The sequence below is a fragment of the Brevundimonas sp. GW821-FHT12E07 genome (assembly GCF_058807035.1).
Genome location: NZ_JBXAQH010000005.1, coordinates 105,840 through 218,381 on the forward strand (window position 1 = coordinate 105,840; position 112,542 = coordinate 218,381).

109 protein-coding genes (2 of these 109 running past the window's edge) are annotated in these 112,542 nt (G+C 68.2%); 72 read left to right on the forward strand and 37 right to left on the reverse strand.

The features are described 5' to 3' along the window. The 14 genes from AC1ROD_RS17700 to AC1ROD_RS17765 form a co-directional block, all read left to right on the forward strand. Positions 1–692, forward strand: partial view of a cytochrome b gene (locus AC1ROD_RS17700; protein WP_492949567.1) — the 3' portion only. Its footprint begins 637 nt before the window's first position; the window shows 692 of its 1,329 coding nt (coding positions 638–1,329); the start codon falls outside the window, past its left edge; it ends in the stop codon at positions 690–692. Between the two features lie 5 nt (positions 693–697). Continuing rightward, positions 698–1,558: a cytochrome c1 gene (locus AC1ROD_RS17705; RefSeq protein WP_492949568.1), complete on the forward strand. Its 861-nt coding sequence runs from the start codon at positions 698–700 to the stop codon at positions 1,556–1,558. 225 nt (positions 1,559–1,783) lie between these two features. After that, positions 1,784–2,359: a DUF1579 domain-containing protein gene (locus AC1ROD_RS17710; protein WP_492949569.1), complete on the forward strand. Its 576-nt coding sequence runs from the start codon at positions 1,784–1,786 to the stop codon at positions 2,357–2,359. A gap of 52 nt (positions 2,360–2,411) precedes the next feature. Then, positions 2,412–3,836: a UDP-N-acetylmuramate--L-alanine ligase gene (murC, locus tag AC1ROD_RS17715; RefSeq protein ID WP_492949570.1), complete on the forward strand. Its 1,425-nt coding sequence runs from the start codon at positions 2,412–2,414 to the stop codon at positions 3,834–3,836. Between the two features lies 1 nt (position 3,837). Next, positions 3,838–4,206 (forward strand): VOC family protein, encoded by a 369-nt coding sequence (locus tag AC1ROD_RS17720; RefSeq protein ID WP_492949571.1) that lies wholly within the window; start codon positions 3,838–3,840, stop codon positions 4,204–4,206. A 52-nt stretch (positions 4,207–4,258) separates the two neighbouring features. Continuing rightward, positions 4,259–5,173 (forward strand): UDP-N-acetylmuramate dehydrogenase, encoded by a 915-nt coding sequence (gene murB, locus AC1ROD_RS17725; RefSeq protein ID WP_492949572.1) that lies wholly within the window; start codon positions 4,259–4,261, stop codon positions 5,171–5,173. Between the two features lie 733 nt (positions 5,174–5,906). Continuing rightward, the gene (locus AC1ROD_RS17730) at positions 5,907–6,851 is read left to right on the forward strand and encodes a D-alanine--D-alanine ligase (RefSeq protein ID WP_492949573.1); all 945 of its coding nucleotides are present in this window, start codon (positions 5,907–5,909) and stop codon (positions 6,849–6,851) included. Continuing rightward, complete coding sequence (locus AC1ROD_RS17735; RefSeq protein WP_492949574.1) at positions 6,839–7,765, forward strand: cell division protein FtsQ/DivIB; 927 nt, start codon at positions 6,839–6,841, stop codon at positions 7,763–7,765. The genes AC1ROD_RS17730 and AC1ROD_RS17735 overlap by 13 nt, the downstream gene beginning before the upstream one ends. Before the next feature lie 21 nt (positions 7,766–7,786). Beyond that, positions 7,787–9,109: a cell division protein FtsA gene (gene ftsA / locus AC1ROD_RS17740; protein WP_492949575.1), complete on the forward strand. Its 1,323-nt coding sequence runs from the start codon at positions 7,787–7,789 to the stop codon at positions 9,107–9,109. Between the two features lie 338 nt (positions 9,110–9,447). Then, on the forward strand, positions 9,448–12,795 hold the full coding sequence (locus AC1ROD_RS17745; RefSeq protein WP_492949576.1) for a TonB-dependent receptor domain-containing protein: 3,348 nt from the start codon (positions 9,448–9,450) through the stop codon (positions 12,793–12,795). A 310-nt stretch (positions 12,796–13,105) separates the two neighbouring features. After that, positions 13,106–14,710 carry a cell division protein FtsZ gene (gene ftsZ, locus AC1ROD_RS17750; protein WP_492949577.1) on the forward strand — a complete coding sequence of 535 codons (1,605 nt, stop codon included), beginning with the start codon at positions 13,106–13,108 and terminating at the stop codon, positions 14,708–14,710. 198 nt (positions 14,711–14,908) lie between these two features. Continuing rightward, positions 14,909–15,808 carry a UDP-3-O-acyl-N-acetylglucosamine deacetylase gene (gene lpxC / locus AC1ROD_RS17755; RefSeq protein ID WP_492949578.1) on the forward strand — a complete coding sequence of 300 codons (900 nt, stop codon included), beginning with the start codon at positions 14,909–14,911 and terminating at the stop codon, positions 15,806–15,808. 133 nt (positions 15,809–15,941) lie between these two features. Continuing rightward, positions 15,942–16,784 carry an FkbM family methyltransferase gene (locus tag AC1ROD_RS17760; RefSeq protein ID WP_492949579.1) on the forward strand — a complete coding sequence of 281 codons (843 nt, stop codon included), beginning with the start codon at positions 15,942–15,944 and terminating at the stop codon, positions 16,782–16,784. Next, entirely contained in the window at positions 16,781–17,656 is an 876-nt protein-coding gene (locus AC1ROD_RS17765; protein ID WP_492949580.1) for an FkbM family methyltransferase, read from the forward strand. The genes AC1ROD_RS17760 and AC1ROD_RS17765 overlap by 4 nt, the downstream gene beginning before the upstream one ends. 1 nt (position 17,657) lies before the next feature. Here the strand turns inward: AC1ROD_RS17765 and AC1ROD_RS17770 are convergent, their stop codons facing one another. The 3 genes from AC1ROD_RS17770 to AC1ROD_RS17780 are packed head-to-tail and all read right to left on the reverse strand — an operon-like array spanning position 17,658 to position 19,352. Next, positions 17,658–18,059, reverse strand: coding sequence for a DUF1801 domain-containing protein (locus tag AC1ROD_RS17770; RefSeq protein WP_492949581.1), 402 nt, complete (start codon positions 18,057–18,059; stop codon positions 17,658–17,660). A 10-nt stretch (positions 18,060–18,069) separates the two neighbouring features. Next, positions 18,070–18,969, reverse strand: coding sequence for a lipopolysaccharide biosynthesis protein (locus AC1ROD_RS17775; protein WP_492949582.1), 900 nt, complete (start codon positions 18,967–18,969; stop codon positions 18,070–18,072). After that, positions 18,963–19,352 (reverse strand): hypothetical protein, encoded by a 390-nt coding sequence (locus AC1ROD_RS17780; protein ID WP_492949583.1) that lies wholly within the window; start codon positions 19,350–19,352, stop codon positions 18,963–18,965. The genes AC1ROD_RS17775 and AC1ROD_RS17780 overlap by 7 nt, the downstream gene beginning before the upstream one ends. 177 nt (positions 19,353–19,529) lie before the next feature. Between AC1ROD_RS17780 and AC1ROD_RS17785 the strand changes: the two genes are divergently transcribed. The 4 genes from AC1ROD_RS17785 to AC1ROD_RS17800 are packed head-to-tail and all read left to right on the forward strand — an operon-like array spanning position 19,530 to position 24,332. Beyond that, positions 19,530–21,563 (forward strand): GumC family protein, encoded by a 2,034-nt coding sequence (locus AC1ROD_RS17785; RefSeq protein WP_492949584.1) that lies wholly within the window; start codon positions 19,530–19,532, stop codon positions 21,561–21,563. Next, a complete protein-coding gene (locus tag AC1ROD_RS17790; RefSeq protein ID WP_492949585.1) occupies positions 21,554–22,258 on the forward strand; it encodes a polysaccharide biosynthesis/export family protein in 705 nt (234 codons plus the stop codon). Before AC1ROD_RS17785 ends, AC1ROD_RS17790 begins: the two co-directional genes overlap by 10 nt. Further along, a complete protein-coding gene (locus AC1ROD_RS17795) occupies positions 22,255–23,049 on the forward strand; it encodes a WecB/TagA/CpsF family glycosyltransferase (RefSeq protein WP_492949586.1) in 795 nt (264 codons plus the stop codon). Before AC1ROD_RS17790 ends, AC1ROD_RS17795 begins: the two co-directional genes overlap by 4 nt. Next, a complete protein-coding gene (locus AC1ROD_RS17800; RefSeq protein ID WP_492949587.1) occupies positions 23,046–24,332 on the forward strand; it encodes a hypothetical protein in 1,287 nt (428 codons plus the stop codon). Before AC1ROD_RS17795 ends, AC1ROD_RS17800 begins: the two co-directional genes overlap by 4 nt. Here AC1ROD_RS17800 and AC1ROD_RS17805 read toward each other — a convergent pair. From AC1ROD_RS17805 to AC1ROD_RS17815, 3 genes are all read right to left on the reverse strand, one after another. Then, entirely contained in the window at positions 24,289–25,770 is a 1,482-nt protein-coding gene (locus tag AC1ROD_RS17805) for an exopolysaccharide biosynthesis polyprenyl glycosylphosphotransferase (RefSeq protein WP_492949588.1), read from the reverse strand. The two genes, AC1ROD_RS17800 and AC1ROD_RS17805, sit on opposite strands and share 44 nt — an antisense overlap. Beyond that, entirely contained in the window at positions 25,767–26,882 is a 1,116-nt protein-coding gene (locus AC1ROD_RS17810; RefSeq protein ID WP_492949589.1) for an acyltransferase family protein, read from the reverse strand. The genes AC1ROD_RS17805 and AC1ROD_RS17810 overlap by 4 nt, the downstream gene beginning before the upstream one ends. An 89-nt stretch (positions 26,883–26,971) precedes the next feature. Beyond that, positions 26,972–28,189, reverse strand: a complete 1,218-nt coding sequence (locus AC1ROD_RS17815; protein ID WP_492949590.1) for a class I SAM-dependent methyltransferase — start codon at positions 28,187–28,189, stop codon at positions 26,972–26,974. Positions 28,190–28,338: 149 nt separating this feature from the next. Between AC1ROD_RS17815 and AC1ROD_RS17820 the strand changes: the two genes are divergently transcribed. The 13 genes from AC1ROD_RS17820 (at position 28,339) to AC1ROD_RS17880 (ending at position 40,588) form a co-directional block, all read left to right on the forward strand. Further along, complete coding sequence (locus tag AC1ROD_RS17820) at positions 28,339–29,721, forward strand: NAD(P)/FAD-dependent oxidoreductase (protein WP_492949591.1); 1,383 nt, start codon at positions 28,339–28,341, stop codon at positions 29,719–29,721. After that, positions 29,718–30,521: a DUF1365 domain-containing protein gene (locus AC1ROD_RS17825; RefSeq protein WP_492949592.1), complete on the forward strand. Its 804-nt coding sequence runs from the start codon at positions 29,718–29,720 to the stop codon at positions 30,519–30,521. The genes AC1ROD_RS17820 and AC1ROD_RS17825 overlap by 4 nt, the downstream gene beginning before the upstream one ends. Before the next feature lie 5 nt (positions 30,522–30,526). Beyond that, positions 30,527–31,066 carry a lipocalin family protein gene (locus tag AC1ROD_RS17830; RefSeq protein WP_492949593.1) on the forward strand — a complete coding sequence of 180 codons (540 nt, stop codon included), beginning with the start codon at positions 30,527–30,529 and terminating at the stop codon, positions 31,064–31,066. Position 31,067: 1 nt separating this feature from the next. Further along, a complete protein-coding gene (locus tag AC1ROD_RS17835; RefSeq protein ID WP_492949594.1) occupies positions 31,068–31,886 on the forward strand; it encodes a DUF1295 domain-containing protein in 819 nt (272 codons plus the stop codon). Next, the gene (locus AC1ROD_RS17840; RefSeq protein ID WP_492949595.1) at positions 31,883–32,911 is read left to right on the forward strand and encodes an SAM-dependent methyltransferase; all 1,029 of its coding nucleotides are present in this window, start codon (positions 31,883–31,885) and stop codon (positions 32,909–32,911) included. Before AC1ROD_RS17835 ends, AC1ROD_RS17840 begins: the two co-directional genes overlap by 4 nt. A gap of 2 nt (positions 32,912–32,913) precedes the next feature. After that, on the forward strand, positions 32,914–33,318 hold the full coding sequence (locus tag AC1ROD_RS17845; RefSeq protein WP_492949596.1) for a DUF2177 family protein: 405 nt from the start codon (positions 32,914–32,916) through the stop codon (positions 33,316–33,318). Positions 33,319–33,406: 88 nt separating this feature from the next. After that, positions 33,407–33,961, forward strand: a complete 555-nt coding sequence (locus AC1ROD_RS17850) for a sigma-70 family RNA polymerase sigma factor (RefSeq protein ID WP_492949597.1) — start codon at positions 33,407–33,409, stop codon at positions 33,959–33,961. Continuing rightward, the gene (locus tag AC1ROD_RS17855; protein ID WP_492949598.1) at positions 33,958–34,695 is read left to right on the forward strand and encodes an anti-sigma factor; all 738 of its coding nucleotides are present in this window, start codon (positions 33,958–33,960) and stop codon (positions 34,693–34,695) included. The genes AC1ROD_RS17850 and AC1ROD_RS17855 overlap by 4 nt, the downstream gene beginning before the upstream one ends. 198 nt (positions 34,696–34,893) lie before the next feature. Further along, complete coding sequence (uxaC, locus tag AC1ROD_RS17860; RefSeq protein ID WP_492949599.1) at positions 34,894–36,309, forward strand: glucuronate isomerase; 1,416 nt, start codon at positions 34,894–34,896, stop codon at positions 36,307–36,309. Further along, on the forward strand, positions 36,306–37,769 hold the full coding sequence (locus AC1ROD_RS17865; protein ID WP_492949600.1) for a mannitol dehydrogenase family protein: 1,464 nt from the start codon (positions 36,306–36,308) through the stop codon (positions 37,767–37,769). Before uxaC ends, AC1ROD_RS17865 begins: the two co-directional genes overlap by 4 nt. 3 nt (positions 37,770–37,772) lie before the next feature. Continuing rightward, a complete protein-coding gene (locus AC1ROD_RS17870) occupies positions 37,773–39,272 on the forward strand; it encodes a UxaA family hydrolase (RefSeq protein ID WP_492949601.1) in 1,500 nt (499 codons plus the stop codon). 59 nt (positions 39,273–39,331) lie between these two features. Continuing rightward, a complete protein-coding gene (locus AC1ROD_RS17875; protein ID WP_492949602.1) occupies positions 39,332–39,526 on the forward strand; it encodes a hypothetical protein in 195 nt (64 codons plus the stop codon). A gap of 105 nt (positions 39,527–39,631) precedes the next feature. After that, entirely contained in the window at positions 39,632–40,588 is a 957-nt protein-coding gene (locus AC1ROD_RS17880) for a hypothetical protein (protein WP_492949603.1), read from the forward strand. A 2-nt stretch (positions 40,589–40,590) separates the two neighbouring features. On the opposite strand, the gene AC1ROD_RS17885 is transcribed toward AC1ROD_RS17880, so the two are convergent. From AC1ROD_RS17885 to AC1ROD_RS17910, 6 genes are all read right to left on the reverse strand, one after another. After that, on the reverse strand, positions 40,591–42,288 hold the full coding sequence (locus AC1ROD_RS17885; RefSeq protein WP_492949604.1) for a bifunctional protein-serine/threonine kinase/phosphatase: 1,698 nt from the start codon (positions 42,286–42,288) through the stop codon (positions 40,591–40,593). A 56-nt stretch (positions 42,289–42,344) separates the two neighbouring features. After that, on the reverse strand, positions 42,345–43,985 hold the full coding sequence (locus tag AC1ROD_RS17890) for a pectate lyase (protein ID WP_492949605.1): 1,641 nt from the start codon (positions 43,983–43,985) through the stop codon (positions 42,345–42,347). Positions 43,986–44,159: 174 nt separating this feature from the next. Further along, positions 44,160–44,654, reverse strand: coding sequence for a hypothetical protein (locus tag AC1ROD_RS17895; RefSeq protein WP_492949606.1), 495 nt, complete (start codon positions 44,652–44,654; stop codon positions 44,160–44,162). Positions 44,655–44,658: 4 nt separating this feature from the next. Continuing rightward, positions 44,659–45,663, reverse strand: a complete 1,005-nt coding sequence (gene cobS / locus AC1ROD_RS17900) for a cobaltochelatase subunit CobS (RefSeq protein WP_492949607.1) — start codon at positions 45,661–45,663, stop codon at positions 44,659–44,661. Positions 45,664–45,673: 10 nt separating this feature from the next. Continuing rightward, positions 45,674–46,786, reverse strand: a complete 1,113-nt coding sequence (locus AC1ROD_RS17905) for an FAD-dependent oxidoreductase (protein ID WP_492949608.1) — start codon at positions 46,784–46,786, stop codon at positions 45,674–45,676. Positions 46,787–46,796: 10 nt separating this feature from the next. Then, entirely contained in the window at positions 46,797–47,225 is a 429-nt protein-coding gene (locus tag AC1ROD_RS17910; RefSeq protein ID WP_492949609.1) for an organic hydroperoxide resistance protein, read from the reverse strand. Positions 47,226–47,373: 148 nt separating this feature from the next. Here AC1ROD_RS17910 and AC1ROD_RS17915 point away from each other — a divergent pair, with 148 nt between their 5' ends. Next, positions 47,374–47,820: a MarR family winged helix-turn-helix transcriptional regulator gene (locus AC1ROD_RS17915; RefSeq protein WP_492949610.1), complete on the forward strand. Its 447-nt coding sequence runs from the start codon at positions 47,374–47,376 to the stop codon at positions 47,818–47,820. Here AC1ROD_RS17915 and AC1ROD_RS17920 read toward each other — a convergent pair. Continuing rightward, the gene (locus AC1ROD_RS17920) at positions 47,817–48,488 is read right to left on the reverse strand and encodes a J domain-containing protein (protein WP_492949611.1); all 672 of its coding nucleotides are present in this window, start codon (positions 48,486–48,488) and stop codon (positions 47,817–47,819) included. The two genes, AC1ROD_RS17915 and AC1ROD_RS17920, sit on opposite strands and share 4 nt — an antisense overlap. A gap of 45 nt (positions 48,489–48,533) precedes the next feature. On the opposite strand from AC1ROD_RS17920, the gene AC1ROD_RS17925 reads away from it, so the two are divergent. The 4 genes from AC1ROD_RS17925 to AC1ROD_RS17940 all read left to right on the forward strand — a co-directional run bounded on the left by AC1ROD_RS17925 (position 48,534) and on the right by AC1ROD_RS17940 (position 51,991). After that, positions 48,534–48,851, forward strand: a complete 318-nt coding sequence (locus AC1ROD_RS17925) for a BolA family protein (protein WP_492949680.1) — start codon at positions 48,534–48,536, stop codon at positions 48,849–48,851. 51 nt (positions 48,852–48,902) lie between these two features. Then, positions 48,903–50,711, forward strand: a complete 1,809-nt coding sequence (locus AC1ROD_RS17930; protein WP_492949612.1) for an ATP-binding protein — start codon at positions 48,903–48,905, stop codon at positions 50,709–50,711. A 95-nt stretch (positions 50,712–50,806) separates the two neighbouring features. Then, a complete protein-coding gene (locus AC1ROD_RS17935; protein ID WP_492949613.1) occupies positions 50,807–51,295 on the forward strand; it encodes an RcnB family protein in 489 nt (162 codons plus the stop codon). 267 nt (positions 51,296–51,562) lie between these two features. Then, positions 51,563–51,991, forward strand: a complete 429-nt coding sequence (locus AC1ROD_RS17940) for an RcnB family protein (RefSeq protein ID WP_492949614.1) — start codon at positions 51,563–51,565, stop codon at positions 51,989–51,991. Positions 51,992–52,069: 78 nt separating this feature from the next. Here AC1ROD_RS17940 and AC1ROD_RS17945 read toward each other — a convergent pair whose 3' ends face one another. Together AC1ROD_RS17945 and AC1ROD_RS17950 are read right to left on the reverse strand one after the other, a co-directional pair. Next, entirely contained in the window at positions 52,070–52,339 is a 270-nt protein-coding gene (locus tag AC1ROD_RS17945; RefSeq protein WP_492949615.1) for a hypothetical protein, read from the reverse strand. Between the two features lie 26 nt (positions 52,340–52,365). After that, positions 52,366–52,887, reverse strand: a complete 522-nt coding sequence (locus tag AC1ROD_RS17950; RefSeq protein ID WP_492949616.1) for a hypothetical protein — start codon at positions 52,885–52,887, stop codon at positions 52,366–52,368. Between the two features lie 461 nt (positions 52,888–53,348). Here AC1ROD_RS17950 and AC1ROD_RS17955 point away from each other — a divergent pair, with 461 nt between their 5' ends. Beyond that, positions 53,349–55,040 carry a cisplatin damage response ATP-dependent DNA ligase gene (locus AC1ROD_RS17955; protein ID WP_492949617.1) on the forward strand — a complete coding sequence of 564 codons (1,692 nt, stop codon included), beginning with the start codon at positions 53,349–53,351 and terminating at the stop codon, positions 55,038–55,040. Here AC1ROD_RS17955 and AC1ROD_RS17960 read toward each other — a convergent pair. The 3 genes from AC1ROD_RS17960 to AC1ROD_RS17970 form a co-directional block, all read right to left on the reverse strand. Continuing rightward, on the reverse strand, positions 55,037–55,552 hold the full coding sequence (locus AC1ROD_RS17960; RefSeq protein WP_492949618.1) for a hypothetical protein: 516 nt from the start codon (positions 55,550–55,552) through the stop codon (positions 55,037–55,039). The genes AC1ROD_RS17955 and AC1ROD_RS17960 overlap by 4 nt on opposite strands. Positions 55,553–55,655: 103 nt before the next feature. Beyond that, positions 55,656–56,999, reverse strand: coding sequence for an ATP-binding protein (locus AC1ROD_RS17965; RefSeq protein ID WP_492949619.1), 1,344 nt, complete (start codon positions 56,997–56,999; stop codon positions 55,656–55,658). Beyond that, positions 56,999–57,730 (reverse strand): response regulator, encoded by a 732-nt coding sequence (locus AC1ROD_RS17970; protein WP_492949620.1) that lies wholly within the window; start codon positions 57,728–57,730, stop codon positions 56,999–57,001. Before AC1ROD_RS17970 ends, AC1ROD_RS17965 begins: the two co-directional genes overlap by 1 nt. 232 nt (positions 57,731–57,962) lie before the next feature. Here AC1ROD_RS17970 and AC1ROD_RS17975 point away from each other — a divergent pair, with 232 nt between their 5' ends. From AC1ROD_RS17975 to AC1ROD_RS17995, 5 genes are all read left to right on the forward strand, one after another. Next, entirely contained in the window at positions 57,963–58,160 is a 198-nt protein-coding gene (locus tag AC1ROD_RS17975) for a hypothetical protein (RefSeq protein ID WP_492949621.1), read from the forward strand. 116 nt (positions 58,161–58,276) lie between these two features. Further along, positions 58,277–59,566, forward strand: a complete 1,290-nt coding sequence (locus tag AC1ROD_RS17980; protein WP_492949622.1) for a NupC/NupG family nucleoside CNT transporter — start codon at positions 58,277–58,279, stop codon at positions 59,564–59,566. Positions 59,567–59,600: 34 nt separating this feature from the next. Continuing rightward, positions 59,601–60,221, forward strand: a complete 621-nt coding sequence (locus AC1ROD_RS17985) for a glutathione S-transferase family protein (RefSeq protein WP_492949623.1) — start codon at positions 59,601–59,603, stop codon at positions 60,219–60,221. Positions 60,222–60,272: 51 nt separating this feature from the next. Further along, positions 60,273–60,575: a type II toxin-antitoxin system Phd/YefM family antitoxin gene (locus AC1ROD_RS17990; RefSeq protein ID WP_492949624.1), complete on the forward strand. Its 303-nt coding sequence runs from the start codon at positions 60,273–60,275 to the stop codon at positions 60,573–60,575. After that, positions 60,575–60,949, forward strand: a complete 375-nt coding sequence (locus AC1ROD_RS17995) for a type II toxin-antitoxin system VapC family toxin (protein WP_492949625.1) — start codon at positions 60,575–60,577, stop codon at positions 60,947–60,949. The genes AC1ROD_RS17990 and AC1ROD_RS17995 overlap by 1 nt, the downstream gene beginning before the upstream one ends. 12 nt (positions 60,950–60,961) lie before the next feature. Here the strand turns inward: AC1ROD_RS17995 and AC1ROD_RS18000 are convergent, their stop codons facing one another. Further along, entirely contained in the window at positions 60,962–61,396 is a 435-nt protein-coding gene (locus AC1ROD_RS18000) for a PaaI family thioesterase (RefSeq protein WP_492949626.1), read from the reverse strand. 48 nt (positions 61,397–61,444) lie between these two features. Between AC1ROD_RS18000 and AC1ROD_RS18005 the strand changes: the two genes are divergently transcribed. The 11 genes from AC1ROD_RS18005 (at position 61,445) to AC1ROD_RS18055 (ending at position 72,300) form a co-directional block, all read left to right on the forward strand. Next, complete coding sequence (locus AC1ROD_RS18005) at positions 61,445–61,768, forward strand: DUF3253 domain-containing protein (protein WP_492949627.1); 324 nt, start codon at positions 61,445–61,447, stop codon at positions 61,766–61,768. Then, on the forward strand, positions 61,752–62,366 hold the full coding sequence (locus tag AC1ROD_RS18010) for a uracil-DNA glycosylase family protein (protein WP_492949628.1): 615 nt from the start codon (positions 61,752–61,754) through the stop codon (positions 62,364–62,366). Before AC1ROD_RS18005 ends, AC1ROD_RS18010 begins: the two co-directional genes overlap by 17 nt. Then, entirely contained in the window at positions 62,363–63,400 is a 1,038-nt protein-coding gene (locus AC1ROD_RS18015; RefSeq protein ID WP_492949629.1) for an alpha/beta fold hydrolase, read from the forward strand. Before AC1ROD_RS18010 ends, AC1ROD_RS18015 begins: the two co-directional genes overlap by 4 nt. Before the next feature lie 106 nt (positions 63,401–63,506). Beyond that, on the forward strand, positions 63,507–65,135 hold the full coding sequence (fliF, locus tag AC1ROD_RS18020; protein WP_492949630.1) for a flagellar basal-body MS-ring/collar protein FliF: 1,629 nt from the start codon (positions 63,507–63,509) through the stop codon (positions 65,133–65,135). An 11-nt stretch (positions 65,136–65,146) separates the two neighbouring features. Next, positions 65,147–66,178 carry a flagellar motor switch protein FliG gene (gene fliG / locus AC1ROD_RS18025; RefSeq protein ID WP_492949631.1) on the forward strand — a complete coding sequence of 344 codons (1,032 nt, stop codon included), beginning with the start codon at positions 65,147–65,149 and terminating at the stop codon, positions 66,176–66,178. 1 nt (position 66,179) lies between these two features. Next, positions 66,180–66,839, forward strand: a complete 660-nt coding sequence (locus AC1ROD_RS18030) for a FliH/SctL family protein (RefSeq protein WP_492949632.1) — start codon at positions 66,180–66,182, stop codon at positions 66,837–66,839. Further along, complete coding sequence (gene fliN / locus AC1ROD_RS18035; RefSeq protein WP_492949633.1) at positions 66,839–67,168, forward strand: flagellar motor switch protein FliN; 330 nt, start codon at positions 66,839–66,841, stop codon at positions 67,166–67,168. The genes AC1ROD_RS18030 and fliN overlap by 1 nt, the downstream gene beginning before the upstream one ends. A gap of 37 nt (positions 67,169–67,205) precedes the next feature. Further along, positions 67,206–68,597 carry a sigma-54-dependent transcriptional regulator FlbD gene (gene flbD / locus AC1ROD_RS18040; RefSeq protein ID WP_492949634.1) on the forward strand — a complete coding sequence of 464 codons (1,392 nt, stop codon included), beginning with the start codon at positions 67,206–67,208 and terminating at the stop codon, positions 68,595–68,597. Between the two features lie 3 nt (positions 68,598–68,600). Beyond that, positions 68,601–69,524 carry a class A beta-lactamase gene (gene bla / locus AC1ROD_RS18045; RefSeq protein WP_492949635.1) on the forward strand — a complete coding sequence of 308 codons (924 nt, stop codon included), beginning with the start codon at positions 68,601–68,603 and terminating at the stop codon, positions 69,522–69,524. A 14-nt stretch (positions 69,525–69,538) separates the two neighbouring features. After that, entirely contained in the window at positions 69,539–71,641 is a 2,103-nt protein-coding gene (gene flhA, locus AC1ROD_RS18050; RefSeq protein WP_492949681.1) for a flagellar biosynthesis protein FlhA, read from the forward strand. A gap of 92 nt (positions 71,642–71,733) precedes the next feature. Further along, positions 71,734–72,300: an SRPBCC family protein gene (locus tag AC1ROD_RS18055; RefSeq protein WP_492949636.1), complete on the forward strand. Its 567-nt coding sequence runs from the start codon at positions 71,734–71,736 to the stop codon at positions 72,298–72,300. 9 nt (positions 72,301–72,309) lie between these two features. On the opposite strand, the gene AC1ROD_RS18060 is transcribed toward AC1ROD_RS18055, so the two are convergent. Next, on the reverse strand, positions 72,310–73,032 hold the full coding sequence (locus tag AC1ROD_RS18060; protein ID WP_492949637.1) for a hypothetical protein: 723 nt from the start codon (positions 73,030–73,032) through the stop codon (positions 72,310–72,312). A 131-nt stretch (positions 73,033–73,163) separates the two neighbouring features. Between AC1ROD_RS18060 and AC1ROD_RS18065 the strand changes: the two genes are divergently transcribed. The 6 genes from AC1ROD_RS18065 (at position 73,164) to AC1ROD_RS18090 (ending at position 77,031) form a co-directional block, all read left to right on the forward strand. Further along, complete coding sequence (locus AC1ROD_RS18065; protein ID WP_492949638.1) at positions 73,164–74,708, forward strand: sensor histidine kinase; 1,545 nt, start codon at positions 73,164–73,166, stop codon at positions 74,706–74,708. Further along, positions 74,705–75,130, forward strand: coding sequence for a response regulator (locus tag AC1ROD_RS18070; RefSeq protein ID WP_492949639.1), 426 nt, complete (start codon positions 74,705–74,707; stop codon positions 75,128–75,130). Before AC1ROD_RS18065 ends, AC1ROD_RS18070 begins: the two co-directional genes overlap by 4 nt. Beyond that, entirely contained in the window at positions 75,127–76,167 is a 1,041-nt protein-coding gene (locus AC1ROD_RS18075; protein ID WP_492949640.1) for a sensor histidine kinase, read from the forward strand. Before AC1ROD_RS18070 ends, AC1ROD_RS18075 begins: the two co-directional genes overlap by 4 nt. Before the next feature lie 2 nt (positions 76,168–76,169). After that, the gene (locus AC1ROD_RS18080) at positions 76,170–76,613 is read left to right on the forward strand and encodes an NUDIX domain-containing protein (RefSeq protein ID WP_492949641.1); all 444 of its coding nucleotides are present in this window, start codon (positions 76,170–76,172) and stop codon (positions 76,611–76,613) included. Further along, positions 76,598–76,750, forward strand: a complete 153-nt coding sequence (locus AC1ROD_RS18085; protein ID WP_492949642.1) for a hypothetical protein — start codon at positions 76,598–76,600, stop codon at positions 76,748–76,750. Before AC1ROD_RS18080 ends, AC1ROD_RS18085 begins: the two co-directional genes overlap by 16 nt. A 92-nt stretch (positions 76,751–76,842) precedes the next feature. Further along, positions 76,843–77,031, forward strand: coding sequence for a CsbD family protein (locus tag AC1ROD_RS18090; RefSeq protein ID WP_492949643.1), 189 nt, complete (start codon positions 76,843–76,845; stop codon positions 77,029–77,031). A gap of 54 nt (positions 77,032–77,085) precedes the next feature. On the opposite strand, the gene AC1ROD_RS18095 is transcribed toward AC1ROD_RS18090, so the two are convergent. From AC1ROD_RS18095 to AC1ROD_RS18105, 3 genes are all read right to left on the reverse strand, one after another. Next, complete coding sequence (locus AC1ROD_RS18095) at positions 77,086–77,619, reverse strand: hypothetical protein (protein ID WP_492949644.1); 534 nt, start codon at positions 77,617–77,619, stop codon at positions 77,086–77,088. Between the two features lie 102 nt (positions 77,620–77,721). Next, entirely contained in the window at positions 77,722–78,900 is a 1,179-nt protein-coding gene (locus AC1ROD_RS18100; RefSeq protein ID WP_492949645.1) for a vWA domain-containing protein, read from the reverse strand. 20 nt (positions 78,901–78,920) lie between these two features. After that, positions 78,921–79,457 (reverse strand): GNAT family N-acetyltransferase, encoded by a 537-nt coding sequence (locus AC1ROD_RS18105; RefSeq protein WP_492949646.1) that lies wholly within the window; start codon positions 79,455–79,457, stop codon positions 78,921–78,923. 75 nt (positions 79,458–79,532) lie between these two features. On the opposite strand from AC1ROD_RS18105, the gene AC1ROD_RS18110 reads away from it, so the two are divergent. The 9 genes from AC1ROD_RS18110 (at position 79,533) to AC1ROD_RS18150 (ending at position 87,780) form a co-directional block, all read left to right on the forward strand. Further along, positions 79,533–80,450, forward strand: coding sequence for a histone deacetylase family protein (locus AC1ROD_RS18110; RefSeq protein ID WP_492949647.1), 918 nt, complete (start codon positions 79,533–79,535; stop codon positions 80,448–80,450). Between the two features lie 42 nt (positions 80,451–80,492). Continuing rightward, positions 80,493–81,128, forward strand: coding sequence for a histidine phosphatase family protein (locus AC1ROD_RS18115; protein ID WP_492949648.1), 636 nt, complete (start codon positions 80,493–80,495; stop codon positions 81,126–81,128). Between the two features lie 40 nt (positions 81,129–81,168). Further along, positions 81,169–81,417 (forward strand): exodeoxyribonuclease VII small subunit, encoded by a 249-nt coding sequence (locus AC1ROD_RS18120; RefSeq protein ID WP_492949649.1) that lies wholly within the window; start codon positions 81,169–81,171, stop codon positions 81,415–81,417. Then, positions 81,417–81,779, forward strand: coding sequence for a tRNA-binding protein (locus tag AC1ROD_RS18125; protein WP_492949650.1), 363 nt, complete (start codon positions 81,417–81,419; stop codon positions 81,777–81,779). The genes AC1ROD_RS18120 and AC1ROD_RS18125 overlap by 1 nt, the downstream gene beginning before the upstream one ends. 50 nt (positions 81,780–81,829) lie before the next feature. Further along, positions 81,830–82,705 (forward strand): polyprenyl synthetase family protein, encoded by an 876-nt coding sequence (locus AC1ROD_RS18130; RefSeq protein ID WP_492949682.1) that lies wholly within the window; start codon positions 81,830–81,832, stop codon positions 82,703–82,705. 3 nt (positions 82,706–82,708) lie between these two features. Continuing rightward, a complete protein-coding gene (locus AC1ROD_RS18135) occupies positions 82,709–83,260 on the forward strand; it encodes a demethoxyubiquinone hydroxylase family protein (RefSeq protein WP_492949651.1) in 552 nt (183 codons plus the stop codon). 171 nt (positions 83,261–83,431) lie between these two features. Next, positions 83,432–85,342, forward strand: a complete 1,911-nt coding sequence (dxs, locus tag AC1ROD_RS18140) for a 1-deoxy-D-xylulose-5-phosphate synthase (protein ID WP_492949652.1) — start codon at positions 83,432–83,434, stop codon at positions 85,340–85,342. A 192-nt stretch (positions 85,343–85,534) separates the two neighbouring features. Then, positions 85,535–86,080, forward strand: a complete 546-nt coding sequence (locus tag AC1ROD_RS18145) for a DUF2239 family protein (RefSeq protein ID WP_492949653.1) — start codon at positions 85,535–85,537, stop codon at positions 86,078–86,080. Beyond that, entirely contained in the window at positions 86,077–87,780 is a 1,704-nt protein-coding gene (locus AC1ROD_RS18150) for a class I SAM-dependent methyltransferase (RefSeq protein WP_492949654.1), read from the forward strand. The genes AC1ROD_RS18145 and AC1ROD_RS18150 overlap by 4 nt, the downstream gene beginning before the upstream one ends. A 181-nt stretch (positions 87,781–87,961) precedes the next feature. Here the strand turns inward: AC1ROD_RS18150 and AC1ROD_RS18155 are convergent, their stop codons facing one another. From AC1ROD_RS18155 to kduI, 3 genes are read right to left on the reverse strand one after another with little or no spacing between them, the layout of a single operon-like run. Further along, complete coding sequence (locus AC1ROD_RS18155) at positions 87,962–88,981, reverse strand: PfkB family carbohydrate kinase (protein WP_492949655.1); 1,020 nt, start codon at positions 88,979–88,981, stop codon at positions 87,962–87,964. Between the two features lie 21 nt (positions 88,982–89,002). Further along, positions 89,003–89,761 (reverse strand): 2-dehydro-3-deoxy-D-gluconate 5-dehydrogenase KduD, encoded by a 759-nt coding sequence (gene kduD, locus AC1ROD_RS18160; protein ID WP_492949656.1) that lies wholly within the window; start codon positions 89,759–89,761, stop codon positions 89,003–89,005. Positions 89,762–89,768: 7 nt separating this feature from the next. After that, complete coding sequence (gene kduI / locus AC1ROD_RS18165; protein WP_492949657.1) at positions 89,769–90,602, reverse strand: 5-dehydro-4-deoxy-D-glucuronate isomerase; 834 nt, start codon at positions 90,600–90,602, stop codon at positions 89,769–89,771. 168 nt (positions 90,603–90,770) lie between these two features. Here kduI and AC1ROD_RS18170 point away from each other — a divergent pair, with 168 nt between their 5' ends. Continuing rightward, on the forward strand, positions 90,771–91,433 hold the full coding sequence (locus AC1ROD_RS18170) for an RpiB/LacA/LacB family sugar-phosphate isomerase (protein WP_492949658.1): 663 nt from the start codon (positions 90,771–90,773) through the stop codon (positions 91,431–91,433). A gap of 76 nt (positions 91,434–91,509) precedes the next feature. Here the strand turns inward: AC1ROD_RS18170 and AC1ROD_RS18175 are convergent, their stop codons facing one another. Continuing rightward, the gene (locus AC1ROD_RS18175; RefSeq protein WP_492949659.1) at positions 91,510–92,562 is read right to left on the reverse strand and encodes a LacI family DNA-binding transcriptional regulator; all 1,053 of its coding nucleotides are present in this window, start codon (positions 92,560–92,562) and stop codon (positions 91,510–91,512) included. Between the two features lie 167 nt (positions 92,563–92,729). Between AC1ROD_RS18175 and AC1ROD_RS18180 the strand changes: the two genes are divergently transcribed. Together AC1ROD_RS18180 and AC1ROD_RS18185 are read left to right on the forward strand one after the other, a co-directional pair. After that, entirely contained in the window at positions 92,730–93,548 is an 819-nt protein-coding gene (locus tag AC1ROD_RS18180; protein ID WP_492949660.1) for a 2-keto-4-pentenoate hydratase, read from the forward strand. Between the two features lie 92 nt (positions 93,549–93,640). Beyond that, a complete protein-coding gene (locus tag AC1ROD_RS18185; RefSeq protein ID WP_492949661.1) occupies positions 93,641–94,930 on the forward strand; it encodes an MFS transporter in 1,290 nt (429 codons plus the stop codon). Between the two features lie 59 nt (positions 94,931–94,989). On the opposite strand, the gene AC1ROD_RS18190 is transcribed toward AC1ROD_RS18185, so the two are convergent. The 8 genes from AC1ROD_RS18190 to AC1ROD_RS18225 form a co-directional block, all read right to left on the reverse strand. Then, positions 94,990–96,252, reverse strand: a complete 1,263-nt coding sequence (locus AC1ROD_RS18190; protein ID WP_492949662.1) for an MFS transporter — start codon at positions 96,250–96,252, stop codon at positions 94,990–94,992. A gap of 103 nt (positions 96,253–96,355) precedes the next feature. Continuing rightward, the gene (locus tag AC1ROD_RS18195) at positions 96,356–97,552 is read right to left on the reverse strand and encodes a carboxynorspermidine decarboxylase (protein WP_492949663.1); all 1,197 of its coding nucleotides are present in this window, start codon (positions 97,550–97,552) and stop codon (positions 96,356–96,358) included. 10 nt (positions 97,553–97,562) lie between these two features. Continuing rightward, positions 97,563–98,768, reverse strand: coding sequence for a saccharopine dehydrogenase family protein (locus AC1ROD_RS18200; RefSeq protein ID WP_492949664.1), 1,206 nt, complete (start codon positions 98,766–98,768; stop codon positions 97,563–97,565). Positions 98,769–99,208: 440 nt separating this feature from the next. Next, positions 99,209–100,252: an alpha/beta hydrolase gene (locus AC1ROD_RS18205; RefSeq protein ID WP_492949665.1), complete on the reverse strand. Its 1,044-nt coding sequence runs from the start codon at positions 100,250–100,252 to the stop codon at positions 99,209–99,211. 17 nt (positions 100,253–100,269) lie between these two features. After that, positions 100,270–102,381 (reverse strand): alpha/beta hydrolase family protein, encoded by a 2,112-nt coding sequence (locus AC1ROD_RS18210; protein ID WP_492949666.1) that lies wholly within the window; start codon positions 102,379–102,381, stop codon positions 100,270–100,272. 11 nt (positions 102,382–102,392) lie between these two features. Further along, positions 102,393–103,859, reverse strand: a complete 1,467-nt coding sequence (locus tag AC1ROD_RS18215) for a glycoside hydrolase family 28 protein (RefSeq protein WP_492949667.1) — start codon at positions 103,857–103,859, stop codon at positions 102,393–102,395. An 88-nt stretch (positions 103,860–103,947) separates the two neighbouring features. Beyond that, positions 103,948–106,815, reverse strand: a complete 2,868-nt coding sequence (locus AC1ROD_RS18220; RefSeq protein ID WP_492949668.1) for a TonB-dependent receptor — start codon at positions 106,813–106,815, stop codon at positions 103,948–103,950. Positions 106,816–107,221: 406 nt separating this feature from the next. After that, complete coding sequence (locus AC1ROD_RS18225) at positions 107,222–107,743, reverse strand: PAS domain-containing protein (protein ID WP_492949669.1); 522 nt, start codon at positions 107,741–107,743, stop codon at positions 107,222–107,224. A gap of 155 nt (positions 107,744–107,898) precedes the next feature. Here AC1ROD_RS18225 and AC1ROD_RS18230 point away from each other — a divergent pair, with 155 nt between their 5' ends. Then, positions 107,899–108,849 (forward strand): hypothetical protein, encoded by a 951-nt coding sequence (locus AC1ROD_RS18230; RefSeq protein WP_492949670.1) that lies wholly within the window; start codon positions 107,899–107,901, stop codon positions 108,847–108,849. Positions 108,850–108,985: 136 nt separating this feature from the next. Here AC1ROD_RS18230 and AC1ROD_RS18235 read toward each other — a convergent pair whose 3' ends face one another. Then, positions 108,986–111,886 carry a M16 family metallopeptidase gene (locus AC1ROD_RS18235; protein ID WP_492949671.1) on the reverse strand — a complete coding sequence of 967 codons (2,901 nt, stop codon included), beginning with the start codon at positions 111,884–111,886 and terminating at the stop codon, positions 108,986–108,988. Positions 111,887–112,017: 131 nt separating this feature from the next. Next, on the reverse strand, positions 112,018–112,542 hold the 3' end of the coding sequence (gene hfaD, locus AC1ROD_RS18240) for a holdfast anchor protein HfaD (RefSeq protein WP_492949672.1). It continues 726 nt past the right edge of the window; only the last 525 of its 1,251 coding nucleotides appear in the window; the start codon falls outside the window, past its right edge; its stop codon occupies positions 112,018–112,020.

A 112,542-nucleotide genomic window follows, 5' to 3' on the forward strand; every position in this document is an offset into this window, starting at 1 on the left:
GGGCGCTGCACACCTCGGGCCAGAACAACCCGGTCGGCATTCTGATCCCCAAGGATCGGGAGAAGAAGGACATGGTGCCCTTCCACCCCTACTACACGGTCAAGGACGGCTTCGCCCTGATCCTGTTCCTGATGCTGTTCTCGCTGTTCGTCTTCTTCATGCCGGACGCCCTGGGTCACGCCGACAACTACATCCCGGCCAACCCGCTGCAGACCCCGGCGCACATCGTGCCCGAGTGGTACATGCTGCCCTTCTACGCGATCCTGCGCGCCATCCCGGACAAGTTCGGCGGCGTGGTGGCGATGTTCGGCGCCATCGGCGTGCTGTTCATCCTGCCCTGGCTGGATACGTCCAAGGTGCGCTCGATGCGCTATCGCCCGACGATGAAGGTCTTCTTCGTGGTCTTCTGCCTGGTCGGCCTGGGTCTGGGCTGGTGCGGCGGTCAGCTGCCGGACAGCCACGTCATCCCGAACATGACGACCTTCAACCTGATCGACGGCGACCTGAACTCCTACCTGTGGCTGACGCGCCTGCTGACGGCCTATTACTTCGCCTTCTTCTTCATCATCCTGCCGCTGGTGGGACTGAAGGAGACGCCGCTGCCGATCCCGGCCTCCATCTCCGAGCCCGTGCTGGGCGGTTCGGACGCCATGACCCCTGCGGCTCCGGCCCAGGCCGAGAAGAAGGGCTGATCGCGATGACGATTTCCATCCGTAACACCCTGATCGCGGTCGCGGCCTTCGCCGGCCTGAGCGTCGCTGCGGCCCCGGCCCTGGCCGAGGGCGGCGCCCACCACCTGCGCGACGGCGGCTTCACCTTCGAGGGTCCCTTCGGCACTTTCGACCAGGGCCAGCTGCAGCGCGGCTACAAGGTCTATCGGGAGGTCTGCTCGGCCTGCCACTCGATGAGCCTGATGCATTTCCGGACCCTGGGCGAGAAGGGCGGGCCCTTCTACGACCCGCACGCCGCCAACCCGGCCGAGAACCGCTACGTCAAGGCGCTGGCGGCCGAGGTCCAGGTCGCGGACATCGACAATGAGACGGGCGAACCGATCCAGCGTCCCGGCATCGCCGCCGACGCCTTCCCGTCGCCCTATCCGAACCACACGGCGGCTGCGGCGGCCAACGGCGGGGCGGCTCCGCCCGACCTGTCGGTGATGGCCAAGGCCCGTCACGGCGGCGCCGACTACATCTATTCGATCCTGACCGGCTATCACACGCCGCCGGCGGGTTTGAAGATGACCTCGACCCAGCACTACAACGCCTATATGGCCGGCGACCTGAAGCCCTTCATGCCGGAAGGGGCTCCGACCCCTCCGGGAGGCTTCATCGCCATGCCGCCGCCGCTGGCCCAGGACGGTCTGGTGACCTACGACGACGGCACCCTGGCCACCAAGGACCAGATGGCCAAGGACGTCGCCGCCTATATCGCCTGGGCCTCGGAGCCGCATGCGGTCGATCGCAAGCAGGCGGGTCTGGGCGTGCTGGCCTTCCTCGCCCTGTTCGCCGGCGTGACCTATATGAGCTACCGCCGCATCTGGAAGAACGTGGCCCACTAGGGTCGGGTTTTCAGAGCCAAAGATAAGCCCGCCGCAGCCTCGCTGCGGCGGGTTTTTTGTTGCGCTATCGCTCGCCGCGCGGCGGCTCGCTGCTTGAGCGCGATCCGCGCCCAAACTGCGCTCAAGCAGCCGGCGACCGCGTCGGCGGCAGTAGCGCACTAAATGCCGCATGGACGAACAGTGTTTTCACTTTATGATGCAAAGTGAATCTTGAGGGGAAGCGCCATGAAAGTCGTCGCCAGTCTGATCTTCGCCGTGGGCCTCGTCGCAACGGCGCCCTCCGTCGCCAGCGCGCAGCAGAACCTGCCCGCGGGCACGCCCGAGCAGCGCGAGGCCATGCAGAAGGTGGCCTGGCTGGACGGAGAGTGGCGCGGCACGGCCGTGATGACCACGCGGGCGGGGACCCAGACCCTGAGACATACCGAACGCATCGGGACGCTGCTGGGCGGATCGGTGCGGGTGATCGAGGGGCGGTCCTGGAATCCCGACGGCACGACCGCCTTCAACGCCTTCGCCATCCTGAGCTGGGACAATGAGAAGAAGGCCTATGCCATGCGCTCCTACGCCCAGGGCGGGGTGGTCGATGTGCCGTTCGAGGGCGACGCGAACGGCTTTCGCTGGACCATGACCGTGCCGGGCGGGGAGATCCGCTATGTCACCACCTTCGCGAACGGGACCTGGCACGAGGTCGGGGAGTTCGTCATGGAGGGCCGTCCGCCGTTCAAGGTGATCGAGATGCATCTGACCCGGACCGGCGACAGCGCCTGGCCGGCGGGCGGAGCCGTTTCGCCCGCAGAATGACGGTCTGAACAGCCGTCTCGCATTCTGTTTCGACCCTTGCTAATCCGCTGGGATGATCGCTCGCCTTCGCCCCGTCCCGTTCGACCTCGGTCCCGTCCACTTCGTCGGCATCGGCGGCATCGGCATGAGCGGCATCGCCGAGATCATGCTCAAGATCGGCTATTCGGTTCAGGGTTCCGACGCCAAGGCCAGCGCCAATACCGAACGGCTGGAGAAGCTGGGCGCGAAGATCTTCATCGGACATGACGCCGCCCATGTGGGCGAGGGCGTTTCGGCCGTGGTCTATTCGACGGCGGTCAAGGCGACCAATCCCGAGATGATGACGGCCCGCGAACGCCGCATCCCGCTGGTGCGCCGGGCCGAGATGCTGGCCGAGCTGATGCGGCTGCAGTTCTCGATTGCGGTCGGCGGCACCCACGGCAAGACGACCACGACCTCGATGGTCGCGGCCCTGCTGGACGCGGCGGGCTTCGATCCGACGGTGGTCAACGGCGGGATCATCAACGCCTATGGCACCAACGCCAAGGTCGGCGACGGCGACTGGATCGTGGTCGAGGCGGACGAGTCGGACGGCAGCTTCCTGCGCCTGAAGTCGACCGTGGCCATCGTCACCAACATCGACCCCGAACACCTCGATCACTACGGCGACTTCGACAAGGTGCGGGCCGCCTTCGTGGACTTCGTCGAGAACATCCCCTTCTACGGCTTTGCCGCCGTCTGCCTCGACCACCCCGAGGTTCAGAGGCTGGTGGCCTCGATCGATAACCGGCGTCTGGTCACCTACGGGCTGAACCCCCAGGCGATGGTGCGGGCCGAAGGCTGCGAGATGGGGCCGGACGGCTGCCGCTTCGACGTGGTCTTCCAGTCGCGTGATCCGTCGGTCGAGCCGACCCGGATCGAGGGGCTGCACCTGCCGATGGCCGGCTGGCACAATGTCTCCAACGCCTTGGCGGCCATCGCCGTGGCGCGCGAGCTGGACGTCTCGGACGAGGCGATCAAGGCGGGCCTGGCCGGCTTCGGCGGGGTCAAGCGGCGCTTCACCACCACGGGCGTGGTCGGGGGCGTGCGCATCGTCGACGACTATGGCCACCACCCGGTCGAGATCGCCGCCGTCCTGAAGGCCGCGCGTCAGGTCACCGAGGGCAAGGTGGTCGCGGTCATGCAGCCGCACCGCTACACCCGGCTGCGCGACCTGATGGAAGAGTTCTCGACCAGCTTCTCGGACGCCGACGTGGTCCTGATCGCCGACGTCTATCCGGCGGGCGAGGCTCCGATCGAGGGGGTCGACAAGAATGCGCTGGTCGACGGGGTGCGCCGCTACGGCCACCGCCAGGTTTCGGCTCTGGACAGCGTCACCGCACTGCCGCGCATCGTCGCCGAGGCGACCTCCTCCGGGGACGTCGTCGTCCTGCTGGGCGCCGGCGACATCACCAGCTGGGCCTACGCCCTGCCGGCGCAGCTGGAAGCGCTGGGATAGGGTGACCGACTGGTATTCCCGTCCGGTCCTGTTCGTTGCGGACATCGAACGGTCGGTGGCCTTCTATCGCGGCCAGCTCGGGTTTCGCGAGGATTGGCGCTACGACGAGGCCGGCGAGCGGATGATCGTTCAGGTCAGCCGTCAGGAGTGCGAGCTGATCCTGTCGTCGCAATGGCCCGACAAGGTGGGCGGCGGGCTGATCTTCATCTCTCTGGATCTCGACCTGCTGTCGGCGACGCGGGCCGAGTTCGAGCGGCGCGGGGTCGAGGTCAAGGACGGTCGCTGGGGCTATCCGCTGATGATCGTCACCGATCCGGACGGCAACCAGCTCTACTTCCCCTATCCGGCGGATGACACGCCGAGCACCTGATCTCGGGGCTGACCCTCTTGCCTTGCCGCCCTCGAGCGGGCATCGCAGGCCCATGAGCGACTGGCGAGACACCCTTCCTTCCGTGCGCGGCAAGCTGCTGCGCGACGAACCGCTGGGGCCCTTCACCTGGTTCCGGGTGGGCGGGGCGGCGGAGGTCCTGTTCATCCCGGCGGACGCCGACGATCTGGCCGACTTCCTGAAGGGTCTGGACGCCGCCGTGCCGGTGATGGTGCTGGGCGTGGGCTCCAACGTCATCGTGCGCGACGGCGGGGTCGAGGGGGTGGTCATCCGTCTGGCGGGCCGTCCGTTCGCGGGCGTCACGACCGAGGGCGAGACCATCACTGCCGGGGCCGGAGCGCTGGACGCCATGGTCGCCAAGGCTTCGGCGAAAGCCGGGCTGGCCGGGCTGGAGTTCTATGCGGGCATTCCGGGGACCATCGGCGGCGCCCTGACCATGAACGCCGGCTGCTATGGCTCGGAGACCAAGGACATCCTCGTCTCCGCCTGGGGCCTGACGCGGGCGGGTGAGCGGGTCGATTATTCGCTCGCCGACTTCGGCTATACCTACCGTCACTCCGAGGCGTCGGCCGAGATCATCTGGATCGAGGCCGTCTATCGCGGGACGCCCGACGCGCCCGAGGCCGTCACGGCCCGCATCGCCGAGATCACCTCGCGCCGCGAGACCACCCAGCCGATCCGCGAGAAGACCGGCGGCTCCACCTTCAAGAACCCGCCCGGCCATTCGTCGTGGAAGCTGGTCGACGAGGCGGGCTGGCGCGGCAGGCTGCATGCGGTGACCGGGGGCGGGGCCATGTTCTCGGACCTCCACTCCAACTTCATGATCAACCCCGGCGAGGCGACCGCCGCCGACATCGAGGGTCTGGGCGAGGCCGTGCGCGCCGACGTCCTGGCCAAGACCGGCGTCCAGCTGGACTGGGAGATCAAGCGGATCGGGCGGCCGGGCTGAAGTCGGCGAGACTGCAACGTCGGCTTACGATCCGTTGCGGACCTTTCTCCAGATCGAGTTCGCATTATGCTGGAGCGGCATCACGACCCCGCCCACCGAATGGCAAGTCTCGAACATGCTCAGCGTCCCGACTTTCCCGAAATGGGTGCGCCAATTTAGGCTGGCCCTCGCGCCGACCGTAGCCGCTTTGGTTGTCGCCGGTTGCTCGACATCGCCGCATGAATACCGGTTGGAAGCAGAGATCGGAGATTTGCTGGGAGCTCCGGAGAGCGCGACGGCTACGAGAGGGGCGTCGCACTGGACGGTTGAGCGCCGTGCATACGGCCGGACCCGACGCATCCGGCTATCGCGGGAAGGCTCCCTCGCCCTGGATGCCGCGCTTTTGGACCCCGCTCTCTTTATGAGGCCGGAGCCTCGGAGCGGCGAGGAGTGTCTGGACGCGGCCCCGATCGTGCTTGATGTCATTATCGATGGTCAGTCGCGACGACTGACCCTCAATTGTGAAACATCTCCCGGACTTGAGGCGGTTCTACGCATCTTGTTCAGCTGATCCGACGCCCAGGGCGGGCAGTAGAGAGGATCAGGATCAGGCGTCCGTTTCCTCCCGAGGACGACGGAGGCAGGTTACGGCGCCGGCGCCTAACTTTTGGCCTTTGGCCCCCTTCGCGTCGTCTTCATTGACGAGGTGTTAAGGACGTTTCGGTCATTGAGGTCAGACCTCCCGGAGCGCTCCATGTCGTCGTCCAAACCCTTTTCCGAATTGCACGTCGCCGTCCTTCTGGGCGGGCTGTCGGCCGAGCGCGAGGTGTCGCTGGTCTCGGGCAAGGGTTGCGCCGACGCCCTGGAGGGGCAGGTCGCCAGGGTCAGCCGCGTCGACGCGGGCCGCGATCTGGCCGCCGTCCTGACCGCGCTCAAGCCCGACGTCGTCTTCAACGCCCTGCACGGCGCCTGGGGCGAGGACGGCTGCGTCCAGGGCGTGCTGGAAACCCTGGGCATTCCCTATACCCACTCCGGCGTCCTGGCCTCGGCCCTGGCGATGGACAAGAACAAGTCCAAGGCCGTGCTGAGGGCCGCGGGCGTCGCCGTGCCCGGCGGCGGCCTCTATGACCGGCATCAGGTGGCGCGCGAGCACGTCATCCCGCCGCCCTATGTGATCAAGCCGAATGCCGAGGGTTCCTCGGTCGGGGTCTTCCTGGTGCGCGAAGGCGCCAACCGTCCGGTCGCCGAGGTCGGCGAGGACAGCTGGACCTATGGCGAGACGGTGATGGTCGAGCCCTATATCCCGGGCAAGGAACTCTGCGTCGCGGTTGTTGGGGAAAAGTCGGGCCCGCGCGCCCTGACCGTGACCGACATCACGCCCACCAAGGGCTTCTACGACTACGAAGCCAAATACGCCCCGGGCGGCTCCACCCATGAATTGCCTGCGGTTTTGCCGCCGCACGTGTTCGAGAAGGCCCTGCGTCAGGCCGAGCTGGCCCACGCCGCCATGGGTTGCCAGGGGGTTTCGCGATCTGACTTCCGTTATGACGATGTTAAGGACGAATTGGTCTTTCTGGAGGTCAATACGCAGCCCGGCATGACGCCGACCTCTCTGGTTCCGGAGCAGGCCGCCTACGTCGGGATGTCCTATCAAGACCTTGTCCGGTGGATCGTGGAGGACGCCTCATGCCCGCGGTAGTACGCGGCGGCCGGCGACAGATTTCGAATTCGGCTCCGAAGCGCGGCGCATCCCCTTCTGCGAAGAAGGGCGGTCAGCGCGGGGCCCGTAACGCTCCCGTCGTCGCCGGCAAATTCGCCGCCGTCGGCAAGCTGGATCTGTCGCCCCGCGCAGTCGTCATCTCCATCGTCGCCGGGGTCTGCGTCCTGGGCGCGGTCCTGGCCACGGGCGCGCGCGCCGAGCGCATCGGCGCCTCCATGGGCCGGGGTATGGACAGCCTGACGACCGGCATGGGTCTGTCGCTGCGCCGCGTCCACATCACCGGCGCCTCGGCCGAGGCCACGCCCGCCATCCGCGCGGCGCTGGACGTCCACGCCGGCCAGCCGATCACCAGCCTGGATCTGGCCGCCATGCGCGACCGGGTGCAGGGCGTGGGCTGGGTGGAAGAGGCGCGCGTCGTGCGCCTGCTGCCCGACACCCTGATCATCGAGGTCAAGGAACACGACCGTCTGGCCGTCTGGCAGACCGGCGGCCAGAACTACGTCATCGACAGCCACGGCAAGACCATCCCGGGCGCCGACGCCGGCCGCTATCCCCAGCTGCCGCTGGTGGTGGGCAAGGGGGCCGATGTCGCCGCCGCCGAACTGCTGCCGCTGCTGGCCCAGCGTCCGCGCCTGATGGGCCGTATCGACGCCCTGGTCCGCGTCGACGAGCGCCGCTGGGACCTGAGGCTCAAGGACGGCAGCATCATCATGCTTCCGGCCATGGGGCTGGATTCGGCCCTGATCCGTCTGGACGCGCTGGATCAGCGCGAGCGGCTGCTGGACCTCGGCTTCTCGCGCGTGGACCTGCGCGCCGACGATTCCGTCGCTGTGCGCCCCGGTCGCACTGTCGCGGCTGTGCAGAATGCGGCTCCGGCCGAAGACGACGTCTGAGTACAGGGTAGGGCAGGGACAATGACCGGACGCAAGAACGACGCTGTGGCCGAGGCCGCCAAGGCCAACCGCGCGCCGGTCGTGGCCGCCCTGGACCTGGGCCAGTCCAAGGTCGCCTGCTTCATCATGAAGCCCGACGGCGTGCGCCATGCCGACCGCACCATTCGCGTCGCGGGCGCCAGCCATGTCCAGTCGCGTGGCGTGAAGGGCGGCTCGATCGTCAATATGGACGAGGCGGCCCAGGCCATCGGCCATGCGGTCGAACGCGCCGAGCGCGCCTCGGGCGCTCCCGTGTCCGGCGTCATCGTCTCCACCGCCATCGGTCAGATGGCCAGCCACCGCGTTCAGGCCCGGGTGTCCGTCGGGGCCCATCCGATCGGCGACGCCGACCTGGCCCGCGCCATCGGTATGGCTCTGGCCCAGATCCGTCTTCCCAACCGGCGCCCGATTCACGTCCTGCCCATCGCCTGGTCGGTGGACGGCGCGCGCGGCGTCCATGATCCGCGCTCGATGCGCGGCGGTTCGCTGGGCCTCGACCTGCTGGTCGTGTCCATGGCCGAGAGCGCCTTCGCCTCGCTGAGCCACTGCCTGGAGCTGGCCCACCTCGACCTGCAGGGCGTCGCCGCCGCGCCGGTCGTGTCCTCCCTCGCCGCCCTCGAGGAGGACGAGATGGACCTCGGCTGCGTCTGCATCGACATGGGCGGCGGCTCGACCAGCGCCGCGGTGTGGAGCGGCCGGTCCCTGCTGCACATCGAATCCGTCAACGTCGGCGGCGATCATGTCACCGCCGACATCGCGCGCGGACTGTCGACGTCCAAGGCGGGCGCCGAGCGGCTCAAGACCCTGCACGGCTCGGCCATGGCCTCGGCCAATGAGGACCGGGAGATGCTGGAGGCCCCGCCGCGCGGCGAGGATCCGGCCGCCGGCCCCGTGATCGTGCCCCGCGCCATGCTCAAGACCGTCATCGCCCCGCGCGTCGAAGAGACGCTGGAGCTGCTGCGCGATCGCCTGCGCAACGCCGGCGTGGCGCTGGATCCCGGCGCGAGCATCGTCCTCACCGGCGGCGCCAGCCAGCTGAACGGCGTGCGCGAGCTGGCGATTCGCGTGTTCGACCGTCCGGTGCGTCTGGGCCGGCCCCAGCGCGCCCCCCACCTGGCCGACGCCGCCTCGGGCCCGGCCTTCTGCTCCTCGGCGGGCGTCCTGCTGCGCGCCGCCTATGGTCCGCGCGAGGCGGTCTCGGCCCGCAAGCTGATGTCGCGCCAGATCACTGCCGCCGACGCGCCCAAGGTCCACCGCGGCAATATCGTCGCCCGGGCCGCCGGCTGGCTGCGCGAAAACCTCTAGGCTGTATTTCTGCCGGTCTCAGACCCGCCACTCACGCGGCGGGATTGTGACCAGTTCGCCGTTCGCCTAACGAGAACATGTCGCCGTTAAGGCCCCCGCGTCTCCGAAGTGTGACAGCGACAGGCCGCACCTCCCAAAAAGACTATATAATTCAACGCACCGGGCATGCAGGTTGCGTAGCAAGACTGTGTCTGGATTGTTACAGAAGTTAAGCGCAGTGGCCGTATTGCGGTCGCAATGCTTGCGAGAGCGACGTTTTCCTCTAAGCCAAACCATAGCGCGCCATCCGACTCTCCTCGGGTGGCGACCTCTGTTTCAAATTGGTTGGGGCCTAAATAATGCTTCTCAAGCACAAGTATCTCGGGACTACGATCCTGGCGGGCGTGATCGCCGCCACCGCGGCTCCGGCCTTCGCTCAAACGGCTCCGGCCCAGACCAGCGACACGACCCAGGTCGAAGAAGTCATCGTCACCGGTTCGCGCATCCGCCGCGACCCGACCACGGCTCCGACCCCGCTGATCCAGGTCAAGCGCGAAGACCTGCTGGCCACCGGCCAGACCAGCGTCATCGACTATCTGGCCACCATCCCCGCCCTGTCGAACTCGCAGGTTCCGTCGGACACCACCGGTAACGCCCTGGGCGCCCTGGGTCTGTCGCTGCCGAACCTGCGCTCGCTGGGCGCCGGCCGCACCCTGACGCTGGTCGACGGTCGTCGCCACGTCGGTTCGTCCATCGGCTCGCTGGCCGTCGACGTCGACACCATCCCGCGTCTGCTGATCGAGAACATCGAAATCGTCACCGGCGGCGCCTCGTCGGTCTACGGCGCCGACGCCGTGTCGGGCGTGCTGAACTTCGTCCTGCGCAAGGACTTCGAAGGTCTGGAAATCGACGGCAACTACGGCATCATCAACAAGGGCGGCAACGAAACCACGGGCCGTATCTCGGTCCTGGGCGGCGTCAACCTGCTGGATGATCGTCTGAACCTGTACGCCTTCGGCGAATACGAGAAGATCGACGACGTCAACGCCGAGTCGATCGAGTTCCTGGGCAAGGCCTGGGGCCTGGTCGGCAACGACTCCGACCCGACCGCCAACCCGGTCGACGACACCATCGACAACGTTCTGTACCGCAACCTGCGCCAGCTGCAGATCCTGCGCGGTGGCCAGCTGACCATCGCCAACGGCGTTCAGGCCAGCGCCACCAACGACCCCGACGTCCCGGCGATCGCCCTGGCCTCGTCCTGCCGCACCTACATCCCGGCCACGGGCGCCGGCGGCGGTCTGGTCGCGGACTGCTTCAACCCGCGCCCCGGCTTCACCTATGTGTTCAACTCGGACGGTTCGGCCCGTCTGGCTGACTTCGGCGGCCGCGTCGCCAACACGGGTCGCTTCCAGAGCACCCACATCGGCGGCGACGGTGAAAACCCCGCCCTGTTCAACCGTGAATCCTCGTACCCGTCGTCGGAATCGCAGCGTTACCAGGTGGGCGCCAACTTCGCCCTGACGGACTCGATCAACCTGCACGCCGAGTACAAGTACGTCACCGAGGACAGCTACCAGAACGGCGGTCCGGCCTTCGCCGACGTCTACTTCACCAACCAGTACACCGTCGCCGACCAGATGCAGCCCGTGCTCAACGCCCGGACCAGCAGCCCGTCGTCCTTCCTGTCGCGTCTCGACAACGCCTTCCTGCCCGCCAACGTCCTGGCCCAGATCCAGACCAACATGGTCACGATCTACGGCCAGCCGACGGCGAACAGCCCGGCCCAGGCCACGGGCACGGCCGCTGCTCCCTACGCCCGCTTCTCGGCGTGGACGGCTGACCGCATCCAGAACAACAGCCGCGAGCTGAACCGTTTCGTCGTGAGCGCCGATGGCACCCATGACGGCTTCGGCTTCCTGAAGGACATCAGCTGGGATCTGGGCTACACCCACGGTGAAGTCGACAACCAGAACGACGAATATCCGGTTGACGGCCTGCGCTTCGCCTTCGCCCTGGACTCGGTTCGCGACACCGCCGGCGTCCTCGGCACCCCCGGCGCCATCGTCTGCCGCGTCAAGCTGCTGACCGCCAACGGCGCGACCATCGACAACCAGAACACCGGCGCCCTCGCCGGCACGCCTGGCGCCCTGACCGCCAACAGCCCGGAAGTCCGCGACTGTATCCCGTACAACATCTTCGGCGACGGCACGCCGCAGCTGGCGGGCGCCCAGGCCTACTGGACCGCCCACACCGGCGTTAACGAGACCAACAAGCAAGACGACGCCGTCTTCTCGGTCTCGGCGACTGTCGGCGACTACTGGGGCGCCGGCCCGATCGGTATCGCCCTGGGCGGTGAATACCGCCGCCAGGAAACCACCGGCACCGGCCGTACCCGTACGGCTGACGGCCGCTGGCTGCTGAGCAACATCGGCGACGACTGGAGCGACCAGGCCAAGTACGACACCAAGGAAGCCTTCGCCGAAATCGCGATCCCGCTGTTCCGCGACAGCTGGCTGGGCACCTACGCCGAACTGAGCGGTTCGTACCGTTACTCGGACTTCTCGACCACGGGCACCGACGACGTCTACGGCGTCAACCTGGTCTACCGTCCGATCCCGGAACTGGCCTTCAAGACCAGCTTCAACACCTCGACCCGTTCGCCTGACCTGAACGAGCGCTTTGGTCCCCGCGTCCAGACGTTCGCCACGATCACCGACCCCTGCGACGCGCAGCAGATCGCCAACCTGGCGGACCGCACCATCGCCAACCAGCGGATCGCCAACTGTCAGACGCAAGCCACGGCCCTCGGCCTGGGCGGCGTGTTCAACTTCTCTGATCCGACCGCTCTGAACGCCTTCCGTCCGGTCTACAGCTCCAGCGTCTCGGGCGCCCTCGCGGGCAACCCCTCGCTGAAGCCGGAAACCTCGGAATCGTTCACCTTCTCGACCGTTTACAGCCCCCCGATCATCCCGGGCCTGAACATCGTGCTCGACTACTACGAAATCGAGATCAAGGACCTGCTGTCGGCGGTCGCCGGTCAGACGTCGGCCAACCTCTGCGTCAACGGCCCGACCCTGAACGACGTCTTCTGTAACGTGATCACCCGTTCGCGGGTCGATCTGCCGGCGCCGAACGACGACCGCTTCAAGATCACCGACTTCCTGCAAGCGTCGTTCAACTTCGCCAAGCGCACCACGCGCGGCCTGGACTTCACGGTGAACTACCGCACCGCCCTGGCCGACGTGACGCCTTGGGATCTCGGCAACATCAGCTACAGCCTGCGCGGCACGTATCTGATCGAGCAGAAGCTGTTCAACAACATCTCGAACCCGAACGACTACACCGAGTCCGCGAGCCTGACCTTCTACCCGCGCGTCCGGATGACCTCGACCCTGTCCTACTCGCCCACCTCGACCTTCACGGCGAGCTGGATCATGGACTGGCAGTCGTCGCAGGACATCGTCCAGCCGCGCGACATGGTCTCCAACATCGACTCGCGTCCGGCCGAGTACTACAGCACGGGTAACTTCGCCCGCCACGACCTCCAGTTCCGTTACGCCATCCGTGACGACCTGGACCTGCGCTTCGGCGTGACCAACGTCACCAACGCCGAGCAGGCTCCGTGGCTGGGAACGACCCTGTACTCGAACTTCGACCCCTACGGCCGTCGCTTCAACATCGGGTTCAACTTCCGCCCGTTCTGATCGACACTGCCGACTTGAACGAGAAGGGCGGTCCGCAAGGGCCGCCCTTTTTCGTATCCGGCCGGGGTTTCGCGTCTCGGGCGAAGATTGCCGAAGCCGGCCTCCCGACCCCGAGAAATGACGATTATCCCCGTCCTTCCTGCGGCTCAGGTTAACGAAATCGTTCGACGGCCACCCGACTCACGCTAGTCGGTAACCTTCTCTTAACGGTGACGGGTGTTTCCTTAACGGGCCCGTTAACCACTGCGAATCGGCGGGGATTTCGCAGTGGCCGTTCAGGGGGCAGGGTCGGAAGGTCGGAAACAGAAACATGTCTACTCTCTCGCTGGTGCGGCCGCAGGCCACGGAACTGAAGCCCCGGATCGTCGTCTTCGGCGTCGGCGGCGCAGGCGGCAACGCGGTCAACAACATGATCGACGCCGGCCTTGAGGGCGTTGAATTCGTCGTCGCCAACACCGACGCCCAGCACCTGTCCTTCGCCAAGACCGACCGCCGCATTCAACTGGGTGAGACCATCACCCAGGGCCTCGGCGCCGGCGCCCACCCCGAAGTCGGCATGAACGCCGCCGAGGAGAGCGCCGACGAGATCCACGCGCACCTGGACGGCGCGCATATGGTCTTCATCACCGCCGGCATGGGCGGCGGCACCGGCACCGGCGCCGCGCCGATCATCGCCAAATGCGCCCGCGACCGCGGCATCCTGACCGTCGGCGTCGTGACCAAGCCCTTCACCTTCGAAGGCCGTCACCGCATGCGTCTGGCCGATGCGGGCATCGCCGAGCTGCAACGCTACGTCGACACCCTGATCGTCATTCCGAACCAGAACCTGTTCCGCGTCGCCAATGAGCGGACCACCTTCGCCGACGCCTTCGGCATGGCCGACCAGGTCCTGCACTCGGGCGTGCGCTCGATCACCGACCTGATGATCCTGCCGGGCCTGATCAACCTCGACTTCGCCGACGTCCGCGCCGTCATGTCCGAAATGGGCAAGGCGATGATGGGCACGGGCGAGGCCACCGGCGACGACCGCGCCCTGCTGGCCGCCCAGAACGCCATCGCCAACCCCCTGCTGGACGAGACCAGCCTGAAGGGCGCCAAGGCCGTGCTGGTCAACATCACCGGCGGCCTGGACATGACCCTGCTGGAAGTCGACGAGGCCGCCAATGCCATCTCGGCCGAGGTGGACGGCGACGCCAACATCATCTTCGGCGCGGCCTTCGATCCGGCCCTGGACGGCAAGATCCGCGTCTCGGTCGTGGCCACCGGCATGGATGAGGGCGTCGCCGCCCGCATCGAGCCGACCGCCGCCCCGACCTTCGCCGACACCCGCCGCCCGGCCGCCCCCTATGCCGCCAGCCGCGCCGAGCCGGTCCGTCACGAGCCCGTTCGTGAGCCGGTGCGCGAACCGGTTCGCTCCGAGGCCTACCGCGCGCCCGAGCCGGCCCCCGTCGTTCCCAGCTTTCAGTCGACGGCTTCGGCCGTAGCCCCGACTGTTGCTCCGCGTGCGCCCGAACCGGCTCCCGTCGCTCCCGCTCCCGAGCCGGTGATCCACCACGTCGCCGAGGAACGCACCCTGGCGCCGATCGTCGATCCCTGGGTCGAGGAGTTCGAATCCGACCGCGGCCGCCGTCCGGCCGCCGCCGCCCCGGCCGACCAGGGCGACCTCTATATGGAGCGTTCGCAACCTGCGCCCGAGCCCGACTACGCCGAGCCGGCCTATGACGACCGCGATCACCGCAAGAGCGGCTGGAGCCTGTTCGGCTCCAAGAAGCCGGCCCGCCCGCAGCCGACCTATGTGCAGCAACCGGCCCCGCAGATGCGCTCGAACGCCTCGGCCCAGCCGATGCCCGAGCCGCAACCGGCCGCCGAGGACGACCTTGAAATCCCGTCGTTCCTGAGGCGCCTGGCCAACTGAAAGGCCGCCCCCAAAAGAGACTGAGTTCTGCGAACGCCCCGGGAAATCCGGGGCGTTCTGCATTTCAGCGTTCTGTTAACCACGGAAACAATCCGAAACCCGAGTTTCGTTTTCCCCTTGAGGGACGTCCGTTAGACAGATCGATGACCCCGACCGTCTTGCGTTCGGGTTGGGGCTTTTCGAAACGAGACACCGCCTTTGCCGCCACGCCATGATCATCGCGAACGGACGATCGTCGCACCCGCCATTATCGCGGGCGTCGGCGTTCACACCGGTGAGCGCGTGCGTCTGGCCATCCGTCCGGCTGCGCCGGGTGTCGGCATCGTCTTCGTCCGCACCGACATCACCGACCGCGACAACCGGATCCCGGTGTCGGGCGAGGCCGTCATCGACGCCCGCCTGAACACCATGATCGAGAACGTCGAGGGCGTGCGTCTGTCGACGATCGAACACCTGATGGCCGCCTTCGCCGCCCTGGGCATCTCCAACGCCGTGGTCGAGGTCGACGGGCCCGAGCTGCCGATCCTGGACGGCTCGGCCCTGCAGTTCGTCCAGCTGCTGGACCGCGCCGGCTTCCGCCGCCAGTCGACCCCGGTCCGCTATATCGAGATCCTGGAGCCGATCCGCGTCACCGAAGGCGACAAGACGGCGGCCCTGCTGCCCTGCGACCGTTACGAAATGCGGTTCGAGATCGATTTCGACAATGCTGTCATCGGCAATCAGGTGGTGGACTTCGTCGTCGACGAGGAAACCTTCCGCACCGAGATCATGGCCGCCCGCACCTTCGGCTTCGCCCATGAGGTCGAGGCCCTGCGCAAGGCCGGTCTGGCCCGCGGCGGGTCGCTGGAAAACGCAGTCGTCATCGACGGCGACGAGATCCTGAACCCCGGCGGCCTGCGGATGGAACGCGAGTTCGTGCGTCACAAGGCCCTGGACGCCATCGGCGACCTCTATGTCCTCGGCGCGCCCCTGCTGGGCCGCTATGAAGGCTACAAGGCCGGTCACGCGGTCAACAACCTGCTGGTCCGCGCCTTGCTGGCCAATCCGCAGAGCTGGCGCGAAGTCACCCGCGTGCCGGAGCTGGCCGAGGTCGGCTGAGGCTCGCCGGGTTCGCCCGGTCTTTCCTGACACTCCCGCAGACCGCGTTCCTTTGAGCGCTTGTTTGTGCGCGTAAGCACAACCTATAGTTGAAACTTCCGCGTGTAGGCTCGGTCCATCACGGGGAAGCGAGATGTACCGAAAGGCCGTCAGAACAGCGCAGAACTGGTTTCCGGGGCTTCGCGAGGCCAAGAACCGGTTCTACCACTGGTCGCGTTTGACCTTCGGCCTGCTGCATGACCGCGACTTCGCCCTGATCGGGCGGCTGCCGGTGCGGGCGGACGACGTCTTTCTCGACGTCGGGGCCAACCGGGGCCAGAGCATCCTGTCGCTGAAGCGGGTGCGGCCGGACGCGGCTGTCGTTTCGTTCGAGCCCAACCCGGCCATGTTCCGCTGGCTTCTGGCCCGGTTCGGGGAGCGGAAGGGCGTGCGACTGGTCAATGTGGGGCTGGGGCGGAGCGCCGAACGGCGAACCCTCTTTACGCCCTGCTACCGTGGCTTCGCCTACGACGGACTGGCGACCTTCTCGGCGGAGGCGGCGCGGGCCTATCTGTCGCCGGAGACCCTTTACGCCTTCGACCCGGCGAAACTGACGGTCGAGGAAGCCGAGTGCGAGACGCGCACCCTCGATTCCTTCGACCTGAAGCCGACCTTCATCAAGATCGACGTCGAGGGGATGGAGCACGAGGTCCTGGCCGGCGGCGCCTTCACCCTGATCGCCCATGAACCGGTGCTGATGGTCGAGCGGTTTCATGACAATCCGACGCTGGCGCCGATGCTGGCCTCGCTGGGCTACGTCGAGGTCAGGCCCCAGACGGCGGCCGAGGGGCGGGGCTTCGTGCGCGGCCATACGGACAGCGAGAACATGATCTGCATGACCCCCCGGCGGCTGGCCGAGGTGCAGGCACTCCTTCAAGCCAATCCATCACCCCCGGCGGCCTCTCAGGCCCCGTACGATCTTGCGAGCGCCCGATGAGCCTGATGCGACGCGTGCGGAAACTGACCTCACAGCCGGCCTTCCGGGCCGAGCCTGCGCGGGTTCTGGCCCGAGCCGGGGTGTTGGCCGCGACGGTGGCCATGGGGCGGGGCGCGGCCTTCGACCTGACCCCCCGGGGCGGGGAGCGGATGCGCACGCCGGCGGACCTGAAATACACCTCCATCACCGCCTTCCTGCTGCGGGACTGGGTCGAGCCCGAGCTGCGCGAGCTGGACCGGCTGCTGCGGCCCGGCGACGTCTTCATCGATGTGGGCGCCAATATCGGCCTCTACGCCCTGAAGGCGGCGCGGCTGGTCGGGCCCACCGGTCGGGTGCTGGCGCTGGAGCCGGGCGAGGCGGCCTTCGGGCATCTGACCTCCAATCTGGCGATGAACGCCTATCCCTGGGCGAAGGCGCTCAAGCTTGCGGCCTCGGACAAGGACGGGGAGGCGGTGCTGCACCATGTGCCCCTGGGCGACGACCCCCAGGCCTTTTCGCTGATCGCCAATGCGGCGACGACCGACGGCGAAACGGTGCGGACCCTGACGCTGGACAGTCTGGTCGCGCGCGAGAACCTGTGGCGCATCGACCTGATCAAGATCGACGTCGAGGGCGCCGAGCCGATGGTCATCGCCGGCACGACACGGACGCTGAGCCGGCTGCGCCCCGCGGTGATCTTCGAGTGCAATGCGTACATCAACGCTGGCGGGGCCTCGGGCGCGGCCAGCGAGACCTGGGACATGCTGGCCGAGGCCGACTACCGCTTCTTCCGCCTGAAGGACGGGGCGTTCGGCGAGATCACGACGCCGCCCGCCGACTTCTGCAATGTGCTGGCGGTGCACCGCGAGGAGCGGCCGCCGTTCGAGCGGTAGGCTACTTTCTCTTCCCCGGCTTGGACTGGTTCAGGGCGATGGCGGCGCGGACGAGGGTCTTGAGCGCTTCGCCGTCGATCACGGCGCCCTCGGGGATGTCGATGGCGCGGCGGACGTTGCCTTCGAGGCTTGAGTTGAACAGGCCGGTCGGGTCGGGCAGGGCGGCGCCCTTGGCGAAGGTCAGCTTGACCACGGCCTTGTAGGTTTCGCCGGTGCAGATCATGCCGTCGCGATACCAGACGGGCACGCCGCGCCATTTCCAGTCCTCGGTGATCTCCGGATCGGCTTGAAGGATCAGGGCGCGGCAACGGGCCAGAGTCTCGCCGCGCCAGTCGCCCAGCGCCGCGATACGGCCGTCGATGAGTTCGGAAGGGGTAGGCCCGGAGGCGGCACTGTCGGTCATGGCTCCAGATTTACACCTGCGGGAGCCTTCGTCGAGCCGTCACCGCCAAGGCCACGGCGCCGCCCGTCCAGAGGGTCGCGCTGGCCAGGGCCGCCCCGACCGCGCCCCAGACCGGAACGGCGGCGAAACACAGGACCGTGCAGGACGCCAGCTGCCACAGGCTGAGCCGACGCAGGATCCGCCCCTCTCCGGCCATGGCCAGAAGCACGTCGCGCGAGGGGAGGAGGCAGAAGACCAGCTGGCCGCAGAGCAGGATCAGCAGGACCGGCACGCCGCGCGCCGCCTCGACGTCGAGAAGGGCCAGCACCGGCTCCGCTCCGACCGCCATGACCGCGATCAGGGGCAGGCAGAAGGCCAGGGTCAGACGACGGTTGTGGCGCACGGCGGCCCGGAGCGCCGGCCAGTCGGCCAGCCGGTAGTGACGGGCGAAGGCGGGGGCCGACAGGGCGCCGAGGCTGAGCACCACCGTGGTCACCAGCATGGACAGGCGGCTGGCGAGGCTGAAGACGCTGACCGAGACCGGATCGGCCAGGGCGCCGAGGATCAGGACGGGCAGGCTCAGCAGGCTGGCTTGTGAAACCTCGACCACCAGCAGGGGGCGGGCGCCGTGCCAGAGGCTGGGCAGGGATACGGGCGGAGCAACCCAGCCGGACGCAGTGGTCAGCCGGGTTCGCTCGCGCAGGATACAGCCGAGGCCCAGCAGGCCGCAGGCTGCGAAGGCGGCGGCATAGGCGATCAACAGCCGGGTCAGGTCGCCGGCGCCCAGCATCAGGGCCGTCAGGCTGAGCGCCGGGGCGAGAGCATTCATGACCATCTGCCCCGCCGCGCCACGCTCCAGCCCGATCAGGGCGTAGGCGAGGGCATAGGCGAGGTTCTGCAGCGGGACGATCAGGGCCGCCAGCCTCAACACCCCGACCATGTCCGGCTGGCGCAGCAGGTCATGGGCGACGACCGGGCGGCGAGAAAGAGCAGAACCCCCGCCGCCGCGCTGGCGGCCCCGATGGCGGCCGAACCGGTCAGGATCGCACGCCCGGCCGCCGCCCCGTCGCCGACGGCCAGCTCGGCGGCGACATGGCGGGTCAGGGGGCGCTCCAGCCCCAGCCGGGCCACGGTCGAGACGATGTGCACGACGCTGAGCGCGAGGAAGAAACGGCCCGCGTCGTGGCCACCCAGCGCCCGCGCCGCCAGGGCGTAGAGGCCGAACTTGGCCACCGCCTCCAGCGCCCGAGCGCCCAGCGACAGAACGACATGGACCCGGGCGCGGGTCACGAGGGGCAGGGTCGTCGCGGTCACGGAAGCCTCCAGCGGCTGGATGCAACTCGTTTACCTTCTCGATGCTACCAGAACGTGTATGAATGAGTCGTCCGCAACCGGGCGACGATCCGGGGTTGGGTCTTGGTCGCAGCGGCTGGAACATGGACAGGAGAGGGCGCCGCGCAGGCTCGTGCCGCGTTGGCGGGCGTGGGGCCGATGCCGGCCGTGCGCGGCGCCTGGTCCCTGCGCGACGGCCTGACCCATCTGTTCCGCGAGGGGCGGCTGGTGCTGGCCTGTCTGGCGGGCGGACTGGCTCTGGGGCTGGTCGCCGCCGTCCTGACGCCGCCGAAATTCACGGCCGAGAGCCTGCTGCTGCTGCGCGTCGGGGCGACCGAGGCGGCGCAGGAGGGGCTGAACGGACCCCAGGCCTTTCAGGGGGCGGAGGCGGTGCAGCGGGTGCTCCAGTCCGACGCCCGCATCCTGCACAGCGAGCCGGTGATCCTCGCGGCGCTTGAGGCCACTGACGGGACCGCCCACCCCTCCGCCCGGGCCATGACGAGGTTCTCGAAGGCCCTGAAGGTCGAGGTCGATCCCGGCACCAATATCCTGCGCGTGGCCTTCGCCGATCCGGACCGGGGCCGGGCGCTGCGGGCGGTTCAGGCGGTGGTCGACGGCTATGTGGCGCGCCGGGCCGGGCTCTATGTCAACGGGGCGCGAGCGCGGCAGGATCAGGAGATCGACCGCTATGTCGCGGCCCTGAAGGCCACCGAGGCCGACATCCAGACGGTGCGCGCCGACCACGGGGTGCTGGACGTCGAGACCGATATCCGTCTGGCCTCGGACCGGCTGGACGGGTTGAGCCAGAGGGCGGCCCAGACGCGCGAACGGCTGGGCGTGGTCCGGGCCGAGCTGGCGGCGACCGGTCGGACCCTGGCGGCCACCGCCGACCGGGTTCTGGACAGTCAGGAACGCACCAATTCAACGCCCAATGACGAGGCGCGCAACACCCTGCTGCGGCTGCGTCAGGAGCGGGCCCATGTGGCGGGCCAGTACGCCGCCGACTGGCCCGGCCTGATCGAGCTGGACGCGAAGATCGCCGCGGCGCAGGCCCAGATCGTCGAAAACGCCCAGGACATCCGCTCCAGCGACCGCACGGTGCGCAATCCGGTCGCCGACATGCTGGCCCAGCGCCGCGCCGCCCTGACCGTCGAACAGGCGGCCCTGACACGGCAGTCGGCGGAGCTGGCGGGACAGGTGGCGACAGCCGAGGCGCGGGTGCGCGACCTGGCCCGGGCCGAGATGCGGCTGCACGATCTGGAGCGCAGCCGCGGCGCGTCGGAGACCATCTATCGCACCCTTCTGGTCAGCCGGGCCGGCTCCTCGCTGGAGGATCAGGCGGTCGACGACCACAATACGACCCTGCGCATCGTCCAGCCGCCGACGGCGTCCCTGGCCGGGCGGGAGCTGAGGCCGGCGCTGGTGCTGGCCGGCCTGTTCGCAGGCCTCGCGGTGGCGGCGGTGGCGGTGACCCTGGCGGTCATGCTGCGCCAGACCTTCGTCACCCCGGAAGAGGCCGAGGGCGCGCTGCGCCTGCCCGGGCTGATGATCTTCGAGAGCGAGGCGGCCGACCCCGGCTCGCCCGAGGGCCAGACGGCGGTGCGGCGGCTGGCGTCCTTCCTGACCGAAGGCGTCGACGGGCGGCCCGCGCGGGTGGTCCAGATCGTCGGGGAGGGACCGCAGAAGAGCCGCATCGGCCTGGCCCTGGCCCAGGCCCTGGCGACCTCGGGCCGGCGCGAGGCGGTGCTGCTGCTGGATCTGGATGCGGCGGACCACTACCGCCGCAAGGCCTCGGCGACGACGCTGCGCCGCCTGCCGATCGCCGCACATCATCTGGACGTGGCCCGCTCCAGCCTGCCGGGTCTGTGGGTCGCGACGGGGGAAGAAGAGAGCCTGAACGTTCTGGGCGGGGTCACCGCCGTGGAGGCGGCCCCCGAGACCCTGATGGAGGTGCTGCGCGGCGCCTTCGGCCGGATCGTGGTGGTCGGCCGCGCCGACGTGGAGGCGCCCGACGCGCGCCGCCTGCATCCGCTCGTCGACGCCACGGTGATGCTGGTCGCGGCCGAGCGCACGCGCGGTCCCGTGGCCTTGCGGATGCGCGAGGCGGTGCTGGCGGCGGGCGGCGACCTGCTGGGCTTCGTCTTCACCGGCCGACGCAAACATATTCCGGAGGCGATCTACCGATGGCTTTGAAACGGCTTCTTCCGCTGCTGCTTTTGGCGGCCTGCGGCACCACACAGGACATCCGCCCGGTCGAGCGGGAGCCGCAGGGTTTCGCGGCCTGGAGCGATGTCGCGCCCATCTATCGGCTGGGCGTCGGCGACCGGCTGAAGGTCGATTTCCTGATGACGCCCGAGATGGCGCAGGAGGCGGCGGTCGAGCCCGGCGGCTTCATCAGCCTGAAGGCCGCGGGCCGGGTCGAGGCCCAGAACCGCACGGCCGCCGAGCTTCAGGCCGCTGTCGCCGCCGCCGCCGAACCCCGGCTGCGCCACCCCGTGGTGACCCTGTCGGTGACCGAGGCCCGGGCGGCGCGGATCATCGTCGGCGGGGCGGTGTCGCGGCCGGGCGTCTATCCCCTGCCGGCGCGAGCCTCCACGCTGGAGGCGGTGATACTGGCGGGCGGCTTCAGCCCCGAGAGCCGCATGGATCAGGTCGTGATCATCCGCCAGAGACCCGAGGGGCCGCCCATGCTGAGAACCGTCGACCTGCGTCGGTTCGTGTCGAGCGGGGCCCCCGGCGAGAGCTTGGCGCTGGCCTCGGAGGACATCGTCTTCGTGCCGCGCAGCCGCGTCGCCGAGGTCAATCTGTGGATCGACCAGTACGTCAACAGGATGCTGCCGTTCAGCCGCAACGTCTCCTACACCAACAGCCTGGAGGGGGTGCGATGAGCGACGGTCTGCCTCGCCGACGCTTCCTCGGCGTCGCCTTCACCCCCCTGACGCTGGAGGCCGCGACCCGGGCCGTCACCGACCGGCCCGAGACCGCGCCCTTCGCCTTCGTGGTCACCCCCAACGCCCAGCATGTGGTCGCCGCCTATTCGGGCGAGACGCGGTTTCGCGGACCACAGGGCGCGGCCTGGATGGTGCTGAACGACAGCCGGATCCTGAGGCTGCTGTCGCTGGGCCTGTTCGGGCGGGACTTCCCACTGGCGGCCGGCAGCGACCTGACCACGCGGCTGTTCGAGCTGGGCGTGCCTTGGGACGCGCCTGTGACCCTGATCGGCGGCGACGCGGAAGTCGAGGCCCTGCTGCGGTCCCGCTTCGGCCTGACCCGCATCGCGCGCTTCACCCCGTCGTTCGGCTTCTGGCGCGATCCGGAGGAGGTAGAGCAGTGCCTGCGCTTCGTGCGCGAGCACCCCGCCCGCTATGTCTTCCTGATCGCCGGGGCGCCGCAGAGCGAGATGCTGGCCCTACGTCTGACCCAGATGGAGGGGATCACCGGCGTGGGCCTGTGTGTCGGCAGCGCCCTCAACTTCCTGACCGGACGGGTCAAGCGGGCGCCCTACTGGGTGCGGGCGGCGACCCTGGAGTGGGCGTGGCGGCTGGCGCAGCGGCCGCGCGGCCATTTCCGACGCGTCTTCATCGAGTCCGCCCCTATCCTCTGGATCGCCCTCAAGGAGCGGCTGAGGGCGAAGGCAGAGAGGGGGGGCGAGGCCGGGGCGGGGCCGTCGCCGGCGTGAGCGCGCCCCGACGCGGGCGGGTGCTGGGCGCGGTTCCGGAGCGGCCCCTGCGTCCGGCATGGCCCGCCTCATGGGGACGCACGGCCCTGCTGGCGCTGACCCTGCCGATGTTCGCGGGCCTGTTCCAGTACGTCATCGACGCGCCGGTCCTCTATGGCCTGTCCAAGGTCTGGCCGGTGCTGATCCTGCCGCTGACCGTGATCGCCGTCCTGGGGTTGAGGCCCGGCTATCAGCCGTTGCTGCTGGCGGCCCTGGCGTGGCTGCTGGCCGTCGTCCCTTTCATCAGCATGGGCCAGCTGGGCAACGACCTGCTGGGAGCCGTCGCCTCGACCGCCAAGATCTGGCCGTTGACCGGGGCCTTGGCCGGAGCGGCGGCCCTCAATCTGCTCCGGCCTTCGGCGCGCGAGCTGTTGCGGGCGGTCATGATCCTTTGCGGCCTGACCTTCGTCTTTCTGGTCGGGGCCTGGTTCCTGGCGCCGGACGCGGCCTTCAACGGCACCATCGAAACCACCAAGGTCTTCCTCAGCGACATCGAGCGCGGGCGGCGGATCAATGCGCCGATGATGTTCGGCGTGTTAGGCCTGTTTGTGCTGAACCGCTCGTTCTGGGCGCGGCCGAGGCTGTGGAAGCCGGTGCTGATCGGTCTCGGACTGGTCGCCATGGTCTGCATCTACAAACAGCGGGCCCAGATCGCGGGGACGGGGATGGTGCTGGTGCTGGGCGCGGCGCTCAGCCTCGGCCGGTGGCGCGGGCCGGCGCTGATCGGCCTGGCGGCGGCGGCGCTGGCGGCCCTGATCCCCGCGCTGCTGTGGCTTCAGGGCGGGGCGGCGGCCGAGGGACTGGGCGGCTCCCTGACCATGCGCCAGACCGAGGCCGAGGCGGCGCTGCGCTTCCTCAACGACCAGCCGTGGCGGTGGGTCACAGGCGTGGGCAGTGCGACCCGGATCGGCGGGGTGACGATGGGCGACATCGTCGGCACGCCCTTCTTCTTTCCGTCCGACCTGGGCTGGCTGGGGGTGGTGTTCGAATACGGCCTGATCGGCGCCGGTCTGATGCTGGCCCTGCACCTGTGGGCCCTGCGGCAGGCGTGGGAAGGGGCGAGGGAAAGCGGGATGCTGGAGCGGGCCCTGTTCGACTACGCCCTGTTCCTGATCGTCGTCTCGCCGATCGTCTCGGTGGTCCTGTCGCCGGGCGAGCTGGCGACGGTGTTGGCCCTCGGTTGGTGGTTGGGCCGGCGCCTCAGAACACCTGCGGCCCGGCCATGTGCAGGGTCAGGGTCTTGATCATGATCCGCAGATCCAGCTGCAGCGACCAGTTGCGCATATAGTGAAGATCGAGATCGACGCCGCGCTCGGCCTTTTCCAAGGTGTCGATCCCGCCGCGCATGCCGTTGATCTGGGCCCAGCCGGTGATGCCGGGCTTGATCTGGTGGCGGGCGGCGTAGCTCCGCACCGCTTCGGAATAGGCGCCGCTTCCGATCCGCATGCCCGCGACGTGGGGCCGGGGGCCGACGATCGACATCTCGCCGCGCAGGACATTCAGCAGCTGGGGCAGTTCGTCGATGGAGGTGCGCCGCAGCAGGGCGCCGAGCCGGGTGATGCGGGGATTGTCGCGGACCTGCCCGCCCGCCCCGTCGTCTGCGGCGTCCACGGTCATGGTGCGGAACTTGTAGATCGAGAAGGGCCGGCCGTTGAAGCCGATCCGGTCCTGGCGGAACAGGACGGGGCCGCCGCCACACAGCTTCAGCGCCACCGCCGTTCCGATCAGGATCGGCGACACGGCGATCAGGCCGATGGCCGCGACCGCATAGTCCTGGCCCGTCTTGACCAGACCTTGGGTGCCCCGGAACGGGTGGCGGGTCAGCTGCAGGGCGGGCAGGCCCGCGACCTGGGTCAGGAGGCTGGACCGCGTCAGGAAGCCGGGATGCTCCAGCGGGGTCACCACGTCGGCGGAGATCCACTGCAGCTGGTCGCCCAGGGCGAAGATCCGGTCCGACTGGCTCCATGGCAGGGCCAGGACGATCACATCGATGCGGCGGGTCTGGGCCAGGGCGCGCAGGTCGGCGATCCGTCCGACCATGGGAGAGGGGGAGGCATCGTCGAACAGGCCGACCAGTTCGAACTCCCGATGCCACTCGGCCTTGCGCACGTTGCGGATGACCTCGCCGGCCAGCAGGGTCGCACCGACCACGGCGACGCGGCGGCGCAGCAGACCCTGACGGCGCAGGATGTCGATGCTCATCGCCGAGGCGATCCGTCCCAGCGTCAACCCGGCCAGCACGCCCAGCAGCCAGACCAGAAGCCAGTGGTTGGAATTGAGCGCCGCCGGGGCGAAGGCCCAGACGACCAGCCGGTCCGTCGCGGTCGCGGCGATCAGGCCGAGCGCGACGTCCAGCCCCTGCGACCGCACCCGGTGATAGCGCTCGACCCGATAGCCACCCCAGATCTGGACCACGGCGACGAAGACGGCGGCGCCGACGGCCGCGGCGATCAGGATCTGCAGCAGGGACAGGGGCGCCGGATGGGGCGCGCCCATCAGCCAGAAGATCAGGGTGACGCCGAGAATCGTCACGGCGTCGGCGACCATGACCAGCCGGTTGATCATCCCCAGCGACACCCGGATGAACCGCATTGAGGGCCGCACGGGCCGTCGGGTCCGGCGTCGGCGGTCGGCGACGGGACGGCCGTCGGTCATGACGTCGCGAAGGGGAAAGGAGGTCATGGCCGGGAGTGCTGCGAAACAATCAGGGGTGGTGTCACGGGGCTGCTCCCGGTCTTCCGCGCGGGGCTGAAGGCGGCCAGAAGCGGGCGCTCCAGGGTGACGTGCAGGGCCCAGCCGACGAGGGAAGTCACAACGACCCCCGCCGCCACGAACAGCCAGGGCGACAGGGCGGTCAGGCCCGCCGCGCGCCAGCCCTGGGCCATGGCCGACAGCAGGACCGGGTGGACCATATAGAGGGGGTAGGAGGCGTCGCCGACGCGCTTGAGCCAGGGCAGGACCGGCAGCCGGCCGTGCGTCTCCCAGCAGACCAGTCCTCCGATCAGCAGGGTCGCGGGCAGGGCGAAGGCGATCAGCCGGGCGTGGTTCTGCGGGTCGATCAGCAGGCCGCCGATGAACAACAGCGAACAGCCGGTGACGAAGCCATAGGGGCCCTGACGCTTCCACCGCTCCGGCAGACGCTCCAGCCCGAGCGCCAGCAGGATGCCGAGCGCGAACTCCAGCATATAGGGCGAGGCGTAGAAGTGGGCGATCGGCGGCAGGGGCAGCAGCGAGGCCGCGCCCAGAAGTCCCAGGAAACCCAACAGGATAGGGGCTCTTCGCCGCGCCGCCAGCGGCAGGACCGCGGCGAGGGCCAGGTAGAAGAACATCTCATAGTTCAGGGTCCAGCCCGGGATCATCACCGGCTTCAAACCCGCGCCCTCGACCGGATTGGGCCAGGCGACGAACAGATAGGAGGCGATGATATGGGCCGGATCGAACCGGGCGCTCTGCAACAGTTGCGGCGCGACCAGAAGCAGGACGACCATCAGGCTGGTCAGAACCCAATACAGGGGCACGACCCGGATGAGGCGCTTCTTGAGGAAGGTGACGGGCGAGACCGGGCGTCGCGACAGGATCAGCCACATCACATAGCCGCTGATCACGAAGAAGATCTCGATCCCCGCCTGGAGGACGGTGGTTTCCTTCAGGCCCATCTGGCCCTGGGCGTGCCAGACGACGACACCCAGGGCCGCGGCGGCGCGCAGGTACTGGACCGACACCAGTTCGGCCGGAGGCGAACGCGATGCGCCCCCCGGCGCCCCGCCTCCCTGATCTCCGCTCAGCTCGACCATCCGCGCACCCCTCGTGATTGCACGTATAGGTTGCGTCAGAGAAGTTGATTAATCGTGTCGGCCCTGACCGGGCGGGCGATGGGCCGCCGTCAGCGCGCCGAAAGGCTCAGCTGCACCACATTGGTCCGCCCGGTCGCGAACCCGGCCTCGCAATAGGCGAGGTAGAACAGCCACTGACGGTCGAAGACGGTGGTCATGCCGCTCTCTTCCTCGCGGAACCGGCGGGCCCACAGATGCAGGGTGCGGGCATAGTCCTGACCGAAGCGGGTCGTGGCTTCGATGCTCAGGCCGTGGGGTTCGATAACGTCCTTGAGCACAGCCTCCGAGGGGAGCATCCCGCCGGGGAAGACGTATTTCTGGATGAAGTCCACCCGGCCGCGATAGCCGGCGAACAGGTCGTCGCGGATGGTGATGATCTGTAGCCCCGCCCGGCCGCCGGGCTTCAGCCGGTTGCGGACGACGTCGAAATAGGTCGGCCACCACTTCTCGCCGACCGCCTCGAACATCTCGATGGAGACGACGCGGTCGAAGGTTTCGGTGACGTCGCGATAGTCCTGCAGGCGGATCTCGACCTTGTCCGACAGGCCCGCCTTCGCCATCCGCTCGACCGCGAAGGCCTGTTGGGACGGCGACAAGGTCAGGCCGACGACGCGGCAGCCGATCTCGCCCGCGGCGTACTCCGCGAACCCGCCCCAGCCGCAGCCGATCTCCAGCACCGTATGCTCCGGCTTCAGACCGATGCTGGAGGCCAGGGCCGCATATTTCTCGCGCTGGGCGTCTTCCAGCGACTGCTCCGGCCGGGTCCACAGGGCCGAGGAATAGGTCATGCTCGGGTCGAGCCAGCGTTCATAGAAGGCGTTGCCTAGGTCGTAGTGGGCGATGATGTTCTTCTTCGACCCGCGCCGGGTGTTCAGCTTGCCGAGGCGGTGGACGATCCAGTTGACGCCGCGCCCGACCGCATTGCCCATGGCGAACTGGTCCAGACGCTCGAAATTGTCGGCGAAGACGGCCAGCAGGGCGGCCAGATCCGGCGTGTCCCACTCGCCCGCCATATAGCCTTCGGCCAGGCCGATATCCCCGGCGGCCAAGGCCCGGCCCATCATCTTCCAGTCGTGGACGATCAGGCGGGCGGGATCGGGGGAGGGCGGGCCGAAGCGATATTCCTGACGGTCCGGAGCCTGGATCACCAGGCCGCGCCCGCGCCAGTCCTGACCCACCTTGCCCAGCACCCAGAGCAGAAGCTTGCCGGGCTTCGGCGCGCGGATCGCGCGAAGGTCGAGGGCGTCGTCGATGGAAGGGGCCGTCATGGTGATCTCCGCGCGTTCACGCGTCCGGTCGGACGGTGAAGCTACGGATTAGCCGCGGAAAGGATGCGCCTTTTTTTGGAACATCCAGACGCCGTGCAGCTTCGTAGCTGACTTCGTCCGGCCAAACGCCGGTCTGCTCGTGAGCTGTCATGTACGATCGACCTTCGCCCGTTCAAGAGACCCTGAAATCACGGCGCCGTGTCGCCGTCGTCGGCTCCGGCGTATCCGGCCTGTCCGCCGCCTGGCTGCTGTCGCAGGCGCACGACGTCACCCTCTATGAATCCGGCGACCGGTTGGGCGGCCATGCCTGTACGATCGACGTCCCGACGGGCGACGGCGTCATGCCGGTCGACACCGGCTTCATCGTCTTCAACGAGCCCAACTACCCGAACTTCACGGCCCTGCTGGACTATCTGGATGTGCCGTCCAAGCCCGCCCACATGTCCTTCGCGGTGTCGATGGACGAGGGCCGGTTCGAATATTCCAGCCATGGCGCCAAGGGCCTGTTCGCCCAGAAGCGCAATCTGTTCAGCCCCGACTTCTGGCGCATGCTGATCGACCTGAAGCGGTTCCACCGGACGGCCGAGGCCGACCTCGGCGATCTCGACATCTCCCTGTGTTCGCTCGGTGACTATCTGGATCAGGAACGCTATGGCGCGGCCTTCCGCGACCGGCATCTGCTGCCGCAGGCGGCGGCGATCTGGTCGTCGTCCTCGTGCCAGATGGCCGACTATCCGGCGGCGGCCTTCATCCGCTTCTATCGCAACCACCGCCTGCTCGAGGTGGACCTGAAGCCCAACTGGAAGACGGTCGACACGGGCAGCCGCGCCTATATCGACGCCCTCGCGCGCGAGTTCCGTGGCGGCCTGTCGGTCGGCGATCCGGTCACCCGCATCGTGCGCCGTCCGGGGCGGGCCATCGTCCATACGGCGTCGGGCAAGCAGGAGGTCTATGACGCCGTCGTCCTGGCCACCCACTCCGATCAGGCCCTCGCCCTGCTGGACGCCCCCACCGCCGAAGAGACCCGGCTGCTCGGCGCCATTCGCTACAGCCGCAACCGGGTCGTCATGCACCGCGACCCGAAACTGATGCCCAAGCGTCGCGCGGCCTGGGCGGCGTGGAACTATGTGGGCGGCGCGGCCTCGCGGCAGGGCGAAAGCCACCCCAGCGTTACCTACTGGATGAACCTGCTGCAGGGGCTGCCGGGCGATCCGGTCTTCGTGACCTTGAACCCCGAGATCGAGCCCGATCCCGCGACCGTGATCGCCGACCACGACTTCGACCACCCGATCTTCAACGCCGCGGCGTTGGCTGCGCAGAACGCGCTCTGGTCGCTGCAGGGCGTCAACGATACCTGGTTTGCGGGCGCCTGGTTCGGTTCGGGCTTCCACGAGGACGGGCTGCAGGCCGGTCTGGCGGTCGCCGAAGCCATCGGCGGCGTGCGGCGTCCGTGGACGGTCGAGAACGAGAGCGGCCGCATCCCGCTGACCGTTCCGGCCCCCGCCGCGGCCGCCGAGGCGACCCCGGCATGACGGAGGCGGTCGCATCGGGAATCTACGCCGGCACGGTGTCGCACCGCCGCCTGCGCCCGCGCGTCCATGCGCTCAAGTACCGCGTCTTCATGCTGCTGATCGACCTCGACGAGGCGGCCAGTCTGACCGGGCGGCTGAAGTGGCTGGCGCGCGGCAAGTTCGGCCTGATGTCGCTGAACCTGTCGGACTTCGGCGACCGGTCGCGGACGCCCCTGCGCGACCAGATCGAACGCAGCCTGGCCGAGGCGAACATTCCCGGCGGCGGGCCGATCCGGCTGCTGACCATGCCGCGCATCCTCGGCTACGGCTTCAATCCGCTCAGCGTCTTCTTCTGCCACGACCGCGAGGGGCGGCTGAGCGCCATTCTGTACGAGGTGTCCAACACCTTCGGCCAGCGCCATACCTATCTGATCCCGGTGGCAGCCCCGGACCGCGCCATACGCCAGTCGGTCGCCAAACAGTTCCACGTCTCGCCCTTCATGGACATGGACCTCAGCTACCGTTTCTCGGTCATTCCCCCGACCGGCGCCGACGACGAAATCCTGGGCGTTTCAATCACCGTCGAGGACGGGGAGGGGCCGATGCTGCTGACCAGCTTCTTCGGAGAGCGGGCGCCGCTCACCGACCGCAATCTGATGCGGGCCTGGATCACCCATCCCCTGCTCACGTTGAAGGTCATCGCCGGCATCCATTGGGAGGCCATCCTGTTGATCCTCAAGGGGCTTCGCCTGCGGCCCGGCTCCGTGCCCGCGACGCCCGTCACGGTCGGTCAGCCGACCCCGGCGACACAAGGAAGCTGAACCCGATGTTGAACCTCCGCGCCGCCGTCATGGCCCTCGCTCTCGCTTCCGCGATCCCGGCCGTCGCCATCCCCGCCGTCGCCTCGGCAGAGGCGCCCCAGCCGAGAAGCCACGTCGACCTCGATCGCTTCATGGGGCGCTGGTACGAGATCCTGCGCACGCCCAACGATCATCAGCGCAACTGCTGGGCCGCCAGCCAGGTCTGGTCGCGACGTGGCGCCGACCGCTTCACCATCGCCCAGACCTGCCATCAGGGCTCGCGCACGGGCCGGACCTCCACCGTCAACACCAGCGCCCGGGTGCTCGACAGCACGACCAACGCCAAGTTCGAGGCCAGCTTCTTCGGCGGCCTGATCCGTCAGCGCTACTGGGTCATCGAGGTCGCGCCCGACTACAGCTGGATGATCGCCACCACGGCCGACGGCCAGTTCCCGGCCCTGCTGTCGCGCAGCGCGACGATGTCGGCGGCCGAACAGGCCCGCCTGACGGCGCGCATGGGTCAGCTGGGCCTGCCGACCCGCCAGCTCGAACCCTCGGGTCACTAGGATGGTGATCGCGCTCCTCTTCGCTTTCCACTTCATGGCCGTGGTCATGGTCACGGCCTGGGCGGTGTCGCTGAAGACCGACAACACCGGCTGGATCGACGTCTTCTGGACCTTCGGCACCGGGATCAGCGGCGTGGTCGTGGCCCTGTCGCCCTGGGCGGGAGCGCCCACTGAACGCCAAATGCTGGTCGCGGCCCTCGTCGCCGTCTGGTCGATCCGACTGGGCTCCTACATCGCCGTCCGCGTCGCGCGCAGCGCTGAGGACACACGCTATGTGATGATGAAGGAGGAGTGGGGCGGCCGCTTCCAGGCCAATCTGTTCGGCCTCGCCATCGTTCAGGCGCCGGCGACCACACTGCTGTGCGCCTCCATCGCCGCAGCGGCCCTGCGCCCGGGCGCCGGGCTGACGGCCGAGGACTTCATCGGCGCCGCCATCCTGCTGATCGCCATCCTCGGCGAGGGCCGGGCCGACAGCCAGATGAAGGCCTTCAAGGCCGACAAGGCCAACCACGGCAAGATCATGGACAAGGGCCTGTGGGGCCTCTCGCGCCACCCCAACTATGTCTTCGAATGGATGGGCTGGCTGGCTTATCCGGTCATCGCCATCGACCTGTCGGGCGACTGGGCCCTGGGCTGGCTCAGCCTGATCGCCCCCGTCGTCATGTATCTGATCCTGACCCGGCTGACCGGCGTCCCGCCGCTCGAGAAGGCGATGCTGAAGTCCCGGGGCCAGGCCTTCGTCGACTACCAGAACCGCGTCGGGGCCTTCTTCCCCCGGCCCGCACGCAAATCCCCGACATCCGCAGGAGCGACCCGGTGAGCCTGATCTCCAACAGCGTCAACAAGCTTCAGGACGCGCCCTTTCCGGACTTTGTCACCCGGCCGGCCATCGCCCTTCTGGTCGCCAATGCGCGCAAGGCGCTGAAGACCCCGCCCGCCGACGCCGAAGCGGCCTTTGCCCGCGAAATGGCCGAACGCCCGGTCGCGGAATTCACCGACGCCGCCAACCAGCAGCATTACGAACTGCCCGCGCGCTTCTTCGAGCTCTGCCTCGGCAAGCACCGCAAATACTCCAGCTGCTTCTATGAGAGCGAGGACGCCAGCCTCAATGAAGCCGAGGCCAGCGCCCTGCGGATCACCTGCGAGCACGCCGACATCCGGGACGGCCAGAGCATTCTCGAACTCGGCTGCGGCTGGGGATCTCTGTCGCTGTGGATGGCCGAGCGCTATCCGAACGCCAACATCACCGCCGTCTCCAACTCGCACAGCCAGAAGGCCTCGATCGACGAGACGGCGCGGCGGCGCGGTCTGACGAACCTGACCATCATCACCGCCGACATGAACGTCTTCACCACAGACCGGACCTTCGACCGGATCGTCTCGGTGGAGATGTTCGAGCATATGGCCAATTGGCGGGCCCTACTGACCAAGGCCCGCGGCTGGCTGAGGCCGGACGGCCGGATGTTCATTCACGTCTTCAGCCACATCGACGCGCCGTACCGGTTCGAGGTCTCGGACCGCAGCGACTTCATCGCCCAGCATTTCTTCACCGGCGGCGTCATGCCCAGCCACGGCCTGATGCGTCAGTACGGCGACCTGCTGACCGTCGAGGACGAATGGCGCTGGTCGGGGACCCACTATCAGCGCACCGCCGACGACTGGCTCGACAATTTCGACATGCACGAGGAGGAGATCAGAGGCCTGATGGCCTTGGTCTACGGGGCCGCGAACGCCCCCCTGTGGATGCGGCGCTGGCGGCGGTTCTTCATGGCCACTGCGGGCCTGTTCGGCGACAGCGACGGCCAGGTCTGGGGCGTCAGCCACTATCGTCTGATGAGGGCCTGAGCATGATGAAGTTCCTCGCGGCCTACGGCTGTTCAGCGCTGGTGGTTCTGGTCATGGACGGGGTCTGGCTGACGGTGATGGGCGACAAGCTCTATCGTCCGGTGCTCGGCGACTTCATGGCCAAGACGGTCAACCTGCCGGCGGCCATCGCCTTCTATTTCATCTATCTGGCCGGGCTGACCTTCCTGGCGACCACGCCCGCCCTGCGCGAGGCATCCGTCTTGCGGGCGGTGGTCAACGGGGCCGTCTTCGGCTTCGTCGCCTATGCGACCTATGATCTCACCAACCAGGCGACGCTGACGCGGTGGAGCACGACGATCACCCTGGCCGACATGGCCTGGGGCACGGTGATGAGCCTGATCGCGGCGACCGCGGGCTATTACGGATCGCGCCTTCTGGTGAAGTGAATCCACTGACTTTTTCGAGCCTGTCTTGCGGCGACGGCCACGCCGTGCGACCGATGTATCGTCTTGAAAGCAGTGTAAAAGCCGACGCATGGACGCCGACCTCAGCCGCCAGGCCCTGAACGCAAACCTCAGGCTCGTGGCCGGTGGAGACAGGGGCGCCCTGCAGGCCGTGTATGACGCCACCTCAGCGAAACTATTCGGGGTGGTGCTTCGTATCTTGAACGATCGAAGCGAGGCAGAAGACGTGCTGCAGGAAGTCTACATCTCGGTATGGACCAAGGCGGGCCAGTTCGACGCAAGTCGGGCCAGCCCGATCACCTGGCTGGCCGCCATGGCGCGCAACCGCGCCATCGACCGTCAGCGTCAGGTCGGCCGCCGCGTCAGCCGCCCGATCGAGGACGCCGAGGACATCGCCGACGACCACGAGTCCGGTCTCGACGCCGTCCTGCGCGCCGAAACCTCCACCCGGCTGGATGGCTGTATCGCCGAGCTGGAGGACCAGCAGCAGAAGGCGCTCAAGACCGCCTTCTTCGACGGCCGCACCTATGAGGACGTGGCGACCCTGTTCGGCGTGCCCACCGGCACGATGAAGAGCTGGATTCGCCGCTCCCTGATCAAGCTGAAGGCTTGTCTCGGCGGATGACCGATATTCAACCGACTGCCTCCACCCCGGACCAAGACGCCGCCGAGTACGCGCTCGGCGTGACCACGGCCGAGCAGCGCCGCGAGGCCGAGCGCCGCATGGCCTCGGACCCGGCCTTCGCCGGTCTGGTCAGCGCCTGGGACGAGCGTTTCGCCCCCCTTATCGACGCCATTCCCGAAAAGACCCCGCCGCGCGTGGTGTGGATGCGGATCGCGGCCCAGCTGGGTCTGGCGCCGGCCCAAACCTCCGGGAAGCCGGGCGTGTGGAGCAACCTCAACGTCTGGCGCGCCGCGACGGGCGTCTTCGCCGCCGCGGCCGCCGCGGCTGTGGCGATCGTCCTGATCACGCCCGTGCCGACCACGCAGCCGTCCGTTATCCCGCCTGCGGCTCCGGACGCCTCCCTGACCTCGGTCGGCCTGCTGAAGGGCGAGGAAGGCCCCGCCAGCTTCGTCGTCACCCTCGACCGCGCCAACCGCCGCCTGACCATCGCCCCGGTCACCGGCGCGAGCCCCAGCGACAAATCGTTCGAGATGTGGATCCTGCCCAAGGGCCAGAACCCGATCTCGCTCGGCGTCATGGACGGCAAGGAGGTCGTGACCATCGACACCGACAAGCTGATCGGGCCCGACGGCTCGCGCGCCACCCTGGCCGTCTCCGTCGAACCGCTGGGCGGCTCGCCCACCGGCCTGCCGACCGGACCCGTGGTCGCCAGCGGTCAACTGCAGCCCATCTGACGTCGCGGAACTGGCGTTCCGCCCGGCCTTCGCGCAACATGGCGCGACCGATGCGTCATACGCATTTGCCAAAGGAATGCTACCGGTGTCATAGACACCCGACGAACCGTCGAGACCGTCGTCAGACACGGTCCTTCGCCGCCGCGATCACCCCAGGAAGCGCCCGCCAGGGTCCGGCGGCGCAGTAGAGCCGTACCGATGAGCCATCCGCTGAAACTGAACCCCGACCGCCTGTTCCCGGTCGACGCCGACACGCGGGGCGTGGCCCGGCGGCTGTATGCGGAGATCAAGGATCTGCCGATCATCAGCCCACACGGCCATACGGACCCCTCGTGGTTTGCGCTGAACGAGAATTTCGCCAATCCGGCCGAGCTGCTGATCACGCCCGACCACTACGTCTTCCGCATGCTGCACTCGCAGGGGATGGCGATGGAAGACCTGGGCGTCCCGCGCGCCGACGGCGGTCCGGTCGAGACCGATCCCCGCACCATCTGGCGCCGGTTCGCCGAGAACTATCACCTGTTCCGCGGCACGCCTTCGCGCATGTGGCACGACTGGGTCTATGCCGAGGCCTTTGGCATCGATGTGCGCCTCTCGGCCGAGACGGCGGACCACTACTACGACGTCATCGACGCCGCGCTGAAGACCGACGCCTTCAAACCCCGCGCCCTGTTCGACCGCTACAACATCGAGGTCCTGACCACGACGGAGTCGCCGACGGACACCCTGGAGCATCACAAGACCATCCGCGCCTCGGGCTGGAAGGGCCGGGTGCTGACCGCCTATCGGCCGGACCCGGTGCTGGACCCCGACTACGAAGGCTTCCGCGACAATCTGAAGGTCCTGGCCGAGCAGACCGGCTGCGACACCACGACCTGGGCCGGCTATCTCGACTCGCTGCGCGCCCGCCGCGCCTTCTTCGCCGAGATGGGCGCGACCTCGACCGACCACGGCCACCCGACCGCCTTCACCGCCGACCTGTCGAAGGCCGAGGCCGAGGCCCTGTTCGCCCGCGTCTCGACCGGCCCCGTCAGCGCCGCCGACGCCGAGCTGTTCCGCGGCCAGATGCTGACCGAAATGGCCGCCATGTCGGTCGAGGACGGTCTGGTGATGCAGCTGCACCCGGGCTCGTTCCGCAACCACTCGGCGACGGTGTTCAACCGCTTCGGCCGCGACAAGGGCTGCGATATCCCGACCCAGACAGACTACGTCCGCGCGCTCAAGCCGCTGCTGGACCGGTTCGGTTCGGACACCCGCCTGACCCTGATCCTGTTCACCCTCGACGAGACCTCCTACAGCCGCGAACTGGCTCCGCTGGCGGGTCACTATCCGGCGCTGAAGCTGGGTCCGAGCTGGTGGTTCCACGACAGCCCCGAGGGCATGCGCCGCTTCCGCGAGCAGACCACCGAGACGGCCGGCTTCTACAACACCGTCGGCTTCAACGACGACACCCGCGCCTTCCTGTCGATCCCGGCCCGCCACGACGTGGCCCGGCGCATGGACTGCGGCTTCCTCGCCAAGCTGGTGGTCGAACACCGGATGGAAGAGGACGAGGCCCACGAACTGGCCCACGCCCTGACCTATGGTCTGGTCAAGGCGGCCTACAAGCTGTGACACGGCTCTCCGACGCCACGCTGGCCGCGACGCCCGCCGCCAAACCCGCCTATGACCGCGCGGCGGTGAAGACCGGCGTCGTCCACCTCGGCATCGGCGCCTTTCACCGGGCGCACCAGGCGGTGGTGTTCGACGATGCGCTGGCGAGCGGTGACCTGCGCTGGGGGGTGCTGGGCGCCTCCCTGCGGTCGCCCGGCGTGCGCGATCAGCTGAACCCGCAGGACGGCCTCTATACCCTGGTAATCCGCGACGGCGCCGCCGAGCATCTGCGCGTCATCGGGGCGGGGCAGGGGGTTCTGGTGGGGCCGGAAGACCCCGCCGCCCTCGTCGCCGCCATGGCCGATCCGGATGTCCACATCGTCACCCTGACGGTGACCGAGAAGGGCTATCGCCTCGACCCCGCGACCGGCGACTTGATGGTCGAGGATCCGGAGGTCGCCGCCGACCTCGCCGACATTTCCGCGCCTCGTACAGCGCCCGGCTTCATCGTCGCGGCGCTGAAGGCCCGCAAGGCGGCGGGTCTGAAACCCTTTACCGTCGTCTCCTGCGACAACCTTCCGCACAACGGCGCCCGCATCCGCGCCGGGGTGCTGGAGATGGCCAAGCGTATCGACCTGGACCTCGCCGACTGGATCGCGGCGGAGGGGGCCTTCCCCCAGACCATGATCGACCGGATCGTCCCGGCGACCATCCCCGAAGACATCGACAAGCTGGCTGGCCGGATCGGTGTGCGCGACGAGGGCATGGTCAAGGCCGAGCCCTTTACCCAGTGGGTGATCGAGGACCGCTTCGCCGGCCCGCGTCCGGACTTCGCGGCTCTGGGCGTCCAGCTGACCGACGCCGTCGCTCCGTGGGAAGACGCCAAGCTGCGCCTGCTCAACGGCGCCCATTCGGCCGTCTCCTACCTCGGCGCCCTGTCGGGGCATGAGCATGTGCACGAGGCCGTCGCCAATCCCGCGCTCAAGGCCTTCATCGAGGCCCTGTGGGACGAGGCCGAGACGACCCTGAACCCGCCGCCGGGGCTCGACATCGCCGCCTATCGGCAGGAGCTGATGGCGCGCTTCTCCAACTCCGCCCTGATGCACCGCACGCGCCAGATCGCCATGGACGGCTCGCAGAAGCTGCCCCAGCGCCTGCTGGCCGGGACCGCTGAACGGCTGGCCGCCGGGAGAGGCATCGAAACCCTCGCGCTCGGTATCGCCGCCTGGATGAAATGGCAGTCGGGCGTGACCGAGGCTGGCGAGGCCTTCGTCGTGGATGATCCGCTGGCGTCGAAGACCGCCGAACTGATCGCCGGGGCGGACACGGATGAAGCCCGCGTCGCAGCCCTGCTGACTCTCAGCGCCGTCTTCCCGCCCGCGCTCGCCGCCGATCCGGCGTTCGTAAAGGCGGTCACCGGCGCCTATCTCTCGCTCAGCACAAACGGCGCGATCGAGGCCGCCCGGCTTGTGACGGAGTAAGCCATGTCCCGCGTCCTGATCCTGAACCCCGCCGACGACATCGCCGTCGCGCTCGACGACATCACCGCCGGCGAGACGCCCGAGGGCCTGAACGCGCCCGCCCGCGCCGATATCGCCCAGGGTCACAAGATCGCGCGCCATGCCGTCGCCGAGGGCGGCCTGGTGCGTCGCTACGGTCAAGTCATCGGCCGGGCGAAGTCGGCGATCGCGGCCGGGGACCACGTCCACGTCCACAACCTGGCCATGGCCGACGACGGGCGCGAGGCCGAGGTCGGCGCCGACGTCCATCCGCCTGCGCCTCTCGACGGCGCGACCTTCCAGGGCATCGTGCGCAAGGACGGCCGCGTCGGGACCCGCAACTACATCGGCGTCCTGACCAGCGTGAACTGTTCGGCGACCGTCGCCCGCCGCGTCGCCGACGCCTTCCCCGATTCCAGCCTGCCGAAAGGCGTCGACGGCGTCGTGGCCTTCACCCATCAGGGCGGCTGCGGCGGGTCCTCGCTGTCTACCGACGTCGAACTGTTGCAGCGGACCCTGGCCGGTTACGCCCGCCATCCGAACTTCGCCGCCATCCTGATCGTCGGCCTGGGTTGCGAGGCCAACCAGATCCCCGACTGGCTGAAGAAGTCCGAGCTCGAGACCGGCACGACCCTGCGCGCCATGACCATCCAGGAGGCCGGCGGCACCGCCCGCGCCATCGAGGCCGGGATCGAGATCGTGCGCGAACTCGTCGATGAGGCGTCGAAGGTCGAGCGCCAGACGGTGTCGGCCTCGCACCTGACCGTCGGCCTGCAGTGCGGCGGTTCGGACGGCTGGTCCGGCGTCACGGCCAATCCGGCGCTCGGCGCCGCTGTCGACCTGCTGGTCGCCCACGGCGGTTCGGCCATGCTGTCGGAAACGCCCGAGATCTGGGGCGCCGAACACCTGCTGCTGCGCCGCGCGACCTCCCAGGGCGTCGCCGACAAGCTGAACGCCCGCCTCGCCTGGTGGCGCGCCTATGCCGACAAGCACGGGATGGAGCTGAACAACAATCCGTCGCCGGGCAACCTCAAGGGCGGTCTGACGACCATTCTGGAGAAGTCGCTGGGCGCCGTGGCCAAGTCGGGCTCCACGCCCCTGACCGACGTCATCGGCTATGCCGAGCCGCTGAAGACGCAGGGTCTGACCTTCATGGACAGCCCGGGCTATGACCCGTGCTCGGCCACCGGCCAGATCGCCTCGGGCGCCAATCTGATCGTCTTCACCACGGGCCGCGGTTCGGTCTTCGGAGCCAAGCCCGCGCCGTCGATCAAGGTCGCCTCCAACGCCAAACTGGCGTCCTGGATGGACGAGGACATGGACATCGACGCCTCGCCGGTCCTGACGGGAACGCCCATGGCCGAGGTGGGCCGCGAGATCTTCGAACGGATGCTGGCGGTCGCCTCGGGCGAGCCGTCCAAGTCCGAGGCGCTCGGCATCGGCGACAACGAGTTCGTGCCCTGGGCGGTCGGCGCCTATCTCTGATCGAGGGGGGGCCGAGCTATGACGTTGACGCTGTTTCGTATCGGTGATCTTTAACCAATATGACCCAGCGCGCCGCCACCCTCGCCAGAGTGATCCTGACCGTCGCGGTCGGCGCCGCCTTCCTGGCCGGCTGCGGGGGGTACGGCTATCACCGCCATAACGACGGGCGGTACTATCCGCCCGGTCCGCGGTCGAACTCGGGTCCGTCCTCGCCGCCCGCGCCCCTGCCGGCGCCGCCCCCGCCGAGGCTGTAGCCCTCTCGCGGATCGCCGGGTGCGCGCACGCGTCGCGGTCCGCGACCGCTGGTTGACGAACCTGCCCGGTGTTACCGTTCCGGTTCCGGATCGAAAGGGTTCGCCATGCTCGCACTCGCTCTCGCCGCCGCCCTGGCCTCGACCTCGCCCGCGGCCGCCGACTTCCAGACGGTGTCGCGGGTCGCGCCGACCACTCAGACCCAGGTTGGCGATCCGGACCTCCCGACCAATCCCGGAGACATCACTGTCGACGGCCGGCGGCTTGAAGAGGCCACCCAGGAGTTCGTCCGCGAGGTCGCTTCGCCGGTGCGCGGCCGGGGGCTGGCGCGCTGGCGCAACGGGGTCTGTGTCGGCGTCGTCAATCTGCGGACGGAGATGGCGCAGTACATTGTCGACCGGGTTTCCACCGTCGCCGAGGACCTGGGGCTGCGGGCCGGCGCGCCGGGCTGTATTCCCAGCATCGTCATCATCGCCACGGCCGACGCCACGGCCTTCACGACGGAGTTCGTGGCGGCGGAACCCCGGATGTTCATCTTCGGCGCGGCCGGCATGGATCAGGGGCGCGCCGCCCTGCGTCGCTTCCAGAACACCGAGCGGCCCGTCCGGTGGTGGACGGTGAGCCTGCCCATCGAGGAGGACACGGGCCAGGTCGCCGTGCGCATGCCGGGCGAGGTGGCGCCCGTCATCGAAATCCGGGGCGGCGGGCTGTTGACAACCACAGTGGTCAACGACACCAAGCGCGCCATCATCATCCTCGACGTGGACCAGATCGGTAGCGCCAACCTGACCCAGCTGAGCGACTATCTCGCCATGGTCGCCCTGGCCCAGATCAACCCTGACGCCGACACCTCCGGCTTCGACACGGTGCTCAACCTGTTCGGAACCGGCCAGGCGGCCTCCGGGCTGACGGATTGGGACATGAACTATCTGGAGGGCCTGTACAGCTCGGTCAGGGCGCGCCGAAATCCGTCCGCCGCCCGCACCGAGGTCGCTTCGTCCATGGCCAGCGCCAATCGGCGAATGACCCGCCAGAACAGCGAGGACGCCAGTCCGGCCGAATAGGACTATCGCGTCGCCAGCGAGACCATCAGGGCGATGACCAGCAGGATGCAGACGCCCTGCCAGAAGCGCACCGGATCGCGCTCGATCAGGGACGGCGGCTGGGGCGGGGTCACGGCGACGGCGCTGCCGCTCTCCAGCACATGGATCAGCTCCTCGACGTCGGCGAACCGGTCGGCGGGATCGAGGGCGATGGCGCGCAGCAGGGCGGCCTCCAGCCAGGCGGGCATGTCGGGCCGCAGCTGGGTCGGGGGGATCGGCTTTTCGAATTTCGGACGCTGCGGCAGCTCGACCTGACCACGCGGATAGTCCCTGGCGAACAGGCGATAGAGGGTGACCCCCAGGGCGTACTGGTCGGTCAGGGCGTCGCCGGGATTACCGTCGAACAGCTCCGGCGCCATATATCCGGCCGTGCCCGGCGCCTCGCCCTCGGTGAAGTCCTCGACCTTGGGCAGGCGGGCGACGCCCAGATCGATCAGCTTCAGCCCGCCGTTCTTCTCGAGGATGACATTGTCCGGCTTGATGTCGCGATGGGCGATGCCCTGGCGGTGCAGGGCCGCGACGCCGCGCGACAAACGGATGGCCTCGCGCACGCCCGGCTGGATGTCGAACGGCCCGTCATTGGCGAGGCGCGCGTGCAGGGTCCGCCCCTCATAGAAGGGCTGGGCGATATAGAGCCGGCTCTGGCGGCCGGGATCCAGCGTCAGGGTCTTGCCGACGTAAGGGCTGTCGATGCGGCGGCCGATGAAGCTCTCGCGCAGGAAGGACAGCCGGGCGCCGTGCTCGCTAAGCAGGGCCGGCTTGGGGAATTTCAGCACGACCGGGGTCGGATCGGCGCCGTCCCTGGCCAGGAAAACGCGGGTGTATTTGCCGTCCGACAGCAGCCGCTCCAGCTTGAAGCCGTCGACATTGTCGCCCGCGTCGGGGGGCGGCAGGATCGGCAGGCCCTCGGCCTCGACCCCGATCGCTTCGCTATCCAGCGGACCCAGCCGGATGACGTCGATCACGATGGCCGTGGCGTTGTCAGTCGCGCCGTTGGCCGTGGCCTGATCGACGATGCGCTGGGCGTCGGCGTCGGGCGAGGCGCGGCGGCCCAGCAGCCGGGTCAGGGTCTCGTCATCGACCACGCCGTGCACCCCGTCCGAGGTCAGCAGGAACCGGTCATAGGGCTTCAGCGGCACCGGCCGGACGTCCAGCCGCACATCGGCCTCGATGCCGACGGCGCGGTACAGGACATGGCTCAGCCCCGGCTGGGACAGGACATGGTCCTCGGTCAGCTGCGTCAGGACGCCGTCGCGGAAATGCCAGGCCCGGCTGTCGCCGACGTGGAGCACCGTCGCCTCGCGCCCGCGCAGGACGAGGGCGGTGAAGGTGGTCGCGGCCCCCTTCATCTCCGGATCGGTGCGGCCCTTGGAATGGAGCCAGCGGTTGAAGCCGAGCAGGGAGGCGACGCCGGCGGCCGCGATGCCGCCCAGCGGGCTTTTCGACAGATAGCCGTCGATGAAGCTGCGGGTCGCCAGCTCGGCGGCGATACGGCCGCCCCTGGAGCCCGAGACCCCGTCGGCGACGACCGCCACGATGCCGTGCAGCGCCTGTTCCGACGGCGTGCCCAGATGGACGGCGCCGAAGTCCTGGTTGTCCGCGCGCGGCCCAAGGGCGGTGGCGAAACCTGCCGCGATCTCCAGCCTGCCCGACGCGTCCATCGCCCGATCCCCTCAGTGACTCCAAGGGAAGGGAACAGGACGCGCCGTCAAGTCCCTCAGGCCTCCAGCGCCTCGATCAGGTCGCCCATGTTCTTGATGAACACCGCCGTCGAGATGCCGTCGACGGGGAAGTCGGTGTTGTAGGGTGAGACGTCCCACAGGTCGCCGACGCGGGTGGTCTGATACTCGCCGCCGGTCACCGCCTCGGGCGAGGGGCCGTTGTACGGGTTCGACGTGGTGGTCAGGGGGGTGATCCAGGCGCCGTTCCCGTCCAGTTTCGACAGGACCGCCGCGATCGCCTCGGGCGCCGGGGCGCGTTCGCGGCGGGCGTCCGTCGACATGTCCCAGACGCTGACGTCGCGCAGGGTGAAGTATTTCGGCAGCTTCAGCGTCCCGGCCCGGGCCTTGAGCGGCGAGGCGGCGATCAGGGCGGCCGGGTCCATGGCGGCGGCGGCGGCGTACTCGGCCCGGATGGCGGCCGTGTCGAGGTTCCGGAACGAGCCGTAGTGGACGATCAGATTGTTCGGGTTCGCATCGGCATAGTAGTGGCCGTTGGCGATGTTGGACCCCTTGCGGTGGATATAGACCGGGGTGTTCGAGCCCTCGAGGATGAAGGTCGGATGGGTCCGGCCCGGCGCGATCAGGTTCTGCGGCGTCTTGACCTGATCCAGCCAGTCCAGCGCCTCGGGCAGGCGCGCCAGGAATTTGCGGTCGCCGGTCAGCTTGTAGAAGCCGATCATCGAACGGATGTTGGCCGCCGTCGTATGGGTGGCGAAGGCCTGAGGCTCGATGGTCCGGGCCGGGGCCGGCTTCAGGGTGTCGGGGAAGTGCTGCAGACCCCAGGCCGGCTGGGGCATGGGCTGCTGGGTCTTCACATAGATGTCCATGCCCCGCTCGATGGCGTCGACCAGACGGGCGTCGTTCGACCCCAGGGCCTGGTGGGCGTAGAGCAGGAACTCCAGATTCTCGCCCGCCACATCGTCATTGAAGGTGATGTAGGGGGTGTAGTCGGCGTGGCCGTGCAGGCCGCCGTTCTCGACGAACGGGAAGCGCTGCGGCCAGCCGCCGTTCGGATACTGGGCGTCGAGGACGAACTGGATCGCCTTGTCGAGCGGGGCGCGATACTTGCGATCGCGCTTCTCCAGATAGACGCGCAGCAGCAGCTGCGAGGCCTCGGCGGTGCCGGCGTCGTCGAAGGTGGCGTTGCCGTAGTAGCGCTGGAATTCCTCCAGCCGCCAGGCGTTGCCGCCGATCTTCGCATACCAGTCCTTGAGGCTCTCCTCGCCGGCGGTGTCGATGACATAGTTCCAGCCGCCGCGCGGATGCTGGCCCGCGACTAGGGCGTCGGCGGCGGCCTTGGCGGCGGTGTAGAACTGCTCGTCGCCGGTGGCGTGATAGGCGTCCAGGAACAGGTGGCCCATGGTCGCCGTGCCCGGAGGCTGGACCCAGATCATCGTCGGCTTGGCCTCCAGCTCGCCCCAGCGGCGCGAGAAGTCGGGCAGGACCTGCCAGACATAGCCGCCGCCGACGGCGACCTTGTCGGTCATGAAGGCCGTGGCCTTCTTCATCGCCGCGAGCACGGCGGCCCGGTCAGGCGCGGCGGCCGTCGACTGGACGGTTCGGGCGAGGGCGGGGGTGGCCGAGGCGACCGCGGTGGCGGCGGCGGCGGACAGAAGGGCGCGGCGATTCATCTGCATGACGGTGTTTCCATTTCCCGGGCTGAGGGTTCTTCGCGACCCTTCGACGGCGCGGATACAAGCACCGATGACACCGGTTTCCTAGGGGGTATTTTGGGAGAACGGCGGGTGGTCAATGGCCGGTGCTGTCGGCGGATCCTCGCGCGACGCAGGAGTGGCAAACTGTTCGCCGGTTCAGTTCGCCGAGGGGGTGGCTTGCTCTGCTTCGGTCGCCCAGACCGTTCCTTCCGGCGGGGTCAAAACCCGACAAAGCTGCAGAACCCGCATTCGATCGTGAGCGTCAGCGTTTCGCTCGGTCAGGGTCTGAACGCCATCGCCGTCTTGGTCAGCATGTTTCGGGACGGTTGTCGTAACCTCCCAATGGTCCGGTTCGGCCGGCAAGGCCGGCTGTCGGGTTGCGGGGTCGATGATCACCCGGCCAAGGCTCCCGGACCGGTCCCAAGAGTTCAGGACGCGAAAGGGCTCGACCTGACCTCTGATGCGCACGCGACCGCAGATCAGCCGCATACCGTCGCGCGGATCACGGCCGTCGCGGGCCGTGTGATCGAGAATTTCCACCGTCGGATCGACCGCTCCTACCGTAGCGAGCAGGGTTTCGTCCGTCGGTCGTGGAGGACGGTCAGCGATCGCCTGCACCATGGTGGCGGCCAGAACGATCGCAATCATCATCGCCTCAGCCCACCTTCACCCGCGTCGCCGCCTCGGGAAGATCCTCGCCGAACGCCCGCTGGTAGAACTCGGCGATGGTCGGCCGTTCCAGCTCGTCGCACTTGTTCAGGAAGGTCAGGCGGAACGCCAGGCCCACGTCGTTGCCGAAGATGATGGCGTTCTGGGCCCAGGTGATGACGGTGCGGGGCGACATGACCGTGGAGATGTCGCCGTTCATGAAGGCGTTGCGGGTCATGTCGGCGACGCGGACCATGGCGGCGATGCGGCGCAGGCCGTCGGCGTCCGACCATTCGGGCACCTTGGCGGCGACGATGCCGGCTTCGACGTCGTGCTCGAGATAGTTGAGTGTGGTCACGATGTTCCAGCGGTCCATCTGGCCCTGATTGATCTGCTGGGTGCCGTGATACAGGCCCGAGGTGTCGCCAAGGCCGATGGTGTTGGTGGTCGAGAACAGGCGGAACCAGCGGTTCGGGCGGATGACGCGGTTCTGGTCCAGCAGGGTCAGGCGGCCCTGCGCCTCCAGCACGCGCTGGATGACGAACATCACGTCGGGACGGCCGGCGTCGTATTCGTCGAACACCAGGGCGATCGGGCGCTGGAGGGCCCAGGGCAACATGCCCTCGCGGAACTCGGTGATCTGCTTGCCGTCCTTCAGGACGATGGCGTCCTTGCCGACCAGATCAATACGGGAAACGTGGCTGTCGAGGTTCACCCGCACCAGCGGCCAGTTCAGCCGGGCGGCGACCTGCTCGATATGGGTCGACTTGCCGGTGCCGTGATAGCCCTGAACCATCACCCGACGGTCGAAGGCGAAGCCGGCGCAGATGGCCAGGGTCGTCTGCGGGTCGAAGCGATAGGCGGGATCGACCTCGGGCACATGGCTGTCGACCGTGTCGAACATCGGCACGACCATGTCGGAATCGACGCCGAAGGCTTCGCGCACGGTCACCTTGCGGTGCGGTTCGAACGTCAGGAGGGGATCGGGGGTCGCGTCGAGTAGGGAGGCCATGATTGTGCGATTAGCGCACGGCCGTCGGGTGGTCGAGACCCAGACCGCGCTTAAGCGCCAGATCGACGAGGCCGGGAATGGAGGCGGCGATCGGCGGGGCGATCCGCTTGGCGAACCGGGCCATGGGCGACTGGTCGGTCACGAAGCCGGTCAGGCCGTGGGAGGTCTTGACCCATGCGGCGTCGACGGCGTGACGCAGTCGGGAATAGTCGGCGATCCGGCCCAGATCGCCCCTCAGCGCGTCGGCGGCGCAGGCGGCGAAGACGAAGCCGTCCTCGATCCCCAGATTCATGCCGCGTCCGCCGATAGGCGAATGGATGTGGGCCGCGTCCCCGGCCAGGGCGACCCGGCCGACGGCCATGGTCGGGACCATCCGGTGCGAAACCCTGAACTCCGAAGCCCAGCGCACCTCTCCGGCCGTCCAGCTCGCGGGCAGGCGAGGCAGCAGGGGTTCGCCGAAGCCGATCAGCCGGAAGGTCCCGCCGGAGAAGGGAAGGGCGATGATCGGACCGCTGCGCTGAAAGTCGATCCGCGCCTCGTCCGCAGGGGCGCCGGCGATGTCGACGTCCATCAGATGCCAGGGCGTGTCCGAAGCGTCGCCGGGGAAATCGAGGCCCAGGGCGTGACGCACGGCCGAATGGGCCCCGTCGGCGCCCAGCAGCAAGGCGGCGGTGACCGTCTCACCGGTCGACAGGACCGCGGTCACGGCGTCGTCGGTCTGGCTCAGGCCGGTCAGGCCCGCGCCGCGTTCCGGACGCACGCCGAGATCCGCCAGCGCCTCGGCCAACAGCCGTTCCGTCTCGGCCTGGGGAAGGATGGTCATGGGTCGGCCCGGGGCGACCCGGTCCCAGTCGGGACGGATGGTGGCGCTGATCCGGCCTTCATGGGCGATACGGATCGTGCTGATCCTCTGGCCCTCGGCGCGGATGCGGTCTGTGACGCCGGTCGGCTGCAGCAGTTCCAAAGTGCGTGGATTGACCGCCAGGGCCTTGGACGTGGTCGTTGGCGCGGGCGCCGCGTCGATGATCCGCACGGCGACGCCCGCCCGCGTCAGGAACAGCGCCGCCGCCAGTCCCGTGGGACCGGCGCCGGCGATCAGCACCTGTGTGGCGGGCGCGCTCATGCGCCGCAGGTTATTCCGCGCTCAGGTCCACGTCCACGTTTCCGCGCGTGGCGTTGGAGTAGGGGCAGACCTGATGGGCAGCGGCGATCAGGCCGTCGATGGTCGCCTTGTCGAGGCCGTGGTCGGTGACCTTGATGGCGATGTCCAGGTTGAAGCCTTCGCCACGGGTGTTAGGGCCGATGCCGACCGTGGTGTGGATCTTCGTATCCGGACCGACCGGCGTGCCCGCCTTGCCCGAGACCAGACGCAGGGCGCCCATGTAGCAGGCGGCGTAACCGGCCGCGAACAGCTGCTCCGGATTGGTGCCGGCGCCGCCCTTGCCGCCCATTTCGGCGGGCAGGGACAGCAGGACGTCGATCTTGCCGTCGTCGGTGGTCGACCGGCCTTCGTCGCGGCCGCCGCCGGTGGAGGTGGCGTGAGCCTTGTACAGAACGTTCATCGGGGAACTCCTTTCTGGGCCGTCGCGCCGGCGAGTTGTTTATCGCGATAAACATCCTCTAGGCCTGCGCTTTCGTCGAGTCCAGTGAAAAGTTTGCGACGCTAACCGTTATTGTGATAAATGATTGGGCATGGAAAACGCGTCTCCCTTGTCCCCCGCGTCGATGTCGCTCGACGACCATCTGTGCTTCGCCCTCTATTCCGCCTCGATGGCAGTGACGCGGCTCTACAAGCCCATGCTGGACGAACTGGGCATCACCTATCCCCAGTATCTGGTGCTGAACGCGTTGAAGGATGCAGGCGCGGGTGAGGACGGCTTCCTGACCGTCGGCGGTCTGGCCTCACGGCTGGCGCTGGAGCCCTCGACCATCACCCCCCTGGTCAAGCGGCTGGAGGCGGCGGGTCTGGTCACGCGCACGCGCAGCCCGAAGGACGAGCGTGAGGTTCAGGTGCGGCTGGCCGAAACCGGCCGGGACGTCATCGCCCGCTCCACCTGCCTGGCCGAGGCCCTGCTGGCCAAGTCGGACATGGCGATCAGCGAGATCGCGCAGCTGCGCGATCTGGTGCGGGAGTTCCGGGGCAAGGTGGCGGCTTAGGCCGCCAGCCCGGCCTTCTTCAGCGTCTTGTAGGCCTTGATGACGCGGACCAGCTTGGCCTCGGCGCCGCGGTCGCCGCCGTTGTGGTCGGGGTGGCAGCGCTTGAGCAGGGCGTGATAGGCGGCCTTGATCTCTTCCTTGGTCGCGCCGGGCTCCAGGTCCAGGTCGCGCAGGGCGCCGCCCTCGATCTTGCCGACCCGGCGTTCAGGGGCGACTTCGGCGGTCGGGTTCTCGCCGCGCCGGCCGAACAGGCCATAGCTGTCGCGCCACGAGCCTTCGCCGGCGTTGTTGCCGGTGCCCATCTTGGCGGCGAAGGCGGCGGCCTCGCGGCTGTTCTTGGAGGCCTTCATGTCCCAGGTCGGACGCCCGCCGGTCATGGCCTCGTTTTCCTTGGCCGCCCGGATCTGGGCCTCGTTCATACCCGCGTAGAAGTTCCAGGCCTTGTTGTACTCGGCCGCGTGGGTCTGACAGAAGTTGTAGAAGTCGTTCAGCCGCTCGCGCGACTTCGGCGCACGCGCCGTCGCCGCCTTGGAGCAGTCGGGGTGGTCGCACGGCTTCTCGCCGGGCTTCAGACGCAGGACATCCTGTTCCGCCTCAGCCTCTCCGGGCTTCGACGGCTTGATCCGCATGTCCTTGAAACGGGGTTTGTATTCGAATGACGCAGCCATTGTCCCAAGTGTAGGGTGGATTTGGACCTCATCAAGGACGCATCGATGCCGGACGGCCCTATAGCGACGATTATCCGGGAAAAATTGGTTTCAGCCCTGTCGCCGACCCATCTGGAGCTCGAGGATGACAGCTGGCGGCACGCCGGCCACCACCACGAAGGCGGCATGGACGCCAAACCCGGTGGCGAGAGCCACTTCAACCTGACGGTTGTATCCGAATCCTTCGAGGGGCAGGGGCGAGTCGCGCGTCAGCGGACCATCAATTCCCTGCTGGCCGAGGAACTGGCGGGGCCGGTCCACGCGCTTTCGATCCGTGCGCTGACGCCTTCTGAATCGGAAAACAAACCGTTCACTTCGTCTTAGACACTTTTACGTAGCGTGCTGCCCGGGCGGTTCAGTTTTCCGGGAATATCAATGGTCGGATCCGAGGGTATCGGCAAAGGGCTTGGCGGGGGTGCGGGTGACGCAGCCCAGGCCCTGACCGCGATCCTGCAGACCCAGTATCTGCGCTACCTCATCATCGCCAGCTGGGCCGTGGGCCTGCTGGGGACCATCGGCTGGCGCACGGCGCTGACCTGGTTCGTCGTCACCCTGACGGCCGGCGCCATCCGCGGCGCCTTCGAAAAGCGCATGGCCGACAAGGTCGGGGCGGGCTGGGGCTTTGTCTTCCCGGCGGTCGCCACCGTCACCACCGGCGCCTGGGCCTCGGCCCCGCTGCTGGCCTGGTTCTCGGGCGAGCCCTTCGGCCAGGCCCTGGCCGTCGCCCTGCTGATTTCCGGCTATGTCCTGGTGTTCGCCCAGCTGCGCGGCGCCCCGCGTCAGGCCATCGTCATCTCCTCGCCCTACGGTGTCGCCGGCCTGATCATCCTGGCCAGCCTGTGGGGCGGGCCCCTGTTCTGGCCCTTCCTCAGCGTCCTGCCGTTCACCGCCGCCGGGATGTTCGTCCTGGTGACCATGAACATGCTGCGCGAAGAGCGCATCCGCGCCTTCCAGGAGCATCAGGCCCATCTCATCGAGGAGCTCGAGGGCGCCCGCGACAAGGCCGATGCGGCCAACAACGCCAAGTCCAGCTTCCTCGGCGTCATCTCGCACGAGCTGCGCACCCCGATGAACGGCGTCCTCGGCGCCGCCCAGCTGCTCAGCGCCACCCGCCTCGAGACCACCCAGCGCGACTATCTGTCGATCATCCGCAACTCGGGCGACAACCTCCTGAGCCTGCTCAACGACATCCTCGACATGACCAAGATCGAGGCGGGCAAGATGACCTTCGAGACCGTCGATGTCTCGCTGGAGGATCTGCACCGCCGCGTCACTGGCCCCTTCATGGCCCAGGCCGAGGCCAAGGGCATCGACTTCGTCGCCCACTTCGAGGGCGAGACCCCGTCGATCGTGCGCGGCGACCCGCTGCGCGTCTGCCAGGTGATCCAGAACCTGCTGTCCAACGCCGTGAAGTTCACCGAGCGGGGCGCGATCAACTACACCATCCGTTCGACCCGCCTGTCGGACCGTCGCGTGGCCTTCGACTTCGCCATTCGTGATTCCGGCGCGGGCATCAGCCCCGAGGATCTGGCGCGGCTGTTCCAGCCCTTCACCCAGGTGGACGCCTCCTCGACGCGTCGCTTCGGCGGCACGGGCCTGGGCCTGACCATCGCCCGGCGCATGGCCAACATCATGGGCGGCGACATCACCGTGGAATCGACCGTGGGCGAGGGCTCGACCTTCACCTTCTCGGTCCAGGCCGAGGTGGTCGAATGGAGCGCGGTCGAGGCCGCAGAGGCCATCGCCGCCGAGATCGACGAGGGCCAGGCCCTGAACGTGCTGGTGGTCGAGGACCACCCGGTCAACCGCATGATCCTGGAGGCCTGGCTGGGCTCGGCCGGCCACACCACCGCCTCGGCGGAGAACGGCCAGATCGCCGTGGACATGGCCGCCGACCAGGCGTTCGACCTGATCATCATGGACGTCAACATGCCGGTGATGGACGGCCTCAGCGCCACCCGCCTGATCCGCGAAGGCGGCGCCAACGCCGACACCCCGATCGCCGTCCTGTCGGCCTCGGCCCGCAGCGAGGACCATGCCGCAGGTCTGGACGCCGGCGCCGACGCCTATCTGAACAAGCCCATCGACTTCGCCGCCCTGGCCGTTCTGATGAACAAGGTCGGCGGCGGCCGGTCGGCGGTGCGCGCGTCGGCGGAACTGGGCGAAACCGCGGCGGCCGCCTGAACCTAACCTTACCAGAGGTGTTCAGACCCGGCTCAAGGGCCGGTGACTAGTCTGAGGGCAAGTCGAAGGTTCGGCTGTCCAAGGATCTCGTCACCATGAAGAAGTTCATCACCACCGCCGTCGCCGCCGCCATCGCGGCCGGTTCGCTGGGTCTGGCCTCGGCCGCCAGCGCCCAGTCGTACGGCCGTCCCGACCACCGTCAGGAACAGCGCCAGGACCACCGCGACGATCGTCGCGATGACCGCCGGGACGCTCGCGACGACCGCCGTGACGATCGCCGGGACGCCCGGGACGACCGCCGCGAGTACCGTGAGGACCAGCGCGCCTATGCCCGCTATCAACGGGCCGAGCGCCGCTACAACGCCGGTCGCTGGCAGCAGCCGCGCGGCACCCGCTATCAGGTCTATGGCTACGGCCAGCGCCTGCCGAGTTCGTACAACGCCTATGTCGTGAACGACTACAACCGTTACGGCCTGCGGGCCCCGCCGCGCGGCTACCACTATGTCCGCAACGGCAATGACGTGGTCCTGGCCGCCGTCGCCGGCGGTCTGATCACCGCCGTGATCGCGGGTCTCTTTAACTAGGGCCTGCCGCCTGAACTTTCGAAGCGCCCCGGAGGGAAACCTCCGGGGCGTTTTCGTATGCCTTCCCGTCCGTCATCCTCGGGCTTGTCCCGAGGATGACGGACGGGGGCGGTTGGCGTGTGTCGCTCTGTGTCCCGTTTTGTCCGTCCGGAAACAGAGGGGCGGATGTTCGGTCCTCCGCTGAACCGAGAAAAACGGCGGCCTCAGGAACGGCTCAGGTGGCGGGGCCTAGGGTCTGTTCATGGCTCTGGAACAAAGGAGATCGCCATGAACAAGAAGATCGTCACCGCCGCGCTCGCCGCCGTTATCGCGAGCACCAGCTTCGGCGCCGCCTCGGCCGCAGCTCCCGCTCAACACCGTGGCCCTGCGCCCCACGCCCAACCGGCCCGTCCGGCTCCGCCCGCCGTTCGTCCGGCTCCGGCGCCGCAGTCCTACGGCCGCTGGCAACAGGCGCAACGCCGCTACTCGGCGCCCCGCTATGTCGCCCCGCGTGGCTATCAGGCCCGCGCCTGGAGCTACGGCCAGCGGATGCCCGCCCAGTACCGCACGCGGACCTATGTCGTGACCGACTACGGCCACTACGGCCTGCGCGCCCCGCCGCGCGGCTACCAGTACGTCCGCAGCGGCAATGACGTGGTCCTGACCGCGGTCGCCACCGGCCTGATCACCGCCGTCATCGCCGGCCTGTTCAACTGATGAGGTCCGCGTCGCCCGGTCCTTCCCGCGAGGGGAGGGCCGGGATGGGGGTGCCTGCACCCGACCCATTGCGGACAGTCATCGCCATCGCAAGATGACGAAACCGGCTATCAACAGTGCGATGCCCGCCGCCGCGCCGACTAGAAACACAGCCAACTGCTGCGCTGACAATACCTCCCATTCGATCAATGGGCGTCCACGCCTGCCAATCAACGGGTAGATGAAAGCCACCGCAATGGGGCCGCCTATGCCAATCAGAAAGTAGCCGCCTGCTCGCCTCATTTGCTCGTTGTTATCCGCCATGTGTCCACTAACCATACGGGGCGTTCGATTTCCACTGGTGGCCATGTCCGCTTCCGACCCATTGCGGACGTTCAATGCTGCGGTCCAGCCTCATATTTTTGAGCCTCTGAAGCCTTTACTTCGTATCCCGATGGCGTCCGGACAAGATCGTCGACCAAGGGTATTGCTCCGCTAGGCATGATCGGGAGCGATGCTGTTTCCGGCCAGCGTTGCCGGATTTTCTGGATTAATGACTCTCGAAACCCCGCTGATCGTTGCGGGTTTTCACCCTTCGGGAAGGCAATCCAAATGCGCCCGAGATGTTCGGCGCCGTCCATTGCAGACGCCATGCTTTCCTCGTCGTTTCCGCGCCAAATCGAGGCGTTGAAAGTCAACGGAGATACGCGCGAGACAGCGTCTAGCTCTTCCTCAGACGCAGCATCGACATGATAACCCTGCGCCTCGGCTTCCTTCCGCAATAACGTCAGAAATTCGGACTTGTCGGTCGGGGTCGGCAGCGGCACTTCGAGGGCGGCAACTGTCTGCGCACTTTCAGGCTGGTCAGCCACACAGCCGAGGCAAAGAAGCGCAAGCAGGGGCGAAAGTCGAACCATGTTCGACCGTCGGACACATCACGCGTTGGGTCAACGTCCGCTTCCCACCCTTGGCTGACATTCGGAAAGCCCGCTTTGAAGGCCGGATAGCGGACTCTGGATGCACCTCAAAAACACGAGTGCAAAAGGTGCAATTCGCAAGTCGGGTCCAAACTATCCCCGATAGGGATCTGAACAGGCTATGGTTTTCTGATCTCGATTTCGGATGCGTCTTTGCAATCGAGTGCACGAGCATGCACGCGCGCATGTCGCTATCGAGGATGTCAAAGACCGAAAGGGCCCAGTGTACGCCCTCGCCGGTCACTGCTGGACCGATCCGGCCCGCAAACTTGCAGGCCGTTGATCGCAAATGGCTTCGGACGCGGGCCGATGCGACCCTCAGGCACTTGATCCGAAACGAATGCGGGCCACAGTCGTTGGCATGCGGTCGCGCCTGACGACGTCGCTGGAAACCTTCGCCCTTGCGCGCCTTCGCCGAGCTTCTGGATCGCCTGTCCCTGACCTCTTCGCGCAATGCGAAGCTGGTTCTGCTGCGCGACTATCTGAAGGCGACGCCTGATCCGGACCGGGGCTGGGCGCTGGCGGCCCTGACCGGGGATCTGAGTTTCGATGCGGCCAAGCCGGCGATGATCCGGCGGGCGGTGGAGGCGCGGGTCGATGCGGTGCTGTTCGGCTGGTCGTACGACTATGTCGGCGATCTGGCCGAGACGGTGGCCCTGATCTGGCCCGGCGATCCGGACCGGCGGCCCAACCGCGAGCCCGAACTGTCGGAGGTGATCGAGGCGCTGAAGGCGGCGAAGCGGGGCGAGGTTCAGGGGCTGATCGAGGGCTGGCTGGACGCCTTGGCGCCCAAGGGCCGCTGGGCGCTGTTGAAGCTGGTCACGGGTGGCCTTCGCGTCGGCATGTCGGCGCGGCTGGCCAAGACGGCGGCGGCGATGATCCGGCCCGCCTCGGTGACCGAGCCGCCCGAGCCGGGCGGCGGCGAGGCCGTGACCGCGCTGGAGCCCGTCGACGCCTCGGACATCGAGGAGGTCTGGCATGCGGTCGAACCGCCCTATGCCGAGCTGTTCGCCTGGCTGGAGGGGCGGGGAGAGCGGCCCAGCCCGGATGCGCCGGGGCGGTTCCGCCCGGTCATGCTGGCCGTGGCCATCGACGAGGCCGTGGATTTTCAGAAGCTCGATCCCGCCGACTATGCCGCCGAATGGAAATGGGACGGCATCCGGGTGCAGGCGGTTCGCGAACAAGGCGTCGCCAAACTCTATTCCCGCACCGGCGACGAGATTTCGGGCGCCTTTCCCGACGTCATGGCCGGGCTGACGTTCGAGGGGGCCATCGACGGGGAACTGCTGGTGTGGCGGGACGGTCAGGTGGCGCCCTTCGGCGACCTGCAGCAGCGGCTGAACCGCAAGACGGTCGATGCGAAACTGATGGCGGCCCATCCGGCGGCGGTGGTCGCCTATGACCTGCTGGCCGAGGACGGCGAGGATCTGCGCGGCCTGCCGTTGCGGGACCGCCGCGCGCGGCTGGAGGCGCTGATCGCGGGCCACGAGGGCGACCGGCTGCATCTGTCGCCGGTGGTCGACTACGACAGCTGGGAGGGGCTGGGCGTGTTGCGCGCCGATCCGCCGGTGGGGGCGGCGGCCGAGGGGCTGATGCTCAAGCGTTGGGATTCGGCCTATGTCGCCGGGCGCCCCAAGGGGCCGTGGTTCAAGTGGAAGCGCGACCCGCACACCATCGATGCGGTGATGATGTACGCCCAGCGCGGACACGGAAAGCGCTCCAGCTTCTATTCCGACTTCACCTTCGGCGTCTGGACCGAAGAGGGGGCCCTGACCCCGGTCGGCAAGGCCTATTTCGGCTTCACCGACGAGGAGCTGAAGCTGCTGGACAAGTTCGTGCGCGACCACACCATCGAGCGGTTCGGCCCGGTGCGGTCGGTGCGGGCCGAGCGCGACTTCGGCCTGGTGCTGGAGATCGCCTTCGAGGGGCTGAACCGCTCGCCGCGGCACAAGTCAGGCGTGGCCATGCGCTTCCCGCGCATCGGCCGCATCCGCTGGGACAAGCCCGCGCGCGAGGCCGACACCCTGGCCTCGGTCATGGATCTGCTGGACGCTATCGAGAGCGGCGGCGGCCGGGTGGCGAAAGTCGCCTAGTAGCGCGCGGTCAGCCGACCTTCGACGATATTGTCCGCGAACCGGTCATAGGCGCGGTTGGCCTCTTCCCAGGTGTTGAAACCGAAGACCTCGGCGATGCTGGTCGTGTAGCGCGAATAGCTGACCGGCAGGCGCTGGCCGTCGGCGGTGATGATCTCGCCCTCGATCGCGACGCCGCCGATGGAGACGCTGTCGAACATCGACAGGCCGGGTCGGTCGATCGTCTGCTGCATGGTCGGGTGGTTGGGCTTGAGGTCGGTGATGACCAGATTGACCTGCGCCCCCGGATAGGCGCCGCTGCGGGCCAGGGCGCGCGTGACGGTTTGCGCCAGATCCTCGCGCTGTTCGCGCACGTCGCGCTCGCCGAGCTTCGGCGCATCCTTGATCAGGTCGCCGCCGATGGTCACCGTGACCTGGGGCGCGGGGGCCTGACCGGCGGTCGGCTCGGCGTGTGCCAGTGATGCGGCCGCCGTGATGGCGGCGAGGGGGGCGAAGAAGGCGAAGCGGCGCATGACAAACTCCATGAAGCCTCAGGGGAAGCCTGAAGACTGGCTCAACCGGATGACAAGATGACCCTCGCCGCTCCGCTTCGCCAGAGGGTGCGGCAAAAGTGATCTATCCCGGCAGGCGGATCAGGGCCTGCAGCCCGCCCATGTCGCTGCGCGCCAGGGTGATGTCGCCGCCGTGGCCGCGCGCCACATCGCGGGCGATGGCCAGACCCAGACCCACGCCCTTGGAGTTCTGGTTGCGGCTCTCGTCGAGGCGGGAGAAGGGGGTAAAGGCCTCGTCGTACATATCCTCGGGGATGCCCGGGCCGTCGTCGTCGACCGCGATCTCCAGTCCGCCCGAGGGCAGGGGCCGCGCCGTCAGCCGCACATGGTCACCGTGCGAGGCCGCATTGCCCGCCAGATTGTTGATCGCGCGGCGGAAGGCGATGGGACGAAGCGCCGCCGTCAGGCCGTTGGGCGCCTGGACCTCGACCTCGGCTCCGGCGCGGCGGGCGTCGTCGCCGGCGGCGCGCAGCATGGCGCCGACATCGACCGTCTGGGCCGCTTCCCCGGCCTCGCCGCGCGCGAAGGCCAGGTATTCGTCGATCATATGCTCCATCTCGTCGATGTCGCCCTTCATGTCCTCGGCCCGCTTGAACGGCGGGGCGAGGGCGAGCTCGAGCCGCAGCCGCGTCAGGGGCGTGCGCAGGTCGTGGCTGACTGAGGCCAGCAGGGCGGTGCGCTGGTCGATATGGCGCTGGATCCGGTCGCGCATGGCCATGAAGGCGGTCGCCGCCTGACGCACCTCGCGCGCGCCGTGCGGCTTGAACCGGGGCTGGATCTCGCCGCGCCCGAAGGCCTCGGCCGCCTCGGCCAGCCGCTCGATGGCCCGGACCTGGTTGCGGATGAACAGGATGGCCACGGACATCAGCAGCACCGTCGCCAGCATCAGCCACAGGACGAAGATATGGGCCTGGGTCGCCACCGCCCGTTCGCGCGGGGCGATGACGCGCAGCACGCCGTTCGGCTCCTGCACCTGGATGTCGACATAGGCGGGGTAGCGGGTCGTATCGAACCAGAAGGGCTGGTCCAGCCGGGCGTTCAGGGCCTTCTCCAGCGTCCGGTCGACGATGCCGATGGCGCCGCGCCTCTGTTCGGTCGGCAGAGCCTCGTCCTCGATCAGGGCGACGGACAGCTGCATCGAGCGCTGGGCGCGGTCGGTGATCACGGCCAGGTTCTGCGGCGTCGGATCATCGCGATAGCTTTCAGACGCCCAGGCGATGTCACCGGCCAGGCCGTCCGACAGGCGCGCCGTCACCCTCTGCCAGTGGGCGTCGAAGAAGGCCCAGGTCACCGCCCCCTGCATGATCAGGATCGGGGCGACGATGATCAGCAGCGACCGTCCCCACAGCGACGACGGCACCCGGCGCTTCAGGAAGCGCCCCCAGACGGCGAGGGGCGTGAAGCGCATCAGTCCGGCGCCAGCATATATCCCACGCCGCGCACGGTCTGGAGGTAGCGCGGGTTCTTCGGGTCGGCTTCCAGCTTGCGACGCAGGCGGGTGACCTGGACATCGACGGCCCGGCCGGTGATGTCGGCGGTGTCCGGCGACAGGTCCATGCGCTCGACCGGGGAGTGGGCGTGGATGGCCAGGGTCTTGAGCAACTGGGCCTCGGCCTCGGTCAGGCGCATCGGAGCGCCGTCGCGGGTCAGCTCCAGCCGCTCCATGTCAAAGGACGCCGGCCCCAGCTTGATCTCGCGCGGGGTCAGGGGCTTGCCGCCGGTCCGCCGCAGGATGGCGTCGATGCGCAGCGCCAGCTCCTTGGGATCGAAGGGCTTGGACATATAGTCGTCGGCGCCGCGCGACAGGCCCTCGATCCGGTCCGAGGCCTCGCCGCGGGCGGTGAGCAGCAGGACCGGGGTGCGCGACAGCTGCGCCTTGTTGCGGACCCAGCTGGTCAGCTCCAGCCCGCTCTCGCCCGGCATCATGACGTCCAGCACGACCAGGTCGAACTCGATGAGCTCCATCAGGCGGCGGGCGGCGGCCGCATGGGCCGCGCCGGTGGTGCGATAGCCCTCACGCGCCAGATATTCTTTCAGCAGTTCGCGAATGCGGTCGTCGTCGTCGACGATCAGCAGATGGCGGCCCACTCCGGCTCCAGCGACCGGGCCCGACCGGCCGCCCCGTGAATCAGTACTCATGGTCGAATCTCATACCCCAGTCGCCATCCGGCCGCGCGCCAGCCGGACAGACGAATCTATACGACGGACCGGCCTCTGAGGCCAAGTTTCGGGTTTTGCGCCGTTTCTCACCGTCGCGACGGGGCACGCCCGGCCGGCACGCCTTGCTTCTCGCCCGCGAAAGTAGGTGGCAGCTGTAGATACAACCTTAATAGTTCGCCGCCATCCTGAGCCTGTCATACAGGTTTGGGTCATGTACGTCGAGTTGTCAGCCGAGGATTGCCGCGACCAGGCCCGGGAGTGTTTCGCCCACGCCGTCGCCGAACCGGATGAGAGGCGCCGCGAGCAACACCTGCGCGACGGCGAGATGTGGATGTCCCGCTGGCGCTTCTGGACCTCCGCCAACGCACCCACGGCCTATGTTTCCGAAGGCGGGACCCGCGCGGCCTGAGGCTTTGGCGCCTTTGTCAGGTGAATCCTGATCCCGGGGGACTTGCGGGCCGGCGCGCCTTCGCGTTCAAGCGGGGAACGGCTCTCCGAGGGGGAGAGGTCAGGGATCGTCGCTTCATGTTCAGCATGCTGAACCTTCAGAGCCTGTTCGGGCTCGTGGTCATCGTCTTCGCCTGTTGGGCCATCTCGGAGGACCGCAAGGCCTTCCCCTGGCGGCTGACGATCGGCGCCATCGGGGTCCAGGCCATTCTGGTGCTGGCCCTGTTCGCCATTCCGGGCTCGCAGGTCGTGCTGGCCGCGATCACCGGCGCAGTCGACGGCCTGTCGGTCGCCACGGCCCAGGGCGCCAAATTCGTGTTCGGCTTCCTCGTCGACGGCAAGCAGGACGCCCCCTACTACCTTACCAATGCCGACCCGAAGGTCGCGGCGCCCTTCACCTTCGCCTTCAACGTCCTGCCGATGATCTTGGTGATCTCGGCCCTGTCGGCCCTGCTGTGGCACTGGAAGATCCTGAAGTGGATCACCCACGGCTTCGGCTTCCTGTTCCAGAAGACCATGGGTCTGGGCGGCGCCTCGGCTCTCGCGGTCGCGGCCAACATCTTCCTCGGCATGATCGAGAGCCCGATCGTCATCCGCGCATATCTGGACAAGCTGACCCGGTCGGAAATCTTCCTGATGATGGTCGTGGGTCTGGCCACCGTCGCCGGTTCGACCATGGTCGCCTATGCCGCCATCCTGTCGCCGGTCCTGACCAATGCCGCCGGCCACGTCCTGGTCGCCTCCATCGTCTCGGCCCCGGCCGGGGTGCTGCTGGCCCGGATCATCATTCCCGAGAAGCCGGGGCAGGGCGGGGCGGTCGCCGACTACAACACCGCGCTGAAGTATGACTCGGCCATCGACGCCATTTCCAAGGGCACGGCCGACGGCCTGATGGTGGTGATGAACATCTCGGCCGTCCTGATCGTCTTCGTCGCCCTGGTCGCCCTGGTGAACATCATGATCGGCGGCATCGTGATCATGGACGCCCCGCTGACGCTGGAGCGCGTCCTCGGCTGGATCTTCATGCCGGTGGCCTGGCTGACGGGCGTGGAATGGTCCGAGACCGGCCGCGCGGGCTGGCTGCTGGGCGTCAAACTGACCCTGACCGAGTTCGTGGCCTTCATCGACCTGGGCAAGGTGCCCGCCGCCGAGATGAGCGAGCGCACCCGGATGATCATGACCTATGCCCTGTGCGGCTTCGCCAACATCGGTTCGGTCGGCATCACCGTCTCGGGCCTGTCGGTGCTGATGCCCGAGCGTCGCGAAGAGGTTCTGGGCCTGATCTGGAAGGCGCTGTTCGCCGGCTTCCTGTCGACCCTGATGACGGCGGCCATTGTCGGAGCCATGCCTGCGGTTATCTTCGGCTGACAATCACCGGGACAGCCCGGGTCAGGAAACGTCGATGAAGCTCTACACCTCCCACCGCGCGCCCAACCCGCGCCGGGTCCGCTGGGTCATGGCCGAGAAGGGCATCACCGAGGTCGAACTGGTCGAGGTCGACATCATGGCCGGCGACCACAAGACCGCCGACTATCGCGCCCGCGTCGGCGTGCCCCACGTCCCGGCGCTGGAGCTGGACGACGGCACCACCATTTCGGAGTCGGTGGCCATCTGCCGCTATCTGGAGGCGCTCTGGCCCGAGCCCAACCTGTTCGGCGTCGACGCCCGCGAACAGGCCATTGTCGAGATGTGGACCCGCCGCAACGAGTTCTATCTCGCCAATCCGATCATGCTGAACGTGCGCCACACCCATCCGCTGATGGCGGCGCTGGAAGGGGCGCAGGTCGCCGAGGTGGCCCAGTACAATCGCCTGTGGGCCGAGCGCTTCATGCGGACCCTGGACGAGCGCCTGGCCGACCATGAGTTCATCGCCCTGGACCGCTTCACCATCGCCGACATCGTCGCCGTGATCGGGCTGGATTTCGCCCGGCTGGTCAAATACCGCCCGCCCGCCGAACTGACCCATCTGGCCCGCTGGCTGGAGACCTGCCGGGCGCGTCCGGCGGCGGGAGCGGGAATCTGAGGCTCGCAGCCGTCGGTTGAAATTTCGGGTTAGCTATGCTAGCTAACGTGTATGGCGGTCACCGCGAACATCCATGAGGCGAAGACCACGCTCTCCAAGCTGATCGAGCGCGCGATGGCGGGTGAGGAAGTCATCATCGCCAAGGCGGGCAAGCCGGTGGTGCGGCTCGTGCCGGTCGAAAAGCTGGTGGCGGTGGATCGGTCGGCGATCATGGGCAAGTACGCGGGGCGGATGATCCTGTCTGACGACTGGGAAGATCCGGTCTTCGACGCCGAGATGGAGCGGAAGTGGTTCGGCGATGACGAAGTCGCACCGGCCCATGCCGCTGAAGACGGCAAGCCGTTCAAACGCTGATGCAACTGCTGCTCGACGCCCATGTGGTGATCTGGTTCCTGTCGAACCCAAGCCGCCTGCGTCCGACGACGCTTGAAGAGATCCAAAGCCCGGACAACGAGATTTTCGTCAGCACGGCGTCATTGCTTGAAATGACGGCCAAGGCTGCGACGGGGCGATTGATCTTCGATGACGAGATGCGGGCGGATATCGAAACGATTTCGACATGGTTGCCGGTGGCCGCCGAGCATGCCCTGAGAGTGCAGACGCTGCCGCCGATCCATAAGGACCCCTTTGACCGGGTCATCGTGGCTCAGGCCCTGATCGAACGAATGATCCTCGTGACGAGCGATCGCATCCTGGGGGACTACCACGTCCCGATCATGCTGGCCTGATGGCCCCTGCCTTCACCCCCGCGGCGTGAACTTCTTGATCACGCCCGAGAAGGTCATCAGCATCCGGCCGCCGGTGGTGATCTGGCCGCGCACGAAGATCAGCGAGCCGCCGGCGCGGACCACCTCGCCGGTCGCCTCGATCAGCTCCCCGACCCGGGCGCCGTCGACGAAGGTCGAATCCAGCTGCACCGTCACGCCGTTCTTGCCCTCCATCTCCTGATAGGCGGTCTGGAACAGGGCGATGTCAGCGAAGGTCATCAGGCAGCCGCCGTGCATGCGGTGGCCCGAGTTCATGTGCTTGGGCTCGGCCCGGAAGGCGCAGCGCATCCGGCCGTCGGGATCGGGCTTGAAGTAGAAGGGGCCGACGGTCTGGTCGAAGGTCCCGTGCAGGTCGTAGGTCTGCCAGCCGGCGAACTCGCCTTCCTCTACGGTAATTTTCGCGACCATTTTGAACTCCGCCTTCTTTCTGGTCCCGCAATGCATCATAGAAGCGCGATGAGCGACCCCATCGAAACCGCAATCTTCGAAAAACTTTCCCGCGTCGACCCCAAGGGCGACAACGGCAAGAGCATCGAACCCTCCGACGTGGCCAAGGATCTGCAGCCCGAACAGTGGCAGCGGATGCTGCCCAAGGTGCGCGCCGTGGCCCTGGGCCTGATGCGTCAGGGCAAGCTGACCATCACCAAGAAGGGCAAGGCGATCGATCCGAACGCCATGAAGGGCGTCGTCCGCCTGCGCCTGCCGACGGCCGAGGAAGCCGCCGCCGCCAAGGCTGCCCTGCCGCCCGTCGTCAATGAGGACGATGACGACTTCGCCTGATCGCGATTTGACGTCTGATCTGGACGACGTCCTCGCCGACATCCGCGCCTGCCGCGCCTGTCTGGGCGAACTGCCGCACACCCCGCGACCGGTGGTGCGGGTCTTTCCCGAGACCCGGCTCTTGATCTGCGGCCAGGCCCCCGGGCGGCGGGTGCATGAGAGCGGCCTGCCGTTCACCGATCCGTCCGGCGATCGCCTGCGCCAGTGGCTGGGCGTCGACTATGAGACCTTCTACGCGGACCACCGCATCGGGGTCGCGGCCCAGGCGTTCTGCTATCCGGGCACGGCGCCGAAAGGCGGGGACTATCCGCCGCCGCGCCGCTGCGCCGAGCTGTGGCGGCCTCAACTGCTCGCGGCCCTGCCGAAGATGGAGTTGACCCTGCTGGTCGGCGGCTATGCGCAGGAGTGGGCGCTCGGCGAGCGGGCAGGGCGGAACATGACCGAGACGGTGCGCGACTGGAGGGCCTTCGCGCCCGACATCCTGCCCCTGCCGCACCCGTCCTGGCGAAACACGGCCTGGCTCAGAAAAAATCCGTGGTTCGAGGCCGAGATCGTGCCTTACTTGCGCCGGCGCGTGGCGGACATCCTGAGCTCATGACCTTTCGTATTCCCGGCTTGATCGCCGCAGCCCTCGCGGCGTTCTCGCTGGCGTCTTGCGCCACGCCTCTGGTCCAGTCGCCGCTGACGCCGCCGCCGGGTTTCACCGGGCCGCGCATCGAGGACGCCCCGGCGCCCGGCATGACCGGCGCCTTCATCGTTCAGGACGGGGCGCGGCTGCCCTTCCTGCACTGGGCCCCCGCCGACGGGAAGCCGTGGGCGACCATCGTGGCCCTGCACGGGATGAACGACCACGACGCCTCCTTCCGCCTGGCCGGGCCCTGGTGGGCGGCGCACGGCATCGAGGTCTGGAGTTTTGACCAGCGCGGCTTCGGCCAGGCGCCGCAGAAGGGCGTCTGGGGCGGCGAGGCCCTGATGACCGAGGACCTGCGCACCATCACCGCGCTTGTCCGTGCGCGGCGTCCCGATGCGACGCTGGCGGTGGTGGGCGAGAGCATGGGCGGGTCGGTGACCGCCGCCGCCTTCGGCTCGGACCGTCCGCCGGACGCCGACCGCGTCGTGCTGCTGGCCCCCGGCGTCTGGGGCTGGTCCAGTCAGAACATCTTCAACCGCACCAGTCTGTGGATCACCTCGCGTGTCGTCGGGGACCTGTCGGTGGAGCCGCCGGACTTCATCGCCCGTCACATCCTGGCGTCGGACAATGTGCTGGAGCTGATCCGCAACGGCCGCGATCCCGACAGCCTGCTGTCGACCCGCTTCGACGCCATCTCGGGTCTGGTCGATCTGATGGAGAGCGCGTCCAACCGGATCGGTCTGATCAGGGCGCCGGTGATCCTGATGTACGGCGCCCACGATCAGGTGGTGGAGGCCGGGCCGATGCGCCGGGCGCTGGAGCGGGCCGGGACGCCGCCCAACCTGCGCACCGCATATTACGACGACGGCTGGCATCTGCTGAACCGCAACCTCGGCGCCGAACGGGTCTATCGCGACGTCGAGGCGTATCTGCGCGATGCCTCCGCGCCCCTGCCGTCGGGGGCGCCGCCGGTGCTGCCGGAGCTTAAAAAGGGTCACTAACCAAAGGAAGGTAACCTCTCTTAACGCGCCGTTTACCACGCAGGCGGCAGTTTCTGCCTAGCGGGCGTGGTTGGGCTTCCCGCCGATTTTCAGTAGGCGGGAACGCGTGGGCGGCTTCACGGCGGCGTTGCAGAGATTTGGTGTCGGCCGACTGGCTGCGGTGTTGGGCGTCGCCGCCGGCGTCGCGGCCGTGCTGGTCGCCGTCATGCTGCGCATGGGCCAGGCGCCGGACGCGCTGCTCTATTCCAACCTGGACCTGAAGGAGGCGGGCGACATCACCGCCTCGCTGGAACAGGCCGGCATCAAGTACAAGACCCAGGGCGACGGCTCGACCATCATGGTCAACCGCGACGACGTCGGCACCGCCCGGATGATGGTGGCGTCCAAGGGGCTCGTGACCACGGGCTCGGTCGGCTACGAAATCTTCGACAACCAGTCGGTGCTCGGCCAGACCGAGTTCCAGCAGAACCTCAACGAAAAGCGCGCCCTGGAAGGCGAGCTGGGCCGCACCATCCTGTCCTACCGGGGCATTTCCTCGGCCAAGGTGCTGATCGCCCTGCCGCGCCGCGAGATGTTCGCCTCCGCCACCGGCGACCCCACCGCCGCGGTCGTGGTCGGGGTCGGCGGGCGTCCGCTGACCGGCGACCAGATCCAGGCCATCCGCAACGTCGTGGCCTCCTCGGTGCCCGGCCTGAAGCCCGAGAAGGTCACCGTCACCGACACCGCCAACCGGACGCTGGCCGCCGGCTCGGGCGAGGAGGGCTTTTCCGCCGCCTCGGCCCAGGACTCCAAGAACGCCACCGAGGCCCAGCTGCAGGCCCGGATCATGGACATCGTTGAGGGCGTCGTCGGCCCGGGCGCCGCCAAGGTCCAGGTCACCGCCGACATCGATCACAGCCGCTCGACCACCCAGGAACAGAAGTTCGATCCCGACGGCCAGGTCGTCCGCTCGACCTCGACCAACGGCTCGGAAAAGACCGACACCACCGGCGATCCGTCCGGCGGCACGACGGCGACCAACAACATCCCGGGCGGCGCGGCCCCGACCACGACCCCGGCGGGTTCGAGCGACAAGGCCAATACCGAGACCACCAACTACGAAATCTCCAACACCACCACGACCACGATCAAGGAAGCCGGTCAGGTCCAGAAGCTGGCCGTCGCGGTCGCCGTCGACGGCGTCTGGACCCCGGCCAAGGACGGCAAGGGCGAGCCCACCTATGCGCCGCGCTCGGCCGAGGACATCGCCAAGATCGACGCCCTGGTGAAGGCGGCCATCGGTTACGATCAGCAGCGCGGCGACCAGGTGAAGGTCGACAACGTCAAGTTCAGCCACGACACCTCGGCCGCGGGCGGCACCGAGACCAGCTCCTCGCTGCTGGACTTCGACAAGAACGACATCATGCGCGGCGTCGAGCTGCTGGTGCTGCTGGTGACCGGCCTGCTGCTGATCTTCTTCGTGCTGCGTCCGCTGCTGAAGACCGCCAATACGACGGGCGTCCCCGCCCTGGCGGGCGCCGCGGCGGGCGGGCCGGGCGTGACCCAGCTGCAGACCGTCATGGTCGACGGCGTGCCGCAACTGGTCGCGCCGCAATCCGACATGGATCAGCGGCTCGACATCGCCCGCATCGAGGGTCAGGTGAAGGCGTCCTCGGTCAAGAAGGTCGCCGAGTTCGTCGAGAACCATCCGGATGAGTCGACCGCGATCCTGCGCGGCTGGCTGCACGACACCTGATGGCTCCGCGCATGGCCACCACGAAGAAGCCGTCGGTCGAGGACGCGAAAAAACTCACCGGTCCCGAAAAGGCGGCCGTCATCCTGTTGTCGCTCGGCGAGGAGCACACCCAGCTCTGGAAGAACCTCGACGACGAGGAGATCAAGGAGATCTCCCAGGCCATGGCCGGCCTCGGCACGGTGAGCGCCGTGGTCGTCGAGGAGCTGCTGCTGGAGTTCGTGTCCGGCATGACCGGCTCGGGCGCGGTCATGGGCTCGTTCGAACAGACCCAGCGACTGCTGGCCGCCTTCATGCCCGCCGACCGCGTCGACGGCCTGATGGAGGAAATCCGCGGTCCGGCCGGCCGGACCATGTGGGACAAGCTGGGCAATGTGAACGAGGCGGTTCTCGCCAACTATCTGAAGAACGAATACCCCCAGACCGTCGCCGTGGTCCTGTCCAAGGTGAAGCCCGACCACGCCGCCCGCGTCCTGACCTCCCTGCCGGAGGACTTCGCCCTGGAGTGCGTGCAGCGGATGCTGCGCATGGAGCCGGTGCAGCGCGAGATCCTGGACAAGATCGAACAGACCCTGCGCGTCGAGTTCATGTCCAACCTGGCCCGCACGTCCAAGCGCGACAGCCACGAAATGATGGCCGACATCTTCAACTCGTTCGACCGCCAGACCGAGGCCCGCTTCATCGGCGCCCTGGAAGAGCGCAACCGCGAGGCGGCCGAGCGCATCCGCGCCCTGATGTTCGTCTTCGAGGACCTGAACAAGCTGGATCCGGGCGGCGTCCAGACCCTGCTGCGCGCGGTCGAGAAGGACCAGCTCGGCCTGGCCCTGAAGGGCGCGTCCGAAGGCCTGCGCGAGATGTTCTTCACCAACATGTCCGAACGCGCGTCCAAGATCATGCGCGAGGACATGGAGTCGATGGGCCCCGTGCGTCTGAAGGACGTCGACAGTGCCCAGATGGCCATGGTCCAGGCCGCCAAGGACCTCGCCGCCAAGGGCGAGATCATGCTGGCCGGGGCCGGCGGCGCCGACGACGAGCTGATTTACTGACATGATCACTTCAGCCGCCAACACCCGCCCTTTCAGCTTCGACACCGAGTTCGACGACGCCGGAGGCGTGACCGCCCACGGTCAGGTCTTCACGCCGACCAAGCGCGCCTATCTGCCGGCCGAGGTCGAGGCCCTGGTCGCCCAGGCCCGGCTGGAAGGCCGCGAGACGGCGCTTGCCGAGGTCGAAAGCCTGCACGCCATGGCCGTGGTCACCCTGGGTCAGGCCGTCGCCGCCGCCGCGCCCTCGCTGGGCGCCGTGGCCCAGGCGCACCGCGAACAGTCGGCCGAACTGGCCCTGGCCGCGGCCCGCGTCCTGGCCGCCGGCGCCCTGGAGCGTTTCCCGGCCGGCCCGATCCAGGCCGCGCTTGAGGCACTCGGGGCCGAGATCGACGCCACCCCGCGTCTGGTCATCCGCGCCCGCGGCCTGGACGAGAGCGTGCAGGCGAAGCTTCAGTCCATCTGCGTCGACGCCGGCTTCACCGGTCTGGTCGCCTTCCGTGACGAGCCGGGCATGGCGGCGGCGGCCTTCCAGCTGGAATGGGCCGACGGCCGCGCCGACTTCGACCCCGCCGAGGCCGCCGCGCGGATGCGCGAGGCCCTGACCGCCGCCCTCGCCGCCGAGGCCGGCCACGCTGAAACGATCAATGGGAGCAACTTCTGATGGCTGAGGATTTCGCCCTGGAGGAGTTCGGCGCCTCCACCGCCCTGGCGACGATGGAAGAGGCCGGCGACAAGAGCGCCGTTGACCTGGCCCCCGTCTTCGACGTGCCGGTCAACATCTCGGCCGTGCTGGGCAAGGCCCATATGACCGTGGCCCAGCTGCTCAAGCTGAACCGCGGCAGCGTGCTGGAGCTGGACCGCAAGGTCGGCGAGGCCATCGATATTTTCGTCAACAACCGTCTGGTCGCCCGCGGGGAGGTCGTCGTCGTCGAGGACCGCCTGGGCGTGACCATGACGGAAATCATCAAGACCGAGGACTCGGCGGCCTAGGCCGTCGGTTCTGCGTAAGAGTTAGAGGAGAAGACCGATGCGGCTTCTGGTGGTTGGCAGGCTGAGCGGACAGCTCGCGGCGGCGGTGAAGATGGCCATGGCGCACGGCGCCAAGGTCCAGCACGTCGAGCGCACCGATCAGGCGACGGAACAGCTCCGGCGCGGGCAGGGGGCCGACCTCTTGATGGTCGACTACAACCTCGACATCTCGGGCCTGATCGCGGCCAACGACGCCGAGCGGATCTTCGTGCCCGTCGTGGCCTGCGGCGTCGACAATGACGCAGACAAGGCCGCCGCCGCTATCCGGGCCGGGGCCAAGGAGTTCATTCCGCTTCCGCCCGAGGCCGATCTGATCGCCGCGGTCCTGTCGGCCGTCGCCGACGACGAGCGTCCGATGATCTCGGCCGATCCGTCGATGCAGGCGGTGGTCAAGCTGGCCGACCAGGTCGCCCGCTCGGAAGCCTCGATCCTGATCACCGGGGAAAGCGGCGTCGGTAAGGAAGTCATGGCGCGCTATCTGCACGTCAACTCCAAGCGGTCGGAACGCCCCTTCATCAGCGTCAACTGCGCCGCCATCCCCGACAATCTGCTGGAGAGCGAGCTGTTCGGCCACGAGAAGGGGGCCTTCACCGGCGCCGTGGCCCGCCGCATCGGCAAGTTCGAGGAGGCCGACGGCGGCACCCTGCTGCTGGACGAAATCAGCGAAATGGACGCCCGCCTGCAGGCCAAGCTGCTGCGCGCCATCCAGGAGCGGGTCATCGACCGCGTCGGCGGCACCAAGCCCGTGCCGGTCAATATCCGCATCATCGCCACCTCGAACCGCGATCTGGCCAAGGCCGTGGCGGAAGGCGTGTTCCGGGAAGACCTTCTGTACCGCCTGAACGTGGTCAATCTGCGCCTGCCGTCCCTGCGCGAACGTCCGGGCGACGTCGCCGTCCTGGCCGACCATTTCGTGAAGAAATACGCCGCCGCCAACGGCGTGCCGGCCCGCCCGCTGTCGGCCGACGCCCGTCGCGCCCTGGCCGCCCACCGCTGGCCCGGCAACGTGCGTGAGCTGGAAAACGCCATGCACCGCGCGGTCCTGCTGGCCGTCGGTCCGGAGATCGACGCCGAGGCCATCCGTCTTCCGGACGGTCAGCCGCTTTCGGGCGTTGTGGCGCAGGCCGACTCGGGCCCTGCTGCGCGCGCCGCCCAGACCGCCGACGCCGTGTCGCGCGCCTATGTCGGCCAGACCGTGGCGCAGATGGAAAAGACCCTGATCCTGGACACCTTGACCCACTGCCTGGGCAACCGCACCCATGCGGCCAACATCCTGGGCATCTCGATCCGGACCCTGCGCAACAAGCTGAACGAATACGCCGACGAGGGCACGGCCATCATGGCTCCCCAGAACGGCGTCGCGGCCAACTACGGCGCGAGCGCGGCCTGATAAATGGCGTTGCTGACGGATCGTAGAAGCGTCCTGGCGGGCCTGACCCTGATCGGTCTGGGCGGCTGCGAGCGCACGCGTGACGAACCGTCGACCCAGGTCCCCCTGCCGCCGCGCGACGTGGCCTTTGACCTGTCCGATCTGGAGCGCGAGAACGGCGGCCGCATCGGCCTCAGCGTCCTTGACGGCCATCGCGCCTCCTGGCGGGCCAATGAGCGGTTCAACTACTGCTCGACCTTCAAGCTGTTCCTGGCCGCCGCCATGCTGGAGCGCATCCAGCAGGGCAAGGAGAAGGCCGACCGCGCCGTCCCCGTGACCGCCGCCGACATGCTGGACCACGCCCCGGTCACCGAGACCGCCGTCGGCCAGACCATGACCCTGATCGATCTGATGAAGGCGACGGTCGAGGTCAGCGACAATCCCGCCGCCAACATCCTGATCCGCGAGCTGGGCGGGCTGGACGAACTGCGCGCCTGGTATCGTCGCGCGGGCGACGACGTGACCCGCGTCGACCGTCTGGAGCCGCAACTCAACGTCAAGGACGGCGACAAGGACACCACCCTGCCGTTCCAGGCCGCGACCAATCTGAACTGGATCCTCGAGGCCTATCAGCCCCTGGTCTTCCAGTCGCGCTATCGTCCGCTGTGGGACTGGCTGATCGACAGCCCGACCGGCGAGAAGCGCATCAAGGCCGGGGTGCCCGCGGGCTGGACCGTGGCCCACAAGACCGGAACCGGCGGCGCGGGCCAGACCAACGACATCGGCGTGGTCTATCCGGCCATGGGCGACCCGATCCCGGTCGCCGTCTTCTATGAGGCGCCCGAGAGCCTGGCGCCCGAAAAGCGTGACGCCGTCATCGCGGAGGCCACCCGCCGCGGTCTGGCCGCCCTCGGCCACGGAACCCCGGTTGAAGGGGCCGCCGCATGACCGACGCCACCCTGATGAAGGACGGCTACGCCCGTCCGACCGGCAATGACATCCGCGGCTGGCTGATGCGTGGCGAGGTCGCCATGGCGGTCGGCGTCATCGGCGTGATCATGCTGCTGATCCTGCCGATCCCGAAGTTTCTTCTGGACGTGCTGCTGGCCCTGTCGCTGACCTCGTCGGTGCTGATCCTGATGACGGCGCTGATGATGAAGCGCCCGCTCGACTTCGCCATCTTCCCGACGGTGCTGCTGGTCTCGACCCTGTTCCGTCTGGGCCTGAACCTGGCCTCTACGCGTCTGATCCTGACCCACGGACACCAGGGTCACGATGCCGGCGGTCAGGTGATCCAGGCGTTCGGCGCCCTGATGATGGGCGGCAGCTTCATCATCGGGATCATCATCTTCGCCATCATCCTGGTGGTGAACTTCGTGGTCATCACCAAGGGTTCGACCCGGATCGCCGAGGTCTCGGCCCGCTTCACCCTGGACTCCATGCCGGGCAAGCAGATGGCCATCGACGCCGACCTGTCGTCGGGTCTGATCAACGAGGACCAGGCCAAGCTGCGCCGCAAGGAGCTGGAGCAGGAATCGACCTTCTTCGGGGCCATGGACGGTGCGTCGAAGTTCGTGCGCGGCGACGCCGTGGCCGGTCTGATCATCACCTTCATCAACGCCATCGGCGGCATGCTGATCGGCGTCATCCAGCACCAGCTGCCCTTCCAGGAAGCGGCCTCGACCTATGTCCAGCTGACCATCGGCGACGGTCTGGTCACCCAGGTCCCGGCCATCATCATCTCGATCGCCGCCGGCTTCCTGGTGTCCAAGGCGGGCGTCGAGGGCACGGCCGACAAGGCCCTGGTCCAGCAACTGGCCACCAATCCGGTCAGCCTGGGCATGGTCTCGGGCGCCGCCGGCCTGATCGGCCTGATCCCCGGGATGCCGATCATCCCGTTCGCCGCCCTGGCTCTGGGCACCGGCTTCATGGCCTGGCGTCTGGGTCGGGCCCGGCTCAAGCCCGAGCCGACCGAGGCCGAGAAGGCCGCCGCCGCGGCCGTGGCGGGCGGCAAGCCCAAGGAGGACGCCGAGGAGCCTATCGGCACCGCCCTGACCATCGACGAGGTCAAGATCGAGCTGGGCTATTCCCTGCTGTCGCTGATCAACGACCTCGAAGGCCGCCGCCTGACCGACCAGATCCGCGCCCTGCGCCGGGCGCTGGCCCAGGAGTACGGCTTCGTCATTCCGTCGGTCCGCATCCTCGACAACATGCGCCTGCCGACCCAGGGCTATGCCATCCGCATCAAGGAGATGGAGGCCGGAGCCGGCGAGGTGCGTCTGGGCTCCCTGATGGCCATGGACCCGACCGGCCGTCAGGTCGAACTGCCCGGCGAACACACCAAGGAGCCCGCCTTCGGTCTGCCCGCCACCTGGATCGACGAATCCTTGCGCGAAGAAGCCACCTTCCGGGGCTACACCATCGTCGATCCCTCGACGGTGCTGACCACCCACCTGACCGAGATCCTCAAGGAGAACATGGCCGATCTGCTGTCCTATGCAGAGGTCCAGAAGCTCATCAAGGAACTGGGCGAGGAGGAGAAGAAGCTGGTCGACGAACTGGTGCCCTCGGTCGTCACCGTCACCACGCTTCAACGGGTCCTGCAGGCCCTGCTCAAGGAAAAGGTCTCGATCCGCGACCTGGGCGCCATCCTCGAGGGCCTGGCCGAGGCCGCGCCGCACTCGTCTTCGGTCACCACCCTGGTCGAGCACGTCCGCAGCCGTCTGGCGCGTCAGCTGTGCTGGCAGCACAAGGGCGACGACGGCGCCCTGCCCATCGTCACCCTGTCGCCGGAATGGGAAGCCGCCTTCGCAGAGGCCCTGGTCGGGACGGGCGAGGACAAGCAGCTGGCCATGGCCCCGTCGCGCCTGCAGGACTTCATCCGCAACGTCCGCGACGTCTTCGAGCGCGCCGCCATGGCGGGCGAGACCGCGGTCCTGCTGACCGGGCCCCAGATCCGACCCTACGTCCGCTCCATCATCGAACGCTTCCGCGGCCAGACCGTGGTGATGAGCCAGAACGAGGTCCACCCCAAGGCCCGGCTGAAGACCATCGGCCAGGTCTAGACCCGGCTCCGGCCGCGTCCGAGCGTCGCGCCCCGCTGGACAGCCCCTGCCCCCCGTGTCGTCATGGCCGCCGGTCCTTCAGGAGCCGTGACATGATGCGTCAGCTCGTCCTTGCCGCCGTCCTTTGCCTCGCCGTCGCGGCGCCCGCCTCGGCCCAGATGGCCGGCTTTCCCGCGGTGACCGACGCCTCGCGCGCCGAGGCGACCGGCGAGCGGGTCATCAGCCTCAGCACCGTCGTCCCTGTCCCTCCGGCCGAGGTCTGGACGGTGCTGACCACGCCAGAGGGCTGGGTCGCCCATCTCGGCGTCGCCAAGGCCGCCATCGATCTCCGGATCGATGGGGTGATCGAGACCAGCTACGACCCGGCCGTGGCGCTCGGCTCGCCGGGGACGATCAGGAACCAGATCGTCGCCTATGTCCCCGGCCGGCTGCTGGCGATCCGCAACATCCAGGCGCCGGACGGTTTCGCCCACGCCGCAGAGTTCGGGCGCACGGTCACTATCCTGACCCTGACGCGGGTCGATGGCGGGACCCGGATAGACCTCGAGGGCGTGGGCTTTGTCCCGGGTCCGGCGTTCGACGCCCTCTATGGCCAGTTCCACACCGGAGACGCCTGGACGCTGCAGCAGCTTCACGACGGCCTGACGCCGAAACCCTGAAGCGCCGTCCTAGTTGACCCGGCTCCATCCGCCCGCCGAGGCGTTGCGGGCCGCGTCATTGGCGGGGCGGGCGATCAGGCCGGACTGGGTGATCCAGACTTCGTAACGGGCCCCGTCGGCCATCGGCATATAGGCGGCAGACCCATAGAGGGTGTCGACCGCATCGACGTAGCGGCGATAGCGGCGCGCGGCGTCCCAGGCGCTGATCTTCCACGGCACGACGGTTCCCATCACCTTCACCCGCTCGTCGCCGCCCGACAGGGCGTGGACGCTGCGGGCGCCGGTGCGCTCCTGTTCGATGTCCTGATAGCGGCCCGACAGCCGGTCCAGCCGGTACTGGGTGTCCAGCCCCAGCACATTGGCCCACGGCTTCCACTTCAGCACCTGGGCCTCGACGCGCCAGTCGTCGCCGTTGACCGGATAGACGGCGACCCGTTCCGGTTCGTCCTTCGCCGCCGGCGGCTGGATGACGGTGACCTCGAAATACTGGGGCGCCAGCTGCCTGAGCTGGATGGTGGCGACCGGCCGCTCATAGGTCAGCCGGGCATAGGTCTGGACGTTCAGCGCCAGCAGGACGACTGCCAGGGCGGCCCACAGGACCACGCCGCCGCCGATCATCTTCAGGATGCCGCTGAACGGCCGCCCCCGGAACAGCGAAACCAGCCCGTTCAGCACGAACAGGGCGCTCACGAAGGCCACCAGAGCCGGTACGACCCACCACCAGGACACCATATCGATCGCGCTCCCCAACGCCCTGACCAATCGCTCGGCCAATCCTTTGGCCCGTCCGTACAATCGTTTGCAGCCGCTCCGGTTGCGTGACGACGCTGGACAGCGGCCAAACCCCGACTAAAGCTTGTCCCATGTCAGTGGATACCGCCAGCCGCTTCCCCTCAATGGGGCGTTTCTCGAAGTGGCGTGAGTTCCTCAGGACCTCGTCCCTGGCTCGCTCCGTCGTGCTTCTGCTGACTGCGGCCCTGGTCCTGCTGCTGCTGGTCAATGTCTCGACCTTCATCATGATCAACCGCACGGCGGGTTATAACGCCCAGGTAGACCAGACCTGGCAGTCGCGCCGCGTGGCCCGCAGCATCGTCCTCAACGTCCAGGGCGCCGAGACCGCCCAGCGCGGCTTCCTCCTCACGGGCCAGCCGGGCTTCCTCGTCACCTTCGAGAAGAACAAGGCGGCGCTTGCGGCCATCTTCGCCGACTTTGAAACGCGCGCGGCCGGCGACGAGGTCTCGCTGGCCTCGGCGGAAGCCCTGACCCGGATCACCCGCGACAAATATATCGAGATGTCCGGCACCCTCGATCTGGCGCGTCAGGGCCGCATCGGGCAGGCGGTCAGCCGGGTGCGGACCGGGCAGGGACAGGCCCTGACCGAACAGCTCAACGCCGAGATGACCCGGCTGGACACCCACATCGGCCAGACCCTCGAAGACCGCCGCGCCCGGTCCGAGCGCGGCGCCTTCCTGACCGTGACGATCAACGCCATCGCAGGCCTGCTGATCCTCGTCCTCGCCGGGATCATCCTGATGCTGGTGCGGCGCTATCTGGCGGAGATCAACGCCGCCAGGGCCGAGCTGGACCGCGTCAACGCCGGGCTGGAGGAGACCATCAAGGCCCGCACCGGCGCCCTCGTCCGCGCCAACGAGGAGGTGCAGCGTTTCGCCTATATCGTCAGCCACGATCTGCGCTCGCCCCTGGTCAACGTCATGGGCTACACCTCCGAGCTGGAGCAGGCGGGCAAGACGGTCGACAAGGCGATCACGAAGGCCGAGGCCGAACGCGAGGTCGATCCCGAGGTCGTCATGGCCGTGCGCGAGGACATCCCTGAGGCCGTGGGCTTCATCCGCGCCTCGACCGAGAAGATGGACCGGCTGATCAACGCCATCCTCAAGCTCTCGCGCGAGGGCCGCCGCAACCTGACGCCCGAGAGCCTCGACATGACCGCCATGGTCGGCCGTATCGCCGACAGCATGCGTCACCAGACCGAGGAGAAGGGCGCCGAGATCGTCGTCGAAGCCCTGCCGGCCTTCGAGAACGACCGCCTGTCGATCGAACAGGTGTTCGGCAATCTGATCGACAACGCCGTCAAATATCTGGATGCGAGCCGGCCCGGCCATATCGTCGTCTCGGGACGCGAGCGGGCCGGAGGCTGGGTCGAATATTCCGTCGCCGACAACGGCCGCGGCATCGCTCCGCGAGACCACGAACGGGTTTTCGAGCTGTTCCGCCGCGCCGGCCGTCAGGACACCCAGGGTGAGGGGCTGGGTCTGGCCTTTGTGCGCAACAGCGTTCGCCGACTGGGTGGTGAGATCACGCTTGAGTCCAAGCTCGGCGAGGGCTCGACTTTCCTTCTGAAATTCCCCAAACGCCTGATCCTCGACGAGGCTGGAGACGCACTGTGAGCACCCCTGTAAAGATCGTCATGGTCGAAGACGATCATGGCCACGCCAAGCTGATCGAGAAGAACATCCGGCGCGCCAACATCTCCAACGAGATCGTGCATTTCGATTCCGGCCAGCCGGCGCTGGATTATCTGTTCTCGGACGAAGTCCGCTCCAACGGCCCGATGCTGATCCTGCTGGATCTCAACCTGCCCGACATGCAGGGCACGGACATCCTGGCCGAGGTCAAGAAGGACGAGCGCCTGCGCCGCGCGCCGGTCGTGGTCCTGACCACCACCGACGACAAGACCGAAATCCAGCGCTGCTACGACCTGGGCTGCAACGTCTACATCACCAAGCCTGTCGACTATGAAAGCTTCGCCGGCGCCATTCGCCAGCTGGGTCTGTTCCTGTCCGTGATGCAGGCCCCCGAGATCGAATGACCGATTCCAGGCCGGCGATCCGGCTCCTCTACATCGACGATGACGCCGGCCTGGCCCGGCTGGTCCAGAAGGAACTGGGCCGGCACGGCTATGAGGTGACCTGCGCCATCGACGGGGATGCGGGGCTGGAGGCTCTGGCCGCGGCGACGTTCGACGTCTGCGCCCTGGATCACTATATGCCCGGCCGCTACGGGCTGGACGTCCTGCCCGACATCCTGGCCATGCCCGCCCCGCCGCCGGTCGTCTATGTGACGGGCGCGCAGGAAGGCCGCATCGCCGTCGCCGCCCTGCGCGCCGGCGCCGCCGACTATGTGATCAAGGACGTGTCGGAGGACTTCACCGCCCTGCTGCGCTCGGCGCTGGAAGACGCCCTGCTGCGCCGCCGTCTGCAGCGCGAGAATGACGAGGCCGTCGAACAGGTGCGTCTGGCCCGCGACCGGGCCGAGGCCATGCTGCGCGAGGTCAACCACCGGGTCGGCAACTCCCTGCAGCTGGTGTCGACCTTCATGTCGCTGCAGCTGCGCCATCTGGCCGACGACGGCGCCCGCGCGGCCCTGCGCGAGGCCCAGGCCCGCATCGAGGCCGTGGCCCACGTCCATCGCCGCCTCTACACCTCGGGCGACATGTCCACCGTGGCCATGGATGAATATCTGGCCGGGCTGATCGACGAACTGGGCAAGTCCCTGGGCCCCGATGAGGGCTCGCCGACCCTGACCCTCGAAGCCGTGCCCATGCGGGTCTCGACCGACCAGGCGGTCTCCCTGGGCGTGGTCGTCACCGAACTGGTCACCAACGCCGTCAAATACGCCTATGCGCCGGGGCAGGGGGGCGAGATCCGCGTCATCCTGCGCCCGGACGACGAGGGCCGCGCCCTGCTGACCGTCGAGGACGACGGTCCCGGCATGGGCGACGGCGCGCCCAAGGGCACGGGTCTGGGCGGCAAGATCATCGCCGCCATGGCCTCCGGCCTGCGCTCGGCGATCGAGTTCGATCATGGGCACAAGGGCGTGCGCGCCCGTCTGGCCTTCGACCTCTGACCATGGCGGTCGCGCTCCAGTTCGGCCGTCGCGATCCGGGCGTCGACTATCCGGAGCGGCCCACGGCCTTCGGCCTGGTGTTCCACGACCAGAAGCTGGCTTGCGTCCGCGTCGAACGCGCCCGGTCATACTACGACCTGCCCGGCGGGGCGGTGGAGGCCGGGGAGACCGAGGAGGAGGCGCTGATCCGCGAATTCCTCGAAGAGACCGGGATGACGGTCCGTCCGGTCGAGCGGATCGCCGAGGCGGGCCAGTATTTCCGCAAATCCGACACCCGGCCGATGAACAATGTCGGGGGTCTGTGGATCGCCGAGATGATCGCCCTGAACCCGGCGGTGAAGGTCGAGGCCGATCACGAACTGGTCTGGCTCCACCCGCGCACGGCCCTGGCCGAACTGCGCCACGACGCCCACGCCTGGGCGGTCGCGAAATGGCTCCGGACCTGACGCTGCCGGTTCGGCGTCTGCCGCTCATGCGCTGGCCCTATGGGCTGATGCTGCCCGCGCCGGCCGCCGAGGTATTGGCCTTGATGGAAACCTATCGCGCAGCCGCACTCGCCGAAGCCGACCGTATGTTGCCGTAAACATCCCTCGGTCCGGGAACTCGCGCCTCTGGCCGGGGTTTGAGTATCCGAAGCGCCGCCTCCCTCGCGACGCCGTGCAAACGGAGATTTCAATGCCCGATCAAGATCGTATCGACGGCGCCGTCAAGAATGTCGGCGGCAAGATCAAGGAAGCGGCCGGCAAGATCACCGGCGACGAAAAGCTGAAAGCCGAAGGCAAGGCCGACCAGCTGACCGGCAAGGTCCAAAACGCCTTCGGCGGCGCCAAGGACTCGCTTCGCGACGCCGACCGCCGCAACTAGGCTCAGGTCCATTTCATCGAAAGCGCCGTCCGTTCGCGGGCGGCGTTTTTGCGTTCAGTCGCCGCCCAGGCGGAACTTCAGGCCGCCTTCATCGGGCTTGGGCCCGGTCGCGGGCGTGCAGCGGCGTTCGAAATTCACGCCCCCGCTGGCGGTCGCCGTCGGGCGCTCCTCGCAGACCTCGGCGGTCGGGGCGGCGCTGGAGGCCATCTCGCGGCGCGGAGGGGCGCAGGTCAGTTCATAGCCGCCCTGGCCGTTCGAGACCTGACGGCAGCCCTCGACGCCGCTCGGCTGCAGACCGGGCGGCAGGCGGTCGCCGAGCGCCGCGGCCAGCTGGGTCCGCACCCGCGCCTGACACAGCTCCATCGACGCCTCCTTGCGGATCATCGGGCTGCACTGCGAGCGCTCCCAGGAAAACGGATCGGCCAGGGCCCAGCCGGGGATTTCGGGGGCCGGCGGAGCGGCGGGCGGGGGCGGCGCGGTCTCGGACGCTTCCGGCGGCATTTCGGCGTCAGCGGCGGGCGGCGGGTTCCAGGAAATCATCCCGGCGGCCTGCTGCAACATCAGGGCGGCGACGACGGCGGTCAGCATCACGGATACTCCTGAACGAGGCCGCCAGACTGCACCCGTATCCGGGGAAAAGCTACCGTGCCGCTTGTCGCGCTGACTATCGCGTCAGCGCCCGCATGGCCCCTAGCGCGTGAGCGCGCGCATGGCTCTATCCAGACCGTCCAGGGTCAGGGGGAACATCCGCTGGTCCATGACCTCGTCGATCAGCTTCACCGAGGCGGTGTAGCTCCAGTATTTCTCGGCGACCGGGTTCAGCCAGACGGACTTGTCCCACTGCTGCCGGGCGCGTCTCAGCCAGACGGCGCCGGCCTCCTCGTTCCAGTGCTCGACCGAGCCGCCGGGCATGGTGACCTCATAGGGGCTCATGGTCGCGTCGCCGACGAAGATGGCCCGCCAGTCGCCCGGATATTTGTTGAGCACCTCCCAGGTCGGGGTCTGCTCGGAATGCCGACGGCGGTTGTCCTTCCAGACCCCTTCGTAGAGGCAGTTGTGGAAGTAGAAGAACTCCAGGTTCTTGAATTCGGTCCGGGCCGCCGAGAACAGCTCCTCGACCAGTTTGATATGGCCGTCCATCGAGCCGCCGACGTCGAGGAACAGCAGGACCTTGATGGTGTTGCGCCGCTCGGGCCGCATCTGGATGTCCAGCCAGCCCTGACGCGCCGTGCCGTCGATGGTGCCGTCAATATCCAGCTCGTCCGGGGCGCCCTGCCGCGCGAAGCGGCGCAGACGGCGCAGCGCCACCTTGATGTTGCGCGTACCCAGCTCGACCGTGTCGTCCAGGTTCCTGTACTCGCGCTTCTCCCAGACCTTGACCGCGCGCCCGTGCTTGCCCGGCCCGCCGATGCGCACGCCTTCGGGATTGTAGCCGCCGTGACCGAAGGGCGAGGTCCCGCCGGTGCCGATCCATTTGGACCCGCCCTCGTGTCGTTCCTTCTGCTCTTCCAGACGCTGTTTCAGCGTCTCCATCAGCTTTTCGAACCCGCCGAGCGCCTCGATCTCGGCCTTTTCCTCGTCGGTCAGGTATTTGTCGGTCAGCAGTTTCAGCCAGTCCTCGGGGATGTCGGTCGTCAGGTCGTCGCCGATCCCGACGCTCTCGACGCCCTTGAACACCTTGCCGAACACCTGGTCGAACCGGTCGTAGTGCTTCTCGTCCTTGACCAGCACCGCCCGCGACAGGTGGTAGAAGTCCTCGACCCGGCCGCCCGCCACGTCCTTGTCCATGGCCTCCATCAGGTGGAGCCATTCCTTGGTCGAAACCGGAACCTTGGCCTCGCGCAGGGCGGTGAAGAAGGGCAGGAGCATCGGGCGAACCTGAACCTCGATCAGTCTCGCCGCAAGATGAACTCGTGGTCGCGCCAGTCGCCGACCGGATAGAGGTATTCGCCGGCCTTGGAGAACCCGTAGGCCTCGTACAGCCTCTGGGCCTTCACATTGCCGCTCCAGACCCCGATCCACAGCGGGCCGTCGGTATTGGCCTGCATCCACTCCAGCGACAGCTTGAGCAGGGTCGTGCCCAGACCCAGCCCTTGCGCGCCCGTGCCGACGTACAGCCGCCGCAGCTCCATGTTCTGAGGCCGGGCATCGGGGTGAGGCAGGCCGTTCGGACCCGCATTGGCGAAGGCCAGCAGCTCGCCGTCTCGCTCCGCCACCCACCAGGCCGCGCCCGGCTCATCAAGCTTCTTCGCCGTCGCCGCCACGCCGAAGCTGGATTCCAGATAGTCCTCCAGATCCGCGGGCGGGTAGGGGATGCCGAAGCCGTCGACGAAGGTCTCCACGAAGGTCCGGCGGCCCAACGCCGACAGGGCTTGCGCATCTTCGGCGCGGCCGGGGCGGATGGTGATGTCGTCGAGAGTGCTCATGGCGGGGGATTACCGCGCGCGAAGGGCCTCGTCATCCGCGACAATCCTGATCGGAGGTCCTAACGTATTTATCGCATGGTCTCCCTGTTCACCCATTCGCACATGGTCGCCCACAACGCCGGCGACGGGCATCCCGAGCGGCCGGCGCGGCTGACCGCCGTGCTCGACGCCCTGGCCGACGCCGGTCTGGGCCGTGACCGGCGCGAGGCGACCGAGGCCGCCATCGCCGATCTGGAGCGGGTGCACCCCGCCGCCCACGTCGCCCGCCTGCTGGCCGCCGAACCCGCGACCGGCTTCAGCCAGCTGGACGCCGACACGGTTCTGGCCCCCGGCAGTCTGCGCGCCGCCCGTCTGGCGGCCGGAGCCCCGGTCGACGCCGTCCGGGCCGTGGCGGCGGGCGAGCTGACCCGCGCCTTCGCCGCCGTCCGCCCGCCCGGCCACCACGCCGAGCCGGACACGGCCATGGGCTTCTGCCTGTTCTCCAATGTCGCCGTCGCCGCCCGTGTGGCCCAGTCGCTGGGGATGGCCCGCGTCGCCGTGGTCGATTTCGACGTTCACCACGGCAACGGCACCCAGGCGGCGTTCGAGGCTGACGACAGCCTTTTCCTCGCCTCCATCCACCAGTCGCCCCTCTATCCGGGCACCGGCGCGGCGTCCGAGACCGGCGTCGGCAATATCGTCAACGCCCCCATCGCGCCCCATGCGGCCCGCGAGCACTGGCGTGCCGCCTTCGCCGGGACCCTGATGCCGGCGCTCGACGCCTTCGCCCCCGACCTGATCCTGATCTCCGCCGGCTTCGACGCCCACCGCCGCGATCCGCTGGCCCATCAGTCGCTGGAGGCCGAGGATTTCGCCTGGGCCACCCGTGCCGTGGTCGAGGTCGCGCGTCGCCGATGCGGCGGCAAGGTTGTGTCCTCGCTCGAGGGCGGTTACGACCTAGAAGGGCTCGGCCGTTCGGCGGTGGCTCATGTTCAGGCACTGGGGGAGGACTAAGGGACGCAGAACGCAGGGTAATTCCGCGCGCATCCTTTCATCATGACCCTTCCCGCCCGCACCCTCGACACCCCCGAATCCCTGCAGACTGGCCTTCCGGCCGCCAAACCCGGGGCCATCGTCCTGACCCGGCACGGCGAGCCGGCCCTGTCGCGCAAATGCATGCTGACCTCGGACCAGTATCGCGACTGGTGGGCCCGCTATGAGGTCGGCGGCCTGCGCCCCGGCCAGACCCCGCCGCCCGAACTGCTGGCCACCGCGGCCGGCGCGGGCGTCATCTTCGCCTCGACCCGCCAGCGGGCCCAGGAAACCGCCGCGGCCATCTCGGCCGGGCGCGAGGTCGTCTCCGACGTCCTGTTCATCGAGGCCCCCCTTCCGCCGCCGCATTTTCCGTCATGGTTCAAGCTGCCGCCGAAATACTGGGGCGCCGTCGCCCGCTTCTGGTGGCACGCCTTCGACCATCACGAGGGTCAGGAAACCCGGGCTGAGGCGGAAAGCCGCGCCGCCCGCGTCGCTGCCCTGCTGATCGAGCGCGCCGGGACCGGCGAGGACGTGCTGGTCCTGGCTCACGGCTATTTCAACCACATGGTCGGCGCCTGTCTGAAGGCGCGCGGCTGGGCCCTCGTCCACAACCAGGGCTTCAAATACTGGTCACAGCGTCGCTACGAGCGGCGTTGAGGCTTGGCGAGGCCGCCGCGCCCCGCCATAACGGTCTGTGATGACCGACGCCGCTCCCTCCACCGCCGATCTCTCCTTCGAGGACGCCCTCGCGCGCCTGGAAAACATCGTCTCCCGTCTCGAGTCGGGTCAGGCGCCGCTGGAGGAATCGATCACCCTCTATGAGGAGGGCGCGCGTCTGAAGGCTCATTGCGAGGCCCGGCTGAAGGCCGCCCAGCTGCGCGTCGAGAAGATCGTCGTCGGCGCCGACGGCCAGGCGAAGGGCGTCGAGCCCGCCGAGTTCAACTGATGGCGAGCGCCGCGACAGCCGTGGCCGAACGCATCGTCTTCGACGACTTCATGAAGGTCGATATCCGTATCGGCCGGGTGCTCAAGGCCGAGGCCTTTCCGGAAGCCCGCAAGCCCGCCTTCAAACTGACAATCGACTTCGGCCCGGAGATCGGCGTCAAACGCTCTTCGGCCCAGATCACCAAACTCTACACCCTGGACCAGCTGGAAGACCGCAAGGTCGCCGCCGTGGTCAACTTCCCGCCGCGCCAGATCGGCCCCTTCATGTCCGAGGTCCTGACCCTGGGCTTTCCGGACGCCGACGGCGAGGTCGTGCTGGTCGGGGTCGACCGCGACGCCGTGATCGGGGGGAGGCTGTTTTGACCGGCTCGACGTCTGGGAAACCCCACGCCGCCAACTCGCCCGAGCAGTCGGTGATCGACCGCGTCGCCGAGGTCGCCGACCTCGTCACCGTCGCCCTGGACCAGCTGTTGCCCCGCGCCGAGGGCCCCGAATCCCGCCTGACCGAGGCCATGCGCTATGCGGCGCTCGGGCCGGGCAAGCGTCTGCGGCCCTATTTCGCCATGGAGGCGGCGCGGCTGTTCGACATCGAGGAGCGGCCGGTGTTGCGCGCTGCCTGCGCCCTTGAATGCGTCCACGCCTACAGCCTCGTCCATGACGACCTGCCGGCCATGGACAATGACGACATGCGTCGCGGCCGTCCCACCCTGCACATCGCCTATGACGAGGCGACCGCCATCCTGGCCGGGGACGCGCTGCAGACCGCCGCCTTCGACATCATCCTGCACGAGGACACGCACGAGGACGCCAATGTCCGCTGCGAGCTGGCCCGGCGCCTGTCCTATGCATCGGGCGCGCGCGGCATGGCCGGCGGCCAGATGATCGACCTTCTGGGCGTGCGCGACGATCTCGGCGGCGTCGCCCGCATGCAGCGGCTCAAGACCGGCGCCCTGTTCACCTATGCCTTCGAGATCCCGCTGATCATCGCCGACGCGCGCGAGATCCATCAGCAGGCCCTGATCAACTTCGCCCACGACATCGGCCTGGCCTACCAGATCGTCGACGACCTGCTGGACGTCGACGGCGACGAGGACATCCTCGGCAAGGCCGCCGGCGGTAAGGACGCGGCCATGGGCAAGACCAATTTCGTCACCCTGCTGGGCGTCGAACAGGCCCGCCACCGCGTCGCCCATCTGGCCGATCAGGCCCGCAGCCATCTGGACGTCTTCGGCCACGATGCCCTGAACCTTCAGGCCAGCGTCGATTACGTCCTGAACCGGCGCTCCTGAGGCTTGGCGCTGAACCGCTCGATCCCCGCCCGCATCCTGCGGGTCAATCACGGCGGCGAGCATGGGGCGATCCTGATCTATAGCGCCCAGATCTTCGCGGCCCGGATGCGGGCGCCTGATCTTCTGCCCTTTCTGGCCGAAGCCTTGTCGCATGAGCGGACCCATCGCGCGGGCTTCCGAGCCCTGATGCCGGACCGCGAGGCCAAGCCGTGCCGGATGATGTGGATCTGGGCCGTGGGCGGCGGGGTTCTGGGGTTGGTCACCGGCCTGCTGGGGCGTGAGGCCATCCTCGCCTGCACCCAGGCCGTCGAGGAGACAGTTCACCGGCATCTGGACGACCAGATTCGCTGGGCCACAGGCCGCGACGACGCCCTCCGACAGGTGATCGAGGACATCCGCGTCGAGGAAATGTCCCACATCCGGTACGCGACCGACCATCGGGCCGGCGCTGGCTTCGGCTGGCTTGAAGCGGTCATCTCCGCAGCGACCGAGGCTTTGATATGGGTTTCTACCCGGGGCGATTCCGTCCGCCTTGCCCGTCAGCTGGGAACATGAGCTTCATCTTATACTGGCCCAAAGGTCGCGACGTCCTGAACCGGCGATCCTGCGCCGTATCTGGACGGATTGTCCACGGGCGGAACATCTTGTGCGCCTGAGGCTTGCCTAAAGTCCCCGGCGACGACATGGACACTCGCGCCTTTTCCGATCTCGGACTACATAGTTGAAATGCCTGAGACCCCTCTGCTCGACACCGTCAACGTCCCCGCCGACATGCGCGGGTTCGACATCGCCCAGCTCAAGCAGTTGGCCGACGAGGTGCGGGCCGAGACCATCGACGCCGTTTCGGTCACCGGCGGCCATCTGGGCGCGGGTCTGGGGGTGGTCGAGCTGACCACGGCGCTCCACGCCGTCTTCGATACGCCCAAGGACATCCTGATCTGGGACGTCGGTCACCAGTGCTATCCGCACAAGATCCTGACCGGCCGTCGCGACCGCATCCGCACCCTGCGCCAGCCCGGCGGCTTGTCGGGCTTCACCAAGCGGGCCGAGAGCGAATACGACCCCTTCGGCGCGGCCCACGCCTCGACCTCGATCAGCGCGGCGCTCGGCTTCTGCGCCGCCCGCGATCAGAAGGGCGAGACCAACAAGGTCGTCGCCGTCATCGGCGACGGCTCCATGTCGGCGGGCATGGCCTATGAGGCGATGAACAACGCCGCCGAGACCACCGGCCAGCTGACGGTCATCCTCAACGACAACGACATGTCGATCGCCCCTCCGGTCGGCGGCATGAGCGCCTATCTGGCCAAACAGGTCTCGGGCGGCGCCTATCAGAACTTCCGCAAGTTTGGCCGCGACGTCGTCCAGCACATGCCGCGCCCGTTCCGCGAGGCGGCGCGCAAGGCCGAGGAATACGCCCGCGGCATGGTCGTCGGCGGCACCTTCTTCGAGGAGCTCGGCTTCTACTACATCGGCCCGGTCGACGGGCACGACATGGACAATCTGGTCCCCATCCTGAAGAACGCCGCCGCCATCACCGACCGCCCGGTGCTGGTCCACGTCGTGACGCAGAAGGGCAAGGGCTACGCCCCGGCCGAGTCCAGCGCCGACAAACTGCATGCGGTGGTCAAGTTCGACGTCGTCTCGGGCAAGCAGTCCAAGAGCGTCTCCAACGCCCCCAGCTACACCAAGGTGTTCGGGACCGAGCTGATCAAGCGGGCCGAGCGCGATCCCTCGATCGTCGCCATCACCGCCGCCATGCCCTCGGGCACGGGCCTGGACCTGTTCGGACAGGCCTTCCCCAGCCGCACCTATGACGTCGGCATCGCCGAGCAGCATGCGGTCACCTTCGCCGCCGGCCTCGCCGCCGACGGGATGAAGCCCTTCTGCGCCATCTATTCGACCTTCCTCCAGCGCGGCTATGACCAGGTCGTCCACGACGTGGCGATCCAGTCGCTGCCGGTGCGTTTCGCCATGGACCGCGCCGGTCTGGTCGGGGCCGACGGCGCGACCCATGCGGGCTCCTTCGACATCGGCTTCATGGGCGCGCTGCCGGGCATGGTCCTGATGGCCGCCGCCGACGAGGCCGATCTGGCCGCCATGATCGCCACCGCCTGCGAGATCGACGACCGTCCCTCGGCCTTCCGCTATCCGCGCGGCGACGGCGTCGGCGTCGAGATCCCCGAACTGGCCGCCCCGCTCGAGATCGGCAAGGGCCGCATCGTGCGCGAGGGCACGGCGGTCGCCATCCTGTCGCTGGGCACCCGCCTGCAGGAATCGCTCAAGGCCGCCGACCTTCTGGCCGCGCGCGGCGTCTCGGCCACCGTCGCCGACGCCCGCTTCGCCAAGCCGCTCGACGCCGACATGATCCTGCGTCTGGCGCGCGAGCATGAGTGCCTGATCACGGTGGAGGAGGGCGCCATGGGCGGCTTCGGCGCCTTCGTGCTTCAGCTTTTGGCCGAGAAGGGCGCGTTGGACGGCGGCCTCAAGGTCCGCACCCTGCATCTGCCCGACGTCTTCCAGGACCAGGACACCCCCGTCGGCATGTACGCCACCGCCGGCCTCAACGCCGACCACATCGCCGCCTCCGCCCTCGCGGCCCTGGGCGTGGCGGACGGGCGCGGGGCGGTCAGGGCGTAACCGCTTCCTTCTCCCCTTGCGGGAGAAGGTGCCCCGGAGGGGCGGATGAGGGGTCGTACCGACATCTGAAGTCGGAACCGCTCATCTCAAAAGTCTGCGTGACCCCTCATCCGTCTCGCTCCGCGAGCCACCTTCTCCCGCAAGGGGAGAAGGGTCATTGCGTCTGAAATATCCCCCGGGTAAATCCTCTGGATGACCCTCAGCTGCACAGCCTTCGCCGGAGACCGCCGCATCGCCTCGGGGGCGCCGCGCGACGTTGTCCCGGCTGTGAAAGCCGCGACCGAGGCCGGTGAGAGCGTCCTGATCTTCGACGACGCCGACGCCCGACCCGTCGAGTTCGACCTGCGCGGCGACCTCGACGCCGTCCTCGCCCGCCTGCCGGTCCCCGTCGAAGAAAAGCGAGGCCCCGGCCGTCCCAGACTCGGCGTCACCGCCCGCGAGGTCACCCTCCTGCCGCGCCACTGGGACTGGCTGGCGGCCCAGCCCGGCGGCGCATCGGTCGCCCTGCGCAAACTGGTCGAGGGCGCCCTGCGGGAGGCCGAGGGCCCCGACCGCGCCCGCAAGGCGAAGGAGGCGGCTTACCGCTTCATGACCGCCATGGCCGGCGATCGCCCGGCCTACGAAGCCGCCGTCCGCGCCCTGTTCGCCGACGACTGGCCGGGGTTCGACGCTTCGACCGCCGGCTGGCCCGCCGATGTGCGCGAGATGGCGACGCGGCTCACGGCCCCTGCACGATGACCGACCCCGACCCCGACGCCATCGTCGCCGAGACCCTTCTGCGCAAAGCCAAGGCGCAGGAGTGTTCAGGCGACGACGCGGCCGCCTTCCAGACCTTCAAGGCCTGCGCCCAGCAGCATCCTCGCACCGCCCCCGCCTGGCTCGGCGCCGCCCGCATCCTGATCCGTCAGGGCGACCGGGGTCTGGCGACACAGGTCCTCAGCACCGGCCTGCGCGCCGTAGACGAAGCGAACCGCGGCCGCCTCGCCGCCGCTTTCGCCGCCCAGCTCGGCGCCTTCTCGGGGCGGACGTATCATCCGAAGCTGGAGCAGGACCTGCTGGCCTGTTTCGCCGAACCCGCCGTCGAGCATCAGGCCCTGGCCCGCGTTACCGCCGAACTGCTGCTGGCCCGCGAGGCCTCGGGCGCCGCTTCCGCCGACCTCGACGCCATCGCTCGCGACCCGCTCTGGCTGGCCTTCCTGTCGCTGTGCCTGAATGTCGAGGCTGCCATGGAGGCCCGGCTCCTTGCCCTCCGCACGGCCCTGATCGCACGTGTCGGGGAGGGGAGGGTCCCGGCCCCGCTGGAGCCCTTGGCCTGCGCCCTCGCGCTCCAGGCCTTCGCCGGGGAGTATCTGGCGCCGGCTTTCGAGGCCAGTGACCCGCTGCTCCGGACCCTGTCGGCGCCGCTTGCCCACCTTAGCCCGGCCCCCGAGCTGATGGAGCGGCTGGCGGCCGTCCCCGGCGGCCTCGGAGCCGTTCTGATCAAACGCACCCTCGACGATCTCGTGGTCGAGCGACGGCTGGCCCGCGCCTTCCCGACCCTGACCGGCACCGGCGCGTCAGACGCCGAGGATGCCGTCTCCGCCGCCGTCCGCGGCCAGTACGAACTCAACCCTTATCCCCGCTGGTCCGAGCCCCCGACGCCGGAGCCGCGACCACTGGCCTCGGTCATCGCGGCGCTTCCCGGCGTGGAGGACGCAGGCCCCGCCCGTCGGCTGCTGATCGCCGGCTGCGGCACGGGCTATGAGGCCATCGACCTGGCCCGCACCGACCCGACGCTGAGGATCACGGCGCTGGACCTCAGCCGCCCCAGCCTCGCCTATGGCGCGCGCATGGCGACCGAGCTGGGTGTCCGCGCCATCGACTTCCGCCAGGGCGATATTCTGGATCTGGATGCACTGGAGGGCGCGTTCGACGTCGCCGTCTCGACCGGGGTCCTGCACCATATGGACGATCCGGCGGCCGGGCTGGCTTCGGTGGTCCGCACGCTTCGGCCCGGTGGCTTCATCCGCCTCGGCCTCTACAGCGAGCGCGCCCGCTCAGCCGTCCGCGCGGCCCAGGCGGAGATTCGCGCCCGCGGCCTGACCGCGACGCCCGACGACATCCGCGCCTTCCGCGAGATCGTCCTCGACGCCCCCGCGACCTCGCCGCTCGCGCCCTTGCGGACCAGCGACGACTTCTACAGCCTCAGCGGCTGCCGCGACCTGTGTTTCCATGTGCAGGAACGGGCCTATGACCCCTCAGGCCTCGCCGCGTTGCTGGCCGGCGCCGGCCTGACCCTCGTCGGCTTCGACGCGCCGGAAGAGGCCATGGCCCGCTTCCGCGAGCGTCACGGCCCGGCCGCCGACCTCCTCGACCTGACTCTCTGGGACGCGGTCGAGGCCGACCATCCCGGCCTGTTCGCCGGGATGTATCATTTGTGGGCCCAGACGCCGGCTTAGTTGTCCTCACCACGCGGAGCGTGGGGAGGGGGACCGCGGCGCGCTTGCGCCGTGGTGGAGGGGGTTCTTGCTTTCGGCGTGGCCGTCAAAGGCGGAGTCTGGTTCGTCAGAGAACCCCCTCCACCACCCGCCAGGTGGCGGGCGGTCCCCCTCCCCATCGCAAGAGCGATGGTGAGGAAACCTAGCGTTTGATGTCGAACCCGTCGGCGTCCATGGCGGCGCGGACCTCGGCGGCGGTGAACAGGTTGAAGTCCCCGTGCACCGAATGCTTCAGCCCGGCGGCGGCCAGGCCGAAGGCCAGGGCCTCTTCATCCGACCAGCCGCTCCAGACGCCGAACAGCACGCCCGAGGCGAAGGCGTCGCCGCCCCCGACCCGGTCGATGACGCCGGTCAGGTGGATCGGATCGGCATGGACCTCGCCCTCCCGCGTCAGCATCACCGCCGACAGGGCCTGATCCGCCACGCTCTCCTGAACGCGCAGGGTGCAGCAGATGCGCTCCAGCTTCGGGAAGGCCTCGAAGGCCGCCAGCGCCGCCATCCGGCGCCGCTCATGCGGATCGTCGGAGACGAAGGTCTTGCCCAGCACCAGGGCGAAGTCGCGCTCGTCGGCGAAGGCGATCGAGGCGGTCGACAGCATGTGACCGAGCGTCTTCGGCGGATCGCCCGCCCATTCGCCCCACAGCTTGCCGCGGAAATTGCCGTCGAAGGAGACCTTCACGCCGGCCCTGGCGGCGGCGTCCACCGCCTGAATGGCCGCGCGGGTGCCGGTCGGACCGACCGCCGGGGTCACGCCCGAGACGTGCAGCCACTCGACGCCCTCCAGCAGGGCCGGCCAGTCGAAGGCCGTGTCCACGTTCTGCACGAAGGCCGAGCCGGCGCGGTCGTAGAGCACATCGGCCGGACGGCGCACGGCCCCCGGCGTCATGAAATACAGCCCCATCCGGCCGGGGCGGAATTCGACGCCCGAGGTGTCCACGCCATGCTTGCGCAGCTCGTCGCGCACGCCATAGCCCAGCGCATTGTCGGGCAGGACGGTCGCGGCGGCCACGGGCGCGCCGAAGCGGGCCAGGGACACGGCCACATTGGCCTCGGCGCCGCCCGGGCGGACCGTCAGGGTGTTGCCTTGCATAAGAAGCTCGCCCTCGGGCGGGTTCAGACGCAGCAGCATTTCGCCGAAGCAGAGGATGGTTTTCGCGGTCATGGTCGGGACGCTAGCGCGGTATCAGCGCGCCAGCCAGCCGCCGTCGACCGGCAGGGTGATGCCCTGCACATAGTCCGACGCGCTCGACGACAGGAAGACCGCGGCGCCGCCGATGTCCGAGGGATCGCCCCAGCGTCCGGCCGGGATACGGCCCAGGATCTCTTTCGAACGCACCGGGTCGTCCTGCAGGGCCTGGGTGTTGTCGGTGGCGAAATAGCCGGGGGCGATGGCGTTGGCGTTGATCCCGTGCTTCGCCCACTCATTGGCCATCAGCTTGGTCAGGCCCGCGACGCCGGACTTGGACGCGGTGTAGGAGGGCACGCGGATGCCGCCCTGGTAGGACAGCATGGAGGCGGTGTTGACGATCTTCCCGCCGCGCTTGCCGGCGATCATGGTCTTCACCACGGCCTGGCTCAGGAAGAAGACGGTCTTCAGGTTGACGTTCATCACGTCGTCCCAGTCCTGCTCGGTGAAATCGACCGCGTCGTTGCGGCGGATGATGCCGGCGTTGTTGATCAGGATGTCGATGGGCCCCAGGCCCTTCTCGGCTTCCTCGATGATGCGGCCGATCGGCTCCATCGACATCAGGTCGGCCTGGATCGAGATGGCGCGGCGGCCCTTGGCCAGCACCTTGCCGACCGTGTCGTCCGAGGCGCGGCGGGCGACCGAGGCGATGTCGGCGCCGGCGTCGGCCAGGGCCAGGGCGATGCCCTGACCGATGCCCACATTGCCGCCGGTGACGAGGGCGACCTTGCCTTCAAGGCTGAACGGATTGGTCATGACAGGCCTACTTGAGTTGACAGATATCGAGCACGTTCATGTCGGTATAGTCGACGTTCTCGCCGCCCATGGCCCAGATGAAGGTGTAGTTGGAAGTTCCCGCACCCATATGGATCGACCATGACGGGCTGATCACGGCCTCACTGTCGGCCATGACGATATGTCGCTGGGCGTCGGGGCGGCCCATGAAGTGATAGAGGCGGTTCTCGTCGCCCAGTTCGAAATAGAAATAGGCCTCGGAACGGCGCTCGTGCACGTGCGGCGGCATGGTGTTCCAGACGCTGCCGGGCTTCAGCATCGTCAGCCCCATGACCAGCTGGCAGGACTTGCACACGCCCGGGATGATGTACTGGTAGATGGTCCGGTGGTTAGAGGTCTCGAGCGACCCGCGCTCCATCGAAATGGCCTGGTCGATGGAGATCTGCTGCACCTCATAGGCCGCGTGGGCCGGGGTGGAGACCAGATAGAAGCGGGTCTCGCCGGCGAAGCTGACCTCCGCCGAGCCCATCGGGATATAGAGGCCGTCCTTGGGCTTCAGGGTGAAGGTCCGGCCGTCAACGGTGATCGTCCCCTCGGTCTGGCCGACGTTGATGGCGCCCAGTTCGCGGCGCTCCAGATAGGGCTTGCCCGCCGCCGATTCCGGCTCGGTCTGGACGGGCAGGCTGACGCTGCCGCCGGCCGGGTCGGCCCCGCCGATCACCATCCGGTCCATATGGGTGTAGTTCAGACGCAGCTCGCCCGGAGCGAACAGCTCCTGGATCAGGTAGCGATCACGCAGGTCTTCGGTCGTGGCGCCCGCCATCGACGTCGGGTGCGTGGCATGGTAAGTTTTGCGGTACATCCGGTGATCCTCCCACCTGTCGTTGCGACGGTTGGTAACCGGTGTCATATTCAAATGCAAATACAGGAGCGGCGGTGTAAGCCGTCTCCCCGATTCCAGACCCCCCAGCGCAGGTTGACCTGAGTTCAAGTCGAACAGGGCGCCCCGCACCCGACCAAGAGGAAACCGATGAAAATCGCCCTGATCGTTGAAAACAGCCAGGCCGCCAAGAGCAGCACCATCCATGACGCCCTGACGTCGGTCGCCGTGCCGCTGGGCCACGAGGTCTTCCACTACGGCATGTACGCCGCCGAGGACAAAGCCTCCCTGACCTACGTCATGAACGGCCTGCTGGCGGGCATCCTGCTCAACTCGGGCGCCGCCGACTTCGTCGTCACGGGCTGCGGCACCGGCATGGGCTCCATGCTGGCCGCCAACTCGATGCCGGGCGTCTTCTGCGGCCTGGTCATCGACCCGACCGACGCCTTCCTGTTCGGTCAGATCAACGACGGCAACGCCATCTCGATGCCCTATGCCAAGGGCTTCGGCTGGGCCGCCGAGCTGAACCTGCAGGACGTCTATCGCAAGCTGTTCGAAGGCGAGCGCGGCCTGGGCTATCCCAAGGAACGCGCCGAGATCATGGCCAAGAACCGCGGCATCCTGAAGTCGCTCAAGGCCGTCACCTGCCACGACATGCTGACCGTGCTGAAGACCGTCGATCAGGACCTGCTCAAGGCCGCCATCGCGGGTGAGAAGTTCCAGGAATACTTCTTCGCCAACGCCACGGACGCCGGCATCCGCGACTACATCCAGTCGGTCCTCGCCACCGCCCCGGTCCTCGAACCGGCCTGAGGCCTGGCTAACGCCTGAACGAAAAACGCCGGAGACCTCGCGGTCTCCGGCGTTTTTTGTGCCTGATCGCGGTGAGCTAGTTCGGCGTCGCGGGGATGTCGGACTTGCGCACCACCAGCGAGGGTCGGACCTCGGGCTGGTCCAGCTTGGCCGGGTCCTGACCGCGCATCGGGGCCAGCAGCTTCTCGGCCGCCATCCGGCCCATGTCGCGGATCGGCAGGCGCACCGAGGTCAGGTTCGGCCAGACGCGCGAAGCCATCGGCAGGTCGTCGAAACCCACCACCGACAGGTCGCGCGGCAGTTCCAGCCCGCGCTCGCGCGCCGCCTGCATGACCCCGATGGCCATGTCGTCGTTCAGGGTGAAGATGGCGGTCGGCGGGGTCGGCATCGACAGCAGGGCGTGACCGGCCTCGACCCCCGATTCGAAGGTATAGGCGCCTTCGATCTCGTAATCCGGGTTCAGCGGCACGCCGCGCTCCGCCAGGGCGTCGCGGAAGCCGCCGCCGCGCACGGTCGAGGAGCGGAAGAGGGCAGGGCCGCGCACCAGACCGATTCGGGTATGCCCCAGGTCGGCCAGACGCCGGGCGGCCTCGGCGGCGCCCAGATGGTCGTTGGTCACCACCATCGATTCCGGCGCGTCCAGCGACACCGAGGCGATGCGGACATAGGGGCAGTCCAGTTCGCGCAGCAGGTCGATGACCCGCTCGTCCTCCGACATCGACGGCGGCATGATCACGCCGAACAGCCGCTGGCGCTCGATGAAGCCCCGGATGTCGTCGATCAGGGTCTCGGAATTGCGGTTGCAGGGGTGGACGACGAGCTCAAGCCCCGAACCCTTCAAGGCGTCCAGCACGCCTTGCTGCATGTTCACGACATAGGTCGGCGAGGGGTTGTCGTAGATCAGGCCGACCAGGAAGGACCGGCGGAAGGCTAGGCCCCGCGCTTGCGGATCCGGGGTGAAGCCCAGCTCGGCGATGGCCGCGTCGACGCGTTCGCGGGTGTCGCCTTTCACAAAGGGCGACTGGTTGATGACGCGCGACACCGTCTTCTTGGAGACCCGGGCGACCCGGGCGACGTCGTTGATGGTGGCGCGTTTGCCGGGCTTCGCCCCGCGCGGATCGTCTGTCACCCAAGCTTCCTCATTATTGTGTTTCGCCAAGGCATAGCCGTGTCCGGAGCAAAGCGCCACGGGTGTCGCAAGAACCGCATTGACACCGGTTTCCATGCCCGCCCATATTCCGCGCCTTATCGAGGGTCTTTCGTGTTCGCGACGACGTTTTCAAAGGGAGGGGCGCAATGAACGCCTCCAGTGCCGCCGCCGCTACCGGCGCCCAGGGCCCGGCCGCCACCGCCGAGGCCTTCGTCTCGGCGCGCCTCGCCGCGCGGGCGACGCCTGACTATCCGGGCGTGCTGCCGACCAGCATGGACGAGGGCTATGCGGTCCAGGAGATCGCCATCGGCCTGTATCCCGACCAGATCATCGGCTGGAAGGTCGGCGGCGTCGCCCCGGCTCGTCAGGCCGCCCTGGGCACGCACCGCCTGGCCGGCCCCATCTTCGCCCGCAACAATTGGCCGATCGACGGCGACGTCGTGGTCAAGGCGATCGAGGGCGGCTTCACCGCCATCGAGGCTGAATTCCTGATCCGCATCGGCCCGAACGTCGATCCGGCCAAGACCGAATGGACCATCGAGGAGGCCACGGCCGCCGTCGACGCCGTCTTCATCGGCCTGGAGATCGCCGGCAGCCCGCTGTCGGCCATCAACGACCTGGGCCCGCCCATCGTGGCCTCGGACTTCGGCAACAACGCCGGCATCTTCGTCGGCCCGGCCCTGACCGACTGGCAGGCGCAACTGCCCGTGATACAGGTCGAGAGCACTATCGACGGAGTGTCGGTCGGAACCGGGGGTTCACCTTCGCTGGAAGGCGGCGCCCTCGAATCGGTGCGCTTCCTGCTGGGCCACTGCGCCAAACGCGGCCGCCCGCTGACCGAGGGGATGCTGGTTTCGTCCGGCGCCGTCACCGGCGTGCACCGGATTTATGCCGGCAGCGACTTCACCTGCGACTTCAAGGGCGTGGGCATCATCAAGGGCACGGTCGTCAAGGCCGAAGCCTAGGGCTATCATCGTAGCGCCAACCCGCCGGCCCGCATGACGCGGGGACAGGTCGGGACGCGCGAGGAATACAGTACGGGAACGGGGTTTTCATCATGACCGACGCCACCTCCACGCCGCCGCCGATCACGATCAAGGCGCCGGCGCCGGGCAAATACCGCTGGATCATCATGTGGCTGCTGTTCGCGGCCATGGTGATCAACTACGTCGACCGTCAGATGATCGGCTTCCTGAAGCCGACCCTGTCCAAGGAGATGGGCTGGTCCGAAACGGACTACGCCGACATCGTCTTCTATTTCCAGGCCACCTACGCCCTGTTCTACGCCATCTGGGGCCGGCTGATGGACAAGATCGGCGCCCGCTTCGGCCTGGGCATCGCCTTCCTCATCTGGCAGATCGGCCATATGTTCCATGGCGCGGCCAAGGACCTCTCGCACTTCATCTTCGCCCGCATGCTGCTGGGCGTCGGCGAGGCCGGCGGCTTCCCCGGCGGCATCAAGGCCGTCGCCGAATGGTTCCCCAAGAAGGAACGCGCCTTCGCCACGGGCCTGTTCAACGCCGGCACCAACATCGGCGCCATCGTCACGCCCCTGATTGTCCCGGTGCTGGTCCTCGCCTTCGGCTGGCAGATGTCCTTCGTCATCACCGGCGTCCTGGGCCTGATCTGGCTGCCCATCTGGCTGCTGGTCTACCGCAAGCCGCGCGACCAGAAGCGCCTGTCCGCCGCCGAGCTGGCCTATATCGAACAGGATCCGGCCGACACCGAAGCCAAGATCGGCTGGGGCAAGCTGCTGACCGTCAAGGAAACCTGGGCCTATGCCGCCGGCAAGTTCCTGATCGACCCGATCTGGTGGATGTTCCTGTTCTGGCTGCCGGACTTCCTCGGCAAGCGCTACGGCCTGGACCTCAAGACCTTCGGCCCGCCGATCGTGGCCATCTATCTGCTGTCGGACGTCGGCTCGGTCGGCTTCGGCTGGCTGTCGTCGCGGATGATGCATATGGGCGTCAGCCTGAACGCGGCGCGCAAGATCACCATGCTGATCTGCGCCCTGCTGGCCGTGCCCGTCATGTTCGCCGCCATGGCCTCCAACCTGTGGATCGCCGTCCTGATCATCGGCGTCGCCACAGCGGCCCACCAGGGCTTCTCGGCCAACCTCTACGCCCTGCCGGGCGACGTCTTCCCGCGTAAGGCCGTGGGCTCCGTCGTCGGCATCGGCGGCATGATCGGCGGCATCGGCGGGATGGTCTTCTCCAAATACGTCGGCCAGATCCTGGAGACGATCGGCACCTACACCCCGATCTTCATCGTGGCGGGCTCGGTCTATCTGATCGCCCTTCTGGTCATCCACCTGATCATGCCGAAGTACGCCCCCGCCAAGGTTTAGGGCGAGGCTTCAACCAGACGACAGACGGTGCCGCTCTCCCGAGCGGCGCCGTTTTCGTATCAGGCGGTCGCCACGACCGGCTTCGGCCGAAACCCGTTGATGAAGACCAGCGACGCCGCCACCGCGAAGGCTCCGGCCAGCAGGAAGGCGGGGTTGTAGCTGCCCATCGTCTCCCGGATCACCCCGGCGCTGAAGGCCGCGACCGCCGCCCCCATCTGGTGGGCCACCAGCACCCAGCCGAAGACGATGGGCGCGTCGCGCTCGCCGAACGACTGATTGGCCAGCTTGACCGTCGGCGGCACGGTCGCGATCCAGTCCAGCCCGTAGAAGACCGCGAACACCGTCAGACTGGCCGGGCCGAAGTCGATGAAGGGCAGGGCCAGCAGCGACAGGCCTCTTAGCCCGTAATAGACCGCCAGCAGCCGGCGCGGATCATACCGGTCGGTCAGCCAGCCCGAGGCCGTCGTCCCGATCAGGTCGAAGAAGCCCATCATCGACAGCAGGCCCGCCGCCGCCACCGGCGCAATGCCGTGGTCGCCGCAGAAGGCGATCATATGGGTCCCGACCAGGCCGTTGGTCGTCAGGCCGCAGACGAAGAAGGTCCCGGCCAGCAGCCAGAAGACCGGCGTCTTGCCCGCGCGTACCAGAGCCTCGATGGCCAGCCAGGGCGTCGCCGCCTGTTTCATCGGCGGGGCAGGCGGGGTGTCGGCGGCCTCGCCGAAACGCCGCGTCGCCCGGTCCTCGGGCCGCTCGGGCACGAGGAAGGCCACCAGCGGGATCAGCACCGCACAGCTCACGCTGACCGCCAGCACCACCGGCTTCCACGCCCCGGTCTCCGACAGCCAGGCCAGCACGGGCAGGAAGACCAGAGCCCCGGTCGCCGTCGAGGCGCTCAGCAGCCCCATGACCAGTCCCTGCCGGGTGGCGAACCAGCGATTGACCACCGCCGCCCCCAGCACCGAGGCCACGGCGCCCGAGCCGACGCCCGACAACACGCCCCAGGTCAGGATGTAGTGCCACGGCTGGCTCATCCACTGGCTGGCGAAGGTGGCGACCGCCATCAGGGCCAGACCCGCCAGCATGGTCCGCTTGATGCCGAAACTGATCATCAGGGCCGCGGCGAACGGCCCGACCGCGCCGTACAGCAGGATGCCGATCGCCGCCGCCAGCGAGATGGTCGCCCTGTCCCAGCCGAAGGCCAGCTCCAGCGGCACCATCAGCACCCCCGGCGCGGACCTCAGCCCCGCCGAGAACAGCAGGGCCAGAAAGGTCACCGCGACCACGAGGATCGCGGGGTGGAAGCGGCGGGGCAGGGCGGGCATCGGCGGCGTCTCTCGGGGAAGAGATCGATCTCTAAAAGCAACCGACCCGATTGCCGAACGAGGAAAGCTGGCCGACCCTGTGAGTCCGCTTATGGCTTGGCGCTTACGACAACCGGTCCCGGAACTCGGTCCAGTCGAAGGCCTTGACCACCCTCAGCGCGTCCGTCGCGGAGTTCCACAGCACGATGGCGGGCAGGGGGACGCCGTTGAAGGTGTTGGTCTTCACCATCGAATAGTGGGCCTGGTCGAGGAAGGCGATGCGCGTCCCCGCGACCGGCGGTGTGGCGAAGACATAGTCGCCGAGGATATCCCCGGCCAGGCAGGACGGCCCGCCAAGACGATAGCGCACGCCTTCAGCCGGTTCGCCCAGCATCGCCGGCCGATACGGGGCCTCGATGACGTCGGGCATGTGGCAGGTCGCAGAAATGTCGGTGATGGCGATCGGCAGGCTGTTCTCGAAGGTGTCCAGCACCTCGCCCACCAGAATGCCCGTATCCAGCGCGATGGCCTCGCCCGGCTCGATATAGACCTCGACCCCGTGGGTCTCGCCCAGCGCCTTCAGGAAGGCCGCCAGACCGTCGCGGTCATAGTCGGCGCGGGTGACGTGGTGGCCGCCGCCCAGATTGACCCATTTCACATGCGGCAGCAGGGGCGTCAGCTTCGGCTCGATCGCGCCCCAGACGCGCGACAGCGGCTCGAACCCCTGTTCGCACAGGGCGTGCAGGTGCAGGCCGTCGACGCCCTCCAGATGTTCCGGCTTCAGCTGCGAGATGGGGAAGCCCAGCCGCGAGCCGAACTGGCAGGGGTCGTATTTGGCGACCTCGGCCTCGGAATGTTCGGGGTTCAGACGCAGACCGATATCGAACACCGCGCCCGCCGCCCGCGCCTCGGCGATCAGGTCGGCGAAACGCGCGACCTGCGCCGGGGTGTTGAAGATCACCGAGTCCGAAATCCGCAGGATCTCGGGCAGGTCCTCGGGCTTGTAGGCCGGGGAATAGGTGGTCAGGTGCCCCTTGTAGAACTCCCGCGCCAGCCGCGCCTCCCACAGGCCAGAGGCGCAGACCCCGTCCAGGTACTCGGCGACCACATCGGCCAGCGACCACATGGAAAAGGCTTTCAGCGCCAGCAGCACCCGCGCGCCGCCGCGCACCCCGACATCCTTGAGGACGCCGAGGTTGCGCCGCACGGCCGCCTCGTCGACCACGAAGGCCGGCGAGGGGACGCGGTTCAGATCGAAATGCGCGAAGGCGCCGGGATCGCCGGCCTTCGTCTCCATGGCGGCGGTCGGGGTGTGCGACATGTCGGTCCGATCAGAACGCCAGAGGGGCGTCCAGCTCCTGCACCTTCCAGGGCAGGCCGTGCTTGTTCAGCATGTCCATGAAGGGATCGGGATCCAGCTGCTCCATGTTGAACACGCCTTCGCCCTTCCAGGCGCCGGTGACCATCAGGGCCGCGCCGATCATGGCCGGAACGCCGGTGGTGTAGCTGACGGCCTGGTTGCCGGTCTCGGCATAGGCCTCTTCGTGGTCGCAGATGTTGTTGATGTAGACCGTCTTCTGGACCCCGTCCTTCAGGCCGGTGGCGATGGTGCCGATATTGGTCTTGCCCTTGGTCAGCGGGCCCAGCGACGACGGCTCGGGCAGCAGGGCCTTGAGCAGCTCCATCGGGATGATTTCGCGGCCCTGGAACATCATCGGCTCGATCGACAGCATGCCGACGTTGCCCAGCACGTCGAGGTGCTTGAGGTAGCTGTCGCCGAAGGTCATCCAGAAGCGGATGCGCTTGATCTCCGGATAGAACTTGGCCAGCGACTCCAGCTCCTCGTGGTACATGAGGTACATGTTCTTCGGGCCGACGCCCTCGAAGTCATAGACCTGCTTGTTGGTCAGGGCCGGGCCCTCGATCCACTGGCCGTCAGCCCAGTGGCGCGACGGGGCGGTCACTTCGCGCAGGTTGATCTCGGGGTTGAAGTTGGTCGCGAAGGGCAGGCCGGTGTCGCCGCCGTTGCAGTCCAGAATGTCCAGCGTCTCGATCGAATCCAGCAGGTGCTTCTTGGTGTAGGTCGTGAACACCGAGGTCACGCCGGGGTCGAAGCCCGAGCCGAGCAGGGCCATCAGACCGGCTTCCTTGAAGCGCTCCTGATAGGCCCACTGCCACTTGTACTCGAACTTGGCCTCGTCGCGCGGCTCGTAGTTGGCGGTGTCGAGGTAGTTCACGCCCGCGGCCAGGCAGGCGTCCATGATGGTCAGGTCCTGGTAGGGCAGGGCCAGGTTGACGACCAGAACCGGGTCCACCTGTTTGATCAGGGCCGTGGTCGCGGGCACGTCATCGGCGTCGATGGCGAAGGTGTCGATGGTGACGCCGAAGCGTTCCTTCACCGAGGCGGCGATGGCGTCGCACTTGGACTTGGTGCGGCTCGCCACGGTGATGTGCGAAAAGATGTCGGCGTTCATCGCCATCTTGTGGACCGCGACCGAACTCACGCCGCCGGCGCCGATCACCAGAACCCTGCTCATCTTACGCACTCCTTGGAAGTCTGAAAAAACTGACGGTCGCCGCCGCCTTCATCGAAGCGCGGGGCCTTAGCACGGTCCGCCCCGGTTCGCTAACCGCGAGGGCCCCGATTTGACCGAGGGAATACCGCCGACCCGTGACGGGGATATGTCCGTGGCCCGAAGAGATTCCGCGCGCCTTTCGGCTAAGCATCGCCGGCGCCGCTCCTACGGGGTTTGAGGGCGCTTCGTCGCCTTCGGTCCGGCACCACTCCGGCCCGTGCGATACTGCTGGATCGGGCGCCTCGCACCCTCTGTTTCCGGGAGCGGGTGTGCACGCCGAGTGCAAACCAAGTGCAAGGCATTGGCGAAATTATTTGTATTTGAAATCAATCGAAAGGATCAAACTTCTCAGACCGGACTTCCGGCTTTGCACCTTTTGCACTCGCCTTTTTCGAGTGCAATCAGCCCGCCCCGAGGAAGCCCGTCCGCCGCGCCCAGGCCTCGAAGGCGTCGGGCCAATGCGAGGCCGGACGGTCGCCCGGAAGGCTGAAGCCGAAGCCGTGTCCGCCCTCCTGATAGATGTGCATTTCGCACGGGACCTCGGCGGCCTTGAGCGCCTGGAACATGTTCAGGCTGTTGGCCACGGGCACAGTGCGGTCGTCCGCCGCATGCACGAGGAAGGTCGGCGCCAGACCGGGCTTCACTCGCTCAGTCAATGATTGACGCGCCTCGGCGTCGGGGCCCGGGAACTGGCCCGCGCCCGAGCCCACGCTCATCAGGGCATAGCCCAGGCAGACCAGGTCCGGCCGGGCCGAGGTCTGGTCCACGGCGTCCACCGCCTCATAGACGGCGTCGTCGTAGCGGGTCAGGGAGGCGGCGGCCAGGTGGCCCCCGGCGGAGAAGCCCATGACCCCGATCCGCTTCGTGTCGAGCGCCCACTCGGCCGCGCGCGACCGCACCAGCCGCACCGCCCTCTGGACGTCCTGCAGCGGGGCGTCATAGCCGGCCGCCCAGCCGTCGCCGGGCAGGCGGTAGTTGAGGACGAAGACGGTCACCCCGCACTGGTTCAGCCGCCGCGCGGCGCCCGCCCCCTCCTTGTCGATGGCCAGCCGGACATAGCCGCCGCCGGGCGCCACCACCATGGCCGCGCCATTGGGGTTGGCCGGCCGGAAGACCTCTAGGATGGGCTGGGAGACGTGCATCACCGCCCGGTCGTGGGCGGCGGGCGAGCCCCGCTCCAGCACCAGCCGCCGCGCCGTAACCCCCCGCGATCCGGGGACCTTGCCCTCGGGCCAGAGGGCGAAGGACGCGTCCGACAGCAGCCCCCTCGGCTCGTCCGGCGCGGGGATGACCACCGGCGCCGACGGCGTCCCCGTCAGGTCCGGACCGGCCGCCGGCCAGGTCTGCGGCGCCCTCGGCGCGGCGGTCTGGGCCCTGGCGCCCAGGGCGACGCTGGCGCTGGTCGCGGCGGCGGCGCCGAGGAGGGTGCGGCGGTTCCACATCATGGCGGGTCCTCAGGTCTTCAGGGGCGGGGAGCGGCGGGTCTGGCGGCAGGGATTTCGACCGGATCGCGGGCACCGCGCAAGACGACAACGGCCCTGGGCGCGCGGGCGGCGACCTCGGCGGCGGTCATCACATCGCCGATGGCGTTGACCGGATTGACCAGCGTCAGCCGGTCGCCCAGCACCGCCATCAGGTCCGGCAGGTCATAGCGGCGCAGCACGCCGGGCAGGTTGACCTCGGCCATGTTCAGGCTGATCGGCCGCTCCACGAACTCGCGGTAGCTGGTGACGGAGCTGTCGGCGGTGACCCGGCGGATGCGGTCGTCCAGCACGGCGGCGTGCAGGGCCACCGGCCCCAGGGCGCCGGCGCCCATGACGTCGATGCGGGCCGGATCGACGTCGGTCTGGGTCGCCAGCCAGTTCATGGCCGCCACGGCGTCGTCAGTGCGCATCCCGACCGGGGTCTTGCCGACCAGCAAGGCGCGCAACGACAGCAGGGTCCAGTCACCGGTCAGGGCCGACTTGACCTCCTCGGTCCCGCCCGCGCCGCGCGGCTCCAGCCACAGGACGTTCCAGCCTCCCGCCGTATAGGCACTGACTACGGCGGGGTTGGCGGTGGGCGCCAGCAGCAGCAGGGTCGGACGGCGGCCGGTTCCGGTTCCGGCGCTGAAGGTCGCGCGCACCTCCATCCCGGGCGCCGTCTCGAAGCTCAGGGCGCCCGCCGCGCCGGGCGTGACCGTCGGGGCGGCGCCGGGCTTCACGCCGGTGCGGGCGACGTCGGCGATGGCGACGCGCAAGCGCGCCAGGGTCTGGGCCGGCGTCTCACCCGCGACCGTCGGGGCCGTCGGCGCATCGGCGGCGATGACCTGCTGTAGCGACAGGCCGATGTTGGACGTCGACAGCTGACCCGTCGGGGTCACGATCAGCCGCGCGGCGTCGCCCAGCGGCACGGGGGTGAACGGCCGCTCGGCCGGGCTGTCCATCAGGGTCTTCGTGAAGAAGGCCACGATCTGCGGCGCGATCGGCCCCAGGTTGCCGTGCCCGCCCGGCCCCTCGATCATGGTGATCCGGTCCTCCGCGCCCATCAGGCCGTAGAAGCGCTTGGCCTCGGCATAGGCTGCGCGGGCGCCGTCGATGGGGAACATGTCCGAGGTCGTGGAGACCACGGCATAGGGGCGGGGCGCGGCGGCCTCGACCCAGTCGGCCAGGTCCAGACCCCGCTCGATGAAGAAGGGGATCGACTGCTCCGCGTCCTGCGGTCCGGTCACGCCGGGCGCCAGCAAATGGTCGAAGTCGGTGACGTAGCAGGCCGTCGCGGTCGCCTTGATGCGCTGGTCGATGGCCGCCAGATAGGCCGTCATCGTGCCCCCGCCCGAGCAGCCGAAGGCCCCGATCCTCTGATCGTCGACGTCCGGCCGGGCCATCAGATAGTCGACCCCGCGCATGGCGTCCTGCAGGAAGTAGCGCGAGACATGGCCGCCCGTCGGCAGGGCCTGTTCAAAGGCCATGGAGTGTTCGCCGGTCGGCCGCCCGACCTTGGACGAGCCGATCTCGGGGTCGAAGTGCTGGATCCGCTCGCCCTCGCCGACGATGTCCATGTTCAGGACCACGAAGCCCGCGCGGGCGAAGTTGGCGGCGAAGCTGAAGTTGCCCAGCTTGCCGTCCACCCCGTGCCCCGGCTGGATGATGATGGCCGGGTGCGGTCCTTCAGTTCGGGGCGTGAAGACGTTCGCCGTGACCCAGTAGCCGGGCAGGCTCTGATAGCGGACGCGCTCGACGTCGAGGCCGTCCTCATGGCTGACGCCGGCGCTCTCGGAGATCACGGGACCCGCCGCGCTCTCGAACTCGACCATCTCGGCCAGCAGGGAGCGGACCCGGACCTGACGCTGGCGCGCATCGGCCTCGGTGGTCAGGGCGGCGATGGCGGCGCGGCGCTCGGCCGTATGCTGCCGGGCCAGATCGGTGAGCCAGGCGATCAGCCGGTCGCGGCCGGTGGCCGGAGCAGGGGATGGTGCGGGCGCCGATGCGGCTGCCGGCGCGGTCTGGGCGAAGGCGGGCAGGGGAGACAGGGCGGCCAGAAGCGCCGCCGTCAGCAGGGCCCGATGCGTCAGGAAAGGGGCGTGTTTCGACATGATGAGGGTCCTCAACCGGATCGGTCTGCGGGGTTGCCGTGGCCGCCGGGAGAGGGGCCGTCGACGGCCCGGGCGTTGCGGCGGACGCCCGAATAGGTGAGCCCGTCGACGTGCTCGATGATGTCGAGCTCGGCGGCGCGGACGAAGTCGCTGTCACGGATGGCGATGTTGCGGATCGGGGCCGTCTCGAAACCCTGCAGGTCCAGCACCCGCTCGCAGCGGCCGACGGTCAGCCGCTCGATGGTCAGGCCGTCGAACACCGGGGTGAAGCGGCCGTTGGCCCCCTCGGCGTAGTTGTAGTCGATGGTGATCGCGGCATGGGCTACCTGGCCCACGGTCACGTCGCGGACGTGGATGTTGGCCAGGGTCCCGCCCCGGGCGGCGTTGTTCTTGAACCGGATGGCGGTGTTCAGCCGGGGGCTGTCCATACGGCAGTTCTCCACGAAGACGTTCCGCACCCCGCCGGTGATCTCGCTGCCCAGGGTCACTCCGCCATGGCCGTCCAGCATGGTGCAGCCCGAGACGATCAGGTTCTCGGTCGGCTTGCCCAGCCGCCGCCCGTCGCCGTTGCGACCCGACTTGATGGCGATGCAGTCGTCGCCGGTGTCGAACACGCAGTCCTCGATCAGGACGTCGCGGCAGCTCTCCGGATCGCAGCCGTCATTGTTCGGGCCGTGACTGGAGATGGTCAGGCGGCGCACGGTGACGTTCTCGCACTCCACCGGATGCACCTCCCACATGGGCGAGCGCAGGATGGTCAGGTCCGAGATCAGGACGTTGCGACAGCGGTAGGGCTGGATGAACTGCGGGCGGATGGTGGCCTCGGGACCGAAGACGCGCTCGGCGACCGGCTTGCCCTCCTCGGCCCAGCGGCGCAGGCGGCCGTTGTCGCTCTCCGTGCCGTCGGCGACCCGCTTCTGCCGCCACCAATTCTCGCGGCTGGCCTGGCCGTCGAGGATCCCGTGGCCGGTGATGGCGATGTTCTCGCAGCCATAGGCGTAGATGAAGGGCGAGATGCCCATGAACTCCGTCCCCTCGTAGCGGGTCAGGACGGCGGGGAAGTAGGCCTCGGGCTCCGTGCGGAAGCGGATGGTGCTCTCGCGCGACACATGCAGCTCGACGTTGGACTTCAGGTGGATGGCGCCGGTCAGCCAGACGGCGCCGTCGGCCGTGCCCTCGACCACCACCCGACCGCCGCCCGGCGCCTTCGAGGCCGCCTCGATGGCGCGGCGGAAGGCCTCGGTGTTGTCGGTGACGCCGTCGGCCTTGCCGCCGAACTGCTCGGGGCCGAAGCAGTTGGCGCGGGGGAAGACCGGCGGGCGGATGCGGGCGCGGATCGCCCGCGCCTCGGCCCAGGGGTCGGCGGGGTCATCAGCCGTGCGGGCGAGGACCGGGACGGGCAGGGCGGCGGCCAGCAAGCCGCCGAGCCCGGCTTTCGCGAGGTCGCGACGCCCGGGCTTCATCGGGAAAGGGAGCATGGGAGGTCTCTGTGAGACGGCGTGGGGGGACGGGTCTGGAAAGAAGAACGGCGGCCCCGTCAGGGACCGCCGCTGGCAGAGGTTCGGATCAGAACGCGTAGCGGACGCCGGCGTAGAACTGCCGCCCGCTCTGGAAGTAGTCGCTGAGCCGTTCGGCCGTGGAGTCGGAGTAGGAGACGTTGACCTCGTTCGTCAGGTTGATCCCTTCGACGGTGAAGGTCATCTGGCCCAGACGGTAGGACATGGTGGCGTCGATGTAGGTGGCCTCATGCACGCCCGCGACATCCACGCCGTAGGACGAGGGCACGGCCGTCAGGTACGGGTCCCGCTTGTTGGCGGAGACGCGGGCGCTGAAGGGACCCTCCTCATAGTAGATGGTGCCATTCCAGTTGTGCTTGGACAGGTTCAGCAGCGGCTGAGTCGTGGTCAGGGTGCCGGCCGCATTCAGGAAGTACTGAATCTCGGCATCGACATAGGTGTAGTTGGCCAGGATGCCGAAGTTCGACAGGCGGCCGGGCAGGAAGGTCAGCTGCTGCTGGTAGTTCAGTTCGAAGCCCTTCAGCGGGCCGCCGGGAGTGTTGGCGACCGACGAGACCTGGAAGGTGGCGTCCGCATCCACGCTTGTGCCGACCAGCAGCGAAACGGGCAGGCCCGTGGCCGAGTAGGGCATCGAGTCGGTGACCGTCTGGATGTAGGTCGAGATGTCCTTGTAGAAGACGGCGGCCGAGACGATCGAGCCGCGCGCCGGATACCATTCCGCCGCCAGATCATAGGTCGTGGCCCGGTAGGGCTGCAGTTGCGGGTTGCCCGATGACACGGTGCGTGAGCCGCCGGCGACTGACACATTTGTGGCCGCCGAGATGGAGCCCAGCCCGGCCCGCGCCATCACCTTGGCGGCGCCGAAACGGATCAGCAGGTTCTCGACCGGCTCATAGACGACGTTCAGCGACGGCAGCATGTCCTGATAGTCCTTGCCGGCCGTCGTCCAGGCGAAGCTCGCGCCCTGGGTGGCGTAGAAGCCCGACTCCTGGCTGGTCTTGACGTACCTCAGGCCGATATCGCCGCGGATCGGGGCGCCCCGGTCGCGGAAATCGAAGGTGGCCTGGACATAGGCGCCCACGTCCTTCTCGGTCACCGTACGGTTGTCGCCCCGCGCGCTCGCAAACGTGTCCGACAGCAGCCAGCGGCCGGTATTGGAGAAGATGTCGTAGGTGGAGGCGATCTTGTCGAGATTGGGCGTCAGCCAGCAGTTGGGGGTGCCGGTCGGCAGTTTCAGGCCCACAAAGCCGCAATACTGCTCGGTCACATCGGCGACGGTGGTCCCCGCCGGAAGCGCCGGAATGTTGCCTTCGCTCAACAGCCGTTGGCCGCGGCCCACGAACTCATATTCCTTGGCCTGGATGCCGAACAGGAAGCTGACCTCGGGCGTCAGGATGAAGGTCCCGTCCAGCTGGAGGGTCTTGTAGACGTTGTCGTTCCAGTTCGGGCGCAGACGGATGTCCGGACCGCTGGCGCCGGTGCCGCCGGCCGCGGTGGTGGTCGGGCCGATGTACCAGTTGGCCGGGTTGGTGACGTCGAAGCCGTAGTTGATCGCCGGGAAGTTCATCCCGGTTTCGCGCATGTCGTACGAATAGCCGTCCGAGTTCTGACGGTCCATCTGCGCGATGTAGTCGAGGGCGTTGTTGAAGTCGTTCTTGACGTACCCGCCCAGCAGACTGATCGAGAACTGGCTGTTGAACTCGTGGGTGACGTTCAGCGTGTACTGCTGGAACGTCGTGTCATAGACGTCGATGTAGTTCTCGGAGCGGATGTCGACGTTGTCGAGCGCCATGTAGAGGGCGGTGCCGTTGCCGTCGACGAAGATGTCGCGGACCACGGTCTCCGGCTTGCCACCCTGCGAGGCCGCGCGGCTCAGGCCGATCGCTTCCAGCTGACGCTCGTTCCGCTCGCCCTCGAACTTGGAATAGAGGGCATCAAAGGTCACCAGCGTCGACTCGGCCGGACGCCACTGCAGGGTCGCGGTGATGCCGGTGCGCTTGGTCTCCAGCCGGTAGTCCTGATAGCGCAGGAAGCGCGGATACCGGGTCGTGATCAGCTGGGCCGTGTTGTAGGCCGCCACATTGGTCCCGGCGCAAAGGGTCGGACGGGTGGCGACGTTGCAGAACCCGCCGTCGGTGGGGGTCAGGACAAGGTTGCCGTTGCTGTCGGGCACAAGGCTGCTGCCCTGGTTCCACAGGCCGGTCGAGGCGCCGTTCTGAAGGGTCGTCTTCTCCGAATAGGCGATCGAGGCGGAGGCGCCGAACTCGCCCCAGGGGGTGTTCCAGCGGTTGGAGATCAGGCCGGCGTACCGGGGATTGGTCGCCTCGGACAGGTCATTGTAGCCGGCTTGCGCCGACATCGCCGCCGCGAAGCCGCTCTGGGAGAAGGGGCGGGCGGTGTGCAGGTCGACCGTCGCGCCCAGCGAGCCTTCCTCGACATTGGCTGAGGGCGTCTTGCGCACATCCAGCTGGCTGAACAGCTCGGAGGCGAAGACGTTGAAGTCGAAGCCGCGGCCGCGGTTCGAGCCGGTCGTGGCCTGGGCCTCGATGCCGTTGATGCGGACGCGGGTGAAGTCAGGGCCGAGGCCGCGCACCGAGATCTGCGAGCCTTCGCCGCCCGCCCGGGTGATGGCCACGCCGGGGATCCGTTGCAGCGACTCGGCGAGGTTGTTGTCGGGGAACTTGGCGATGTCCTCCGCGACGATGGAGTCCACCGCGGCGGTCGAGTTGCGCTTGACGCTGAGCGCCCGTTCCAGACTTCCCCGAAAGCCGGTGACGACCACTTCCTCGACCTGGGTCGCGCCATCGTCGGTCTGGGGCGCGGGCGCGGTCTGCGCCAGTGTGGACCCCGCCGCGACGAGACTGAAGGTGGTGATCATCGCCGATGTGGCGAGCAGGCGTGAGCGAACAACAGTCATTCGAGCGTTCCTCCCCAGGATCAAAATGCCCACTGCCACCTGGTCCGTTCCCGTTATTTGGGATTGCTGGACTCTCGAAAATGACACCGGTGTCTATGGCGCGCAGTGTTCTCCGTTATTGACTGAGTGTCAAATGGACGGCGGTGGAAAACAGGCCGGGTTGGGGCCTTGCGGCGTCCGGAATGAAACCTGTCTGGGGCAGGGCGCACAGCCTTGATTGAACCCCGCGTTGTACGCCCTGCAATGACGGGTGGCGCATTAATGAAAGAGATTACAATGCATTGCAGTCGGGGTTGCCAGCCCCGACAAGATGATCCGGAGGCCTCGCGAGCTATCGCGGATGCAATCGCGGAGGGTGTGCTCAAAGTATCGACAAAGGGTCGATAATGGCGACATCTGGTCGCGTTCAGGCGATCCTGCGGCCGTCGACGGCGGCCAGACTCAGGGGGGCGCGGGCGATCGGACCGACACCGATCGACAGGCGGGCGTGCAGGGCGCCGACGTCTTCGGCCTCGCGGTCCGCGCGGTTCACAGGCTGGTACAGGCCGACCAGGCGGTCCGCTTCTCCGGCGCGGTTGCGCAGGGGCGCCACGACGATTTCGAGCACGCCTTCCATGCGCACGGCATCGGCGGCGAGGACGACCGGGCGGGCCTCGCGGATGGCCTGAACCATGGCGGCGGCGACCATCGGGCGGCTTTCCTCGCGCCAGACCGACAGCCAGTCGGCGCCGCCCAGGGCGCGGCCATGCACCCGTTCGACCCAGGCGCCGGCCAGCCGCAGCCGCGCGCCCTCGCGCTCGACCATGAACAGCTGCGGTGTCAGAGGGCCGAAGGCCATCGGCTGGAAGTCGGCGCGCGCGGGAATGCGGCGCGCCTCGGGCAGGGCGGTCCAATGGTCGATCAGGGTCTGCGTACCGGAATGGAACATGGCGCGGCCTTTCAGCCGCCTTCACGCAAGGATGAGGCCTCTCGCCGCAGGACGTAGCTAACGGAAATGCAAGGGTTTGGCCGTCAAATGCCCGCTGGACCGGCGCGCCCTTCGCGGACCGGTCGCGTGAACGGAATTCTCGGGGAGCCCAGCCCATGCGGGTGCGGATCAAGACCTGGCTGGCGGCGATCGTCGGTCTGACGGCGTTCGGAGCCGTCGGCGGCTCCGCGGTCGCCCAGTGCGGCAGCTGTACGCCCGCTCCGCCGGCCTGCTGCCAGCCCCCTCCGGCGCCGACTCCGCCGTCGCCGCCCAGCAGCTGTTGCCAGCCTGCGCCGCCGCCGTCCTATCCGGGCGGGAACGGCAACTTCAACGTCAATGTGAACGTCAACGTCAACGGCAACGCCAATGCGAACGCCAACGCCAACAGTTCGCTGATCAACGCCCACGGCCGGGGCGACACCTACGTCAACTCGAACGGCGGGGCCTATTTCAGCGTCGAACAGCCTTACCCCACGGTGATCGAGGGGCTGAACGTCGAAGGCGCCGCTGCCGCCTCGGTGGTTCGCACGCCTTTCACCGCCTCGCGCTGGGCCTTCAGCCGCGTGGTCATCCAGGCCGTCTGCATCGACGACCGCGAGATCCCGCACCCCGCGTCCCAGGTCCAGCCGGGCCGCGAGATCGCCGACGCCTATGATGGCGAGATCTACCGCTGCATCGCCGGCACACGGCTTCAGTTCACCTGGGCCGACTATGTCGACCAGATCAATTTCGCCCATGGCCAGACCGTGAGCTGCCGCAAGGGCGAGAGCCTGTGGTACGGCCGCAGCGCCGAAGCCGCCGCCGCCTACGCCGCCAGCTATGCCGGTCAGCCGGGTCCGGGAACGCCTGTCGGCGGCGGTGTCCTGGAATGCCGTCCCCAGAAGCCGGAACGCGACTGCAACGAGCGTTCGCTGCTCCGCCGCTACGGCGCGGGCGTGAAGATCCTGACGATGTGGCGTCAGGAGACCTATACGGAATACCGCGAGGAGACGGTCCAGGCCTCCAGCCTGTCCATCTCCGGCGCCTCGATGACGCTGGACGGCGGCGTCGGCGGCCGGGTGTTCTGACCGCAGATAACGGTTCCCGAACGGGCCGTTCAGCCTGCTGACAGGTGGGGTTCGATAGATTGAGAGCGTCGGTTCATCGCCGGCGATCCTGAGAGTAACGACTGGCCCCGGAGCGCAAGCTCCGGGGCCTTCTTTGTCATTGGGCCGTTGTCGCCGCCGCTGGTGCGGCCGGCGCAGTCACCTCGGCGCGCCAGGCGCGGTCGGGCTGAAGATAGGTCTGGGCGGCCTTCTGCAGGTCCGCCGGGGTAATGGCTTCCAGATCGGAGATGACGGTGCGAATGGCCTCGATCTGGGTGGGGTCGATCTGGACCCCCTTCAGGGCGCCGAGCCAATAGCCGTTGCCGGCCTGGCTTCGCCGGATGGACTCGATGGCCGACAGTCGGGCGCGGTTCAGTTCATCCTCGCTGATGGGGGCGTCGCGCAGGCCCGCGGCGATGGCGTCGGCGGTCTGGAAGAAGACGGGCAGGGCCTCGGGCGGGGTCTCCACCTGGATGAAGACATAGCCGTAGTCGGGGAAGACCAGCGACGAAGTCGCCGCCGCGCCCGGCGAATAGGCCGCGCCCTGCTTCTCGCGGATCTCATCGGTGACGCGCAGTTGCAGCACCCGGGCCAGCAGGTTGACGATCCGGGCCGGCTTGCGGTCGCCGATCGAATCCACGGTCGGCCAGGCGACATAGCCCAGAGCCTGCGACGGCAGGCCAGTGTGGCGGATCTCCAGCGGCCGTGCCGTCGGTCCGGGGAAGGCGACGTGCAGGGCCTGGGCCGAGGGCGTGACGGCGGGCGTGCGGGCGGGCAGGGCGGCGAAGGTCGAGCCTACGGCGGCGATGGCGTCAGCGACGGTGACGTCGCCCACCATGATGACCTCGATCGGTCCGCGCGAGAGTGACTGGCTCACGGTCTGCCGCAGATCGTCCAGGCTGGCGGCAGCGATCTGTTGCTCGCTGGGCAGGCCGAACCGGACGTCACCGCCGGCGAGCAGGGCGGAGGCGGCCAGGCTGAAGGCGCCGGCGGGCACGGCCCTGGCCTGGGCCAGGGCCTGCGGGAAGGCGGCCTTGGTCTTGGCGAAGGGCTCGGGCCGCCAGGCGGCGTCGGTGAAATAGGCCGCCATCAGCTGCATCTGCAGGTTCAGGTCCTGGGGCTGGGTCGCGCCGCCGAACTGGAAGGCGTTCTGGTCGACGCCGAAGTTGACGCCGACGACATTACCGGCGGTGACCTGGTCGAGCTGGATCGCGGTCAGCTTGCCGAGGCCGCCCTCGGTCATCTCCGTGCCCGCCGCCCAGGTGACGGGGGTGGGGCGGTCGGTCGGCAGATCGAGGATGCCGTTACCGACGCGCACCGAGATCAGGATCTGCTTGTCGGCGAAGGTGGTCGGTTTGACCGTCAGCCGGACGCCGTTCGGGAAGGTCACCAGGGTCGCGCCCAGGTCGGCGATCTCGCTCTGGCTGGAGGGCTGGGCCGGGGTTCCAAAGCTGGCGTAGGGCCACTGAACGTCGGCGGCGATGGACGGGGCCGCGACCGGGGTGGCGCGCGAGGCCTCCAGCGCGGCGGTGACGGCCGCCTCGCCGCCGTCGATAGGCACGGGGGAGGTGACGAAGACCAGCGGCCCGTTTCCGCTGAAGGTCTTGCGCGCCGCCTCGTTGACCTCGTCCACGGTGATGGTCGGGGCGATCTCGTTGAACCGCTTCAGGTCGTCGGCGGGGTTGGTGAACACCTCGTCGTTGTTGACGGACTCGACCAGGCCGGCGGCCAGGCTCGGGGTCTGACGGGTCGCGGCGCCCGCGGCGACGGCGGTCAGGGCGGTGCGGAACTCGGTCAGCTCGCGGTTCAGCTCGGACGGCGCGACGCCGTACTGGACCAGCCGACGCTCTTCCTGCTCGACCGCCGCGATGGCGGGCTGCCAGCCGCCCGGATTGAAGCTGACCGACAGGCTGCCGGCGTCCAGGGCGTTGAACAGGGACTGATAGCCGCCGCCTGCGTTCAGGAAGGGCGGATTGGGATTGCGGGCGATGTCGCTGAGGCGGCGGTTCAGGACCGCCGAGGCCAGGCTGCGCACGACCGACTTGCGGCGTTCGGCGCTATTATCCGGCGAGTCGTCATGGGGCACGGTCCAGAAGATCTGGGCCGAGGACTGGGCGCCCGGCTCGACGTGAATCAGGGTCTCGGGCTGGCGCGGCTGGATATGGCCCAGATCCGGATCGGCGCCGTTCGGAGCGGTATTGGTCCAGTCGCCGAACTTCGCCCTGATCTTCGCCTCCATGGCGTCGACGTCGAAGTCGCCGACCGCGATCAGGGTCGCGCGTTCCGGGCGGTAATAGGCGCGGTAGAAGTCGACGAAGCGGTCGCGCGGGGCCGTCTTGATGATGTTCAGGTCACCGATCGGCAGACGGTCGGCCAGGCGCTGGCCGGGGGCGAGGAAGGGCAGCAGGGCCTTGAGCGAGCGACGGCCCGGGCTGTCGCTGGTGCGTTCCTCGCCCTCGATAACGCCGCGCTCGCGGTCCACCGCGGCGCTGTCGAACAGCAGTTCCGACGCCACCTCGCGAAGGGAGAAGAGGCTGGCGTCCACGACCTCGTCGGAGGTGTTGGGCAGGTTCAGCATATAGGTGGTCTGGTCGAAGCTGGTCTGGGCGTTGGTGTCGCCGCCGAAGGACATGCCCAGCCGTTCGAGGTTCTTGGTCATGTCGCCCTCGGCGATATGGGTTGAACCGTTGAAGGCCATGTGTTCGAGGAAGTGGGCCAGACCCTGCTGGTCGTCGCGCTCCGACAGGGAGCCGGCGTCGATGCGCAGGCGCAGCGCGGCCTGATGCGGCGGGGTGGCGTTGCGCATGATCGCATAGCGCAGGCCGTTGGGCAGGACGCCGAAGCGGACGCCGGCGTCGGGCGTCAGGTCGCTGGCCGCCTGGGCCCAGGGATCGGAGGGCGTCGCCGCCGGAGCCGAGGCGGCCGCAGGCGCGATCTGGGCATAGGCGGGAAGCGCCGCCGCGGTCAGGAGGGCCGCGCTTGAGGCGGCAAGCAGCAGGAGGCGGCGAGGGGAAATCATTCGAGGTCGCTCCGGACAGTCGGGAATCGCCCGAACGCCGTCAGTCGACCGGACCCCTAACCCTTAGGGCAGGCCCACCGCCGCTCAAGCGATTTCATTGAAAAGCGGGGCGTTACCCCGCCCGGCGCGTCTTATTGCCCGGGACGCGAGACGTAGAAGGTCGCCGCGTTGCCCACGGCGTTGGAGCCGGTGATCACGTTGCGATTGGCGCCGGAGATGGTCGTATTGGCCGAGGCGCTGACGTTGCCGTCGTTGGTCTGGTTGTTGGTCGCGTTCAGCGTGGCCTGGCATTCAGCGCAGGCGTAGCCCGTGACCGAGTTGCCCGCCGCATTGGCCGAGACATAGGCGTCATAGCCCTGGGCCCCCGAGAACTCGGCCCGCACCTCGACCCCGCCCGAGTTGATCTGGCTGTTGTCCAGCTCGAGGTATTTGTCGTTGTTGCCCACGGAGGCGGCGTTGCCCGTGCCCTCGGCCGAGGCCACGGCGCGACCGTAGTCATAGGCGGTGGTGACGGCGGTGGAGGCGACGGCCGAATAGTTCTCCTGCTGCGTCCGCGCGACGACCGAGCCGCCCTTGTTGGCGATGACCGCCTGGTTGGCCGTGGCCACCGAAGCGCCGGTCAGGTCCCAGGCGTTGCCGGCGTTGGCGCTGGTGTT

Coding starts and splice junctions, on each gene's coding strand:
- bla (WP_492949635.1), top strand. CDS start 68,601: ATGGCGTTGCTGACGGATCGTAGAAGCGTCCTGGCGGGCCTGACCCTG.
- AC1ROD_RS17970 (WP_492949620.1), bottom strand. CDS start 57,730: ATGAGTACTGATTCACGGGGCGGCCGGTCGGGCCCGGTCGCTGGAGCC.
- AC1ROD_RS17925 (WP_492949680.1), top strand. CDS start 48,534: ATGCCGGACGGCCCTATAGCGACGATTATCCGGGAAAAATTGGTTTCA.
- AC1ROD_RS18125 (WP_492949650.1), top strand. CDS start 81,417: ATGGCGAGCGCCGCGACAGCCGTGGCCGAACGCATCGTCTTCGACGAC.
- AC1ROD_RS17790 (WP_492949585.1), top strand. CDS start 21,554: ATGGCTTTGAAACGGCTTCTTCCGCTGCTGCTTTTGGCGGCCTGCGGC.
- AC1ROD_RS17960 (WP_492949618.1), bottom strand. CDS start 55,552: ATGCGCCGCTTCGCCTTCTTCGCCCCCCTCGCCGCCATCACGGCGGCC.
- AC1ROD_RS17875 (WP_492949602.1), top strand. CDS start 39,332: ATGACCCAGCGCGCCGCCACCCTCGCCAGAGTGATCCTGACCGTCGCG.
- AC1ROD_RS17730 (WP_492949573.1), top strand. CDS start 5,907: ATGTCGTCGTCCAAACCCTTTTCCGAATTGCACGTCGCCGTCCTTCTG.
- AC1ROD_RS17795 (WP_492949586.1), top strand. CDS start 22,255: ATGAGCGACGGTCTGCCTCGCCGACGCTTCCTCGGCGTCGCCTTCACC.
- AC1ROD_RS18105 (WP_492949646.1), bottom strand. CDS start 79,457: ATGAGCACTCTCGACGACATCACCATCCGCCCCGGCCGCGCCGAAGAT.
- AC1ROD_RS18015 (WP_492949629.1), top strand. CDS start 62,363: ATGACCTTTCGTATTCCCGGCTTGATCGCCGCAGCCCTCGCGGCGTTC.
- ftsZ (WP_492949577.1), top strand. CDS start 13,106: ATGTCTACTCTCTCGCTGGTGCGGCCGCAGGCCACGGAACTGAAGCCC.
- AC1ROD_RS17785 (WP_492949584.1), top strand. CDS start 19,530: ATGCCGGCCGTGCGCGGCGCCTGGTCCCTGCGCGACGGCCTGACCCAT.
- AC1ROD_RS18200 (WP_492949664.1), bottom strand. CDS start 98,768: ATGAGCAGGGTTCTGGTGATCGGCGCCGGCGGCGTGAGTTCGGTCGCG.
- AC1ROD_RS17850 (WP_492949597.1), top strand. CDS start 33,407: ATGGACGCCGACCTCAGCCGCCAGGCCCTGAACGCAAACCTCAGGCTC.
- AC1ROD_RS18145 (WP_492949653.1), top strand. CDS start 85,535: ATGACCCTCAGCTGCACAGCCTTCGCCGGAGACCGCCGCATCGCCTCG.
- AC1ROD_RS18085 (WP_492949642.1), top strand. CDS start 76,598: ATGGCTCCGGACCTGACGCTGCCGGTTCGGCGTCTGCCGCTCATGCGC.
- AC1ROD_RS18115 (WP_492949648.1), top strand. CDS start 80,493: ATGACCCTTCCCGCCCGCACCCTCGACACCCCCGAATCCCTGCAGACT.
- AC1ROD_RS17940 (WP_492949614.1), top strand. CDS start 51,563: ATGAACAAGAAGATCGTCACCGCCGCGCTCGCCGCCGTTATCGCGAGC.
- AC1ROD_RS17845 (WP_492949596.1), top strand. CDS start 32,914: ATGATGAAGTTCCTCGCGGCCTACGGCTGTTCAGCGCTGGTGGTTCTG.
- AC1ROD_RS18000 (WP_492949626.1), bottom strand. CDS start 61,396: ATGGTCGCGAAAATTACCGTAGAGGAAGGCGAGTTCGCCGGCTGGCAG.
- AC1ROD_RS18210 (WP_492949666.1), bottom strand. CDS start 102,381: ATGTCGAAACACGCCCCTTTCCTGACGCATCGGGCCCTGCTGACGGCG.
- AC1ROD_RS17765 (WP_492949580.1), top strand. CDS start 16,781: ATGAGCCTGATGCGACGCGTGCGGAAACTGACCTCACAGCCGGCCTTC.
- AC1ROD_RS18055 (WP_492949636.1), top strand. CDS start 71,734: ATGATGCGTCAGCTCGTCCTTGCCGCCGTCCTTTGCCTCGCCGTCGCG.
- AC1ROD_RS18205 (WP_492949665.1), bottom strand. CDS start 100,252: ATGATGTGGAACCGCCGCACCCTCCTCGGCGCCGCCGCCGCGACCAGC.
- flhA (WP_492949681.1), top strand. CDS start 69,539: ATGAAGGACGGCTACGCCCGTCCGACCGGCAATGACATCCGCGGCTGG.
- fliN (WP_492949633.1), top strand. CDS start 66,839: ATGGCTGAGGATTTCGCCCTGGAGGAGTTCGGCGCCTCCACCGCCCTG.
- AC1ROD_RS17745 (WP_492949576.1), top strand. CDS start 9,448: ATGCTTCTCAAGCACAAGTATCTCGGGACTACGATCCTGGCGGGCGTG.
- AC1ROD_RS17835 (WP_492949594.1), top strand. CDS start 31,068: ATGGTGATCGCGCTCCTCTTCGCTTTCCACTTCATGGCCGTGGTCATG.
- AC1ROD_RS17820 (WP_492949591.1), top strand. CDS start 28,339: ATGTACGATCGACCTTCGCCCGTTCAAGAGACCCTGAAATCACGGCGC.
- AC1ROD_RS18170 (WP_492949658.1), top strand. CDS start 90,771: ATGAAAATCGCCCTGATCGTTGAAAACAGCCAGGCCGCCAAGAGCAGC.
- AC1ROD_RS17985 (WP_492949623.1), top strand. CDS start 59,601: ATGAAGCTCTACACCTCCCACCGCGCGCCCAACCCGCGCCGGGTCCGC.
- AC1ROD_RS18030 (WP_492949632.1), top strand. CDS start 66,180: ATGATCACTTCAGCCGCCAACACCCGCCCTTTCAGCTTCGACACCGAG.
- AC1ROD_RS18110 (WP_492949647.1), top strand. CDS start 79,533: ATGGTCTCCCTGTTCACCCATTCGCACATGGTCGCCCACAACGCCGGC.
- AC1ROD_RS18075 (WP_492949640.1), top strand. CDS start 75,127: ATGACCGATTCCAGGCCGGCGATCCGGCTCCTCTACATCGACGATGAC.
- AC1ROD_RS18095 (WP_492949644.1), bottom strand. CDS start 77,619: ATGCTGACCGCCGTCGTCGCCGCCCTGATGTTGCAGCAGGCCGCCGGG.
- AC1ROD_RS18060 (WP_492949637.1), bottom strand. CDS start 73,032: ATGGTGTCCTGGTGGTGGGTCGTACCGGCTCTGGTGGCCTTCGTGAGC.
- AC1ROD_RS17760 (WP_492949579.1), top strand. CDS start 15,942: ATGTACCGAAAGGCCGTCAGAACAGCGCAGAACTGGTTTCCGGGGCTT.
- kduD (WP_492949656.1), bottom strand. CDS start 89,761: ATGACCAATCCGTTCAGCCTTGAAGGCAAGGTCGCCCTCGTCACCGGC.
- AC1ROD_RS18195 (WP_492949663.1), bottom strand. CDS start 97,552: ATGTCGCACACCCCGACCGCCGCCATGGAGACGAAGGCCGGCGATCCC.
- AC1ROD_RS18010 (WP_492949628.1), top strand. CDS start 61,752: ATGACGACTTCGCCTGATCGCGATTTGACGTCTGATCTGGACGACGTC.
- AC1ROD_RS17855 (WP_492949598.1), top strand. CDS start 33,958: ATGACCGATATTCAACCGACTGCCTCCACCCCGGACCAAGACGCCGCC.
- AC1ROD_RS18230 (WP_492949670.1), top strand. CDS start 107,899: ATGCGGGTGCGGATCAAGACCTGGCTGGCGGCGATCGTCGGTCTGACG.
- AC1ROD_RS17920 (WP_492949611.1), bottom strand. CDS start 48,488: ATGGCTGCGTCATTCGAATACAAACCCCGTTTCAAGGACATGCGGATC.
- AC1ROD_RS17825 (WP_492949592.1), top strand. CDS start 29,718: ATGACGGAGGCGGTCGCATCGGGAATCTACGCCGGCACGGTGTCGCAC.
- AC1ROD_RS17705 (WP_492949568.1), top strand. CDS start 698: ATGACGATTTCCATCCGTAACACCCTGATCGCGGTCGCGGCCTTCGCC.
- AC1ROD_RS17890 (WP_492949605.1), bottom strand. CDS start 43,985: ATGCAGATGAATCGCCGCGCCCTTCTGTCCGCCGCCGCCGCCACCGCG.
- cobS (WP_492949607.1), bottom strand. CDS start 45,663: ATGGCCTCCCTACTCGACGCGACCCCCGATCCCCTCCTGACGTTCGAA.
- AC1ROD_RS18005 (WP_492949627.1), top strand. CDS start 61,445: ATGAGCGACCCCATCGAAACCGCAATCTTCGAAAAACTTTCCCGCGTC.
- AC1ROD_RS17815 (WP_492949590.1), bottom strand. CDS start 28,189: ATGACGGCCCCTTCCATCGACGACGCCCTCGACCTTCGCGCGATCCGC.
- AC1ROD_RS18225 (WP_492949669.1), bottom strand. CDS start 107,743: ATGTTCCATTCCGGTACGCAGACCCTGATCGACCATTGGACCGCCCTG.
- murB (WP_492949572.1), top strand. CDS start 4,259: ATGAGCGACTGGCGAGACACCCTTCCTTCCGTGCGCGGCAAGCTGCTG.
- AC1ROD_RS17935 (WP_492949613.1), top strand. CDS start 50,807: ATGAAGAAGTTCATCACCACCGCCGTCGCCGCCGCCATCGCGGCCGGT.
- AC1ROD_RS18120 (WP_492949649.1), top strand. CDS start 81,169: ATGACCGACGCCGCTCCCTCCACCGCCGATCTCTCCTTCGAGGACGCC.
- AC1ROD_RS18090 (WP_492949643.1), top strand. CDS start 76,843: ATGCCCGATCAAGATCGTATCGACGGCGCCGTCAAGAATGTCGGCGGC.
- AC1ROD_RS17810 (WP_492949589.1), bottom strand. CDS start 26,882: ATGGTCGAGCTGAGCGGAGATCAGGGAGGCGGGGCGCCGGGGGGCGCA.
- dxs (WP_492949652.1), top strand. CDS start 83,432: ATGCCTGAGACCCCTCTGCTCGACACCGTCAACGTCCCCGCCGACATG.
- AC1ROD_RS17710 (WP_492949569.1), top strand. CDS start 1,784: ATGAAAGTCGTCGCCAGTCTGATCTTCGCCGTGGGCCTCGTCGCAACG.
- AC1ROD_RS18185 (WP_492949661.1), top strand. CDS start 93,641: ATGACCGACGCCACCTCCACGCCGCCGCCGATCACGATCAAGGCGCCG.
- AC1ROD_RS18100 (WP_492949645.1), bottom strand. CDS start 78,900: ATGCTCCTGCCCTTCTTCACCGCCCTGCGCGAGGCCAAGGTTCCGGTT.
- AC1ROD_RS17905 (WP_492949608.1), bottom strand. CDS start 46,786: ATGAGCGCGCCCGCCACACAGGTGCTGATCGCCGGCGCCGGTCCCACG.
- AC1ROD_RS17910 (WP_492949609.1), bottom strand. CDS start 47,225: ATGAACGTTCTGTACAAGGCTCACGCCACCTCCACCGGCGGCGGCCGC.
- AC1ROD_RS17995 (WP_492949625.1), top strand. CDS start 60,575: ATGCAACTGCTGCTCGACGCCCATGTGGTGATCTGGTTCCTGTCGAAC.
- AC1ROD_RS17895 (WP_492949606.1), bottom strand. CDS start 44,654: ATGATGATTGCGATCGTTCTGGCCGCCACCATGGTGCAGGCGATCGCT.
- AC1ROD_RS18080 (WP_492949641.1), top strand. CDS start 76,170: ATGGCGGTCGCGCTCCAGTTCGGCCGTCGCGATCCGGGCGTCGACTAT.
- AC1ROD_RS18155 (WP_492949655.1), bottom strand. CDS start 88,981: ATGACCGCGAAAACCATCCTCTGCTTCGGCGAAATGCTGCTGCGTCTG.
- AC1ROD_RS18065 (WP_492949638.1), top strand. CDS start 73,164: ATGTCAGTGGATACCGCCAGCCGCTTCCCCTCAATGGGGCGTTTCTCG.
- AC1ROD_RS18220 (WP_492949668.1), bottom strand. CDS start 106,815: ATGACTGTTGTTCGCTCACGCCTGCTCGCCACATCGGCGATGATCACC.
- AC1ROD_RS17735 (WP_492949574.1), top strand. CDS start 6,839: ATGCCCGCGGTAGTACGCGGCGGCCGGCGACAGATTTCGAATTCGGCT.
- kduI (WP_492949657.1), bottom strand. CDS start 90,602: ATGTACCGCAAAACTTACCATGCCACGCACCCGACGTCGATGGCGGGC.
- AC1ROD_RS17950 (WP_492949616.1), bottom strand. CDS start 52,887: ATGGTTCGACTTTCGCCCCTGCTTGCGCTTCTTTGCCTCGGCTGTGTG.
- flbD (WP_492949634.1), top strand. CDS start 67,206: ATGCGGCTTCTGGTGGTTGGCAGGCTGAGCGGACAGCTCGCGGCGGCG.
- AC1ROD_RS18215 (WP_492949667.1), bottom strand. CDS start 103,859: ATGCTCCCTTTCCCGATGAAGCCCGGGCGTCGCGACCTCGCGAAAGCC.
- AC1ROD_RS17965 (WP_492949619.1), bottom strand. CDS start 56,999: ATGCGCTTCACGCCCCTCGCCGTCTGGGGGCGCTTCCTGAAGCGCCGG.
- ftsA (WP_492949575.1), top strand. CDS start 7,787: ATGACCGGACGCAAGAACGACGCTGTGGCCGAGGCCGCCAAGGCCAAC.
- AC1ROD_RS17885 (WP_492949604.1), bottom strand. CDS start 42,288: ATGGACGCGTCGGGCAGGCTGGAGATCGCGGCAGGTTTCGCCACCGCC.
- AC1ROD_RS18190 (WP_492949662.1), bottom strand. CDS start 96,252: ATGCCCGCCCTGCCCCGCCGCTTCCACCCCGCGATCCTCGTGGTCGCG.
- murC (WP_492949570.1), top strand. CDS start 2,412: ATGATCGCTCGCCTTCGCCCCGTCCCGTTCGACCTCGGTCCCGTCCAC.
- AC1ROD_RS18180 (WP_492949660.1), top strand. CDS start 92,730: ATGAACGCCTCCAGTGCCGCCGCCGCTACCGGCGCCCAGGGCCCGGCC.
- AC1ROD_RS18235 (WP_492949671.1), bottom strand. CDS start 111,886: ATGATTTCCCCTCGCCGCCTCCTGCTGCTTGCCGCCTCAAGCGCGGCC.
- AC1ROD_RS17990 (WP_492949624.1), top strand. CDS start 60,273: ATGGCGGTCACCGCGAACATCCATGAGGCGAAGACCACGCTCTCCAAG.
- AC1ROD_RS18150 (WP_492949654.1), top strand. CDS start 86,077: ATGACCGACCCCGACCCCGACGCCATCGTCGCCGAGACCCTTCTGCGC.
- AC1ROD_RS17805 (WP_492949588.1), bottom strand. CDS start 25,770: ATGACCTCCTTTCCCCTTCGCGACGTCATGACCGACGGCCGTCCCGTC.
- AC1ROD_RS17930 (WP_492949612.1), top strand. CDS start 48,903: ATGGTCGGATCCGAGGGTATCGGCAAAGGGCTTGGCGGGGGTGCGGGT.
- AC1ROD_RS17870 (WP_492949601.1), top strand. CDS start 37,773: ATGTCCCGCGTCCTGATCCTGAACCCCGCCGACGACATCGCCGTCGCG.
- AC1ROD_RS17880 (WP_492949603.1), top strand. CDS start 39,632: ATGCTCGCACTCGCTCTCGCCGCCGCCCTGGCCTCGACCTCGCCCGCG.
- AC1ROD_RS17975 (WP_492949621.1), top strand. CDS start 57,963: ATGTACGTCGAGTTGTCAGCCGAGGATTGCCGCGACCAGGCCCGGGAG.
- AC1ROD_RS17945 (WP_492949615.1), bottom strand. CDS start 52,339: ATGGCCACCAGTGGAAATCGAACGCCCCGTATGGTTAGTGGACACATG.
- uxaC (WP_492949599.1), top strand. CDS start 34,894: ATGAGCCATCCGCTGAAACTGAACCCCGACCGCCTGTTCCCGGTCGAC.
- AC1ROD_RS17770 (WP_492949581.1), bottom strand. CDS start 18,059: ATGACCGACAGTGCCGCCTCCGGGCCTACCCCTTCCGAACTCATCGAC.
- AC1ROD_RS17830 (WP_492949593.1), top strand. CDS start 30,527: ATGTTGAACCTCCGCGCCGCCGTCATGGCCCTCGCTCTCGCTTCCGCG.
- AC1ROD_RS17980 (WP_492949622.1), top strand. CDS start 58,277: ATGTTCAGCATGCTGAACCTTCAGAGCCTGTTCGGGCTCGTGGTCATC.
- fliG (WP_492949631.1), top strand. CDS start 65,147: ATGGCCACCACGAAGAAGCCGTCGGTCGAGGACGCGAAAAAACTCACC.